Annotated in this window: 109 protein-coding genes, 5 tRNA genes and 4 pseudogenes (1 of these 118 cut by a window edge); 87 read left to right on the top strand and 31 right to left on the bottom strand. The window is 66.4% G+C overall.

Annotation, left to right across the window (positions count from 1 at the left end):
- The 4 genes from LL236_RS10995 to dxs all read left to right on the top strand — a co-directional run.
- Positions 1-505, top strand: partial view of a DUF3710 domain-containing protein gene (locus LL236_RS10995; protein WP_228178827.1) — the 3' portion only. The gene continues 125 nt to the left of window position 1, outside the view; only the last 505 of its 630 coding nucleotides appear in the window; its start codon lies beyond the left edge, outside the window; the stop codon is at positions 503-505.
- A 92-nt stretch (positions 506-597) separates the two neighbouring features.
- Positions 598-1,257: a DUF3159 domain-containing protein gene (locus tag LL236_RS10990; RefSeq protein WP_292729004.1), complete on the top strand. Its 660-nt coding sequence runs from the start codon at positions 598-600 to the stop codon at positions 1,255-1,257.
- Positions 1,258-1,389: 132 nt separating this feature from the next.
- Positions 1,390-4,224, top strand: a complete 2,835-nt coding sequence (locus tag LL236_RS10985; protein WP_228178822.1) for an aconitate hydratase — start codon at positions 1,390-1,392, stop codon at positions 4,222-4,224.
- Positions 4,225-4,359: 135 nt separating this feature from the next.
- A complete protein-coding gene (gene dxs / locus LL236_RS10980) occupies positions 4,360-6,306 on the top strand; it encodes a 1-deoxy-D-xylulose-5-phosphate synthase (protein ID WP_228178821.1) in 1,947 nt (648 codons plus the stop codon).
- Positions 6,307-6,372: 66 nt separating this feature from the next.
- Here the strand turns inward: dxs and LL236_RS10975 are convergent, their stop codons facing one another.
- From LL236_RS10975 to LL236_RS10960, 4 genes are all read right to left on the bottom strand, one after another.
- Complete coding sequence (locus LL236_RS10975; RefSeq protein ID WP_228178820.1) at positions 6,373-8,520, bottom strand: 3-hydroxyacyl-CoA dehydrogenase NAD-binding domain-containing protein; 2,148 nt, start codon at positions 8,518-8,520, stop codon at positions 6,373-6,375.
- A gap of 12 nt (positions 8,521-8,532) precedes the next feature.
- Positions 8,533-9,738 (bottom strand): thiolase family protein, encoded by a 1,206-nt coding sequence (locus LL236_RS10970; RefSeq protein WP_228178819.1) that lies wholly within the window; start codon positions 9,736-9,738, stop codon positions 8,533-8,535.
- Between the two features lie 73 nt (positions 9,739-9,811).
- On the bottom strand, positions 9,812-11,014 hold the full coding sequence (locus LL236_RS10965; RefSeq protein WP_228178818.1) for an HRDC domain-containing protein: 1,203 nt from the start codon (positions 11,012-11,014) through the stop codon (positions 9,812-9,814).
- Positions 11,007-11,591 carry a DUF3000 family protein gene (locus LL236_RS10960; RefSeq protein WP_228178817.1) on the bottom strand — a complete coding sequence of 195 codons (585 nt, stop codon included), beginning with the start codon at positions 11,589-11,591 and terminating at the stop codon, positions 11,007-11,009. The genes LL236_RS10965 and LL236_RS10960 overlap by 8 nt, the downstream gene beginning before the upstream one ends.
- Positions 11,592-11,616: 25 nt before the next feature.
- Here LL236_RS10960 and LL236_RS10955 point away from each other — a divergent pair, with 25 nt between their 5' ends.
- On the top strand, positions 11,617-12,825 hold the full coding sequence (locus LL236_RS10955) for an alpha/beta hydrolase family protein (protein ID WP_228178816.1): 1,209 nt from the start codon (positions 11,617-11,619) through the stop codon (positions 12,823-12,825).
- Here LL236_RS10955 and LL236_RS10950 read toward each other — a convergent pair.
- Positions 12,797-13,504 carry a dihydrofolate reductase family protein gene (locus tag LL236_RS10950; protein ID WP_228178815.1) on the bottom strand — a complete coding sequence of 236 codons (708 nt, stop codon included), beginning with the start codon at positions 13,502-13,504 and terminating at the stop codon, positions 12,797-12,799. The two genes, LL236_RS10955 and LL236_RS10950, sit on opposite strands and share 29 nt — an antisense overlap.
- A 158-nt stretch (positions 13,505-13,662) precedes the next feature.
- Here LL236_RS10950 and zapE point away from each other — a divergent pair, with 158 nt between their 5' ends.
- The 3 genes from zapE (at position 13,663) to LL236_RS10935 (ending at position 16,717) form a co-directional block, all read left to right on the top strand.
- Positions 13,663-14,694, top strand: coding sequence for a cell division protein ZapE (gene zapE / locus LL236_RS10945; protein ID WP_228178814.1), 1,032 nt, complete (start codon positions 13,663-13,665; stop codon positions 14,692-14,694).
- Between the two features lie 181 nt (positions 14,695-14,875).
- Positions 14,876-16,105, top strand: coding sequence for an ammonium transporter (locus tag LL236_RS10940; RefSeq protein ID WP_228178813.1), 1,230 nt, complete (start codon positions 14,876-14,878; stop codon positions 16,103-16,105).
- A gap of 99 nt (positions 16,106-16,204) precedes the next feature.
- Positions 16,205-16,717, top strand: coding sequence for a type II toxin-antitoxin system PemK/MazF family toxin (locus LL236_RS10935; RefSeq protein WP_267189783.1), 513 nt, complete (start codon positions 16,205-16,207; stop codon positions 16,715-16,717).
- A 270-nt stretch (positions 16,718-16,987) separates the two neighbouring features.
- Here LL236_RS10935 and gdhA read toward each other — a convergent pair whose 3' ends face one another.
- From gdhA to LL236_RS10905, 6 genes are all read right to left on the bottom strand, one after another.
- Positions 16,988-18,334 (bottom strand): NADP-specific glutamate dehydrogenase, encoded by a 1,347-nt coding sequence (gdhA, locus tag LL236_RS10930; protein ID WP_228178810.1) that lies wholly within the window; start codon positions 18,332-18,334, stop codon positions 16,988-16,990.
- Positions 18,335-18,409: 75 nt separating this feature from the next.
- Positions 18,410-19,060: a helix-turn-helix transcriptional regulator gene (locus LL236_RS10925; RefSeq protein WP_228178809.1), complete on the bottom strand. Its 651-nt coding sequence runs from the start codon at positions 19,058-19,060 to the stop codon at positions 18,410-18,412.
- On the bottom strand, positions 19,050-19,370 hold the full coding sequence (locus LL236_RS10920; protein ID WP_228178808.1) for a non-heme iron oxygenase ferredoxin subunit: 321 nt from the start codon (positions 19,368-19,370) through the stop codon (positions 19,050-19,052). The genes LL236_RS10925 and LL236_RS10920 overlap by 11 nt, the downstream gene beginning before the upstream one ends.
- Positions 19,351-19,791: a group III truncated hemoglobin gene (locus tag LL236_RS10915; RefSeq protein WP_228178807.1), complete on the bottom strand. Its 441-nt coding sequence runs from the start codon at positions 19,789-19,791 to the stop codon at positions 19,351-19,353. Before LL236_RS10915 ends, LL236_RS10920 begins: the two co-directional genes overlap by 20 nt.
- Positions 19,788-20,441, bottom strand: coding sequence for a flavin reductase family protein (locus LL236_RS10910; RefSeq protein ID WP_228178806.1), 654 nt, complete (start codon positions 20,439-20,441; stop codon positions 19,788-19,790). Before LL236_RS10910 ends, LL236_RS10915 begins: the two co-directional genes overlap by 4 nt.
- Positions 20,438-20,869: a hypothetical protein gene (locus LL236_RS10905; RefSeq protein ID WP_228178805.1), complete on the bottom strand. Its 432-nt coding sequence runs from the start codon at positions 20,867-20,869 to the stop codon at positions 20,438-20,440. The genes LL236_RS10910 and LL236_RS10905 overlap by 4 nt, the downstream gene beginning before the upstream one ends.
- Positions 20,870-20,946: 77 nt before the next feature.
- Here LL236_RS10905 and LL236_RS10900 point away from each other — a divergent pair, with 77 nt between their 5' ends.
- The 4 genes from LL236_RS10900 to LL236_RS10885 all read left to right on the top strand — a co-directional run bounded on the left by LL236_RS10900 (position 20,947) and on the right by LL236_RS10885 (position 23,335).
- Positions 20,947-21,306, top strand: coding sequence for a DUF488 domain-containing protein (locus LL236_RS10900; protein WP_228178803.1), 360 nt, complete (start codon positions 20,947-20,949; stop codon positions 21,304-21,306).
- 138 nt (positions 21,307-21,444) lie between these two features.
- Positions 21,445-22,503, top strand: coding sequence for an NAD(P)H-dependent flavin oxidoreductase (locus LL236_RS10895; protein WP_228178801.1), 1,059 nt, complete (start codon positions 21,445-21,447; stop codon positions 22,501-22,503).
- Positions 22,493-22,897, top strand: a complete 405-nt coding sequence (locus LL236_RS10890) for a hypothetical protein (protein ID WP_228178799.1) — start codon at positions 22,493-22,495, stop codon at positions 22,895-22,897. The genes LL236_RS10895 and LL236_RS10890 overlap by 11 nt, the downstream gene beginning before the upstream one ends.
- A 189-nt stretch (positions 22,898-23,086) precedes the next feature.
- A complete protein-coding gene (locus tag LL236_RS10885) occupies positions 23,087-23,335 on the top strand; it encodes a CBU_0592 family membrane protein (RefSeq protein WP_228178796.1) in 249 nt (82 codons plus the stop codon).
- Positions 23,336-23,424: 89 nt separating this feature from the next.
- Here LL236_RS10885 and LL236_RS10880 read toward each other — a convergent pair whose 3' ends face one another.
- Positions 23,425-23,799: a hypothetical protein gene (locus tag LL236_RS10880; protein ID WP_228178793.1), complete on the bottom strand. Its 375-nt coding sequence runs from the start codon at positions 23,797-23,799 to the stop codon at positions 23,425-23,427.
- A 12-nt stretch (positions 23,800-23,811) separates the two neighbouring features.
- Between LL236_RS10880 and LL236_RS10875 the strand changes: the two genes are divergently transcribed.
- Positions 23,812-24,042, top strand: a complete 231-nt coding sequence (locus LL236_RS10875) for a hypothetical protein (protein ID WP_228178792.1) — start codon at positions 23,812-23,814, stop codon at positions 24,040-24,042.
- 59 nt (positions 24,043-24,101) lie between these two features.
- Here the strand turns inward: LL236_RS10875 and LL236_RS10870 are convergent.
- A tRNA-Val gene (locus LL236_RS10870) sits at positions 24,102-24,174 on the bottom strand.
- A 144-nt stretch (positions 24,175-24,318) separates the two neighbouring features.
- Here LL236_RS10870 and LL236_RS10865 point away from each other — a divergent pair.
- The 3 genes from LL236_RS10865 to LL236_RS10855 all read left to right on the top strand — a co-directional run bounded on the left by LL236_RS10865 (position 24,319) and on the right by LL236_RS10855 (position 24,615).
- Positions 24,319-24,391 (top strand) — tRNA-Gly (locus LL236_RS10865).
- Positions 24,392-24,441: 50 nt separating this feature from the next.
- Positions 24,442-24,512, top strand: a tRNA-Cys gene (locus LL236_RS10860).
- Positions 24,513-24,540: 28 nt separating this feature from the next.
- Positions 24,541-24,615: transfer RNA gene (locus tag LL236_RS10855), tRNA-Val, on the top strand.
- 78 nt (positions 24,616-24,693) lie between these two features.
- Here the strand turns inward: LL236_RS10855 and LL236_RS10850 are convergent.
- Together LL236_RS10850 and LL236_RS10845 are read right to left on the bottom strand one after the other, a co-directional pair.
- Positions 24,694-25,554: a VOC family protein gene (locus LL236_RS10850; protein ID WP_228178791.1), complete on the bottom strand. Its 861-nt coding sequence runs from the start codon at positions 25,552-25,554 to the stop codon at positions 24,694-24,696.
- Positions 25,555-25,586: 32 nt separating this feature from the next.
- Positions 25,587-26,162, bottom strand: a complete 576-nt coding sequence (locus LL236_RS10845) for an NADPH-dependent F420 reductase (protein WP_228178789.1) — start codon at positions 26,160-26,162, stop codon at positions 25,587-25,589.
- Positions 26,163-26,277: 115 nt separating this feature from the next.
- Between LL236_RS10845 and LL236_RS10840 the strand changes: the two genes are divergently transcribed.
- Positions 26,278-26,784, top strand: a complete 507-nt coding sequence (locus LL236_RS10840; protein ID WP_228178788.1) for a MarR family winged helix-turn-helix transcriptional regulator — start codon at positions 26,278-26,280, stop codon at positions 26,782-26,784.
- A gap of 51 nt (positions 26,785-26,835) precedes the next feature.
- On the opposite strand, the gene LL236_RS10835 is transcribed toward LL236_RS10840, so the two are convergent.
- Complete coding sequence (locus LL236_RS10835; protein ID WP_228178786.1) at positions 26,836-27,609, bottom strand: hypothetical protein; 774 nt, start codon at positions 27,607-27,609, stop codon at positions 26,836-26,838.
- A gap of 149 nt (positions 27,610-27,758) precedes the next feature.
- Between LL236_RS10835 and LL236_RS10830 the strand changes: the two genes are divergently transcribed.
- The 3 genes from LL236_RS10830 to LL236_RS10820 all read left to right on the top strand — a co-directional run bounded on the left by LL236_RS10830 (position 27,759) and on the right by LL236_RS10820 (position 32,407).
- On the top strand, positions 27,759-29,777 hold the full coding sequence (locus LL236_RS10830; RefSeq protein ID WP_228178784.1) for a DUF262 domain-containing protein: 2,019 nt from the start codon (positions 27,759-27,761) through the stop codon (positions 29,775-29,777).
- A 66-nt stretch (positions 29,778-29,843) separates the two neighbouring features.
- Complete coding sequence (thrS, locus tag LL236_RS10825; protein ID WP_228178783.1) at positions 29,844-31,853, top strand: threonine--tRNA ligase; 2,010 nt, start codon at positions 29,844-29,846, stop codon at positions 31,851-31,853.
- The gene (locus LL236_RS10820; protein ID WP_228178782.1) at positions 31,850-32,407 is read left to right on the top strand and encodes an HIT family protein; all 558 of its coding nucleotides are present in this window, start codon (positions 31,850-31,852) and stop codon (positions 32,405-32,407) included. Before thrS ends, LL236_RS10820 begins: the two co-directional genes overlap by 4 nt.
- A 9-nt stretch (positions 32,408-32,416) precedes the next feature.
- Here LL236_RS10820 and pdxY read toward each other — a convergent pair whose 3' ends face one another.
- Both pdxY and LL236_RS10810 read right to left on the bottom strand, forming a co-directional pair.
- The gene (gene pdxY, locus LL236_RS10815) at positions 32,417-33,268 is read right to left on the bottom strand and encodes a pyridoxal kinase PdxY (protein WP_228178781.1); all 852 of its coding nucleotides are present in this window, start codon (positions 33,266-33,268) and stop codon (positions 32,417-32,419) included.
- Positions 33,265-34,620, bottom strand: coding sequence for an aminotransferase class I/II-fold pyridoxal phosphate-dependent enzyme (locus tag LL236_RS10810; protein ID WP_228178777.1), 1,356 nt, complete (start codon positions 34,618-34,620; stop codon positions 33,265-33,267). Before LL236_RS10810 ends, pdxY begins: the two co-directional genes overlap by 4 nt.
- 63 nt (positions 34,621-34,683) lie before the next feature.
- On the opposite strand from LL236_RS10810, the gene pdxS reads away from it, so the two are divergent.
- The 10 genes from pdxS (at position 34,684) to LL236_RS10760 (ending at position 44,851) form a co-directional block, all read left to right on the top strand.
- Entirely contained in the window at positions 34,684-35,574 is an 891-nt protein-coding gene (pdxS, locus tag LL236_RS10805) for a pyridoxal 5'-phosphate synthase lyase subunit PdxS (RefSeq protein ID WP_308017270.1), read from the top strand.
- Complete coding sequence (pdxT, locus tag LL236_RS10800) at positions 35,568-36,170, top strand: pyridoxal 5'-phosphate synthase glutaminase subunit PdxT (protein WP_228178979.1); 603 nt, start codon at positions 35,568-35,570, stop codon at positions 36,168-36,170. Before pdxS ends, pdxT begins: the two co-directional genes overlap by 7 nt.
- 36 nt (positions 36,171-36,206) lie before the next feature.
- The gene (locus tag LL236_RS10795; protein WP_228178775.1) at positions 36,207-36,965 is read left to right on the top strand and encodes a YebC/PmpR family DNA-binding transcriptional regulator; all 759 of its coding nucleotides are present in this window, start codon (positions 36,207-36,209) and stop codon (positions 36,963-36,965) included.
- Between the two features lie 46 nt (positions 36,966-37,011).
- The gene (ruvC, locus tag LL236_RS10790) at positions 37,012-37,575 is read left to right on the top strand and encodes a crossover junction endodeoxyribonuclease RuvC (RefSeq protein WP_228178773.1); all 564 of its coding nucleotides are present in this window, start codon (positions 37,012-37,014) and stop codon (positions 37,573-37,575) included.
- Positions 37,576-37,653: 78 nt separating this feature from the next.
- Entirely contained in the window at positions 37,654-38,265 is a 612-nt protein-coding gene (gene ruvA, locus LL236_RS10785; protein ID WP_228178772.1) for a Holliday junction branch migration protein RuvA, read from the top strand.
- Entirely contained in the window at positions 38,258-39,280 is a 1,023-nt protein-coding gene (gene ruvB / locus LL236_RS10780; RefSeq protein ID WP_228178771.1) for a Holliday junction branch migration DNA helicase RuvB, read from the top strand. Before ruvA ends, ruvB begins: the two co-directional genes overlap by 8 nt.
- Before the next feature lie 67 nt (positions 39,281-39,347).
- Positions 39,348-39,800: a preprotein translocase subunit YajC gene (locus LL236_RS10775; protein ID WP_228178770.1), complete on the top strand. Its 453-nt coding sequence runs from the start codon at positions 39,348-39,350 to the stop codon at positions 39,798-39,800.
- A 20-nt stretch (positions 39,801-39,820) separates the two neighbouring features.
- A complete protein-coding gene (secD, locus tag LL236_RS10770) occupies positions 39,821-41,542 on the top strand; it encodes a protein translocase subunit SecD (RefSeq protein ID WP_228178769.1) in 1,722 nt (573 codons plus the stop codon).
- A complete protein-coding gene (secF, locus tag LL236_RS10765; RefSeq protein WP_228178765.1) occupies positions 41,542-42,531 on the top strand; it encodes a protein translocase subunit SecF in 990 nt (329 codons plus the stop codon). The genes secD and secF overlap by 1 nt, the downstream gene beginning before the upstream one ends.
- Positions 42,532-42,583: 52 nt before the next feature.
- Positions 42,584-44,851 carry a RelA/SpoT family protein gene (locus LL236_RS10760; RefSeq protein ID WP_308017267.1) on the top strand — a complete coding sequence of 756 codons (2,268 nt, stop codon included), beginning with the start codon at positions 42,584-42,586 and terminating at the stop codon, positions 44,849-44,851.
- Here LL236_RS10760 and LL236_RS10755 read toward each other — a convergent pair.
- Complete coding sequence (locus tag LL236_RS10755; RefSeq protein ID WP_228178761.1) at positions 44,838-45,386, bottom strand: hypothetical protein; 549 nt, start codon at positions 45,384-45,386, stop codon at positions 44,838-44,840. The two genes, LL236_RS10760 and LL236_RS10755, sit on opposite strands and share 14 nt — an antisense overlap.
- A 67-nt stretch (positions 45,387-45,453) precedes the next feature.
- Positions 45,454-46,710: a DUF349 domain-containing protein gene (locus tag LL236_RS10750; protein WP_228178760.1), complete on the bottom strand. Its 1,257-nt coding sequence runs from the start codon at positions 46,708-46,710 to the stop codon at positions 45,454-45,456.
- A gap of 124 nt (positions 46,711-46,834) precedes the next feature.
- On the opposite strand from LL236_RS10750, the gene LL236_RS10745 reads away from it, so the two are divergent.
- The 45 genes from LL236_RS10745 to LL236_RS10525 all read left to right on the top strand — a co-directional run bounded on the left by LL236_RS10745 (position 46,835) and on the right by LL236_RS10525 (position 94,709).
- Positions 46,835-48,199 carry a replication-associated recombination protein A gene (locus LL236_RS10745; protein ID WP_228178758.1) on the top strand — a complete coding sequence of 455 codons (1,365 nt, stop codon included), beginning with the start codon at positions 46,835-46,837 and terminating at the stop codon, positions 48,197-48,199.
- A 158-nt stretch (positions 48,200-48,357) separates the two neighbouring features.
- Positions 48,358-48,987, top strand: a complete 630-nt coding sequence (rpsD, locus tag LL236_RS10740; protein ID WP_228178756.1) for a 30S ribosomal protein S4 — start codon at positions 48,358-48,360, stop codon at positions 48,985-48,987.
- 161 nt (positions 48,988-49,148) lie between these two features.
- Entirely contained in the window at positions 49,149-49,445 is a 297-nt protein-coding gene (locus LL236_RS10735; RefSeq protein WP_228178755.1) for an ATPase, read from the top strand.
- A gap of 63 nt (positions 49,446-49,508) precedes the next feature.
- On the top strand, positions 49,509-52,169 hold the full coding sequence (alaS, locus tag LL236_RS10730; protein ID WP_228178754.1) for an alanine--tRNA ligase: 2,661 nt from the start codon (positions 49,509-49,511) through the stop codon (positions 52,167-52,169).
- On the top strand, positions 52,166-52,639 hold the full coding sequence (ruvX, locus tag LL236_RS10725) for a Holliday junction resolvase RuvX (protein ID WP_228178752.1): 474 nt from the start codon (positions 52,166-52,168) through the stop codon (positions 52,637-52,639). The genes alaS and ruvX overlap by 4 nt, the downstream gene beginning before the upstream one ends.
- Before the next feature lie 379 nt (positions 52,640-53,018).
- Entirely contained in the window at positions 53,019-54,305 is a 1,287-nt protein-coding gene (gene mltG / locus LL236_RS10720) for an endolytic transglycosylase MltG (protein ID WP_228178751.1), read from the top strand.
- Between the two features lies 1 nt (position 54,306).
- Positions 54,307-55,146 carry a shikimate dehydrogenase family protein gene (locus LL236_RS10715; RefSeq protein ID WP_228178750.1) on the top strand — a complete coding sequence of 280 codons (840 nt, stop codon included), beginning with the start codon at positions 54,307-54,309 and terminating at the stop codon, positions 55,144-55,146.
- A 4-nt stretch (positions 55,147-55,150) separates the two neighbouring features.
- Positions 55,151-56,395, top strand: coding sequence for a chorismate synthase (gene aroC / locus LL236_RS10710; RefSeq protein ID WP_228178748.1), 1,245 nt, complete (start codon positions 55,151-55,153; stop codon positions 56,393-56,395).
- Positions 56,382-56,933, top strand: a complete 552-nt coding sequence (locus LL236_RS10705; protein ID WP_228178747.1) for a shikimate kinase — start codon at positions 56,382-56,384, stop codon at positions 56,931-56,933. Before aroC ends, LL236_RS10705 begins: the two co-directional genes overlap by 14 nt.
- Entirely contained in the window at positions 56,930-58,006 is a 1,077-nt protein-coding gene (gene aroB / locus LL236_RS10700) for a 3-dehydroquinate synthase (RefSeq protein ID WP_228178745.1), read from the top strand. The genes LL236_RS10705 and aroB overlap by 4 nt, the downstream gene beginning before the upstream one ends.
- Before the next feature lie 68 nt (positions 58,007-58,074).
- Entirely contained in the window at positions 58,075-58,563 is a 489-nt protein-coding gene (locus tag LL236_RS10695; protein ID WP_228178743.1) for a GNAT family N-acetyltransferase, read from the top strand.
- Between the two features lie 4 nt (positions 58,564-58,567).
- On the top strand, positions 58,568-59,029 hold the full coding sequence (gene aroQ / locus LL236_RS10690) for a type II 3-dehydroquinate dehydratase (RefSeq protein ID WP_228178741.1): 462 nt from the start codon (positions 58,568-58,570) through the stop codon (positions 59,027-59,029).
- Between the two features lie 41 nt (positions 59,030-59,070).
- Positions 59,071-59,727 carry a TetR/AcrR family transcriptional regulator gene (locus LL236_RS10685; RefSeq protein WP_228178740.1) on the top strand — a complete coding sequence of 219 codons (657 nt, stop codon included), beginning with the start codon at positions 59,071-59,073 and terminating at the stop codon, positions 59,725-59,727.
- A complete protein-coding gene (locus tag LL236_RS10680) occupies positions 59,724-60,578 on the top strand; it encodes a 3-hydroxyacyl-CoA dehydrogenase (protein WP_228178739.1) in 855 nt (284 codons plus the stop codon). The genes LL236_RS10685 and LL236_RS10680 overlap by 4 nt, the downstream gene beginning before the upstream one ends.
- Before the next feature lie 160 nt (positions 60,579-60,738).
- On the top strand, positions 60,739-61,299 hold the full coding sequence (gene efp, locus LL236_RS10675) for an elongation factor P (RefSeq protein ID WP_228178738.1): 561 nt from the start codon (positions 60,739-60,741) through the stop codon (positions 61,297-61,299).
- A 13-nt stretch (positions 61,300-61,312) separates the two neighbouring features.
- Positions 61,313-61,747, top strand: coding sequence for a transcription antitermination factor NusB (nusB, locus tag LL236_RS10670; RefSeq protein ID WP_228178737.1), 435 nt, complete (start codon positions 61,313-61,315; stop codon positions 61,745-61,747).
- Positions 61,748-61,824: 77 nt separating this feature from the next.
- Positions 61,825-63,390 carry a Rieske 2Fe-2S domain-containing protein gene (locus LL236_RS10665; RefSeq protein ID WP_228178736.1) on the top strand — a complete coding sequence of 522 codons (1,566 nt, stop codon included), beginning with the start codon at positions 61,825-61,827 and terminating at the stop codon, positions 63,388-63,390.
- A 71-nt stretch (positions 63,391-63,461) separates the two neighbouring features.
- Positions 63,462-63,992: a bifunctional pyr operon transcriptional regulator/uracil phosphoribosyltransferase PyrR gene (pyrR, locus tag LL236_RS10660; RefSeq protein ID WP_228178734.1), complete on the top strand. Its 531-nt coding sequence runs from the start codon at positions 63,462-63,464 to the stop codon at positions 63,990-63,992.
- On the top strand, positions 63,989-64,969 hold the full coding sequence (locus LL236_RS10655) for an aspartate carbamoyltransferase catalytic subunit (RefSeq protein ID WP_228178733.1): 981 nt from the start codon (positions 63,989-63,991) through the stop codon (positions 64,967-64,969). Before pyrR ends, LL236_RS10655 begins: the two co-directional genes overlap by 4 nt.
- Positions 64,966-66,276 carry a dihydroorotase gene (locus LL236_RS10650; RefSeq protein WP_228178732.1) on the top strand — a complete coding sequence of 437 codons (1,311 nt, stop codon included), beginning with the start codon at positions 64,966-64,968 and terminating at the stop codon, positions 66,274-66,276. Before LL236_RS10655 ends, LL236_RS10650 begins: the two co-directional genes overlap by 4 nt.
- Positions 66,273-66,794, top strand: coding sequence for a PH-like domain-containing protein (locus tag LL236_RS10645; RefSeq protein WP_228178730.1), 522 nt, complete (start codon positions 66,273-66,275; stop codon positions 66,792-66,794). Before LL236_RS10650 ends, LL236_RS10645 begins: the two co-directional genes overlap by 4 nt.
- Positions 66,791-67,948: a glutamine-hydrolyzing carbamoyl-phosphate synthase small subunit gene (carA, locus tag LL236_RS10640; RefSeq protein WP_228178728.1), complete on the top strand. Its 1,158-nt coding sequence runs from the start codon at positions 66,791-66,793 to the stop codon at positions 67,946-67,948. Before LL236_RS10645 ends, carA begins: the two co-directional genes overlap by 4 nt.
- Entirely contained in the window at positions 67,941-71,228 is a 3,288-nt protein-coding gene (gene carB / locus LL236_RS10635) for a carbamoyl-phosphate synthase large subunit (RefSeq protein WP_228178727.1), read from the top strand. Before carA ends, carB begins: the two co-directional genes overlap by 8 nt.
- Positions 71,225-72,079: an orotidine-5'-phosphate decarboxylase gene (gene pyrF / locus LL236_RS10630; protein ID WP_228178725.1), complete on the top strand. Its 855-nt coding sequence runs from the start codon at positions 71,225-71,227 to the stop codon at positions 72,077-72,079. Before carB ends, pyrF begins: the two co-directional genes overlap by 4 nt.
- Positions 72,072-72,980 carry a guanylate kinase gene (gene gmk / locus LL236_RS10625; protein ID WP_228178723.1) on the top strand — a complete coding sequence of 303 codons (909 nt, stop codon included), beginning with the start codon at positions 72,072-72,074 and terminating at the stop codon, positions 72,978-72,980. The genes pyrF and gmk overlap by 8 nt, the downstream gene beginning before the upstream one ends.
- Positions 72,981-73,040: 60 nt before the next feature.
- Positions 73,041-73,295 carry a DNA-directed RNA polymerase subunit omega gene (rpoZ, locus tag LL236_RS10620; protein WP_267189766.1) on the top strand — a complete coding sequence of 85 codons (255 nt, stop codon included), beginning with the start codon at positions 73,041-73,043 and terminating at the stop codon, positions 73,293-73,295.
- 73 nt (positions 73,296-73,368) lie between these two features.
- Positions 73,369-74,562 carry a methionine adenosyltransferase gene (metK, locus tag LL236_RS10615; RefSeq protein WP_228178722.1) on the top strand — a complete coding sequence of 398 codons (1,194 nt, stop codon included), beginning with the start codon at positions 73,369-73,371 and terminating at the stop codon, positions 74,560-74,562.
- A 1-nt stretch (position 74,563) separates the two neighbouring features.
- Positions 74,564-76,558: a primosomal protein N' gene (locus tag LL236_RS10610; RefSeq protein WP_228178721.1), complete on the top strand. Its 1,995-nt coding sequence runs from the start codon at positions 74,564-74,566 to the stop codon at positions 76,556-76,558.
- A complete protein-coding gene (gene fmt, locus LL236_RS10605) occupies positions 76,555-77,523 on the top strand; it encodes a methionyl-tRNA formyltransferase (protein ID WP_228178720.1) in 969 nt (322 codons plus the stop codon). The genes LL236_RS10610 and fmt overlap by 4 nt, the downstream gene beginning before the upstream one ends.
- On the top strand, positions 77,520-78,902 hold the full coding sequence (locus LL236_RS10600; RefSeq protein WP_228178719.1) for an RsmB/NOP family class I SAM-dependent RNA methyltransferase: 1,383 nt from the start codon (positions 77,520-77,522) through the stop codon (positions 78,900-78,902). Before fmt ends, LL236_RS10600 begins: the two co-directional genes overlap by 4 nt.
- A 26-nt stretch (positions 78,903-78,928) precedes the next feature.
- Complete coding sequence (gene rpe / locus LL236_RS10595) at positions 78,929-79,624, top strand: ribulose-phosphate 3-epimerase (protein ID WP_228178717.1); 696 nt, start codon at positions 78,929-78,931, stop codon at positions 79,622-79,624.
- Positions 79,625-79,658: 34 nt separating this feature from the next.
- Positions 79,659-79,922 carry a phosphoribosyl-ATP diphosphatase gene (locus LL236_RS10590; protein ID WP_228178713.1) on the top strand — a complete coding sequence of 88 codons (264 nt, stop codon included), beginning with the start codon at positions 79,659-79,661 and terminating at the stop codon, positions 79,920-79,922.
- A 38-nt stretch (positions 79,923-79,960) separates the two neighbouring features.
- A complete protein-coding gene (gene hisG / locus LL236_RS10585) occupies positions 79,961-80,800 on the top strand; it encodes an ATP phosphoribosyltransferase (protein WP_228178712.1) in 840 nt (279 codons plus the stop codon).
- Positions 80,801-81,565 (top strand): imidazole glycerol phosphate synthase subunit HisF, encoded by a 765-nt coding sequence (hisF, locus tag LL236_RS10580; protein ID WP_228178711.1) that lies wholly within the window; start codon positions 80,801-80,803, stop codon positions 81,563-81,565.
- On the top strand, positions 81,562-81,921 hold the full coding sequence (gene hisI / locus LL236_RS10575) for a phosphoribosyl-AMP cyclohydrolase (protein WP_228178710.1): 360 nt from the start codon (positions 81,562-81,564) through the stop codon (positions 81,919-81,921). Before hisF ends, hisI begins: the two co-directional genes overlap by 4 nt.
- Positions 81,918-82,505: a Trp biosynthesis-associated membrane protein gene (locus tag LL236_RS10570; protein WP_228178709.1), complete on the top strand. Its 588-nt coding sequence runs from the start codon at positions 81,918-81,920 to the stop codon at positions 82,503-82,505. The genes hisI and LL236_RS10570 overlap by 4 nt, the downstream gene beginning before the upstream one ends.
- Before the next feature lie 42 nt (positions 82,506-82,547).
- Entirely contained in the window at positions 82,548-82,778 is a 231-nt protein-coding gene (locus LL236_RS10565; protein WP_228178708.1) for a DUF6704 family protein, read from the top strand.
- Positions 82,779-82,780: 2 nt separating this feature from the next.
- Entirely contained in the window at positions 82,781-83,557 is a 777-nt protein-coding gene (trpC, locus tag LL236_RS10560) for an indole-3-glycerol phosphate synthase TrpC (protein ID WP_228178707.1), read from the top strand.
- Entirely contained in the window at positions 83,554-84,768 is a 1,215-nt protein-coding gene (gene trpB / locus LL236_RS10555) for a tryptophan synthase subunit beta (protein ID WP_228178706.1), read from the top strand. Before trpC ends, trpB begins: the two co-directional genes overlap by 4 nt.
- Complete coding sequence (trpA, locus tag LL236_RS10550) at positions 84,765-85,550, top strand: tryptophan synthase subunit alpha (RefSeq protein ID WP_228178705.1); 786 nt, start codon at positions 84,765-84,767, stop codon at positions 85,548-85,550. Before trpB ends, trpA begins: the two co-directional genes overlap by 4 nt.
- 72 nt (positions 85,551-85,622) lie before the next feature.
- Complete coding sequence (gene lgt / locus LL236_RS10545) at positions 85,623-86,594, top strand: prolipoprotein diacylglyceryl transferase (RefSeq protein WP_228178704.1); 972 nt, start codon at positions 85,623-85,625, stop codon at positions 86,592-86,594.
- 95 nt (positions 86,595-86,689) lie between these two features.
- Positions 86,690-91,270, top strand: a complete 4,581-nt coding sequence (gltB, locus tag LL236_RS10540) for a glutamate synthase large subunit (RefSeq protein ID WP_228178703.1) — start codon at positions 86,690-86,692, stop codon at positions 91,268-91,270.
- Positions 91,263-92,729 carry a glutamate synthase subunit beta gene (locus tag LL236_RS10535; protein ID WP_228178702.1) on the top strand — a complete coding sequence of 489 codons (1,467 nt, stop codon included), beginning with the start codon at positions 91,263-91,265 and terminating at the stop codon, positions 92,727-92,729. Before gltB ends, LL236_RS10535 begins: the two co-directional genes overlap by 8 nt.
- A 70-nt stretch (positions 92,730-92,799) precedes the next feature.
- Positions 92,800-94,248: a pyruvate kinase gene (gene pyk, locus LL236_RS10530; protein WP_228178701.1), complete on the top strand. Its 1,449-nt coding sequence runs from the start codon at positions 92,800-92,802 to the stop codon at positions 94,246-94,248.
- 110 nt (positions 94,249-94,358) lie between these two features.
- Positions 94,359-94,709: an SHOCT domain-containing protein gene (locus tag LL236_RS10525; RefSeq protein ID WP_228178973.1), complete on the top strand. Its 351-nt coding sequence runs from the start codon at positions 94,359-94,361 to the stop codon at positions 94,707-94,709.
- An 86-nt stretch (positions 94,710-94,795) separates the two neighbouring features.
- Here LL236_RS10525 and LL236_RS10520 read toward each other — a convergent pair.
- A tRNA-Leu gene (locus tag LL236_RS10520) sits at positions 94,796-94,878 on the bottom strand.
- A 38-nt stretch (positions 94,879-94,916) separates the two neighbouring features.
- Between LL236_RS10520 and LL236_RS10515 the strand changes: the two genes are divergently transcribed.
- Entirely contained in the window at positions 94,917-95,537 is a 621-nt protein-coding gene (locus LL236_RS10515) for an ANTAR domain-containing response regulator (protein WP_228178700.1), read from the top strand.
- A 64-nt stretch (positions 95,538-95,601) separates the two neighbouring features.
- Here the strand turns inward: LL236_RS10515 and LL236_RS10510 are convergent, their stop codons facing one another.
- Complete coding sequence (locus LL236_RS10510; RefSeq protein ID WP_228178699.1) at positions 95,602-96,057, bottom strand: hotdog fold thioesterase; 456 nt, start codon at positions 96,055-96,057, stop codon at positions 95,602-95,604.
- A gap of 49 nt (positions 96,058-96,106) precedes the next feature.
- On the opposite strand from LL236_RS10510, the gene polA reads away from it, so the two are divergent.
- The 6 genes from polA to LL236_RS10480 all read left to right on the top strand — a co-directional run bounded on the left by polA (position 96,107) and on the right by LL236_RS10480 (position 102,932).
- A complete protein-coding gene (polA, locus tag LL236_RS10505) occupies positions 96,107-98,755 on the top strand; it encodes a DNA polymerase I (RefSeq protein ID WP_228178698.1) in 2,649 nt (882 codons plus the stop codon).
- Positions 98,756-98,782: 27 nt separating this feature from the next.
- The gene (locus LL236_RS10500) at positions 98,783-100,456 is read left to right on the top strand and encodes a DUF885 domain-containing protein (protein WP_228178697.1); all 1,674 of its coding nucleotides are present in this window, start codon (positions 98,783-98,785) and stop codon (positions 100,454-100,456) included.
- A 60-nt stretch (positions 100,457-100,516) separates the two neighbouring features.
- Positions 100,517-101,578, top strand: coding sequence for an LLM class flavin-dependent oxidoreductase (locus LL236_RS10495; protein ID WP_228178696.1), 1,062 nt, complete (start codon positions 100,517-100,519; stop codon positions 101,576-101,578).
- A gap of 4 nt (positions 101,579-101,582) precedes the next feature.
- Positions 101,583-102,347 carry an SGNH/GDSL hydrolase family protein gene (locus LL236_RS10490; protein ID WP_228178695.1) on the top strand — a complete coding sequence of 255 codons (765 nt, stop codon included), beginning with the start codon at positions 101,583-101,585 and terminating at the stop codon, positions 102,345-102,347.
- On the top strand, positions 102,344-102,547 hold the full coding sequence (locus LL236_RS10485; protein ID WP_228178694.1) for a hypothetical protein: 204 nt from the start codon (positions 102,344-102,346) through the stop codon (positions 102,545-102,547). Before LL236_RS10490 ends, LL236_RS10485 begins: the two co-directional genes overlap by 4 nt.
- A 121-nt stretch (positions 102,548-102,668) precedes the next feature.
- Positions 102,669-102,932, top strand: a complete 264-nt coding sequence (locus LL236_RS10480; protein ID WP_228178693.1) for a DUF6458 family protein — start codon at positions 102,669-102,671, stop codon at positions 102,930-102,932.
- A 101-nt stretch (positions 102,933-103,033) separates the two neighbouring features.
- Here LL236_RS10480 and LL236_RS10475 read toward each other — a convergent pair whose 3' ends face one another.
- Positions 103,034-104,017, bottom strand: coding sequence for a D-alanyl-D-alanine carboxypeptidase family protein (locus LL236_RS10475; protein WP_228178692.1), 984 nt, complete (start codon positions 104,015-104,017; stop codon positions 103,034-103,036).
- A gap of 197 nt (positions 104,018-104,214) precedes the next feature.
- On the opposite strand from LL236_RS10475, the gene LL236_RS10470 reads away from it, so the two are divergent.
- The 3 genes from LL236_RS10470 to LL236_RS10460 all read left to right on the top strand — a co-directional run bounded on the left by LL236_RS10470 (position 104,215) and on the right by LL236_RS10460 (position 106,016).
- On the top strand, positions 104,215-104,547 hold the full coding sequence (locus LL236_RS10470; RefSeq protein ID WP_308017261.1) for an ArsR/SmtB family transcription factor: 333 nt from the start codon (positions 104,215-104,217) through the stop codon (positions 104,545-104,547).
- On the top strand, positions 104,544-105,206 hold the full coding sequence (locus LL236_RS10465; RefSeq protein ID WP_228178691.1) for a cation diffusion facilitator family transporter: 663 nt from the start codon (positions 104,544-104,546) through the stop codon (positions 105,204-105,206). Before LL236_RS10470 ends, LL236_RS10465 begins: the two co-directional genes overlap by 4 nt.
- A 168-nt stretch (positions 105,207-105,374) precedes the next feature.
- Complete coding sequence (locus LL236_RS10460) at positions 105,375-106,016, top strand: hypothetical protein (RefSeq protein WP_228178690.1); 642 nt, start codon at positions 105,375-105,377, stop codon at positions 106,014-106,016.
- A 250-nt stretch (positions 106,017-106,266) separates the two neighbouring features.
- Here LL236_RS10460 and LL236_RS10450 read toward each other — a convergent pair.
- Positions 106,267-106,452 (bottom strand): annotated as a pseudogene (locus LL236_RS10450) (AAA family ATPase); the annotation flags it as partial.
- Positions 106,452-106,958: pseudogene (locus tag LL236_RS10445) on the bottom strand (transposase); the annotation flags it as partial. The pseudogenes LL236_RS10445 and LL236_RS10450, both read right to left, overlap by 1 nt.
- 741 nt (positions 106,959-107,699) lie before the next feature.
- On the opposite strand from LL236_RS10445, the pseudogene LL236_RS10440 reads away from it, so the two are divergent.
- Positions 107,700-107,897: pseudogene (locus LL236_RS10440) on the top strand (transposase); the annotation flags it as partial.
- Here LL236_RS10440 and LL236_RS10435 read toward each other — a convergent pair.
- From LL236_RS10435 to LL236_RS10410, 6 genes and pseudogenes are all read right to left on the bottom strand, one after another.
- Positions 107,868-108,110: pseudogene (locus tag LL236_RS10435) on the bottom strand (IS3 family transposase); the annotation flags it as partial. The pseudogenes LL236_RS10440 and LL236_RS10435 sit on opposite strands and share 30 nt — an antisense overlap.
- 47 nt (positions 108,111-108,157) lie before the next feature.
- Positions 108,158-108,445 (bottom strand): DUF6262 family protein, encoded by a 288-nt coding sequence (locus LL236_RS10430; protein WP_228178689.1) that lies wholly within the window; start codon positions 108,443-108,445, stop codon positions 108,158-108,160.
- Complete coding sequence (locus LL236_RS10425) at positions 108,442-110,397, bottom strand: site-specific integrase (protein WP_228178688.1); 1,956 nt, start codon at positions 110,395-110,397, stop codon at positions 108,442-108,444. Before LL236_RS10425 ends, LL236_RS10430 begins: the two co-directional genes overlap by 4 nt.
- Positions 110,360-111,448 carry a tyrosine-type recombinase/integrase gene (locus tag LL236_RS10420; protein WP_228178687.1) on the bottom strand — a complete coding sequence of 363 codons (1,089 nt, stop codon included), beginning with the start codon at positions 111,446-111,448 and terminating at the stop codon, positions 110,360-110,362. The genes LL236_RS10425 and LL236_RS10420 overlap by 38 nt, the downstream gene beginning before the upstream one ends.
- Complete coding sequence (locus LL236_RS10415; RefSeq protein ID WP_267189771.1) at positions 111,411-112,214, bottom strand: IS3 family transposase; 804 nt, start codon at positions 112,212-112,214, stop codon at positions 111,411-111,413. The genes LL236_RS10420 and LL236_RS10415 overlap by 38 nt, the downstream gene beginning before the upstream one ends.
- Positions 112,215-112,228: 14 nt before the next feature.
- Positions 112,229-112,543 carry a transposase gene (locus LL236_RS10410; protein ID WP_228178685.1) on the bottom strand — a complete coding sequence of 105 codons (315 nt, stop codon included), beginning with the start codon at positions 112,541-112,543 and terminating at the stop codon, positions 112,229-112,231.
- 227 nt (positions 112,544-112,770) lie between these two features.
- On the opposite strand from LL236_RS10410, the gene LL236_RS10405 reads away from it, so the two are divergent.
- Positions 112,771-114,153 (top strand): amidohydrolase family protein, encoded by a 1,383-nt coding sequence (locus tag LL236_RS10405; RefSeq protein ID WP_228178684.1) that lies wholly within the window; start codon positions 112,771-112,773, stop codon positions 114,151-114,153.
- Positions 114,154-114,277: the final 124 nt, after the last annotated feature.

Raw genomic sequence — 114,277 nt, 5'->3', positions numbered from 1 at the left:
GCGTCCGTACATCGACCTCGGCGCGATCAAGATCCTGCCGCGTGAGGGCCTGAATTTGCGCCTCGAGGTGGAGGAGCAGACCAAGCGCATCGTCGCTGTCGGCCTTGACTACGCTGGTTCTACTCTGCAGGTCCAGGCTTTTGCAGCGCCTCGATCGACCGGTCTGTGGAACGAGACCCGAGACCAGATTCGCGCGCAGATCCGCCAACAGGGCGGTCGCGTCGAAGAGCGCCAGGGCCCGCTCGGGCCAGAGCTCCTCGCGGAAGTGCCGGTTGTGGCCGGAACCGATCCGTCGGCAGGTAAGCGCATCGCGCGCTTCATCGGTGTGGACGGACCCCGGTGGTTCCTGCGTGGCGTCGTCGGCGGCGCCGCGGCCACCGATGTGGAGGCTGCAGCACAGATCGAGGATCTGTTCCGCTCGATCGTCGTGGTGCGCGGGACCACCCCGATGCCCCCCCGAGACCTGATCCCGCTTCGAATGCCCGCAACGCCGGGTACCGCGTGAGCACTCCACGCTCGGGCGCCGATGACTCGGCGCAGCCCGAAGAGTCAGGGCCTTCCCCGGCAGGCGGAGAGCAGCCGCGGGTCTCGGATGCCGTGAGCGCCGCTCTCGGTGAGGCTGCTCGGCGCGCGGGGCTCGACCCCGCTCAGGACGTCACGACTGGGCGTGCAGTCTGGGCTGCGATCGGCGGCTGGCGCGGCATCCTCGAATCGGTCCTCCCAAGCCTTGCCTTCCTCGTGCTTTATACGCTCACGAGCGAACTTGTGCTGTCGCTCGCAGTGTCGGTGGGGCTCGCACTGGTTTTCACCGTCGCGCGTCTCATTGCGCGCTCGTCGCTGAACGCCGCGCTGGGGGGCTTGATCGCCGCAGCCGCTGCAGCAGCGCTTGCCCTCTGGACGGGAAGGGCGGAGGACAACTTCGTCCTCGGTTTCGTCACGAACGCCGTCTACGGATCAGCATTTCTGGTGTCAGCGGTAGTGGGATGGTCGCTGATCGGGCTCGCCGTGGGATTCCTCATGGGCGAGGGAACGGCCTGGCGCCGCGACCCGCGCAAGCGCCGGGTCTTCTTCTGGCTGTCGATCGCATGGGCCGCGCTCTTCGCTGCGCGCCTGATCGTCCAGCTCCCGCTCTACTTCGCGGGAGACGTGACGGCGCTCGGGACGACCAAGCTGCTGATGGGCATCCCGCTATTCGCGCCCCTCATCGCCGTGACCTGGCTGGTGGTTCGGGCTCTGTATCCGCGCCGCGCCGAGTGATACCATTTATCTTGACGTCAAGATACTTTTCGGCTTCAGACCCAGTAAGGCTCGCCTTGCTGGCAGGGTCCGAAGCTGACGAACAAGATGGGGAGCGACCGGCTTCCCGCCTCCGCCGACGAAGGAGCACACATGTCCACCGTTGACAGCTTCGGTGCCAAGAGCACACTGACAGTCGGGGAGACCGACTACGAAATCTTCCGGATCGACTCCGTCGCCGGCTACGAGAAGCTTCCCTTCAGCTTGAAGGTGTTGCTGGAGAACCTGCTTCGCACCGAGGACGGTGCGAACGTCACCAAGGAGCAGATCCAGGCGCTCGGTTCCTGGAACCCTGACGCCGAGCCCGACACCGAGATCCAGTTCACCCCGGCACGCGTCGTGATGCAGGACTTCACCGGTGTTCCCTGCATCGTCGATCTCGCGACGATGCGCGAGGCCGTGACCGACCTCGGTGGGGATCCCGCCAAGATCAACCCGCTTTCGCCCGCCGAGATGGTGATCGACCACTCGGTGATCGCCGACCTCTTCGGAACGCCCAACGCACTCGAGCGCAATGTCGAGATCGAGTACGAGCGCAACGGCGAGCGTTACCAGTTCCTGCGGTGGGGCCAGACGGCCTTCGACGACTTCAAGGTCGTTCCCCCCGGCACCGGCATCGTGCACCAGGTGAACATCGAGCACCTCGCGAAGGTCGTGTACGACCGTGAGGTCGGCGGTGTGCTCCGCGCCTACCCCGACACGTGCGTCGGTACCGACTCGCACACCACTATGGTCAACGGTCTCGGCGTGCTCGGTTGGGGAGTGGGCGGCATCGAGGCCGAGGCCGCCATGCTCGGTCAGCCGGTCTCCATGCTCATCCCGCGAGTCGTGGGCTTCAAGCTCACCGGCTCGATCCCGGCGGGCGTGACCGCCACGGATGTCGTGCTCACGATCACCGACATGCTCCGCAAGCACGGCGTGGTCGGCAAGTTCGTCGAGTTCTATGGCGAAGGTGTGGCATCCGTTCCCCTGGCCAACCGCGCGACCATCGGCAATATGAGCCCCGAGTTCGGTTCGACCGCTGCGATGTTCCCGATCGACGATGTCACGCTCGACTACCTGCGCCTCACCGGCCGCGACGAGCAGACCGTCGCGCTGGTCGAGGCCTACGCGAAGCAGCAGGGGATGTGGCACGACCCGGCACGTGAGCTCGTCTTCAGCGAGTACATGGAGCTTGACCTCGGTACCGTCGTCCCCTCGATCGCCGGCCCCAAGCGCCCGCAGGATCGCATCCTGCTTTCTGAGGCGAAGGCGCAGTTCGAGAAGGACATTCTCAACTACGCCGCGCCGACGTCATCGGATTCGATCGTCGACCTCGAGTCGCAAGGCTCCTTCCCGGCATCCGACCCGGGCGGGGAGCCCGGCGACGAGGACGGTCACGTGCACGACGTCCTCATCTCATCCGGCGGCCCCGTCGCGGCATCCAAGCCCGTGAAGGTGACCACGCCCGAGGGCCAGAGCTACCTGCTCGACAACGGCGCGGTAACCCTCGCCGCGATCACCTCCTGCACCAACACCTCGAACCCATCGGTCATGCTCGCAGCGGGCCTGCTGGCAAAGAAGGCCGTGGACAAGGGGCTCAAGCGCAAGCCGTGGGTCAAGACGACCCTCGGGCCGGGGTCCAAGGTCGTCACCGACTACTACGAGTCCTCGGGCCTCGACAAGGCGCTGGAGGGTCTCGGCTTCTACACGGTCGGCTACGGCTGCACGATCTGCATCGGTAACTCCGGTCCGCTCATCGACGAGGTGTCGGCAGCGATCAATGACCACGACCTTGCAGTGACCGCGGTGCTCTCGGGCAACCGCAACTTCGAGGGTCGGATCAGCCCGGATGTCAAGATGAACTATCTGGCATCGCCGCCTCTCGTGGTGGCCTACGCCCTGGCCGGCTCGATGAACTTCGACTTCGAGACCGACCCGCTCGGCCAGGACCAGGAGGGGAACGACGTGTTCCTCAAGGACATCTGGCCCTCGACCGACGAGGTCCAGGAGGTCATCGACTCGTCGATCTCGCGTGAGCAGTTCATCAAGCAGTACGCGACAGTGTTCGACGGTGACGAGCGGTGGCGGAGCCTTCCCACCCCGGATGCCGCGCAGTTCGAATGGGACCCGAACTCCACCTACGTTCGCAAGGCCCCGTACTTCGACGGCATGACGATGGAGCTCACCCCCGTAAGCGACATTCGCGGAGCACGCGTGATGGCTACCCTCGGTGACTCGGTGACGACCGACCACATCAGCCCCGCCGGAAACATCAAGGCGGGAACCCCCGCCGCTCGGTATCTGGCAGAGCACGGCGTCGCGCAGAAGGACTTCAACTCCTACGGCTCGCGCCGCGGAAACCACGAAGTCATGATCCGCGGCACGTTCGCCAATATCCGGCTGAAGAACGAACTTGTCGCTGCCGTCAACGACGGTCAGGTTGTCGAGGGCGGATACACGCGCGACTTTACGCAGGAGGGCGGCCCGCAGTCCTACATCTACGACGCGAGCATGAACTACCAGGAGCGCGGTATTCCGCTGGTGGTCTTCGGCGGCAAGGAGTACGGCTCCGGTTCATCGCGCGACTGGGCTGCCAAGGGAACGAATCTGCTGGGCGTGAAGGCCGTCATCACCGAGAGCTTCGAGCGTATCCACCGCTCGAACCTCATCGGGATGGGTGTCGTGCCGCTGCAGTTCCCCGCCGGGGAAAGCTGGAAGTCTCTCGGCCTGGACGGCACCGAGGTCATCAGCATCACCGGCCTCGAGCAGCTCAACGAAGGCGTGACACCCAAGACGGTGCGGGTGACCGCCGAGCCGAGCGAGTTCTCGTCGGAGGGCAAGCAGACCATCGAGTTCGACGCGATCGTTCGCATCGACACCCCGGGAGAGGCTGACTACTACCGCAACGGCGGCATCCTCCAGTACGTGCTGCGCTCGCTCGTCTGAGGTTCATCACGGCGCTGTCGACGTTCATCGCTGGGCGGGATCGAAACACGAGTGTGCTCGATCCCGCCCAGTGGTGCCTCGATAGACTTGCCAGATCGCATCCCAGCTGGGATGCGACCCGACGGGAGGAGTGAGATGGCTCTGCTGCCCACGATCCGCTCACCACGGGATCTGGACGCGCTCACGACGGATCAGCTGTGCGAACTCGCAGCAGAGGTGCGCGCGTTTCTCGTCGAGAACGTCGCCCGCACGGGAGGCCACCTCGGGCCGAACCTCGGAGTGGTTGAACTGACCATCGCGCTCCATCGGGTGTTCTCGTCACCCGATGACCCGATCATCTTCGACACCGGGCACCAGTCGTATGTCCACAAACTCCTCACGGGGCGTCAGGATTTCTCACAGCTGCGCAGCCGTGATGGGCTCGCCGGCTACCCTCAGCGCTCGGAAAGTGAACACGACGTCGTCGAGTCGTCGCACGCCTCCAGCTCCCTGAGCTGGGCTGACGGAATTTCGCGGGCTTTCGCGCGAACAGGTCGTCGAGATCGGCACGTGGTGGCCGTTGTCGGTGATGGCTCGCTGACGGGCGGCATGACCTGGGAAGCGCTCAACAACATCTCGGACGACAACGATCGCAATCTGGTCATCGTCGTCAACGACAACGGACGCTCGTACGCACCGACGATCGGCGGCATGGCGCGCTATCTGAATCGTGTACGTACGGCATCCAGCTACGAGACGCTGCGTAAACGCTCCGACCGGATATCCAGCCGACTCGGGCCTGCAGCTCGCGCCTTCTACCGGGGGGTGCGCGGCGGAACGCGGGGATTCCTTTCCCGATTCACCAATAACGAGGCGTTGTACTCCAACCTCGATATCAAGTACCTCGGCCCGATCGACGGCCACGACCTGCCGATGCTGCTCGAAACACTCGAGCTCGCGAAGGAGCACGGGGCGCCTGTCATCGTGCACGCGATCACCGAGAAGGGTCGCGGTTACGAACCAGCCCTTCGCGACGTCGCGGACCAGTTCCATGCTGTGGGCAAGATCGACCCCGTTTCGGGTGAGCCGGTCGGTGGGTCGGGCGCATCGGCCTGGACCGATGTCTTCGCCCAGGAGCTCGTGGAGGTGGGAACCGAGCGCGAAGACGTGATCGCCATCACCGCTGCCATGCTGCGCCCCACGGGCCTGCAACCGTTCGCAGAGCGCTTCCCGCAGCGGGTCTACGACGTCGGCATCGCTGAACAGCACGCCGTTGCGTCAGCCGCGGGTCTCGCCTTCGGGGGCCTGCATCCGGTCGTGGCGATCTACGCCACCTTCATGAACCGTGCGTTCGACCAGGTCATGATGGATGTCGCTCTGCACCGCGCGGGCGTCACCTTCGTCCTCGATCGCGCCGGTGTCACCGGGCCTGACGGTCCGAGCCACCACGGCGTGTGGGACCTTGCCATGCTCCAACTCGTCCCGAACATCCGGATCGCTGCCCCGCGGGACGCGGAGCGTCTGCGCGAAGAGTTCCGCGAGGCTGTCGCGGTGTCTGATGCACCCACGGTGGTGCGCTTCCCGAAGGGGTCAGTGCTTCCCGACCTTCCCGCCGTCGAACGTCTGGAGGATGGCGTCGATGTCCTTACAAGGGGAGGCGCGGAAGACGTTCTGCTGGTGGGCATCGGCCCCATGGCGCACATCGCTATGGACGTCGCCAGCCGCCTGCGCGCCCAAGGGATCGGCGCGACGGTCATCGACCCGCGCTGGGTGATCCCCGTACAGCGTTCTGTCATCGACCTCGCCGCCGCGCACCGGCTCGTGATCACGATCGAAGACGGCATCCGTGTCGGCGGGATCGGGACGCGCGTGCGCCAGGTCCTGCGCGAGGCGGGCGTCGATACCGCCGTTGATGAGCTCGGCCTTCCGGATGAGTTCATCGCCCATGCAAGCCGTGAGCAGATCCTCGAGGATGCGGGGCTGGTCGCCAGCAAGATCGCTCAGGATGTGGTCGCTCAAGTTCTCGGCACCAGAATTCCGATCGCGCGCCGCGCTGAAAACAGCTCCGATTTCATCGCCGAGTTCGCCCAGCGCCGCGACTGACGCAACAACGGCAAACGAGGAGGGGCCCGGCTGATCCAGCCGGGCCCCTCCTCGTTTGTCGCCAGGTCAGACGGCGGCGATTCCTCGGATCGGAGGTTCGTGGAAGGTACCCCCGAACACGCGCTGAGATGCGCCCTCGCGATCAAGGTACGGCGATGCGCCCCCGTCGATGAAGGGCCAGCCGGCGCCGAGGATCAGGCAGAGATCGATGTCTTCAACCTCGGGTACGACGCCCTCATCGAGCATGATGCGGATCTCCTGCGCCAACCCGTCCTGGACGCGGCGGAGAATCTCGTCTTCGCCTGCCGGGGCGGTACCCACGGCCGGCTTGAGGATCTTCTCGGCAGGCTTCGTCCAACCGGTGACCTTGCCGTTCTTGTCCTTCTCCACGACCTGGGGCAGCTCCGCCAGCTCGTGGAAGTTCTCGTTGGCGTAGAAGCGTTCGGGGAAAGCGGAAGCCATGGTGTCCTGCACATGCGCAGCGACCTTCCAGCCGACGAGGTCGATGAGCTGGAAGGGACTCATCGGTAGCCCCAGAGGGCTGAAGGCCTTCTCGACCGTGAGCAGCGGCGTGCCCTCGTACACGGCCCGAGCAGCCTCGCCCATGACCTTCGCGAGAAGGCGATTGACGACGAAGCCCGGGGCATCGGCCGTCAAGACGGCGTTCTTGCCCAGACCCTTGGCCACAACGAAGGCAGTCGACAGCGCCGCCTCGTCGGTGGTGGGGGTCTTCACGATTTCGATCAGCGGCATCACCGCCACCGGGTTGAAGAAGTGGAATCCCACGAGCCGCTCCGGGTGCTCGAGCTCCGCTCCGATCTCTTCGACCGACAGCGACGACGTGTTTGTCGCGAGGATCGCGTCTTCGGCGATGATCCTCTCGATCTCGCCGAACACCTGCTGCTTGACCCCGACCTCCTCGAAAACCGCCTCGATCACGAAGTCGCAGTCGGCGTACTCGTTCTTGTCGGTGGTGCCGTGGATGAGCGCACGAAGGCGATTCGCACCATCCCCGTCGAGTCGTCCCTTCTGCTCGAGCTTGCCGATCTCTTCGTGGATGTAGGCGAGTCCCTTGTCGACGCGCGCCTGATCAAGGTCGGTGATCAGGACCGGCACCTGGAGCTTTCGCACGAACAGCAGCGCGAACTGGCTGGCCATGAGGCCGGCACCGATGATCCCGACCTTCTGGACCTTCTTGGCAAGCGCCTTGTCGGGAGCGCCGACGGGTCGCTTGGCACGCTTCTGTACGAGGTCGAACGCGTACATGGATGCCGCGAACTGATCGCCGGTGATGAGATCGGTCAGTGCCTCATCCTCGCGAGCGAAGCCCTCTGCTTTCGTGCCGCCCTTGGCCTTATCGAGAAGATCGAGCGCGACGTAGGGGGAGCGGGGGACCGTGCCGATGCGGCTCTCCAGCATCCCGCGAGCCATCTTGATCGCGATCGGCCACTTGGTCAGACGCTCGATCTTGCCCGGCTCGTTCTTGCGCTCGACCTTGACCGAGCCGGTGAGGACGCCATCGGCCCAGCGCAGTGAATCCTCAAGGTAATTCGCTGCCGGGAAGATGGCATCCATGATGCCGAGGTCGTAAGCCTGCTGGGGCTTGAGTACCCGGTTCTGCTTCAGCGGGTTGGAGACGACGACTTCGAGCGCGTTCTCGATACCGATGAGGTTGGGGAGCAGGTACGCTCCACCCCAGCCGGGAATGATGCCGAGGAACACCTCGGGGAGCGCGATAGCGGCCGCCGAAGCATCCACCGTGCGATACGTGGAGTTCAGCGCGATCTCGAGCCCGCCGCCGAGCGCGAGACCGTTCACGAAAGCGAAGCTGGGTACGCCGAGGCTCGAGAGCTTGCCGAGGACCTGATGGCCCCGCTGCGCGATCAGTTTGGCGATAGCGGCCGAGGGAACCCGAGAGACGTCGCTCAGGTCGGCACCGGCGGCAAGAATGTACTGCTTGCCCGTGATGGCCACAGCATCGATCTCGCCGGCCGCGGCGCGAGCGGCGAGAGCGTCGAGTGTTTCCCCGAGCTCCTTGAGCGTTGCCGGTCCGAGCGTGTTGGGCCGCGTGTGATCACGCCCGTTGTCGAGGGTGACAAGGGCCAGCACCTTGCCGGAGGCCAGACGCACGTCGGTCACCAGCGAGTGCGTGATGACCTCGCCGTCGGTGAGGTCATCCAGCGGCGAGAAGTCGATCTCGTCGTAGTTGGTCATGGCGGCGAACTCCTACTTCTTCTTCTTGCCGTTGTAGTGCGGGTTTTCCCAAACGACCGAACCGCCCTGCCCGAGACCCACGCACATGGCGGTCAAGCCGTACCGGACGTCGGGGCGTTCGGCGAACTGTGCCGCAAGTTGGATCATCAGCCGCACGCCGGATGCCGCGAGCGGGTGCCCCAGAGCAATGGCGCCACCCCACTGGTTCACGCGAGGGTCGTCATCCGCCACGCCGAAGTGATCGAGCAGTGACAGCACCTGCACGGCGAAGGCCTCGTTGAGTTCGAACAGCCCGATGTCATCGATCGTCAGGCCGGCTTTCTGAAGCGCCTTCTCGGTAGAAGGAATGGGCCCGATGCCCATGATTTCGGGCTGCACTCCCGCGAAAGCGAAAGACACCAGTCGCATCTTGGGGGCGAGCCCGAACTGCTTGACCGCGTCGCCGCTGGCCAGAAGCCCCATCGTGGCCCCGTCTGTGAGCGGTGATGACGTGCCCGCGGTAACGCGCCCGTGCGGGCGGAACGGGGTCTTCAGCGATGCGAGCCCTTCCATCGTCGTCTCCGGGCGGCGACCCTCATCCTCCGTCGCGAGCCCCCAGGCACCCTCAGCAGTCTTGATCGCGACGGGGACGAGATCAGGCTGGATCTTTCCGGCGTCATAGGCTGCCTGCGCCTTCTGCTGACTCCTCATGCCGAAGCGGTCGGCGCGCTCCTTGGTGAGCTGCGGGAAGCGGTCATGCAACCGCTCAGCGGTGACGCCCATGTTCAGCGCGCCCGGATCGACCATCTTCTCCGCGACGAAGCGCGGGTTGGGGTCGGCGTTGGAGCCGATCGGGTGGCGGCCCATGTGCTCAACGCCGCCGGCGATCGCAAGGTCATACATGCCGAAACCGATCGAGCCGGCCATCGTGGTGACACTCGTCATCGCCCCGGCACACATGCGGTCGATCGCGAAGCCAGGAACGGTCATCGGCAGTCCGGCGAGGATCGCCGCAGACCTGCCGAGCGTCAGTCCCTGATCGCCGGTCTGTGATGTCGCGGCGATCGCAACATCGTCAATGCGGTCTTTCGGAACGTCGGGATTGCGTTCCATCAGTCCGATGATCGCTTTGACTGCCAGGTCGTCAGCCCGGGTGTTCCAGTACATGCCCTTCTCGCCCGCGCGCCCGAATGGGGTGCGCATACCGTCGACGAAGAAGACGTCCGACATTTCGGCCACTCTGCCTCCAAGGATTGGGAATGACGCCAGCCTAGGAAGGAGTCAAAACGGCGCGGAATCGGTTGGGTCGAACCTACGAAGCCCTCTCGGAGGCCTCCGGCGAGGGTTGACCGGATTCCACAAAGGCTTCGGCGATCACCTGTGCAGTCTGCTCAATTTGCCAGGGTCGCGCACCGAGTTCCGACAGCGCTGCGCCGATGGACTCGGCGTCGATCGACGCCGGGGGAGCCCAGGCGACGCGTCGGAGCAGCTCCGGGGTGAGGAGGTTCTCGACCGGCATGTGCAGCGACTGCGCGAGTTCGTCGATCGCCGGCTTGGCGGCCTTCAGACGGGCGTCGGCCTCGGGCGCGCGATCGGCCCACGCCCTTACCGGCGGGATCGTGTCGGTGTTTCGCACCCGTTCGGGTGGCAGGTCGGGGTCGGCGCGTCCTGCTTCGAATGCTGCCCACCACCGATCGAGCTCGGAGCGGCTGGCTCGGCCGGTGAACTCTTTGACCGCCGCGAGCTGCTGCTTGGTCTTCGGGTCGGCCAGGATAGCCGCGACCAGAGCACGGTCGGGCACGAGTCGCCCTGGCGAGACATCCTGCGTGATCGCTAGTTCTTCACGGGCGAGCCACAGCGCCCGCGCGATCGCGAGCCCCCGGCGTCCACGCACCGTGTGGAGACCACTGAGCCGGCGCCAGGGATCCTCCCGCGGCGGTTTGGGCTCCCGGGTGAGGACCGCAGAGAACTCCTGCGCCGCGAACGCCGTCTTGCCGGCATCCGCGAGCTGCTCGACAAGGATGTCGCGCACATCGATCAGGTACTCGACATCGAGCGCGGCGTACTCGAGCCACGCCTGCGGAAGAGGACGAGTGGACCAGTCGGATGCCGAGTGTGCCTTTGCCAGGGTGACGCCGAGGGTTTCTTCGACGACGGCACCCAGGCCCACACGCTCTCGTCCGAGAAGTCGTGATGCCAGTTCGGTGTCGAAGATCGTCGGAGGCTCGAGGCCGAGCTCGCGCAGGGAAGGCAGGTCCTGACTGGCGGCGTGAAAGACCCACTCGAGGTCACCGATTGCCTGTTGCAGTGACGTGAAGTCGGCACCGACAGCTGGTGGGTCGACCAGGAAGACGCCGGCGCCACGGCGGAAGAGTTGAACGAGGTAGGCGCGCTGCGAGTAGCGGAATCCGGAGGCGCGCTCGACGTCGACGGCCACCGGTCCTTCGCCTGCTGCGAGCTCAGCGGCGGCACGATGCAATCCGTCGGCATCCGCGATGACGGTGTACTCAGCCACGGCTCACCCGGCGGGACGTCACCGTTGCGATCTGCTCAGAGCCGGGCGGGAGCCCCGCCAGCATGCAGACGAGCTCTGCCCAGGCCTCGACGTGCGCGGTGAGGTTCGCAGTCGGTGTCCAGGATGCGCGCAACTCGATCTGAGCGCCGTCACCCTCGTCGGCAAGACTCCCGAATCCTTTGGAGAGGGTTTTCGTGGCGGTTCCGGAGGGAGAGTGGTACGTCGCAGCGTGAGCCTGGAGGGCGTCGGTGAGCCATGACCACGTCACATCCGCCAGCAGCGCATCCATGCCGATTTCGGGCTCGAGCGGTGCCTGCGCAAAGCACACGATGCGCCAGGTGCCGTTCCACTGGGCGGGCTCATCCGGGTCGTGCAACAGGATGAAGCGACCAGTTCCGTAGGCTGAATCATTGCCGGATGCCTCGGGCCTCACGTCCGCAGCCAACGCAAGCGCATGAGGAGCAAGGCCTGCTGGTGCGGGGATCTCCCGGACCGTGAGGTCGTCACGAAAGGTGGCCTCGCGAATCACCGCGGCCACGTCGTCGAATGCCACCCCCGACAGAAGGTCTCCGGTCACCCCGACAGACTAGAGTGAGGACCCCATGGTCGAGTCCAGGCGCGCCGCCTCCCCACAGTACGTCGTTGTCGTCAAGGCGGCCCTTGCGGTGATCTCGCTGGCCCTCGGCGCTGTCCTCGCGCTGTGGGGCGGGATCGCCGTCCGAATGGCGAGGAAGGTGGTCACGCCGGCAGCGCGCATCCCCGATTGCCGCATCCTCGAACTTGATACCTCTGCCCAGACCATCACGCTGACGCGCACTCCCGACACCGAACTCGCTGGCCGGTATGGCCTGTTCACGACGGGCACCGAGCGCTACCTCAAACTCGGATCCGTGCTGTCGGAGACAACCGACACCGTCAAGCGGAAGCTCCTCACTCACGTCGGTCCTCAGGCTCGGATCGTCAGGGATGCCGCATTCAGCGGGTGGTACTACGAGCGCCCCGAGGAACTGCATCTGCCCTTCAGCCCCGAGCTCGTCGGCTCCGCACTCGGTCCCTGCCCCGCGTGGTTGTTCCCCGCCGGTGAGGGGGACATCTGGGTGATCCAGGTGCACGGGCGCGGCACCACTCGCGCGGAGTGCCTGCGCGCCGTGCCGATCTTCCACGGGCTTGGTATCACCTCGCTGGTCGTCTCGTATCGCAACGACGGCGAGGCGCCCCGCAGCCGCTCCGGCACCTACACGCTCGGAGCCACCGAGTGGCGCGACGTCGACGCCGCTGTCGGCTTCGCCCGCCGCCGGGGGGCGAAGCGAGTCATCATCATGGGGTGGTCCATGGGAGGAGCGATCGCACTGCAGCTCGCCCTGAACTCGGCCCATCGCGATCTCATCGTCGGCCTCGTTCTCGACTCACCGGTCGTCGATTGGCGCATCGTGCTCGATTACCAAGCGCGGCTCATCAAGCTGCCTCCGGCTGTCACGCGCCTGGCGATCACCGTCCTCGGTGCCGACTGGGCGACGGCCCTCACCGGCGCCGGCGCTGCGATCCCCTTCCGACGCCTCGATGTGCTTGCCCGTGCGGCGGAGCTGCGGCATCCGATTCTCATTCTCCACAGCGACGATGACGGGTTCGTCCCCTCGGATGCTTCCCACGATCTGGTGGTTGCACGCCCCGACCTCGTGGACCTCGACGTCTTCAGTGTCGCCCGCCACACGAAGCTGTGGAACTACGACCAAGAGCGCTGGACGGGCAGGATCACGCGGTGGCTGACACACCACGGGTTCGTCAGCGAGCGCGCAGACGCAGATACGTGAACCCCGTGTCGTCGACGAGGTGACCCGCGATCTCCGTCTCGACGGCGTCGTTGATCCCCAGAAACGGATGATCGGCGGGCGTCAGCGCGGGCGCGACAGTGATGCAGTACTCGTCGATGATCCCCGACTCCGCGAACTGTCGAGCCAGCGACGGTCCACCCTCGCACACGAGGCGACGAAGGCCTCGGTCTCGGAGAGCGTCGACGATCTGCTGCGGTGTCGTTTCATCGGCGGGCAGTCCGACGACCTCGGCGGAAAGGTGAGCGACTGAGGCTTCGACCTGCTCCGTCCGTGACGCGGGACACAGGACGATGAGGCGCTGGCCCGCCTCGTCCGAGACTCGCAACCCCTCGAGTGAGCCAGAGCGCGTCACGACCGCAAGAGTGGCGGACCGGGGGAGAAGGTAGCTCTCGGCGCGAACTGTCTGCGCCCCGACGATCACGGCATCCGCCGCCGCGCGGATGGCGCTGAGAATTAGCCGGTCCGCTCCTCCGGTGAGCGTCTCGCTGGTGCCGTCACCGCCGACGGCGGACCCGGTGAGGGAGGTGATCATGTTCAGCCGCACAGTCTCCGCCTCCGCCGACCCGTAGCGCGCGGCGATCCACGCGCGTGCTGCATCACGATCGGCATCGATGTCGATCGTGTCGAGGCTTCGGGGAGACAGCTCGGTCACGATCATGGAGAGATCCTCTCTGTGCCCACGGGAGTTCGGTCGGGGGAGTCTTCGGGTGCGCGGGGCGCGGCGACAGCCCGCGTAAGGTAGGAGGGTCCTCCCGCCCCCCTGACTCTAGGCGGCACGCGGCCAGCCCGCATCCGTCTCCGCCGCGGAAGCAACCCATGCCAGCATCCGGCCCCACCGGCATCGTCCACCTCGCAACGCGTTCTCCCGAACTCTCCGGCGACCAGATGGTGGCGTCACTCACGCCTCCGCCGCAGTTCGCGCACGCGTCTTTCGAGTCGTACCGCGCCGACCCGGCCTTCCCGTCACAGCAGGAGGCGAAGGAGATGCTCATCGCCTTTGCCGGTGGACGACCCGACGCGCCGCGCGGGGGGCTGTTCCGGCGCCGTCCTAAGCAGCCCGAACTGAAGCCCGGCGTGTACCTCGACGGCGGGTTCGGGGTCGGCAAGACGCACTTGCTCGCCGCGATCTACCATGCGATGCCGGTGCGGCGGAAGTACTTCGGATCGTTCATCGAGTACACGGCGCTGGTCGGGGCCCTGGGCTACCAGAACGTCGTCAAACTCTTCACCGGCGCCGACCTTCTGTGCATCGACGAGTTCGAACTCGATGATCCCGGCGACACGATGGTCATGACGCGTCTGCTGGGCGAGCTGGTCGCCACGGGAACCCGGCTGGCGGCGACATCGAACACCCCACCCAATGCGCTCGGTGAGGGGCGATTCGCGGCGCAGGACTTCCTGCGTGAGATCCACGCGATGGCCGAGAGTTTCCAGACCATACGGATCGACGGCACCGACTACCGTCACCGCGACGTAGACGGACACGCGGTGGCCCTGGAGGCTGCCGACTACGAAGCGGCAATCGAATCGGCATCCGGCGAGGCACTGGTCAGCGACGACGCCTTCGACGATGTGGTCGCTCAGTTGGCGCGCGTGCACCCTTCCCGGTACATCCGTCTCATCGAGGGGGTGTCGTTGGTGGGTCTGCGTGACGTGTCGGCGTTCACCGATCAGTCCGCAGCGCTGAGGTTCGTCGCTCTCGTCGACCGCATCTATGACGCGCAGATACCGATTCGGGCCACCGGCATCACCCTGGACCGGGTGTTTCCGGAGGCAATGCTGGCCGGTGGGTATCGCAAGAAGTATCTCCGGGCCATCTCGCGCCTGGTCGCATCGACGCTCGCGTGAAGTTCGTGGCGACCTCGGGGTCGCCCGAAACCTGATGTTTACCTGAGCGTCGGTCGTGTAACAGACGTGAAACACGGGGCACCCTCTGGTCGAAACCGGTCGGCGCGAGACTGGCTCCGCAAGTGCCCGACTACCCGCGTCGGTGCAGCTTTTGACACACGACACGAATTGAGGATTCTCAATGGATGCTGGAAATCTCGCCTGGTCCGTCGCCGCGACGGCCCTGGTGCTCTTTATGACGCCGGGTGTGGCGTTCTTCTATGGAGGCCTTGTCAAGGCCAAGAGCGTCGTCAGCATGATGATGATGAGCTTCGGGGCGCTTGGTCTCGTGAGCGTTCTCTGGATCCTGTACGGCTTCAACATGTCCGCCGTCTCGAGCACCTGGGAGTTCGCAGGCAACCCGTTCTCGGACTTCGGTCTGGGCGGCGCAAGCAGCGACACCCTGGTCGGGGCGACCTTCGGGGCCACCTTCGCCATCATCACCGTCGCGCTGATCTCGGGTGCGATCGCTGACCGCGCGCGGTTCGGATCGTGGATGATCTTCGCCGGCGTGTGGGCAACCGTGGTCTACTTCCCCGTCGCCGCGTGGGTCTGGGGCGGTGGCTGGATCATGGGCCTCGGCGAAACCCTGGGCTTCTCGACGAGCGTTATCGACTACGCGGGTGGTACTGCCGTTCACATCAACGCCGGTGCTGCGGCCCTCGCTCTCGCGCTGGTTCTCGGCAAGCGCATCGGATTCCAGAAGGGCATCAACAAGCCGCACAGCGTGCCGCTGGTCATGCTCGGGGCTTCGATCCTGTGGTTCGGCTGGTTCGGATTCAACGCGGGTGCTGAGGGTACCTTCAACCTGCTCGGAACCGAGGACTCGACAGTAGGCCTCATCATTGTGAACACGCTCGGCGCTACCGCGGCCGCCATCATCGGTTGGCTGATCGTCGAGAAGTTCAAGGATGGCAAGGCGACCTCCGTGGGTGCTGCGTCTGGCGCGGTTGCCGGTCTGGTTGCGATCACGCCGGCTTGTGCGAGCCTCACGCCGGGTTGGGCTCTCCTCCTCGGTCTGGTCACTGGTGTCATCTGCGCCTTCGCCATCGAGCTGAAGTGGAAGCTCGGCTACGACGACTCGCTCGACGTGGTCGGCGTCCACCTCGTCGGTGGTCTCGTCGGTACCCTCTACCTCGGGTTCTTCGCGACGGAGACCGGTCTGTTCGTGGGTGGGAACTATGAGCAGATCGTGCTGCAGCTCATTGCCGCGGTGGGCGTGCTCGTCTACTCCTTCGTCGTCGCCTGGATCCTCGGCTTCGCGATCGAGAAGACGATCGGTTTCCGCATCAAGAACGAGGACGAGCTCGCCGGTGTGGACGTGTCGGTCCACGGCGAAGACGGCTACGCGTACGAGACAGTCGAGAAGTAAGCTTCAGCTGTCTTCACACAGCGGTGGGGCGTCGCGACGTAGTCGCGGCGCCCCACCGCTGTTCGCGTCGGCGGCGGCTAGGGTGACTTCGTGAATCGGCTGTCCTCGTTCGTCCACAGGGTTGCCCGCGCGATTACCTCCCCGCGGCGTGTGAGAGCGAGTCGGGATGCCTCACCGGGTGTACCGCCGCTCGCCATCCGGACACGGCTGATCGCGCCACCCGGCGCACACGGACTGAAGATCAGCTACGCGCCCGACGCCGACGGGGACGCTGACGCCGGCGAGATCGTGTGGACCTGGGTGCCTTACGCCGAAGGCGACGGGCGAGGCAAGGATCGGCCAGTCCTCGTGATCGGGCGCCAGGACGCCGATCACGTCTATGCCGTACGACTGACCAGCCAACCGCACGACGGCGAGGGAGGCTACATCGCGATCGGCTCAGGGCCGTGGGATGGGCGAGGGAGAGCATCCTGGGTCGACATCGAGCAGCTCTACAGTGTGCACCGTCGGGGCATGCGTCGTGAGGCGGCGGCGCTGGATCTCGATCGCTTCGTGCTCGTCGCCAACGCACTGCGCCGCCGTTACGGATGGGACGCCGAGAGGCGCCGATGATGCCGAATGTGGTGGGCGATACCAGACTCGAACTGATGACCTCTTCCGTGTGAACGCGGTCGGGAGGCCGATTCCCCTGATTCTTCGGGATCGCCGCGGCCCTCTTGGACCTCGGAATCCGCCCTCGGGGTGATTTTCGGGTGAGCGCGTAGGTTTCTCGCCGTGGCCGTCCGGTGACCGCTCATCCGATGAAGGTTTCCCGGCCAGCCTGCTGCGGCGCGGGCGTTCAACGTACGACTGTCACGAAACCCAGTCGGAGACGTCCGAGGCTCAAATGAGACCGAGGGCGAGCATGGCGTCGGCGACTTGGGTGAAGCCGGCGATGTTGGCTCCGGCGACGTAGTCGCCGGGCTTTCCGTAGGTATCCGCGGTCTCCAGGCAGCGGTCGTGGATGGAGCGCATGATCTCGCCGAGGCGCTCGTCGGTGTACTCGAAGGTCCAGGAGTCGCGGGAGGCGTTCTGCTGCATCTCGAGTGCGCTGGTGGCGACGCCGCCGGCGTTCACGGCCTTGCCGGGCGCGAACAGGACGCCGGCCTCACGGAGTGCGCGGATCGCCTCGGGTGTGGTTGGCATGTTCGCGCCTTCGGCCACGATGCGGGTGCCGCCCCGGATCAGCGCCGCGGCGCCGGTGGCGTCGAGCTCGTTCTGGGTCGCGCAGGGCAGCGCGATCTTGCAGGGCACGTCCCAGATCGACCCGCCGGGGATGAAGCGGGTGTCGGAGCGATGCTGGGCGTAGTCGCTGACGCGGCCGCGGTGACCGTTCTTGATCTCCTTGAGCAGTTCCAGGTCGATCCCCGTTTCATCGACGACGTAGCCGTCGGAGTCGGAGCAGGCGACCACGATGGCGCCGAGTTGCTGGGCCTTCTCGATCGCGTAGATCGCGACGTTGCCGGAGCCGGAGACGACCACTCGCTTGCCGTCCAGGACGTCGCCGGCGTCGCGTAGCATCTCGTCCACGAAGTAGACGGTGCCGTAGCCGGTGGCCTCGGTGCGCACCTGGGAGCCGCCCCAGGTCAGGCCCTTGCCGGTGAGTACGCCGGACTCATAGCGATTGGCGATGCGCTTGTACTGGCCGAACAGGTAGCCGATCTCGCGGCCGCCGACGCCGATGTCGCCTGCTGGCACGTCGGTGTACTCGCCGATGTGGCGGGACAGCTCGGTCATGAAGGACTGGCAGAACCGCATCACCTCGGCGCTCGAGCGTCCCTTCGGGTCGAAATCGCTGCCGCCTTTCGCGCCGCCGATCGGCATGCCGGTGAGGGCGTTCTTGAAGATCTGCTCGAAGCCGAGGAACTTCACGATGCCGAGGTAGACGGACGGGTGGAAGCGCAGGCCGCCTTTGTAGGGGCCGAGCGCGGAGTTGAACTGGACGCGGAAGCCGCGGTTGAGCTGGACCCGGCCGGCGTCGTCGGTCCACGGGACGCGGAAGATGATCTGCCGCTCCGGCTCGCACAGCCGCCGGATGATCTCGGCGTCCGCGTACTCGGGGTGCTTGGCCACGACCGGGCCGAGGCTCTCCAGGACCTCGCGGACGGCCTGGTGGAACTCGGCCTCGCCGGGGTTGCGGCGCACGACCTCCTCGAAGACCGGCGTCAGGGACTCATCCAGTACGGGCACGGTGGGACTCCATTTCGGTGGTGCGCTGCCGCGGGTGCGGCATATGGGCCGGCTCGCGGCACACGGGTTCCGACGCTACCGGGACGCGGCGAGGGCGGGTTCGAGGGTGACGAGACAGAGGTCGGGCTCGGCGAAGGGGACGAGGCGGGAACGGGTGCCGCTCGGTTCGAGAAGCTGTTCGATGAGTCCGCGGTGGACGGCGCACACCACCTGAGGGTGCTCGCGGGCGGCGTCGCGGAACGGGCAGGCGCGCAGCCGGATCTGCTGTTCGTGGGGGTCGGGGTCGAAGCCGAGCCGGTCGAGGACGTCGACGAGTCCTGCTGCGGGGTCGGTGTCAGTGAGTGGGTCGAAGCTGTCGGCCCAGCGGCGGCCGGCGTCGACGGACTCGGTGCTGGCGGTGTCGTCTGCTGCGAGGGCGCTGGCGAGGACGTGGATGAGCTGTTCGCGGGACTCCTCATCTCGCTCGGCGCCGGCCGGGGTGTAGAGGATCCGGGGGCGTCCGCGCCGCGTCTCGCTGCCGGTGCGGCGGTGGGCGAGGCCGGCGTCGGCCAGGCGGTCGAGGTGGAATCGGGCGGTCGTGACGTGGACGCCGAGCCGCTCCGCCACGGCTGCAGCGTCGAGGGGGGCGTTGGCGGCATGCAGTTCGTCGAGGACTTGGCGGCCGGCCGCGGAGGGCGACGCGGCACGGTGCCGTTCGGGGCGGTGCTCGTTCTGCTCAGGTGACATAGATCATCCCGTCGTGGACTTCGATGCGGCGGGTCGTCAGGGGGCGGTCGGCGGGCAGGGTCAGTGCCTGGCCGGTGGCGAGGTCGAAGCGTGCCCCGTGGGCCCAGCACTCCACGGTGCGGCCCTCGATGAAGCCGTCGGCCAGGGAGATCTGGGCGTGGGTGCAGGTGTCGTCGACCGCGCGGATGACTCCGGTGTCGTCGCGGACGATCAGGATCGCCTGACCGTCGATGACCTTCCGTATGGGCTGGCCGGTGCGCAGCTCGGTCTCGGCGCAGACGAGCGAGGGTTCACGGGTTGATGCGGGCATCGGCAGGCTCCTGGTCGGGGCGGCGGGTGATGGTCTCGAAGGCGCTGCCGGAGCGCCCGGCCAGGCGTCGCAGCATCGAGGCGGCGATGCGGTCGGCCTGCACCTTGGCGTGTTCGGCGACCGGGCCGGCGAACCGGTCGTCGAGGGCCTGGTTCCACAGTTCCAGCCACCGGTCGAAGTGCTCGGCGGTGAGCGGATGCCGTGCGTGGAGGACGAGGTGGAGCTGGAGCGCGTTGCGGTGATAGCGGTCGGCGCGGAACAACACGGTCTCCCAGAAGTCGCACATGATCGGCAGGTGGCGCTCCAGATCCAGCTTCGCGACCTCGGTGAAGATCGGCCCCAGCAGCGGGTCAGCGAACGCCGCCCGGTAGAACCCGGTCACGAGCTCAGCGACGTCCGTGCGATCCGCGAGATCCCTCACGGCGTGCGCCCCGCGATATCGCTGGTGGGGCGGTGGCCGTGCTCGGCGCCGAGGCCGAAGTAGTGCCGGAAGGAGTAGATCATCGGCCGCCAGGCACGCGGGTCGATGTGCTCGGTGCCCGGCACCACGATTTCCGGCGCGGCATGCACACGGGTGACCTCGGCCTCGACCAGGTGATACTCGCCGAGCCCCGGAGTGACTCGGCGGACGACGGCCTCCAACTGCAGCACGCACTCGGCCACCCGCGGCGGGGTCACCGTCTCCGATGCGCGCGGGGTGAGGCCCGCGGCGGCGAACTTGTCGGCGACATGCCGGTAACGAGGCGCCTTCGAGGCCGGTACGGGGTTCTTGCCGGTGGTGTCGCCGATCGCCTCGACCGCCTCCCACAACTCCGGCTGGGGGAAGCTGACGGTCAGCTCCGGTAGGGCGAGGACGTTGTCGATGGTCTGACCGCCGTCCTCCAGGCCGATCACGAGCATCTGCCCGAGCGCCCAATACGAGGACGCGGCGGCCAGGTTCGCGGTGCCGTCCGGGTTTCGCGAGGCGATCAGCATCACCGGGGTGCCCACGTAGAGGATGCTCGGACGGATCACCACACGCGCCGCCCCGACCTCGGTCGCTGCCCTGCTCGGTTCGGAATGCTCGGTCATGAGGCCAACAGGAGAACGCCGAGGGCGATGAGCAGCCCGACCTTGACGACTTCGAGAGCGATGTAGCCCAGGTGCAGGCCGGTGCGGGGTGCATGGTCGGCCGATCCTTCGGTGCGGACCTTGCGGTCCATCAGCGGCCGCAGCACGAGCGCGCCGAGCCCGAGGGCGACGCCGACCGCGACGACCAAGGCGAGCTGCGCCGGCGATGCGTCGGCCGCGCTCACCAGCACTCCGGCGAGGACGGCGAGCCACAGGACGGCCTCGGCGATGTTCAGCGCTCGGAACACGAGCCGGCCGATGCCGACCCCGAGCGGGATCGTGATGCCAGGGGCACGGAACTTCAGCGGCGCCTCCAGGAACGAGATCGCCAGCACCATCCCGAGCCAGGTGAACACCGCCGCGATCTGCACGCCCAGGGCCGCCGTCATGATCCGTCTACCTCCAATAAACCGGAGTAGTCTCCTGTTTATTCAGAGCCTACTCGCACCAACGGAGGGGGCGCATCGTGACCGAGGGCCTGCGCCTCAAGCGGGTCTACGACGCCCCCGAGCCCGGCGACGGCTTCCGGGTGCTGGTCGACCGGCTCTGGCCGCGAGGACTGAGCCGGCAACGCGCCCGCCTTGACCTGTGGTGCAAGCAGATCGCCCCAAGCCCCGGCCTGCGCACCTGGTGGGACCACGACCCGGCCCGCTTCGCAGCGTTCACCGACCGCTACCGTGCCGAACTCACCGACAACCCGACGCTCGAGGAACTGGGCGCGCTGCTGCGCGACCACCCGCCCGCGACGCTCCTCTATGCGGCGCGCGACCCGCAGATCAACCACGCGATCGTGCTCCGCGACGTCCTCCAGGAGCACGCGCGATGACCGAGGCGGCCGCCGAGGGCGGGGAGGCGGTGTGCTGGCTGGACCGAGTCTGCCCGGACTGCGGCGCGCTCACCTCGCCTGATGCGGAGGCCTGCTGGCGGTGCGGCATCCCCACCCCGAACCGACAGGAGCACGCGAATGAGCGGGACTAGACGGCTGGAGGAACTGCTCGGCATTCAGACGCCGATCGTGCTCGGCCCCTTCGGTGGGCTGTCCTCGGTGGAGCTGACCGCCGCGGTCAGCGGCCTCGGCGGCCTCGGCTCCTACGGCCTGTATGGCTATACCCCGGAGCGCATCCGCGAGACGGTGCAGGCGCTGCGCGCGGCGACCGCGAACCCGTTCGCCGTGAACCTATGGCTGCCGACCGGGGACGAAGTCGACCCGATCGACGCCGACCTGGACGCCGCGATCGGCGCCGTGGCCCCGTTCTTCGTCGAGCTCGGCATCGACGTCCCGCCGGTGCCGGCCCGGTTCCTGCCCGACATCGACGAGCAGCTCGAAACCGTGCTCGAGACGCGGCCCGCCGCGGTGAGCCTCGTCTACGGCGTGCCCCCGGCCTGGTTCCTCGACCGCGCCCACAGCCTCGGGATCCGGGTGATCGGCACCGCCACGACCGCCGAGGAGGCGGTCGCACTCGAAGCCAGCGGCGCCGACGCGATCGTCGCGACCGGCTTCGAGGCCGCCGGCCACCGGGTCTCCTTCCTCGCCCCGGCCGAACAGTCCCTGGTCGGCACGATCGCGCTCGTACCGCAGGTCGTCGACGCCGTCACGATTCCCGTCGTCGCGGCCGGCGGGATCGGCGACCGCCGCGGAGTTGCCGCCGCCTTTGCACTCGGCGCCTCCGGCGTCCAGGTCGGCACCGCCTTCCTGCGCACCCGGCAGTCCGCCGCCCCCGACGCGCACCGGCAGGCGATCAGCCACAGCCCCGCGCACGGCACCATGCTGACCCGGGCGATGAGCGGCCGCCTGGCCCGCGGCATCCCCAACCGCGCCACCAGCACAATCGAAGATCAGCGGGCGATCGCCCGGTTCCCCGCACAGAACTGGCTCACCGGCCAGTTCCGCACCGAAGCCGCCCGCCAGAACCATGGCGAGCTGCTCTCACTGTGGGCAGGACAAGCGGCCGCGGTGTCCCGCTCGACCGAAGCAGACGAGGTGTTCGCCGAACTCACCGCAGGCGTGCCCGATGGACACTGAGCTACGCGCCAGCACAACCGTCGACGCGGACCCGGCGGCCGTGTTCAGCCACTTCACCGACCCCGTGCTGCTCACGCACTGGCTCGCCACCACGGCCCGCATCGCCCGCACCGACGCCGGCCAGATACTCCACGCCGACGCCGACGGCCGGCACATCACCGCACTCGCCCTCGATCAGCGCCCCGCCGGCTGGGTCATCTACCAATGGCGCATCACATGGCCCGGAGAGCCCCAACCACTCGACACCCGACTCGAACTCGCCATCCACCGCGACGCGAACCTGATCCGCGTCGACGTCGTCCACTGGCACCTGGACGCACGATTCCTGCCCCGCCTACAGCAGGACTGGCACTCGCGACTCGAACGACTGCAACACACGGCAGGCACCCGATAGGCCGCCCGCCCTCACGCATGCCGCGGCTCATCCAGCCGCGATGCAGTGTGTATGCCATCTGCCCTGCGATCTCTCAGACAGCGCGGCGACGCCGTGGGAGAACGGCAGGGCAGCCGACAGTGGGTGCGCCCGGACGAGACACGCCGCACCCGGAACGACAAGACGACGATCCGAAAGAGGCGCATCGTCATGTTCGAACAAATCGTCCAGATCGCTGGATCTCTGCTGATCCTCAGCGCATTCGTCGCCACCCAAACGCGCCGCCTGAAGCACGATTCCTGGACTTACCTCGTACTCAACCTGGTCGGCTCCGCGACGCTCGCAGTCCTGGCACTCCAAGAACAGCAATGGGGATTCCTACTCCTGGAGGGCGTCTGGGCCATCGTCTCCATCGCAGGAGTCATCACCAAGCTGCGTACTCACGGCGAACCGCAGTAAGTAGCGCGTCTAGCGGATGCCGTCCCGATATGGCCGAGTGAACGGTCCATCACTACGACGGCCACGCATGGAACCGGCCACCGATATAACTAGACGCCGAGACCGTCGCGCTCCGGCCCGGTCCTGCCGTGGTCGGTGGACGGTCGGGGTCGGCCGAGCTGGGCGGCGCGTCCCTCGCGTGCTGCCTGGGCGCGCTCGGCGGCCTGCCGCTCGGCCTCGGCTCGGGCGGCGAGTTCGCGGACGTACTGGACGGCCTCGCTGATTGGTAGCGCCTCGATCCGAGCGAGGTCGTGCCAGGCCTGCTCCGCGCGGGCACGCCACCCGCTCGCACGCGTGATCGCGGCACTCGGAGTCGCCGGGCCGAGCACCTGTCGGCGCAGGATGGTGGACTCGCGCAGGTGTCGCACCGCGAGCCGAGCCCGCTCGCGGTGGGCCTGCAGCGCCTCCTGCCGCGCCTCGGCCACGCGTGGGGAGGCGTGCCGCTGACGACCGTGCAGGCGTGGCTCGGGCACGGCTCCATCCAGATCACCGCCCGCTACCTGCACCACCTCGGCGACTTCGCCGACCGCACCGCGCTCGACGTGCTCAACAGCGGCGCGTCCAAGGCGCTGAGCGAGCGCGCGAAGAAGCTGCCTGGGTTGAGCCGATTCGGCACCACCGACCCGCACCGGCAGGCGCCTGATCGCGGGCACGGCCTGGGCCGGTAGCGGGCGCGTCGCGCGGGAACACGAGAGCCCCTGGCTTCATGCCAGGGGCTCTCTCGCTGTGGGCGATACCAGACTCGAACTGATGACCTCTTCCGTGTGAAGGAAGCGCGCTACCAACTGCGCCAATCGCCCAAGACCCTCGCGGGCCAAGTCTCGATCCTACCGGATTCCTGGTCGAGCACACGACCGCGGACCCCGACACGCGCGGAGCCGTTTCGGTTTTGCGCGGCGGCGATTCTCGACTAAAGTCGGTCAGGCGCCACACGGTGGTGCAATGCGGATGTAGCGCAGTTGGTAGCGCATCACCTTGCCAAGGTGAGGGTCGCGAGTTCGAGTCTCGTCATCCGCTCGAGTGCGGGGCTTCCTTCGGGAGCACGACACGTGGGTCGAACCACACACGGTGGCGTGGCCGAGCGGCTAGGCACCGGCCTGCAAAGCCGTTTACACGGGTTCGAATCCCGTCGCCACCTCGCATGACAACTGAATAGCCTTTTTTAGGCGCGATTGGCGCAGCGGTAGCGCGCTTCCCTGACACGGAAGAGGTCACTGGTTCGATCCCAGTATCGCGCACCACGAACAACGAAAACCCCCGGAGTTCCGGGGGTTTTCTCGTGTGTCCAGGTGGATGGTTCCGCGCAAGCTCGCTGCGCACTACGCGGCCAGGGCCACCCGGATCGAATTCGCCCAGGGATCCTCGAAGGTAAGTGTCGCGCCGTCATCGGCCACGTCGACACCGTGGTGGCGCATCCGTTCATCGAGCGCGCCGAGGTCGTCACGAGATGGGACCAGGAGATTGACTTCACCGAGGCCCAGCGCGGGCTGACGCCGCCCGGCGCCGCGGCTGTTCCACACGTTCATCGCCATGTGGTGGTGGTAGCCACCGGCGGAGACGAACAGCGCCGAGCCGTGGAAGTCCAGCGTGGCGTCGAACCCCAGCCGGTCGACATAGAAATCGCGCGCTATGCTTACGTCTCCGACGCTGAGGTGGACGTGCCCGACTCGCGCCGCACGGATGCTGTCAGGCTCGGTGGACGGGTCGCTGAGGTGCTCGCGCAGGAACTGATTCGGGTCGAGGAAGAGGGTGTCCATCTCGACCTGTCCGTGCGTCCAGGACCACTGCGTTCGGGCGCGGTCCCAATACAACTCGACACCGTTGCCCTCAGGGTCCGTGAAGTAGAAGGCCTTGCTGACGAGGTGATCGGCGCTGCCGGTGAACGTTCCGGGGGCCCGACGTGCGACCGATGCCACAGCCGAAGCGAGGGCAGTTTCTGTCTCGAACAGGATTGCCGTGTGATACAAGCCCGCCTGCCCGGACGCGGCGTGACGGAGCTCGGGCGTGTGAACAAGGACCAGTACGGGAACGCCGCCGCGTCCCAGCGTGGCGGTCGGTCCGGCGTGACTGAGAAGCTGCAGCGGCACCGCCTCGGTGTAGTAGCGGATCATCGCATCCAGGTCTCCGACCTTCAGAGTGACCGCTCCCATGTGGGTTGCTGCCGCGAGCTTGTCAGACATGCCGAACCTTTCGTTCCTGTCGTCCAGAGCCGTTACCGGACGACCGCGAAGCCAGCGGTCCAGCTGATCTTCTCGGAGGCCGCCAGGGTCAGCTGGAGGAAGCCGATCGCCTCAAGCTCGTGTGCACGCGCCAGAGCGCCGGCGTCAAGCGCTGCAAGCCCACCGGCGGTGACAGCGTTGATCAAGGCAGCTTTCGCGTCAGCGTCGTCTCCGGCGACCAGCACCGTGGTCTTCTCGGTTCCGACCGTTCCAGCCGCCAGGGTAGCCGCGAAGTTCGTGTTGAAGGCTTTGAGGACGCGTGCGCCCGGCAGAGCCTTCTGGAGCTCAGCCGCAGCCGATGAGCCGACCGGCACCACGAGGGAGTCGAACGTCTCGAAGTTCAGGGGGTTCGTGATGTCCACGACGGTCTTGCCCGTCAGCTGCTCGCCGTAGGTTGCTGCGATCGTCTCGAGGGCGCCATACGGGACGGCGAGGACGACAAGGTCGCCCTCGATCGTTGCGTCCGTATCACCGCTGACGATGTGCTGGATCGAGGCGCCCCCGCGAGCGAGGACGCCGGCGATGGCCCCGCCCATGTTTCCGTTGCCGAAGATGGTGATCGTGCTCATGATGTGACCTGCCTTCTCTGAGAGTCCCGCGGGCCTGCGGGAGGTGGATAGCCCATGCGAGCTATGTGACTGCCCAACATAGTTGTAGCAACAACTATTCCCGTAGAATCGCACAATGCACAGAACCCGATCTTTCACGGCCGAGGAGCGGGCCACCTGGGTTCCGCTTGTTGCCGTGCTCGAACTGCTCCCCAAACAACTGGACACGCAGCTGAAGCGGGATGAACAGCTCAGCCACTTCGACTACTTCGTCCTCTCGCTACTGGCACTCAGCGATGGGCGCACACTGCGGATGAGCACCTTGGCGATCGAGTCAAACGCCACGCTTCCGCGTCTGTCGCATGTCGTCTCACGCCTCGAAGAGCGAGGATTCGTTCGGCGCCTCCCGGCGCCTGAGGACGCGCGTGCGATGGATGTCGAACTCACCAGTGCTGGACGCCGCAAGGTCATCGCGGCCACACCAGGGCACGTCGCCAACGTGCGTTCTTTCGTGCTCGACGCGCTCTCCCCGACCCAGCAGGCGCTGCTGCGCGAGATCGCGGAGATCATTCTTGATCGCCTTGACCCGACCCAGAGTCTCGCTGCGCACGCACGACACGTGCCGGTCGATTCCAGCACGTAACGACGAAGACCCCCGTCCTTCATCGGATGAGGGCCTTCGGGTCGCTGTGGATCAGGCCTCGCTCATCGCGAGCTTCTCCTTCTGGCCCTTTGCGGCGTAGTACGCGGCACGGGCTGCATCCCGGCGCGCCTGCTCGGCCTGGCCGGCCTCGCGGATCTCCTCCGAGACGGGGTAGTACTCGGTGGTGGGCTTGCCGTGGTACTTCTCGATGTAGGCGTCAAGCTCCGGGCCCGACGTCCAGGATGTGATGAGGCAGTAGCGCGGCTCGTCGCCCTGGTGGTGGACGGCGTGCCAGAGACGCTGCGTGTCGACGATCAGCTGAGCACCAGCCGGCAGCGCGATGCGGTACTCGATGCTCGGGTCGGTGCGGTTCTCACGCAGGACGAAGTAGCTGTCCTTGTCATCGGTCAGGTTGAAGAACCCACGAACTACCCAACCGGTGCCGTCGGGGTTGAGGCGGTTGTTGTCGTCCTGGTGGAGGTTGTAGAGGCAGTCGGCGTACGAGTTCGGCTGCAGCTCGATGATGCGGCACCGTCCCACGTTCGCGCCTGGCTCCTTCGCCCGGGCGGTGAGGGTTGGTGCAAGTGCGGTCTGGGAATCGATCCAGACGCCGTCCTTGTCGGTACGGGGCGGCTGGTGGTTCCAGAAGCCGTTGCACTCGATCTCGCCCTTGGCAGAGGCAAGAGGTGCGAAACGAGTGTCACCCGAGGACTTCCAATCCACGTACTCGATGTCGAGCCATTCCTTCGGATCGATCGGATCGTTGTAGCTGTCGAGGACGACAAAGCCGGTCTCGTCGAGAGCGGCGCTCTTGATGTAACCCATAGGGTTTGTGCCTTTCGGTCGGTGAGCCAGCGCGTTTTTACAGGCCCAACTTAGGCAACCCTACCTCCGGCCCTGCGCGGGAACCTGGGCATCCGCGCCGTGATTATTAGACTCGTCGGGGTCGTCCACGCAGCCGGAGGAGACACTCGATGATCACTGCGACGAACATCCGCGCTCACGCCGTGAACACGGTTGCGTGGTTAGCGTCTGCGCAGGCCACGATCGTCGTCCCGGTCTATCAGCGGCAGTACCGCTGGGATATCGGCGGGTGCGAACAGCTCCTCAGCGACATCCGCGCTGTCGCCGATCGGGATGCCGATCAGATGCACTTCATCGGCTCGATTCTCAGCGCCGCCGATTCTTCGAGTCCCCGCTCGGGCGACGACACGGAGGAATGGGTGCTCATCGACGGGCAGCAACGCATCACGACACTGATGCTGCTGGTCGCCGCGCTGTTCCACACCATCCGGGACGAAGACGCCGCCCTTGCCGCAGAACTTGAGCGCGTGCTCCTTCACGCTGCCACCGGTGACACGAAGCTTCGGCCTCACCGTGAGTGGGCAGGAGCCTTCCGGGACGTCGTCGTTGGGGCTGCGGATGGGGTCCCCGCGCCCTCACGGTTCGCCGACAACTACGCGTTCTTCCGTAGCCAGATTTCCGCCGATGATGTGGCCCGGGTCTGGCGCGGGCTTCAGCGGCTCGAGCACGTCGCCATTTCGCTGGGTACTGGCGCCAATGCGCAGCAGATTTTCGAGAGCCTGAACTCCACGGGCGAGCCACTGCGCGACCACGAGTTGATTCACAATTACGTGCTCATGGGACTCTCGCATGCCGAGCAGCTGGTCATCGAAGACGAGTACTGGGCTGCCATCGAGCGCAGCACCGGCGATCACATCGCCTCGTTCTGGGCCCACTACCTCGTCATGGTCGGCGGACGCGAGGTCGCCACTACCGCGTCGGGTCGCGGTGTCTACGACGTATTCCGCACTCATTTCCCGCGGCTCGACCCCGTGGCGCTTCGAACCCTGGCAGAACAGTGGCGTTCCTTCGCGCAGCTCTACGCGACGCTGCTTGACCCCAAGGGGGAACCGGATCCCGAAATCCGGGCGCGTCTGCACTACCTCAACACGTTCGCCCGCGGGATGTATCCGCTCGTCATGGCGCTCTACGCGCGCCACCGCGCCGGCGAGATCGAGCGCAACGATTTTCTGAGCGTGCTCGACGATCTGCAGTCGCTTCTCTTGCGCCGCGACGTGGTCAGCGTCGGGTCGGATCGTCTCGTTGCCCGCCTCGTCCGCGCATCACGGGAGGGCATCGGCGCACTCGCGGCTGCGATCTCTCGCCAGACCCCGTCCGATGACCGCGTGCGTGTTGCGCTGAAGCACAGCCCGCTGCCGCATCCGGAGTATGTCCTGTCCCGGCTGGCCGACGTCGATCCGGCGCAGGATGACCTCGTGATCGACCACGTCTTCCCGCCAGCGCCGTCGGACGACTGGACCGGCGGCGATGGGCGGCGGTGGAAGGACTACAGCGAGGACGAACAGAACAGTCACCGGGCTCTAGCCGCGACCCTCGGTAACCTCGCGCTGCTCGAGGAGCCCCTTGCCGCCCAGGTCTTCGACGCGGACTTCCCCGATAAGCGCACGGTGTATGGCAGGAGTTCCATGACCGTCACGCAGCCGTTGGCGTCGATCGAGAGGTGGGGAACCGCCGCGATCAGCGGTCGGTCAGCGGAGCTCGCTCAGCAGGTGATGACGCTCTGGCGCCGCCGGGGCCCGCTCGTCATCGACGACGATGGGTTGACCCCCATTCTGGATGCGATTCCGCGCCGCGGATGGCCCCGAGGCTGGGAGCGCGAATTCTCGTATGTGGAGTACGTCGGTGAGCACTGGGAAGTTCCCGACATCAAGTACCTCTTCAATCGCGTCTTCAAGCGGTTGTGGGCGGATCGACGTGACGCGGTCATCGCGTACTGCTCCCGGCGAGGTGGGCCCGTCTACAACGAGCGTGCGTGGAACGGTGACTGGGACAGCCTGGATGACGACCATCACCTGTACATGGGGTGGGACTCGCGATACATGATGGCTGCCGTGCAGGGAGTGCTCGAGGAGGCGGGGCTCGCGCCCGAGGTCTTCGTCAAGTACTCGTACATCGGGCAGATCATGTGATCGCTCTGGTCGGATGCCCCCGCTCGGCTCGGTAGCCTTGAGACTGACATCGCCCAGGAGTTCGCTGTGACACAACCGCTCGTCCCGTCTGACGTGGCCTATCCCGCCGACGGTTTCGCCCTCTTCCCCGATCGCTCTGTCGTGGCCCTGCGGGTCAACGGCACGTTGCGGGATCTCGCGACGGTTGTGACCGCCGAGGACACGGTGGAGCCCGTGACGATCGACAGTGCCGACGGGCTCGACATCCTTCGACACTCGACAGCGCATGTGCTCGCCCAGGCCGTGCAGCGGATCCGGCCGCAGGCGAACCTCGGGATCGGACCGCCGATCACCGACGGCTTCTACTACGACTTCGGCGTCGAGGAACCGTTCACGCCCGAAGACCTCAAAGCCATCAAGAAGGAGATGGAGCGCATTGTCCGCGAGGGCCAGCGCTTCACTCGACGGGTGGTCACCGAGGATGAAGCACGTGCGGAGCTTGCCGACGAGCCGTTCAAACTCGAACTCATCGGGTTGAAGGGTGGAGGAGCGGATGCCGCCGAGGGTGCGTCGGTCGAGGTCGGCGGTGCGGAACTGACGATCTACGACAATGTGAGCCGCGACGGCGAGACGGTCTGGAAGGACCTCTGCCGCGGTCCGCACGTTCCGGGCACTCGCATGATCGGTAACGGCTGGGATCTGACCCGAATCGCCGGCGCCTACTGGCGCGGCAGCGAGAAGTACCCTCAGTTGCAGCGCATCTACGGCACCGCGTGGCCGACGAAAGACGAGCTGCGCGCCCACCAGCACCGTCTCGAAGAAGCTGCGCGGCGCGATCACCGCAAGCTCGGCGCTGAACTGGACCTCTTCTCGTTCCCGGACGAGATCGGGCCGGGACTGGCGGTCTTCCATCCCAAGGGTGGCATCATCCGCTACGAGATCGAGCAGTACATGCGTCAGCGCCTGCTCGCCGCCGACTACGAAATGGTCAACTCGCCCCACATCACCAAGGGCGACCTCTTCATGACCAGCGGCCACCTCCAGTGGTACGCCGACGGGATGTACCCGCCGATGGAGCTTGACGAGATCGTGGATGCCGAAGGCCACGTCACCCGGCAGGGGCAGGAGTACTACCTCAAGCCGATGAACTGCCCGTTCCACAACCTGATCTTCCGGTCGCGAGGCCGCAGCTACCGTGAACTGCCGCTGCGACTTGCAGAGTTCGGCACGGTCTATCGCTACGAGAAGAGTGGAACCCTTGCGGGTCTCACCCGCGTGCGGGGGATGACGCAGGATGACGCCCACATCTACGTGACCGCCGATCAGGTGCGCGACGAGCTGACGCGAAACCTCGATTTCGTGCTCTCGGTGCTGCGCGACTACGGTCTGCAGGACTTCTACCTCGAGCTGTCCACCAAAGAGGAAGGCAACCCGAAGTTCATCGGTGACGACTCCTTGTGGGCGGAAGCTACCGAGACCCTCCGCGAGGTGGCCGAAGCCTCGGGCCTCGAGCTCGTGCCCGACCCGGGCGGCGCCGCGTTCTACGGACCGAAGATCTCGGTGCAGGCCCGCGATGCGATCGGTCGCACCTGGCAGATGTCGACGATCCAGCTTGATTTCAATCAGCCCGAGCGGTTTGAACTCGAGTACACCGGTCCCGACGGCGCGAAGCACCAGCCGGTGATGATCCACCGCGCGTTGTTCGGCTCGATCGAGCGGTTCTTCGCGATCCTCCTCGAGCACTACGCAGGCGCCTTCCCGGTATGGCTGGCCCCCGTTCAGGTCGTCGGCATTCCCGTCGCCGATGAATATGCCGCCTATCTCGGTTCGTTCATCGACCGGCTCCGCTCCGCGGGCGTCCGAGCGGAGCTCGATCGCAGCGACGACCGCATGCAGAAGAAGATCCGCACGCACACGACCCAGAAAGTCCCGCTTCAGGTCATCGCGGGGGAGCAGGACCGTTCCGCGGGAACCGTCTCGTTCCGTTTCCGTGATGGCTCGCAGACGAACGGCATTCCGCTGGATGAGGCGGTCGCGCGTATCAGCGCCGCCATCGAGAACAAGGCGCTCGTCGATACCGCCGAGGATCTGGCATGACGGATGCCGCGGCATCCAGTTCGGAGGGCGTGCCGTCTTCCGAGTTCGCCGGGGTCCCCGACGGCTTTCAGCGGCTCTGGACACCTCACCGGATGGCGTACGTCCAGGCCGGTGCAGACGCGATGCGCGCCGCGTGTCCGTTCTGCGCCGCTCCGGGAAAGTCGGATGCCGACGGCCTGATCGTCCACCGCGGCACGAGCGCCTACGTTCTGCTGAATCTCTTTCCGTACAACTCCGGTCACCTGTTGGTGTGCCCGTACCGCCATGTCGCGACGTACGATCAGGCAACGGCCGAGGAGACCCAGGAGATCGCCGAGCTCACGCAGACAGCTATGCGCGTACTTCGCTCGGTGTCGCGTTGTGACGGCTTCAACATCGGGATGAACCAGGGTGCGGTAGCCGGTGCGGGTGTCGACGAGCACCTGCACCAGCACGTTGTTCCGCGATGGGCCTCGGACGCGAACTTCTTTCCGATCATCGCGCGCACCAAGGCGCTGCCTCAGCTTCTGGGCGACGTGCGCGAGACCCTCGCGGCAGCCTGGCCCGCCGACTGAGCGTAGAGGTCAGCGAACGCGTGCGACCTCGAACTGCATCCGCGGGTGGGCATAAACCTCCTGCGATTCGATGAGTTGCAGTTCCCGCTCGCCCGAGTCGTAGGTGTTCTGCAACAGATCGAACACGCTTGAGACCGTCCGTGCGAGGGCGAGCGCGGCGTCACCGGTCGCCCCGTAGTGGGCGGTGAACAGCGCGGCAGTCACATCGCCAGAGCCGTTCGCCTTCATCGGGATGCGCGGCGTCTGCACGATCCATGCGCCGTCGTCGGTGACGGCGAGCATCTCGATCGTGCCCTCGGGAGCATCCGGGCGTTCGACACTGGTGACCAGGACTGTCCGCGGGCCCATGGCGCGGGCGAGATCCGCCGAGACGAGCGTGGATTCGAGATCGGCGGGTTCGGTGCCCGTCAGGAAGCCGAGCTCGAACTGGTTCGGGGTGATGATGTCGGCAGCGGGAACTACACGCTCGCGCAGCAGCACCGGGATGGCCGGCGCGACGAAGCATCCTGACTTCGCATTACCCATGACCGGATCGCAGGCGTAGACCGCCGCCGGGTTGGCGGCTTTGACCCGGGCGACGGCGTCCAGGATCACATCTCCGATGCCCTCGGAGCCCTGGTAGCCCGACAGCACCGCGTCGATCTGCGGAAAGACTCCGCGCTCCTCGATGCCGGTGAGCACCTCCGCGACGTCCGCCGGCGAGATCAGCGGTCCGCGCCAGGCGCCGTACCCGGTGTGGTTGGAGAAGTTCACGGTGTACACCGGCAAGACCTCGACGCCGATGCGCTGCAGCGGAAACACTGCTGCCGAGTTGCCGACGTGGCCGTAGGCGACGGCGGACTGGATCGAGAGGACCTTCATGATGGCTGACCTGCTTTCGCGGAACGGGCCGCGTCGATGGCGGCTGACAGATCGGATGCCAGGCGTGTCGCCTCAGCATCCGTGAGGTCGTGCACGGTGAGGCGCAGTCGCTGGGCGGCATCCTCTCCGGCGAGCACGAATTCTTCGCCGGAGCGCGCCAACCAGCCGCGCCGCATGAGATGTTCGCCCACGGCGCGGGCCGGGACTCCCAGCGGCACCCAGAGATTGAGGCCGTCGGCGGCGTGTGCCGGTACACCGGCGTCCTGCAGGAGCTGCGCAACTGCAGCGTTGCGTTCGGCGTAGTGGGCCCCCGCACGCCGGATGTCGTCGCGCACTGCATCGTCGGTGAGCAGCGCGTGGGCTAGGCGCTGCAGCAGATGACTCACCCACGTCGTCCCCGGGCTCAGACGCAGCGCGAGTCGCGCCGCCGTTTCGGGGTCCGACGCGGTAACCGCCAGGCACATGTCGGGGCCGAGGAATTTCGACACCGACCGGATGAGTGCCCAGCGTTCGTGATCGGGTCCGACGATCGTGTGGAAGGGGCGCTCGGAGAGGAGGGAGAAGTGGTCGTCCTCCACGACGAGAACATACGGGTGCGCGGCGAGCTCAGCGCGCAACGCGGCTGCCCGCGCTGCTGACAGGCTGGCGCCGGTGGGATTCTGGGCGCGGGGGGTGCTCACGATGGCACGCACCCCGGCATCCAGGGCCGCACGGAGCCCAGCGACAGTCATTCCTTCGTCGTCGACAGGAACCGGCACCGCCCGGTAGCCGCCCAAACGCAGGATGTTCATCGTCGACAGGAAGCAGGGGTCTTCGACGGCGACGGCATCCTCACGGGCGAGGGACTGTCCGAGCAGCCGCTCGATCGCGTCTGACGCGCCGCCGGTGATCGTCAAACGCAGCTCGGGCTGATCGACCATCGCCTCGCGCATCCACGCGTTCGCCCACGCCTCGAAGTTGCGGTCGATGACCGGCTCACCGTAGAGCACGGGTCGGCCGGTGACGCGCGAGAGCAGGCGGGTTGGATCGGGGATGAGTGCGGCATCCGGATTTCCGGTGCCGAGGTCACGCAGAACCGTTCCGGAAGCAAAGCCCTCCTGCGGCATCCGGGGCGATCCGGCAACGAGGGTCCCGCCCCTGCCCCGTGTCACAACAGTTCCCGCCTGGGCGAGATGGCGATAGGCAGCGACGACAGTATTGCGATTCACGCCCAAACGCTCGGCCAGGGCGCGGACCGGGGGGAGCGCGTCACCGGGAGCGAGCACGCCGCGTTCGACGAGGCCCCGAACGCTCTCCGCGATGTCGGTCGCCGTCGAGCCGGCGATGGCCGGGTGCGCATCGAGAGCAGTCATCCCGACGAGTCTAAGCGGTGGGACATGCTAGGTTTTGGCATAGGTCAAGACGAAGGGATCCTCGTGTCCGCATCCACCACCGGTTCGTCTCGCGTCAAGCGCGGGCTCGCCGAAATGCTCAAGGGCGGCGTCATCATGGACGTCGTCACCCCCGACCAGGCGAAGATCGCCGAGGACGCGGGCGCCGTCGCGGTGATGGCCCTGGAGCGGGTGCCCGCTGACATCCGCGCGCAGGGCGGCGTGTCGCGCATGAGCGACCCCGACATGATCGACGGCATCATCGAGGCGGTGTCGATCCCCGTCATGGCCAAGGCGCGGATCGGGCACTTCGTCGAAGCTCAGGTGCTGCAGGAGCTCGGCGTGGATTACATCGACGAATCCGAGGTACTCTCGCCCGCCGACTACGTCAACCACATCGACAAGTGGGGTTTCACGGTGCCTTTCGTGTGCGGTGCCACGAACCTCGGTGAGGCTCTGCGCCGTATCAACGAGGGCGCCGCGATGATCCGCTCGAAGGGCGAAGCCGGCACCGGTGACGTCTCTGAGGCCATGAAGCACATCCGCAAGATCAAGGGCGAGATCGCCGCACTCGGTGCGCTCTCCAAGGATGAGCTGTACGTCGCCGCTAAGGAACTTCAGGCTCCGTACGAGCTCGTCGCCGAGATCGCTGAGACCGGAACGCTGCCGGTCGTGCTCTTCGTCGCTGGGGGCGTTGCTACGCCCGCGGATGCCGCGATGATGATGCAGCTCGGGGCCGACGGCGTCTTCGTCGGATCGGGGATCTTCAAGTCCGGGAATCCGGCGGAGCGCGCGGCGGCGATCGTGAAGGCGACGACCTTCTATGACGACGCGAAGGTCATCGCGGACGTGTCCCGGGGCCTCGGCGAAGCGATGGTCGGCATCAACGTCGCCGACCTTCCGGCACCCCATCGCCTCGCCGAGCGGGGCTGGTGAGCACTACCCGTCCGCATGTCGGTGTGCTCGCCCTCCAGGGCGATGTGCGCGAGCATGTGGCGGTGCTGCGCGGCCTCGACGTCGAAGTTTCCCTCGTGCGCCGACCCGAGGAACTCGCCGCTGTCGACGGGCTGGTCCTCCCCGGCGGCGAGTCCAGCGTGATCGACAAGTTGTCCCGAGCCTTCGGGATGCGTGAGCCGATCATCGCGGCGCGAGAGGCCGGGATGCCGATGTACGGCACGTGCGCCGGCCTGATCCTCTTGGCCGACGACATCATCGATGGCATCGAGGGTCAGCAGACATTTGGTGGCCTGGACGTCATCGTGCGCCGCAACGCGTTCGGAAGCCAGGTCGACTCGTTCGAAACCGACATCGATGTGCCAGTCTTCGGCGAGCCAGCGGTGCACGCGGTCTTCATCCGTGCGCCGCTGGTCGAGCAGGTCGGGGAGCGAGCCGAGGTCGTGGCGTCCCTCGACGACGACCGTGTGGTCGCCGTCCGCCAGGGTGCCCTGCTCGGAACCTCGTTCCACCCCGAGGTGACCGGCGAGACGCGGTTCCACGAGTTGTTCCTGCGCGCCGTGCGCTCGGCAGCCTGACGGAGCACGCTTCACGCGGCCGATAGAATCGAGCGCATGTCCGGCCACTCCAAGTGGGCGACGACCAAGCACAAGAAGGCCGTCATCGACGCGCGTCGTGCCAAGTCGTTCGCCAAACTCATCAAGAACATCGAAGTCGCAGCCAAGCTCGGCGGTGCCGATCTCGCTGGTAACCCCACGCTGTACGACGCCGTGCAGAAGGCGAAGAAGACCTCGGTTCCCAATGACAACATCGACCGCGCAATCAAGCGCGGTGCAGGCATCTCGGGCGACGCCGTCGAATACCAGACGATCCTCTACGAAGGCTACGGACCGAGCGGCGTGGCCCTCATGATCGAGTGTCTGACCGACAACAAGAACCGCGCGGCAGCCGAAGTGCGCACAGCGCTCTCGCGCAACGGAGGAACGCTGGCAGACCCCGGGTCAGTCGCCTACAACTTCCACCGCAAGGGAGTCATCGTCGTCTCGGGTGAGGGCACCACAGAAGACGACGTCATGATGGCGGCACTCGAGGCAGGGGCCGAGGAGATCGAGCCGCACGCTCAGGGATTCGAAGTCATCACCGAGGCATCCGACCTCGTCGCCGTGCGTTCGGCGCTGCAGGAGGCGGGCCTTGACTACGAGTCGGCGGATGTCGAGTTCGTTCCCTCGCTCAAGGTCGAGGTCGACGCCGACACTGCACGCAAGGTATTCCGGATCATCGACGCTCTCGAAGACAGCGACGACGTCCAGAACGTCTACAGCAACTTCGACCTGTCGGCCGAGGTCCAGGCCGAGCTCGAGAACGACGAGTAGGGCGCGCCTTCTGGGCACCGCCGCTCGTCGCGCCTAGCGTTACCGGGTGGCGACTGTTCGCGTGCTCGGAATCGATCCCGGCCTCACCCGCTGCGGCGTGGGTGTCGTGGATGTCGCTGCCGACCGCTCTGCGGCACTTGTCCATGTCGGCGTGATCCGGACGGATGCCGACCTCGCCATCGAGCTGAGGCTCGCCGGCATCGCGTCCGGCATCCGCGAGATCCTGGATTCGCATCGGCCCGATGTCGTTGCGGTGGAGCGCGTGTTCGCCCAGCACAATCGGAGCACGGTCATGGGTACTGCGCAGGCCAGCGGTATCGCGTTGATGCTCGCGGGCGAGCGGGGTCTTCCGGCGGCTACGCACACCCCGACCGAGGTCAAGGCCGCGATCACCGGGTACGGCAGCGCCGACAAACGCCAAGTGCAGACGATGGTGGCGCGCATCCTGCGGCTGGATGTCCTCCCGCAGCCTGCAGACGCCGCCGACGCCTTGGCGCTCGCTCTGTGTCATGCGTGGCGCGGCGCTCCTCAGGCGCGCGCGGCGACCGGCGGCTCGCTGACCAAGGCGCAGCAGGCCTGGCGGGATGCCGAGCGGCGCGCTCGGGTCTGAGCGTGTCGCTCGAACAAATGTCCGATTCGCCGCATAGCCTGCTCTGAGGCGCGGGCCGCGCCGAACGGGAGGAGCACGATGATTTCGTCAGTGCGGGGCGTCGTCGGCTACGCCGACCTGGACTCGGTGGTGATCGAAGTCGGGGGCGTGGGACTCAACGTCGCCGTGACGCCCGACGTCGCCCGCGCGGCGCGAGTCGGTGAACCGCTGTTCCTGCACACATCGTTGATCGTCCGAGAGGACGCACTGAGCCTCGTGGGCTTCGAGACCCGCGACGAGCTGACGACGTTTCTGCTGCTGGTCGGAGTCACCGGCGTCGGCCCGAAGTCCGCACTGGGAGTGCTCAGCGCGATGTCGGTCGATCAGATCGCCACCGCTGTCGCCGCCGAAGACGACGCGCCCTTCCGTCGGGTATCGGGAATCGGCCCGAAGACGGCAAAGCTGATCGTGCTGCACTTGACGGGGAAGGTCATAGCCCCCGCTGTGGCGTCGCGCGCGGCATCCGGATCTGACAGCCGAGCTGACGCGGTGACAGCCGCGTTGACCGGGCTCGGATGGCCCGAGCGCCACGCCGCCGAGGTGGCAGCGAGCGTCATTGAGGATGCCGCCTCCGAGGCGTCAGTGCAGGATCTGCTGCGCCGAGCGCTGGCAGAGCTCGGGCCCGCACGCAAGGAGACGACCCGTGGATGACCTCACCGACCCCACGCCCTCGAAGGATGAGTCTGAGCTCGCGATCGAGGGAGCGTTGCGGCCGTCGTCCCTTGCTGAGTTCGTCGGGCAGACCAAGGTCAGGGGACAGCTTCAGCTCCTCCTCGACGCAGCACGCCTTCAGGAGCGACCCGCCGATCACATCCTGCTGGCCGGTCCACCAGGCTTGGGCAAGACGACGCTCGCCATGATCGTCGCTCACGAGAGCGAACGGCCGCTGCGGATGTCGAGTGGACCGGCGATCCAGCACGCCGGCGATCTCGCGGCTCTGCTCTCGAGCTTGACTCCCGGTGAAGTGCTCTTCATCGATGAAATCCATCGCATGGCTCGCTCTGCCGAAGAGATGCTCTACCTCGCCATGGAGGATTTTCGGATCGACATCATGGTCGGCAAAGGCGCCGGTGCCACGAGCATCCCTCTCGATCTGGCCCCGTTCACGCTCGTGGGCGCCACGACGCGCGCGGGCCTGCTCCCGAATCCGCTGCGAGATCGGTTCGGCTTCACAGCGCACCTGGAGTATTACGAGCCCGAAGAACTGGAGCGGGTCCTCGAGCGATCGGCGCGGATGCTGGACGTTCCGCTGCCAGCCGAGTCTCGCGCCGAGATCGCCCGGCGCTCACGAGGGACACCGCGCATCGCGAACCGGCTGCTACGGCGGGTCCGCGACTACGTCGTCGTCCACGGTGGCAGCGCCTCTGCGGCATCCGTAGACGCCGCCCTCGACCTGTACGACGTTGACGCGATTGGCCTTGACCGACTTGATCGCGCCGTCCTGGAGGCGCTCGTGCGCCGGTTCCATGGCGGTCCCGTCGGACTCAACACTCTCGCCGTGACCGTCGGCGAGGAAGCCGACACGATCGAGTCTGTGATCGAGCCCTACCTCGTGCGCATCGGCTTCATGGGCCGCACCCCCCGCGGCCGCGTTGCGACTCCTGACGCCTACGCGCACCTCGGTGTACGTCATGCCGATCAGACGCTGAGATTCGATGACCTATAATTCCTGGAGGCTTTGACCCCACGCGGCCCGACGTCTGCGCGGCCGCACCCGAAAGGCGCCCTTCTTCATGAACTTCCAGGATTTCTTCCTCAACTACGGCCTGCTCATCCTGCTGGGCGCCCTCCTGGTGTTCATGTTCTGGAACTCCAGCCGCCGCATGAAGAAGCAGCGCGAGGAGCAGGCACAGAAGGCGCGCCAGACCGTTCCCGGCGCCGAGGTGCTGCTGCAGGGCGGCCTGTACGGCACCATCGTCGAGTTCGACCCCGACAATCTCGACCAGCCTGCGGTTGTCGAGATCGCGCCCGGCGTCGACATCAAGGTCCACAGCCAGGCGATTCTGCGGATCATCACGCCCGCTGACGAGGTTGAGGACGAAACCGACGACGGTTTCGACGACATCGTCGACAACTATCACGAGACCCACGACGGCGAGTCCTCGGATGCTGTGACCACGGACGCGGAGCCGGCCGCCGAGACCGACGCCGACGGGCGCGACGGCGACACCAAGCCCAACGCCTGACCCTTTCTGGAAAGCATCCCGTGGCTGCATCCACTCCTGTTCGCCGTGCCTGGCGGGCCCTCACCGGTCTGCTGACAATCACGGCGGTTCTGTTCGGTATCAACGCCCTGGGCGTCTATGTGTTCAACGCAAGTTCATGGGCACCGGAGCTCGCCCTGGACCTGCAGGGCGGCACCCAGATCATTCTCGAAGCGCAGACCGCGGACGGTGCTGACCCGTCGGCCGAGCAGATGAATCAGGCTGTCACGATCATCCGCCAGCGTGTCGACGCCTCGGGTGTCGGCGAAGCTGAGGTCACCACAGAGGGTGGCAAGAACATCGTCGTGCAGATCCCGGGCGAGGCAGACGAGCAGACCCGGCAGAGGATCGAGGCCTCCGCGCAGCTGCAGCTGCGAGCTGTGCTGTACACGGGGTCGCCTGCCACGTCGTTCATCGGCGAGGACGGCGAGTCCACCCCGTATCCGACGCCGGACCCCAGCCTCGAGTCGACGCCGACAGTGGAGCCCACCAGCGGGAGCGACACCAACTGGATCACGCCGGCATTGCAGGCGGAGTTTCTTGCGTACGACTGTGCGAACCCGGACAACGATCCCGCGAACGCGCCCACTGATGAGCCACTCATCACGTGTGACGCATCGGGAACGGTCAAGTACATCCTCGGACCGGTGGAGTTGGACGGGTCATCGATCGTCGACGCGACGAGCGGACTCGAGCAGACTTCCGGTCGATGGGTCGTGAACCTGCAGTTCAACGAGTCCGGGACTGAGACCTTCGGGCAGATCAGCCAGCGGCTCTTCGGAGCGACGCCGCCGCTCGACCAGTTCGCCTTCGTCCTCGACGGCTACGTCCTGACCGCTCCGTCGATGAATGCGCAGATCCTCGACGGACGCCCGAGCATCAGCGGCAGCTTCACGCAGGAGTCCGCAAAGGTCCTTGCCGACCAGCTGAAGTACGGTGCGCTACCGCTGAGCTTCGTCGTCGTGAGCTCTGACACGATCTCGGCAACCCTCGGGTCCCAGCAGCTGCAGATCGGGTTGATCGCGGGCCTTATCGGCCTGGCCCTGGTCGCCATCTACTCGCTCATCGTCTACCGCGCCCTCGGGTTCGTGATCATCGCCTCCCTCGTCGTGATGGCGGTGCTCACGTACGTGATGCTGCTGATCCTTGGCTGGCGCATGGGCTTCCGGCTCTCGCTCGCCGGTGTCGCGGGTCTGATCGTGTCGATCGGGTTCACCGCTGACTCGTTCATCGTGTACTTCGAACGCATTAGAGACGAATTGCGCGACGGCAAGTCGATCACCGGCGCCGTCGAAGACGGTTGGTCGCGAGCGAAGCGCACGATCTACATCTCGAAGTCGATCAACATTCTCGCGGCGGTCGTGCTCTACATCCTGGCCGACGCAACGGTGAAGGGTTTCGCCTTCACCCTCGGCCTCACGACCGCGATCGACGTTTTGATCTTCATCATCTTCACGCACCCCGTGATGCAGCTGCTGGCCCGCACGAGATTCTTCTCATCCGGCCACCCGCTTTCGGGCCTCGATCCCGACGCCCTGGGCGCCGTCTACCGCGGGCGGGCACAGTTCCGCGCGCCGGTCGTGGCGCCAAAGACAGCCGCCGAGAAGCGGGCGTCTCGCTCCAAAGGTGAGGCCGCGCGCCGCCAGACGATCGCCGAGCGCAAGCTTGCCGAGTCCCGCACGTCCGGCTCTAGCCAGACCACCGAGGGAGAGGACACCCCCTGATGCGCTCCCTCAACCAGCTCGGAAACGACCTGTACAGCGGGAAGACGTCCTTCCCCTTCGTCGGCAAGCGGCGGCTGTGGTTCATCATCGCCGCGATCCTCGTCATCGGTTCGGCACTTGTGCCTTTCATCAGGCCGATTCAGTTCTCGATCGAATTCACCGGGGGCTCCCAGTTCACCGTTTCGGGTGCCACCAGCACCGACCAGCTCATCGCCACCGAAGCAGTGCAGTCGGTCGTGCCGGGCGCGACGACGAAGGTCGCGACAGTCGGTGCCGACACGATCCGCGTCCAGACCGATCAGATGACGGATGCCGAGACGCGCGATGTCGCTGCAGCACTCGCCGAGGCGTACAGCGTCGACGCGAGCGAGGTGACCACGTCGTTCATCGGCCCGAGCTGGGGACAGGACGTCACGCGCCAGTCGCTCTGGGGTCTGGCCATCTTCCTCGCGCTGACCTTCATCATCCTCGCGCTGTACTTCCGCACCTGGAAGATGTCTGCGGCAGCAATCATCGGCCTCGTCGACGTGCTGGTGATCACGGTGGGGATCTATGCGCTGTTCGGTTTCGAGATATCGCCTGCCGCAGTGATCGGGTTCCTCACGATTCTCGCGTATTCGCTCTATGACACGACAGTCGTGTTCGACAAGATCCGGGAGAACACCTCGGAAGACGGCGAGATATCGGGCCGCACCTTCGGCGAGTCGGTGAACCTGGCAGTGAACCAGACGCTGGTCCGCTCGATCAACACGACAGTCGTGGCGATCCTGCCGGTCGGCGCGATCCTGTTCATCGGGGCGTTCTGGCTCGGAGCCGAGACGCTGAGCGACATCTCACTGTCGATCTTCGTGGGAATCATCGTTGCGGCCTATTCGACGCTGTTCGTCGCGGCGCCGCTGTTCTCGCTGTTCCGTGAGGGCGAGCCGGCCATCCGTCAGCGCGATGAGCGGGTCCTCGCCGCCCGCGAACAGGCGGTAGCTTCGGCCTGATCGCCCCTAGCGCAGCGTAGGATATGGGCTCCAGCGAAGGGAGGGCTACCGGGTGACCGAGACAGTCCCGCCCGCCCAGAGCGTGCCTCCAGGGTCCTCGTCGTTGCTGAGGCTCGTGCCGCGCATCTTCTCGCGTGCCGCACGTCGCGACGATGTCGAGAAGCTCTTGCGCACCGTCCGCACGCACCATCCCAAGGGTGATCTGGCGATCATCGAGCGCGCCTACGCGATCGCCGATCGCGCCCATTCGGGACAGAAGCGTCAGAGCGGCGAGCCCTACATCACGCATCCGCTGGCTGTGGCCCAAATCCTCGCCGATCTGGGCCTTGGCCCCAAGGCTGTGGCGGCCGCCCTTCTGCACGACACCGTCGAAGACACCGGTTACTCGCTCGATGCCCTCGCCGCGGAGTTCGGCGACGAGGTGGCGATGCTCGTCGACGGGGTGACCAAGCTCGACAAGGTCAAGTACGGCGAGAGCGCGCAGGCAGAAACCGTACGCAAGATGATCGTCGCGATGTCGCGCGACATCCGTGTCCTGCTCATCAAACTCGCTGACCGGTTGCACAACGCACGGACGTGGGGCTTCGTCCCTCCCGAGAAGGCCCGCAAGAAGGCCACCGAGACGCTCGAGATCTACGCACCACTCGCGCATCGCCTCGGTATCCAGGCCATCAAGTCCGAGCTCGAGGACCTGTCGTTCGCTGTTCTGCATCCGAAGCTCTACGCCGAGATCGAGAGCCTGGTCAAGCAGCGCACCCCGCAGCGCGATAAGTACCTGCAGAACGTCATCGACGCCGTCGACACCGATCTGCGCGAGTTGCGCATCCGCGGGCGCGTACTCGGTCGCCCGAAGCAGCTGTACTCCGTCTATCAGAAGATGGTGGTGCGGGGTCGCGAGTTCGACGACATCTACGACCTCATCGGCATCCGCATTCTGGTCGCGTCGGTGCGGGACTGCTACGCCGTGCTGGGTGCGATTCATGCCCGGTGGACGCCGTTGCCCGGGCGGTTCAAGGACTACATCGCCACCCCGAAGTTCAACCTCTACCAGTCGCTTCACACGACGGTGATCGGACCGGAGGGTCGCACCGTCGAGATCCAGATTCGCACCCACGAGATGCACCAGCAGGCCGAGTACGGTGTGGCAGCCCACTGGAAGTACAAGGAGCGGATGGCCGGCGGGAAGATCGACGACAAAGCCGTCGACGCAGATCTCGCGTGGCTCGCGCGGATTTCGGATTGGCAGGCAGAAACCGCCGACCCGGGAGAGTTCCTCGATTCGCTGCGCTTTGAGATCGGCGCGAAAGAGGTTTACGTCTTCACCCCCAAGGGGCGCGTGATCGGACTTCCGGCGGGCGCGACGCCGGTCGACTTCGCCTACGCAGTGCACACCGAAGTCGGTCACCGCACGATGGGCGCGAAAGTCAACGGGCGGCTCGTTCCCCTCGAGTCCGAGCTCAAGAGCGGGGACGTCGTCGAGGTGTTCACCTCGAAGAACCCGGATGCCGGGCCAAGCCAGGACTGGCTGAGCTTTGTCAAGAGCACCAGAGCTCGCAGCAAGATCCGGGGATGGTTCACGAAGGAGCGGCGCGAAGAGGCAATCGAACAGGGCAAGGAGTCGATCGCGCGCGCGATGCGACGCCAGAACCTGCCGCTGCAGCGACTGATGAACCAGGACACGCTCAGCGAAGTAGCTGACGGACTGCGTTACGAAGACGTATCAGCACTGTACGCGGCTGTCGGCGAAGGCCATGTCTCGACGCAGTCGGTCATCGAGAAGGTCACGGCGCTCGTCAGCGCATCGAACGACACGGCCACGGGGCCGATCGACCTCCCGCACGTCGGGCGCTCGCGTCAGCCGCGCGCCGGTGACTCGGGCGTTCTCGTGCGCGGTGCACCCGACATCCTCGTCAAGCTCGCGAAGTGCTGCACGCCGGTGCCCGGCGACGAGATCCTCGGGTTCGTGACGCGGGGAAGCGGTGTCTCCGTGCACCGAGCTGACTGCACGAACGTGGCATCGCTGCGCTCGGACCCCGAACGCCTCATCGATGTGGAGTGGGCCCCGACGACCAAGAGTGTGTTCCTGGTGCAGATCCAAGTCGAAGCCCTCGACCGTTCAGGGCTGCTCAGTGACGTGACTCGCGTACTCAGCGAACACCACGTGAACATCCTCTCTGCATCCGTATCCACCACGAACGACCGTCTGGCGATTAGCCGCTTCGTGTTCGAGATGGGCGACATCGTCCACCTTGACCGCGTCCTCAATGCGGTCCGCCGCATCGATGCCGTCTACGACGTCTACCGGGTCACGTCCTCGTAGGTTCAGCGCTGCGGGAACGCAACAGGTCGAGGGCTCGCACCTTGTGCGGAACGGTGCCGGCGTGCTCTAGCCAGTCGATGCCTGCCCGGATCGTCGCGGGGTCTCGCGCAAAGCCGTCGAGAGCTGTCCGGTGGTCGGCGTCACCCACGCGAGCAAGGTCGGCGACCGTCCGCGCCGGAGACGTGACCAGCACCCCGCCGATCCGGTAGAGGTCGCTGGCGGGCAGGTACGGGTCTCGATAGTGGAGTCGGCGATGGATGACGCCGTGGATGCGATGCGGCACCGCTCGCTGCACGGTATGCCGGGAGGGCGGCTCACTGATGACACCGTGCACCCATGCTGCCGAGAGGTGAGTCGCCGCCATGAGATCGCGAAGCAAGGGCCCCAGAGACGCTGCCCGCGCGCTGGGCGTTTCCACGGTGTCTGCCGGCATATAGGCGGCGTCGATCTCGATGAGGTGCCCGTCGAGGCGTGCGGCAGACAGCTCCGCCAGCGAGAGTCGCTCATCGACGAAGTACAGAAACGGCGAGGTCATCCCCGCAGTCTGCCTCCGGTCGACTCACTCGCCGGTGCGCTGTTGTCAGTCTGTGGAGAAGTCCCGGTCAGCCCTCGACCGCGCGGAGCCAGGCGCGCCGGGCCTCGAGAGCCTCGCTTGCCTGCTTGATCGCCCGCTGGTCCTTACGTGCGGTGGCCTCGGCAAGCTCCGCCTCGAGTTTGGTGATCGCGTCATACAGCTGGCGGGTCATGTCGTTGGCACGTGCCGTGGTCTCGGGATTGTTCCGCGTCCACTCGGCGTCCTCGCGCGCACGGACAGACACTTCGATCTTGCGCAGCTCATCATCGAGGGCACGCTCCTGATCGCGCGGAAAGATGCGACCGATGTCATCCCACGACCGCTGAATCGCGGTGAGGGCGCTGCGCGCAGCGGCAAGGTCTGACATGTCGAGAATCGGGCGTGCCCGCTCGAGGAGTTCCCGCTTGGCGTCGATCTTCTCTTTCGATGCCTCGACCTCCGCAGCCTCACGACCCGCCCGTGCCGAATAGAGCGCGTCCCCGGCAGCTTTGAACCGAGCCCATAGTGCGTCGTCGACCTTCTTGCCGGCGCGGCCCGCAGCTTTCCACTCGTTCAGCAGGTCACGGTAGGCGCCGATGCCGTCTTCGCCGCGCGGCGCGAGCGCCTCTGCGCGCTCAACCAGACGGTTCTTACGCTCACGAACTGCCTTGTGCGCCTCATCGAGCTCGGCATAGAACTCGCGGCGGTGCTTGTCGACAGTTGCCCGCGCGTCTCGGAATCTCTTCCACAGCGACTGCGAGATCGACTTGGGAAGGTGCGGACCGTTCTGCTGGTGAGACTGCCACTGGTCGAACAGCGAGCTCATCTCGGCCGAGGCCGTCTTCCACTGCACGGTCTTGGGGTCGCGCGCGGCGATCGCTTCGGCCTGCTCGACGAGCCGTGTCCGCTCGGCAATCGCGGCATCCACGGCCTCCCGAGCCTGAGCGGCCTCGGCGGCGCTCGCTTCGGTCAGCGACGCGGTGAGAGCCTCGACCCGGGCGCTCAGCGCTGCGAGGTCGCCGACAGCTGACGCTCCCGAGATCTTCCCGCTGAGGGTCGCAGCTGTCGCACGCAGGTCCGCGGCGCTGGCACCACCGCGGCGGTGGCGAACTTCCAGGAGTGTGACCTCGGAGGCGAGATCAGAGAATTTCCGCTCGTAGTAGGCCAGAGCCTCTTCAGCGGTGCCGTCAGGGTATTGACCGACGACGCGCCACTGGTCGCCTTCGCGAACCGAAACCGTGCCGTCGTCATCGACGCGGCCCCAGGGCTGTTCGACGGGGGTGGAGGACGAAGCTGTGTCTGACACGGAAGGCACCTCAATGCGGCGAAGCCGCCTGCGGGGGATGGACGCTTAAGCCTAATACGGAGCGCCTCCGCGGCCAGGCTCGGATGCGGCGGCGATGTCGTCGTGCGCGGCTAGCCTGGATCCCATGGCGAACACGGCGGGGCTCTTCTCCGGGCAAACCCCGCTGCCGGTGCGGATGAGACCCACGTCCCTCGACGAGGTCGCCGGACAGCAGCACCTGCTGCGGCCGGGTGCGCCGCTTGTCGTGCTCGCGGATCCCGATGGTGGCGCGCGAGCGGCGACATCCGTCATCCTTTGGGGTCCGCCGGGGACCGGCAAGACCACTCTCGCCCAGGCTGTCGCGCGCTCATCCGGTCGCCGCTTCGTCGAGCTGTCGGCTGTCACCGCCGGAGTCAAGGATGTGCGCGAGGTGATGCAGGACGCTCTGACGCAGCGCGACCTGTACGGAACCTCCACGATCCTCTTCCTCGACGAGATCCACCGATTCACCAAAGCGCAACAGGACGCGTTGCTGGCTGGCGTCGAGAACGGTTGGGTCGTCCTGATCGCCGCAACCACGGAGAATCCGTCGTTCTCGGTCATCTCGCCGTTGCTGTCCAGGTCGCTGCTGCTGACGCTGCAGCCGCTGACGGATGCCGATCTCGCCGAACTCATCGACCGGGCGGTGTCGGATGCGCGCGGACTTGCCGGTGCCGTGGCCCTGACCGACGAAGCACGCGCTGCACTCGTGCGGCTCGCTTCCGGTGACGCCCGCCGCGCCCTTACCGCCCTGGAGGCAGCGGCGTCCCTCGCCGAACCGGAAGCCGACGGGGCAGCCGGCACGATCACCGCCGAGCACGTCGCGCAGGCGGTGGACCGGGCGCTCCTTCGATATGACCGTCAGGGCGACGAGCACTACGACGTCATCAGCGCGTTCATCAAGTCGATCCGCGGGTCGGATCCGGATGCCGCGCTGCACTATCTTGCGCGCATGATCGAGGCGGGGGAGGACCCCCGCTTTATCGCACGTCGTCTGATCATCTCGGCCGCCGAGGACATTGGTCTCGCAGATCCGCAGGCCCTCCCGCTCGCGGTTGCGGCAGCCGACGCGGTTCAACTGATCGGCTTCCCCGAGGGACGTATTCCGCTTGCTGAGGCGACGGTGTACCTCGCGACCACGGCCAAATCGAACGCCGCGTATCTGGCGATCGATGCCGCGATCGCCGACGTGCGCCAGGGCGGTGGCGGCAGAGTCCCGCCGCACCTGCGGGACGCGCACTACCCGGGAGCCGCGCGGCTCGGACACGGGAAGGGTTACCGCTACCCGCATGACGATGAGCGCGGCGTGGTCGCGCAACAGTACCTTCCCGATGCGCTGCGCGACCGCAGCTACTATCGCCCGACCTCCCGTGGCGCAGAACGGGAGATTGCGGCACGGTGGAGCCGAATCCGCCGCATCCTCGGCAGGCCGGAAGAGCCCGGCTCGGGTGCCGCTTCCGGCGGGGACTGAGAGCTCTGGTAGACTAGTTCGGTTCGAAACCGAGTTTTCGGATATCCCCTCACTCGAGATCACCTTTCGGTGCGCTGCGACGTGCGAACCGAAGCGGGAGTGCGGGATACGTCCATGAGTCGCGAGAGTCGCGGCCATGTCATCGGAAGGAATCCTTCGTGCCTACGAAGTCCCAGGACCGCCGCAAGGTGCGCATGTCGCGCGCCCTCGGCGTCGCACTTACCCCCAAGGCAGCTCGCTACCTCGAGAAGCGTCCCTATGCACCGGGCGAGCACGGCCGCACCAAGCGCAAGGCCGACAGCGACTACGCCGTCCGCCTGCGCGAGAAGCAGCGTCTGCGCGAGCAGTACGGCATCCGCGAGAAGCAGCTGCGCATCGCGTTCAACGAGGCCCGCCGCAAGGACGGCCTGACCGGTGAGAACCTCGTCGAGCAGCTCGAGATGCGCCTGGACGCGCTGGTTCTTCGTGCCGGCTTCGCCCGCACGACCGCGCAGGCTCGTCAGCTCGTGGTGCACCGCCACATCCTCGTCGACGGCAAGACCGTGGACCGCCCCTCGTTCCGCGTCGCACCCGGCCAGCTCATCCACGTCAAGGAGAAGAGCGAAGGCCTCGAGCCGTTCCAGGTCGCCGCGGCCGGCGGACACGCCGAGGTTCTGCCCCCGGTTCCGGGCTACCTCGAGGTCGAGCTCGACAAGCTCCACGCCCGTCTCGTGCGTCGCCCCAAGCGCGCCGAGGTGCCCGTGGTCTGTGACGTTCAGCTCGTCGTTGAGTACTACGCGGCGCGCTAAGCGGCGCGTAGTACAGCCGCGAAGCGGCCAACAACACCGTTACGCGGCGCGCTAAGCAGTCCGCAGAAGCACGTTCGCGAAGGGCGTCGGGGTGACCCGGCGCCCTTCGCCGTTCTCGCCTACGATGGGATGAGCCGCCGTCGCGGAAAGGGAGTGAGCGCATGAAAAACCTGCTGTGGTTCGCACTGGGACTTGCCGGGGGTTTCGTCGCCGCCCATTACGTCAACAAAGACCCACGGGGACACGAACTGCTCGCCGAGGTGGATGCTCGTATCTCGCAGTTCACCGACCGCATCGCGGATGCCTACCGCGAGCAGGAAGCTCGCATTGTCGGAATCGTCGAGGACGCCGTGGACTCGGCATCGTCGACGGTCGATACTGTGGCCGACGCCGTGACGGATACTGCGGGCGACGTCGCTGACGCGGCAAAAGACGCAGCCAAGAAGCTGACTGACTGATCTCCATGCGTGTTCGCATCGCCCCGCGCGGGCGGTGCAGTTCACCTGTGCAAAGGAAACCCGATGAAGACCGCTGAGATCGCGCAGCGCTACCTCGACTACTTCGAGAAGAACGATCACGTCATCGTCCCGAGTGCGTCGCTTGTCACCGACGACCCGTCGCTGCTGTTCACCGTCGCGGGCATGGTGCCGTTCATTCCGTACCTGACGGGCGTCGTTCCCGCACCGTATCCGCGCGCCGCTGACGTGCAGAAGTGCATTCGCACCAACGACATCGAAGAGGTCGGCAAGACCGCACGCCACGGCACGTTCTTCCAGATGCTCGGCAACTGGTCGTTCGGCGACTACTTCAAGGCAGGCGCCATCGAATATGCCTGGGAGTTGCTGACCTCGCCCGAGTCGGCCGGTGGTCTCGGCTTTGCCGAGCGGGACCTGTGGGTCACCGTGTACGAGGACGATGACGAAGCAGCCGGCCTCTGGAAGCGGATCGCAGGACTCCCTGAGGAGCGCATCCAGCGATTCGGCAAGGAAGACAACTATTGGTCGACCGGTCAGCCTGGCCCTGCGGGTCCCTGCTCGGAGATCTACTTCGACCGCGGACCGGCCTACGGTCCCGACGGGGGCCCGGCAGTCGATGACAGCCGTTTCACCGAGATCTGGAACCTCGTGTTCATGCAGTACGCGATCACGAACGTTCGGTCCAAGGTCGACTTCGATGTGGTGGGGGATCTCCCGCAGAAGAACATCGACACCGGCATGGGCCTGGAGCGCGTCGCGTTCATCAAACAGGGCGTCGACAACATGTACGAGACCGACCAGGTGCGTCCTGTGCTCGATCTCGCCGTCGCGCTGTCGGGCCGCACCTACGGTGCAGTCCACGAGGATGACGTGCGATTCCGCGTCGTCGCGGATCACGTGCGGTCTTCGCTGATGCTGCTCTCGGACGGTGTCCGCCCTTCGAACGAGGGCCGTGGTTATATCCTTCGCCGCCTCATGCGGCGCACGATCCGTGCGATGCGACTGCTCGGCGTCGACGCGCCGACGTTCCGCGAACTGTTCGCGGCGTCACGGGATGCCATGGCCCCCGCGTATCCGACTCTCGCCACCGAGTACGACCGGCTCGAGTCCGCAGCCGTCGCCGAGGAAGAGACGTTCCTGCGCACGCTTGCAGCGGGCTCGACGATTCTGGATCTCGCCGTAGCCGAGACCAAGAGCGCGGGTAAGGCCGAGATCCCGGGCTCCGAGGCTTTCCTGTTGCACGACACCTACGGCTTTCCGATCGACTTGACCCTCGAGATCGCCGAAGAGGCAGGCCTCTCGGTGGATCGGGCCGCTTTCGATTCGCTCATGCAGGAGCAGCGCCAGCGGGCGAAGGCCGACGCGAAGTCCCGCAAGCGCGCTATCGCCGATCATTCCGTGTACCGCGAGTTCCGCGCCCTCGGCGAGACGACGTTCACGGGATACACGGATCTTGAAACCGAGTCCCGCATCCTGGGCGTGCTCGTGGATGGGGTCTCGGTCGATCGCGCGACCACCGGTCAGGTAGCCGAGGTCATCGTCGCCGAGACCGCGCTGTACGCCGAGTCGGGCGGTCAGGTCGCCGACAAGGGCATCATCGTCGGTCCGGGCTATCAGCTCGACGTCATCGATGTGCAGAAGCCGGTACCGGGCCTGGTGAGTCACACCGTGGAGGTGACCAGCGGAGAAGTAGCTGTGGGCCTTGCCGCGACGACGATCGTGGATGCCGCCAATCGTCGTGCGGCAGCACAGGCGCACTCGGCGACACACCTCGTCCATGCCGCCCTCCGCGACACGCTCGGCTCGTCTGCCACGCAGTCGGGATCGCTGAACCGCGCGGGCTACCTGCGTTTCGACTTCGCGTGGACACAGGCCCTGTCGCCCGAGACCAAATCCGAGATCGAGGAGATCGCGAACAACGCCGTGCGGGACAACCTCCAGGTGACCACCCGCGTACTTGCCCTCGACGAAGCCAAAGAGCTCGGAGCAATGGCTTTGTTCGGAGAGAAGTACGGCGACACCGTGCGGATGGTCGACATCGGAGGTCCGTGGTCTCGTGAGCTGTGCGGTGGCACCCACGTCGCGACCAGCTCCGAGGTGGGCCTCATCAACCTGATCGGCGAGTCATCGGTCGGCGCTGCCAATCGCCGCGTCGAGGCGCTCGTCGGGGCGGACGCCTTCCGTGAGCTCGCTGCCGAACGGGCGATCGTCTCACAGCTGACCTCGTCGCTGAAGACTCCCCGGGATCAGCTGCCGGCGCGCATCGCTGAGCTGACCGCGAACCTCAAGGCAGCCGAGAAGAAGATCGCGTCGCTGCAGGCGAAGGCTCTGAGTGAGCAGGTTCCGGATCTCGTTGCCGGAGCTCGTCGTGTGGGTGCTCTGTCCGTGGTCGCTGCTAACCTCGGACGCGCGGGCTCGGCTGACGACGTACGTGCCGTCGCACTGAAGGTTCGTGAGCGACTCGGTTCCGACGCTGCGGTGGTGGCTCTCGGAGGCGAGGTCGACGACCGACCGGTCGTCATCGTTGCGACGACGGAAGCGGCTCGCTCGCTCGGGGTGAAGGCAGGTCCCCTCGCGAAAGCTGCGGCGACAACACTTGGCGGCGGTGGCGGGGGACGCGATGATCTTGCCCAGGGCGGTGGTAGCGACGTGAGCGCGCTGGCGCGGGCCCTTGATGATGTCGTGGCGGGGCTGCCCCGACCGTGAGCGGATTTCGCCGCGGCATCCGTCTCGCCGTCGACGTCGGCAAGGCCCGCGTGGGGGTCGCCCAGTGCGATCCGGACGGGATGCTCGCGACGCCGACTGAGACGGTTGCGCGCGGCGACGGCACGATCGGCCGCCTGATAGACCTCGTGCGCGAGGTCAGTCCGCTCGAAGTCATCGTGGGGCTACCGATCAATCTCCGCGGAGAGCGCACAGCCTCAACCGAGGATGCAGAGTCCTTCGCCCACGAGCTGAGAGAGCGAATCGGCGTTCCGATCCGGATGCTGGATGAGCGCCTCAGCACGGTCTCGGCGCACAGCGCACTACGCGCGTCCGGCAGAAACACCCGATCTTCTCGTACGATTGTGGATCAGGTTGCCGCCGTCGTGCTCTTGCAGCAGGCGTTGGACATCGAGAAGAGCACCGGCCGCCCACCGGGTGCGCTACTACCCCCCGCCGAGGAGCCCGCCTGACATGCCCGACGATTCGTCACCGTTCGACGATCCGTTCGCCGATCTTTTCGGGAAGCTCCCGGACGGCCGTTCGCGACCCACCGCAGGCGCAGCCTCATCGTCAGAACCGTCATCTTCCGCGAACACCGAAGGCGACCCCGCTGACACCGCGGCGGAAGACCACGCACAGGACCAGGGCAGCGGTCAGCCGACGTCGCCCTCGCAGGGCGAAAAGCCAGCATCGGTACCCGATTCCGAGGGATTACCCACGCAACCTCCGCCGTCGCGACGCGCAGCCCGCGAAGCGCGCGCCTCGGCCGCGAGCGGCAGCTCCGGGTCGGTTTCTCAGCTCCCCGCGCAGCCGAGGAGCGCGACCGGCTCTGGCTCGAATAGCGACGATGTGCCACCTGAGCTCTTCTGGGCCGCGGTCGCAGCTCCGCCAGCCTCAACCCAGACTCTCACCTCGACCTCGACATCCGTCCCTCGTGCGGATCGTTCCGCGCCGGCCTCGGCCGGCACCCTCGATGACCTCTTCACGGGAGAGCGCACCACGGATGACATCGGCATGACCCCTCCGCCCGCAGAACGCCGTCGCCGCCGTCGCGGTGGATGGATCGCCCTCATCATCGTGCTCGTGCTCTTCGGCGGTGCTGCGGCCGGTGGTTGGTGGGTGTGGTCGAACTACGAGGACAAGATCCGCGAGGTGTTGGGCTGGGAGGAGCCGCAGGAGTACGAGGAGGGGATGGCCACCGGTGAGGCGTTCCTCACGATCGTCTCGGGCGATACCGGCGCCTCGATCTCACCGAAGCTCTACGAGGCCGGGGTAACGAAGACGCCTGACGCGTTCTATGACTACCTCGTCGCCGAAGACTTGAATCCGCCGTTTGTACCCGGGGTGTTCCGTCTGCAGCAGCAGATGACCTCAGCTGCCGCACTCGAGGCGATTCTCGACCCGGCCAACAGGATGGAGAACACTGCGCAGCTACGCGAGGGACTCACGGTCGACCAGTCGATCCAGATCCTCTCGGAGAGCCTGGCGATTCCGCTTGAAGACTTCCAAGCCGCAGTGGCCGACCCCAGTGTCTTCGGCGTTCCCGTCAACGAGGCTGTCGTTGCCGCGGGCGGGCAGCCGCTGGAGGGCTGGCTCTTCCCGGCTACCTACACGTTCGACCCGGGCGTGACAGCGCAGCAGGTGATTCAGACCCTCGTCGACCGCGCGGTCCAGTCCTTGGATACCGCAGGCGTGCCTGTCGATGATCGGGAGCGCATCCTCACAATCGCCTCGATCATCCAGCGCGAAGCCCGTTTTGAAGCCGACTTCTACAAGGTCTCGCGCGTCATCCAGAACCGGCTCGATCAGGGCATGAAGCTGCAGATGGACTCGACTGCCCAGTACGGCTACGGCGAACTGCACGATGGGACCGTGAGTTCTTCCGGCGAGGCTCTGACCGACGACAATCCGTGGAACACCTACGTCATCGACGGGCTACCGGTTGGCCCCATCGCCAACCCCGGAGACCTCGCGATCGACGCGGCCATGCACCCCGAGGATGGCCCCTGGCTGTACTTCGTCACGGTGAACCTCAATACCGGTGAGACGGTCTTCACGACCAACTACGATGACCACCTCGCCGCCGTCGAGCAGTGGCGCCAGTGGTGCACGGATAACCCCGACGCCGGATGTTGAGGTGACGGATCGTCCTCCGCGTCTGGAGGTTTGGGGCGACCCGATCGAGCACAGCCGGTCGCCCCAGTTACACGCCGCCGCGTACCGCGTACTCGACCTGGACTGGTCCTACGGATGCCGCCGGGTCACGGCGGTGGGGTTCGCCACAGAACTGGCCTCGCTCGACGACACCTTTCGAGGCTTATCGGTCACCTACCCGCTGAAGGAAGCAGCTTTCGCGGCATCCGTGACCCGCGACGCGCGCGCGGAGCTCACGGGAGCAGTAAACACGCTGCTGTTGACCGGCGCTGGGCCCTCCGGCTTCAACACTGACGTCGGCGGAATAGTCAGTGCCCTCGCTGACTGCGGGATCGCCGAGCTGCGCCACGTCCGGATCGTCGGGGCAGGCGCCACAGCGACATCCGCGCTCGTGGCTGTCGCCGAGCTCGGTGCGGACCAGATCGAGGTTGCAGCGCGCCGGCCCGAAGCTGTCGCCGCGCTCAGCGAGATCGGCGAACGGCTGGGCCTGTCCGTTCACGGGGTCCCGCTCACGCGACCAGAGCCCGTACCGGTCGATCTGACGATTGCGGCACTGCCGGGCGGTGCGGTGGTGCCCGAGGCCGACGCCGACGCGCTTGCCTCCGGCGGCGGGCCGTTGTTCGACGTGGTCTATGGGCAGGGGATGACATCACTTCAGGCAGCCTGGTTGCGCGCCGGCCGTGACATCTATACGGGCGAAGCGATGCTGCTGCACCAGGCGGTACTGCAGGTGCGGATCTTCGTCGGAGGAGATCCAGCGGTTCCGCTTCGCGACGAGTCGGCTGTCGTCGGCGCGATGCGCGCGAGCCTCGTGGGAGACTAGACCAATGCTCCGCGTGCTCACGGCCGGCGAATCGCACGGCCCCGAACTGGTTGCCGTCATGGAGGGTCTTCCCTCCGGTGTGCCCGTTTCCCGTTCAGAGATCCAGGCCGACCTTGCTCGTCGCAAGCTGGGATACGGGCGCGGATCCCGCATGAAGTTCGAAGAAGACGAACTCACGATCTCCAGCGGCGTCGTGCACGGCCTGAGCCTGGGCAGCCCGATCGCGCTGCGTATCGCCAACACCGAGTGGCCCAAGTGGGTCGAGGTCATGAGCGCTGAGCCCGTCGAACTGACCGAGAGGTCGCGCGGTCGGGGAGCAGCACTGACCCGTCCTCGCCCCGGCCACGCCGACCTGGTCGGGATGCAGAAGTACGGCTTCGATGAGGCACGGCCCATCTTGGAGCGCGCAAGCGCCCGCGAGACTGCTGCTCGGGTCGCGCTCGGAGCCATCGCCCGCGCGTTCCTGGCAGAGCTCGGCATCCGTCTTGTCTCTCACACGGTGGGTATCGGCCCGGTCGAAGCTCCCCGGGACGCTCCGCTGCCCACGCCGGATGACGTGGAGGCACTGGATGCCGACCTGATGCGCTGCTTCGATCCGGAGACCTCAGCGCGGATGGTTGCCGAAGTCGATGACGCACGGAAAGCCGGCGACACCCTCGGCGGTGTCGTCGAGGTGCTCGCGTTCGGGCTCCCCCCGGGGCTCGGCAGCCACGTGCACTGGGATCGCCGGCTCGACGGCAAGCTAGCGCAAGCGCTCATGAGCATTCAGGCGATCAAGGGCGTCGAGGTCGGCGATGGATTCCTGACCACGCGGCGGCGGGGCTCGGAAGCCCACGACGAACTGTTCGCCACCGACGGCGGCATCGCCCGGGCCACCGATCGCGCCGGAGGCACCGAAGGCGGCATGTCTACCGGCACGGTGCTTCGGGTCCGGGCCGGCATGAAGCCGATTGCCACGGTTCCGCACGCGCTTCGGACTGTGGACGTCGCCTCCGGCGAGACCGCCAGCGCGCACCACCAGCGTTCGGACGTGTGCGCGGTCCCGGCAGCCGGCGTGGTCGCTGAAGCCATGACGGCCCTCGTGCTCGCTGATGTCGTGCTTGAGAAGTTCGGCGGCGACAGTGTCGCTGAGACACGACGCAACCTGCAGTCCTACCTCGACGCGATTCCTGGAACGCTGCGAACGAGCGCGGAAAGCGACGACTCGCTGCTGGATGCCGCGGTTCTCACCGGCGATGGCTCCCACTAGCCCGCTCGTTCTGGTCGGCCCCATGGGGGCGGGAAAGACGAGCATCGGCCGTCGCGTTGCCAAAGCGTTGGGCATCAGGTTCATCGACACGGATGCCGTGATCCAGCGCGAGCATGGGCCGATTGAGCAGATCTTCGAAACCCACGGCGAGTCGACGTTCCGTGCCTGGGAGCGTGAGGCAATCCAGAACGCCCTTGGGTGGGGCGGTGTTGTCGTGTCGCTCGGCGGCGGTGCAGTGTTGAATGCCGACACTCGTGCGGATCTGGCGACATGCGATGTCGTGATGCTCACTGTCGACCCTCGCGTCGTGGCGGGGCGGATTCAGGGAACCGCGCGCCCGCTCCTGACCGGTGAGGACCCCATGGAGCGGTGGCGGCGCATCTGGCAGGAGCGTCGTCCCCTGTATGAGAGCGTCGCCGACATCACGATCGACACCTCGACCGGCCCCCTGCAGCACGTTGTGGACGAGATCGTCGCTTGGGCACGCCCGCGTGCAGCGTCATCCGAACCATGCGACACCGCGAAGGAACAGTCATGACCCCTCCGACGACGATCGCCGTCACCGGCGACAACCCCTACGACATCACGATCGGGCGCGGCATCCTGGATTCGGTTGCGCAGGCCCTCCCGGCAGCCGCCCAGCGGGTACTCATCGTGCACCCGCCGACACTGTCAGCACAGGCCGAGGAACTCCGAGGACGCCTTCAAGGGGAGCGACAGGTGCTTCTCGCCGAGGTGCCCGACGCCGAGGCCGGCAAGCGCGTCGAGGTAGCCGCGTTCTGCTGGCAGGTGATGGGGCAGGCGAACTTCACTCGCACCGATGCCGTCGTCGGCTTCGGCGGGGGAGCGGTCACTGATCTCGCGGGCTTCGTCGCGGCGACCTGGCTGCGCGGGGTGGCCGTGGTCCAGATCCCGACGACGGTACTCGGCATGGTCGACGCGGCGGTCGGCGGAAAGACCGGCATCAACACGGCCGAAGGAAAGAACCTGGTGGGCGCCTTCTGGCCACCGACCGCCGTCGTCTGCGACCTCGACCTCCTCGAAACGCTCTCCCGCAACGAGACCGTCGCGGGATTCGCCGAAGTCGTGAAGGCCGGCTTCATCTGGCATCCGGAGATCCTCGAGCTGATCGAGCAGGACCCGGATGCCGCCACAGATCCGGCATCCGCATCGTTCCGACGGTGTATCGAGCTGGCGATCGGGATGAAGGCGCGAGTGGTCTCCGAGGACCTGCGCGAGGCCGGCCTTCGCGAGGTCCTCAACTACGGTCACACCCTCGGTCACGCCATCGAGCACACCGAGCGGTATCAGTGGCGCCACGGGGCCGCGATCTCGATCGGCATGGTGTTCGCCGCTGAACTCTCTCGGCTTGCCGGGCGCCTTTCCGACGATGCCGCCCAGCGACACCGCGACATCCTGACCTCGCTCGGTCTGCCCACCACCTATCGAGCGGGCGCATGGCAGCAGCTGCTCTCGACGATGCAACGCGACAAGAAGACGCGGGGGAGCATGTTGCGCTTCATCGTCCTCGACGACATCGCCCGCCCCACCGTGCTGCAGGCCCCCGACGAATCCCTGTTGTTCGCCGCCTATCAGGAGGTCGCCGAGTAGTGCGCGACCTGCCGCGTCCGGCAGCGCAATACGAAGTACGTCGAGTCCAGCTGCACGAATGGGCAGACGTGCGCGACCTGCGTATCCGTGCGACCGGCGACCCGGACGCGGCGCTGGCATTCCTCACCACCCAAGACGAAGAACTCGCCCGAGAAGACTCCTTCTGGCGGGAGCGAACGGCAGGCGGTGCCCTCGGCGAGAATGCTGCACAGTTCGTAGCCATCGCTGCCGGTGAGCGCTGGATCGGCACCGCGACCGTGCTGCTGCGTGCCTCCGGCGACATCGACCACCTCGGCCGCGCCCTCACGGCGCCGCGCGCAGATGTGGTCGGCGTGTACATCGACCCCGGACTCCGCGGGCGGGGACTGCTCGGCGATCTCATTGACGCCGCGTCAGCATGGGCCGCAGAACGCGGGCATGACGCTCTGACACTGGATGTCCACCGTGACAATCTGCGCGCACAGCGTGCTTATGCGCGGATCGGATTCACACCGACCGGCGTCACGCTCGTGAGCTCGATCGGGCGCGAGCTCGAAATGCGCCGGGCAATAGAGTGACACCGTGACGTCAACTCCGCGCCGGCTCCTGCTGCTCAACGGACCGAATCTGAATCTGCTCGGGACCCGCGAGCCCGACGTGTACGGACGAGAGACACTCGCGGATGTCGAAGCTCTCGTCTCGCGGACGGCCGCCGCATCCGGCTTCGAGGTGCGTGCACTGCAGTCGAACCACGAGGGCGTGCTCATCGACGCCATCCACGCAGCTCGAGAGGATTGCGCCGGAATCGTGATCAATCCCGGCGGGTTGACTCATACGTCGGTGTCGCTACGTGACGCTCTCTCGGGCGTCGCGCTGCCGGTCGCCGAGGTCCACATCTCGGACGTGTACGCACGCGAGGAATTCCGTCACTATTCGTACATCCGCGACATCGCCGCCGTCCACGTGGTGGGCGAAGGTGTGACCGGCTACGCACGTGCGACCGATCTGCTGATCGACATCATCGCCGGCCACGCCGACGGCTGACGGACGAATAATGAGTAGACTCATTTCTGAGGCTACTCATTATGACCGCAGAACAAGGCCGCCGAGAACGCAGCAAGCTCCAGAAGCGTGCGCGCATCTTCACCGCCGCACGTACCCTATTTGCGGAGCACGGTTACGCCGAGGTGACGACCCAGCAGATAGCCGAACATGCTGACGTCGCCGCGGGAACTGTCTTTCGGTACGCGGCGACGAAGGCGGAGTTGCTGCTGATGGTGTTCAACGCGGACTTTCGAGCCTGCGTCGAGCGCGGTCTGGCCGAGGCCGCCGGCGTCTGGCCCCCGACGGCCGCGATCTGGACTGCGCTGGCGCCCACGCTTGCGGCGGCTGCCGCTCGCCCTGCCGACACTGCTGCGTATCAGCGCGAGCTCATGTTCGGCGGGGAGGCGGATCCGCATCGCGCCGAGGGACTCGCCATCGTCGCCGACCTCGAGGGGGGAATCGCCCGTCTGCTCGCGGGGGAGACCCCTCCCGATGACGCGTATAGCGCTGCGCGCGCCGTGTTCGCCTGCGCGCATGTCGTTCTTGTGCGCGCGAGCACCGGCGGTGACCTCCTCGCCGCGCAGCTGCAGATACAGATCGAGCAGATCGTCGCCGGCTGGGACCGGCGCACCATCCGCGCAGCCGATGTGCCGCGCACAGCCGAGCGGGCGATCCCCGCTGGAGAGAAGGAATCATGACCGACATCACCACTGTCGCCGTCCTGGGCACAGGCGTCCTCGGTTCGCAGATCGCGTTCCAGACCGCGTACAGCGGATTCGCCGTGACCGCTTATGACATCAGCGATGACGCGCTAGCCGCGGCACGGGAACGCTTCGCCCACCTCGCCGCCACGTACCGCGCCGAGGTTCCCGGTGCTGCCGAGGACGGTAAAGCCGACCTCGCGCTGATGCGTCTGACGCTCTCCACCGACCTTGACGCCGCAGCCCAAGCCGACCTCGTCATCGAGGCCGTACCCGAGGTACTGGACCTCAAGCGTGACGTGTACACCAGGCTCGGCGAGCTGGCGCCGGCGAAAACGATCTTCGCGACCAACTCGTCGACACTGCTGCCCTCCGACATGGTCGAGTTCACCGGACGGCCGGATCGCTTCCTTGCGCTGCACTTCGCGAACAGAGTGTGGAAATTCAATACGGCCGAGGTGATGGGCACGACGCAGACCGATCCCGCCGTCTTCGCCACCGTCGAGGAATTCGCCACCGAGATCGGCATGGTGCCCATCGCGATTCACAAGGAGAAGGCCGGCTACGTTCTCAACACTCTTCTCGTCCCGCTGCTGAACGCAGGTATGGGCCTCGCCGCCGGCGGCTACGCCTCGGTCGAGGACATCGACAAGACGTGGCGCATCGCGACCGGTGCACCCCTGGGACCGCTGCAGATTCTCGATGTGATCGGACTCACCACGCCGTACAACATCTTGACGCACAGCTCGACGGGAGACGAGAAGCTCGCCACATGGCTGAAAGAGACCTACATCGATCAAGGCAAGCTCGGCGTTGCCACCGGCGAGGGCTTCTACAAGTACGCGTGAACCGGATGCGGCAGGTATGCGGTCCGGCATTTCGCCGGCCGCGTACCGCTGCCTCCTCCATGGGCGACGGTGCGTGCCGGCCGATCCCGTAGAATCGTGCGTCGGACCTGCCTCGACGAGTTCAGTGTCCCTCGGAAACCCAAGAACGGAACCTCCTCCCATGGCATCCACCGCAGACATCAAGAACGGCGTCGTCCTCAACATCGATGGACAGCTCTGGAGCGTCGTGGAGTTCCAGCACGTCAAGCCGGGCAAGGGCGGCGCATTCGTGCGCACCAAGCTCAAGAACGTCCTGACCGGCAAGGTCGTCGACAAGACCTTCAACGCCGGCGCCAAGATCGAGATCGAGAACGTCGACCGCCGCGACTACACCTACCTGTACAACGACGGCGACAGCTTCGTGTTCATGGACCAGACCGACTACGACCAGATCAACGTGCCCGCCGCCACCGTCGGCGACGCGGCGAACTTCATGCTCGAGAACCAGCAGGTCACCATCGCGATGAACAACGGCACCGCGCTCTACCTCGACCTGCCGGCATCCGTTGTGCTCGAGATCACCTACACCGAGCCGGGTCTGCAGGGCGACCGCTCGTCGGCCGGCACAAAGCCTGCAACCGTCGAGACGGGCTACGAGATCCAGGTCCCGCTGTTCCTCGAGACCGGCACGAAGGTCAAGGTCGACACCCGGACGGGTGACTACCTCGGCCGCGTCAACTGACGCGACAGCACCGATGAGTGCACGTTCGAAGGCGCGCAAGCGTGCGCTGGACATCCTGTTCCAAGCTGACGTCCGCGGTGAGGATGTCGCGCTGACACTTGCCGCAGAAGCCCGTCGCGCCGCGTCCGAACCGGCGCGCGAGGCGTCGTGGCTGTACGCCCGTGAAATCGTCGACGGTGTGATCGACAATGCGCCGGCGATCGACGAGGCGATCACGGCCGCCGCGAAGGGCTGGACGCTTGTCCGAATGCCGGCCGTCGACCGCGCGTTGTTGCGCATCGGCACGTGGGAGATCGTCTACAACGACGGCGTTCCCGCCGCCGTCGCGATCGATGAGGCGGTGGAACTCGCGAAGGAGTTCTCGACCGACGACTCCGGCGCGTTCGTGCACGGTGTGCTCGGTCGTGTGGCGCGCGGGGGCGAGACTGCCACGGGAAAGCTCGACTGACCCGCCGCATTTGCACGGCGTGATCCCACTGCCGACGCGCAGGAGCCGCCTACACTCGTCTCGGGAGAGGAGCGTCCATGCGCATCACCGGACTCGGACATGCCGGCATGTTCATCGAGACCACGGGAGGTTCGATCCTGTGCGACCCGGTCATCGGGCCGTCGTTCTTCGGATCCTGGTTCCCGTTCCCTGACAACCGGGGGTTGGATTGGGAGCGTTTCGGCGCCGCTGACTTCCTCTACATCTCTCACCGGCATCGCGATCATTTCGATCCCCGGATGCTGCACCGGTACGTCCGCCGCGACATCCCCGTGCTGTTGCCGGAGTATCCGACAGATGACCTCGAACGCGACCTGATCGACCTCGGCTACACGAACATCGTCCGCACGGAAGCCGGCGTCCCGGTGACGTTCGGTGAGATGACGCTCATGATCACGCCGCTGCGCGCCCCCTCCGACGGCCCGATCGGGGACTCGTCGCTGTCGGTGGACGACGGCACCGCCAGCATCCTGAACCAGAACGACTCGCATCCGCTGGACCTCGAGAAGCTGCTCGCCTTCGGTCGCCCGGACGCGTACTTCACCCAAGTCTCCGGAGCCATCTGGTGGCCCATGGTCTACGACCTGCCGCAGGATTCGAAGCAACACTTCGCGCAGCTCAAGCGCGACGCGCAGAACAAGCGCGCGATGTACTACATCGACAAGGTCGACGCCGGGCATGTCTTCCCGATGGCGGGACCGCCGATGTTCTTGCGCGAAGAGTTGTTCCGCTACAACGGCACCGGGCTTGAGAACGATTCGATCTTCACCGATCAGGCAGAGTTCCTCGAGCACCTGCGCGCGGAGCGGCCTGACAAGGCGGGTCACCTCTTCATCCCCGGAACCCAAGTCGACATCGTGGGCTCCGACGTGACGATCACCCAGACGCTGTACACCGATGCCGAGATCGAGCGCATCTTCCACGACAAGTGGACCTACCTCGCCGAGCAGCGCGACAGTCGGCAGGACGAGGTCCGCGCCGAGGAGTCGCGGCGTGCGACAGTACTCCCGCCGCAGGAAATGCTCGCGGCGATCAAGGAATGGTGGGAGCCGCTCCTGCGGCGGGCCCGGACGATCCGCGATGGCGTCGGTGGCAACGTCCGGTTCCGCATCGGCGAACTCGATATGGTCGTCGACTTCCCCAAGGCGAAGGTTCGCGAGTACGCGGGGGAGGAGTGCATCTACTGGTACACGATTCCGGCTGACCTCGTCTCGACCAATATCGCCGACCACGAGATCGACTGGTCCAACTCGATCTTCCTCTCGATGCAGTTCTCGGTCGGTCGCAGCGGCAAATTCAACGAGTTTCTCACCACGTTCCTCAAGTGTCTGTCGCGTGACCGCATCGAGTACGTCGAGAACTGGTACGCGGAGCAGTCAGATCAGACCGAGGATGTGCAGCTCGAGGACTGGGTCGTGCAGCGCCGTTGCCCGCACCTCCGGGCCGACCTCACCAAGACCGGCAAGATCGAGGACGGCGTACTGACCTGTTCCCTGCACGACTGGAAGTGGGATCTTGCCAGCGGCAAGTGTCTCACCACGACGGGGCATCCCATCCGGTCACAGCGGATCATCGAGACGGCTGACGCGCCTGCGATTCCCTGACGAGCGCTTCCGGTAGGCTCGGACTACAGCAACCTTTAACACCGTCCTGTGAGGCGGAGAAGGGAGCGACGATGAGCACCCGCGCAGTCATGCAGGATGCCGACATCTCACGCGCTCTGACGAGAATCTCTCACGAGATCATCGAATCCAATCGCGGTGCCGGCGAGCTCGTCCTCCTCGGCATCCCGACCCGCGGCGTGCCGCTGGCAGAGCGCATCGCTGCGCTGATCAGCGGCTTCACCGGCCAAGCGGTGCCCGTCGGCTCACTCGACGTCACGATGTACCGCGACGACCTGCACCGCAATCCGACGCGGACGCCCCACCCCACACGCATCCCGGACTCGGGCATCGACGGGAAGACCGTCGTGCTCGTCGACGACGTGCTCTTTTCGGGGCGGAGCATCCGCGCAGCGCTCGATGCCCTGCAAGACATCGGCAGGCCAGCAGCAGTGCGCCTCGCGATCCTCGTGGACCGCGGACACCGCGAGCTGCCGATCCGGCCGGACTTCGTGGGCAAAAACCTGCCGAGCTCCAGATCGGAGCACGTGGCGGTCCGCCTTCGCGAGATCGACGGCGAGGACGAGGTGAGCATCCGATCATGAGACACCTGCTCGACACAGCGACCCTCAGCCGGGCCGACGCGCTTCGTATCCTCGACACCGCCGAAGACATGTCGGACACGCAACGCCGAGAGGTCAAGAAGCTGCCGACCCTGCGCGGCAAGACCGTCGTGAACCTCTTCTTCGAGGACTCGACTCGCACTCGCATATCCTTCGAGGCGGCTGCCAAGCGCCTGTCAGCCGATGTCATCAACTTCGCAGCCAAGGGCTCGTCGGTCTCGAAAGGCGAGTCCCTGCAGGACACCGCACAGACGCTCCAAGCGATGGGCGCGGATGCCGTCGTCATCCGCCACGGAGCATCCGGCGCGCCGCACACCCTCGCCACGAGCGGCTGGATCAGTGCGGGCGTCGTGAACGCCGGCGACGGAACCCACGAGCATCCCACGCAGGCGCTGCTCGACGCGTTTACGATGCGCAAGCGTCTCTACGGCGATGACAGTCGTGGCCGGGATCTCGCCGGCACCCGGGTCGCGATCGTGGGCGATGTGCTCCATTCCCGCGTGGCGCGCTCGAACATGTGGCTGCTGCACACGCTGGGAGCGCACGTTACCCTCGTCGCTCCGCCGACGCTCGTGCCGCAGGATGTATCGGCCTGGCCCGCTCACGTCATCTACGACCTCGACGAAGCTATAGCAGCAGCTCCCGACGTGCTGATGCTGCTGCGCATCCAGCTGGAGCGCATGAACGCAGCGCATTTCCCGAGCGAGCGGGAGTACGCGAGGCGCTGGGGCTTTGACGCACGGCGGCTCGCGGCCCTCGGCGCCGATAGCATTGTGATGCACCCGGGCCCCATGAATCGTGGGCTCGAAATCTCCGCCGAAGCCGCCGACTCGGCTCAATCGACAGTCCTGGAACAGGTAGCCAACGGCGTGTCGGTCAGGATGGCGGTGCTCTACCTGCTGCTGGCGGGTTCGACGACAACCACAGCGACGACAACGACAGGGGAGGAACGAGCATGACCGAGGTCCTCCTGGTTCGCGGCGCCGAGCTCGTGGACGGCACCCGCACAGATCTGCTCGTGCAAGACGGCATGATCGTCGAGACAGGCTCCGCGTTGGACAAGCCCGGCGCGCGCGTGATCGACGCGTCGGGCCTCATCGCACTTCCCGGACTGGTCGACCTTCACGTGCACTTCCGCGAGCCGGGCTTCGAGGCATCCGAAACGATCTTCACCGGTTCGCGCGCAGCAGCTGCCGGAGGCTTCACCACGGTCTTCACGATGCCCAACACGTCCCCGGTTGCCGACACCGCCGGAGTTGTCGAACAGGAGCTGGCACTCGGCGAGGCCGCCGGCTACGTCACCGTCCAGCCCATCGGGGCCGTCACCGTCGGCCAGAAGGGAGAGCGGCTCGCGGAGCTCGGCGCCATGGCTACCTCCCGGGCCCGGGTCCGTGTGTTCAGCGACGACGGGTTCTGCGTCTGGGATCCCGTGATCATGAGGCGCGCCCTCGAGTACGTCAAGGCATTCGGCGGCGTCATCGCCCAGCACGCGCAAGACCCGCGCTTGACCGAAGGCGCGCAGATGAACGAGGGTGTGGTCTCGGCCGAACTCGGCCTGGCGGGATGGCCGGCTGTCGCCGAGGAGGCCATCATCGCCCGGGACGTGCTGCTGGCAGAGCACGTCGGGTCGCGCCTGCACGTCTGTCACCTCTCGACGGCGGGGTCTGTCGACATCATCCGCTGGGCCAAGAAACGCGGAATCGATGTCACTGCCGAGGTGACCCCGCACCACCTGCTGCTCACCGAGGATCGCGTTCGCGGCTATGACGCGCGGTTCAAGGTCAACCCGCCCCTTCGCACCGCCGAGGATGTCGAAGCCGTGCGCGAAGGCCTTGCCGACGGAACGATCGACATCGTGGCAACCGACCATGCGCCGCACCCGAGCGAGACAAAGGCGTGTGAATGGCAGGCGGCATCCCACGGGATGGTCGGTCTGGAAAGCGCCCTCCGTGTCGTGCACAGGACGATGGTCGACACCGGTCGGATGACGTGGACGGATGTCGCGCGCGCGATGTCGGCAGCGCCGGCGCGGATCGGGAGCCTCAGCGGGCACGGCACTCCCGTGGCGGCGGGCAACCCGGCATCGTTCACGCTCTACGACCCGGCGCCGAAAACCACCTTCTCGGTCGATGATCTTCGCGGGCGCAGCCGTAACTCGCCCTACCTCGGCGAAGAACTGCCTGGCGAGATCCGCTGGACGATCAACCGGGGCACCGTGACCGTGGCTGACGGAGCTCTTCTCGAGACGCCGGGGGTGGTGTCATGACCCGCGAGGCCGCCGTCCTCGTGATGGTCGCGGTGGCCGTGGTGCTGCTGGGACTCGCCGCCTGGGGCTGGGTGCGACGTGCCCGTCGCGATCGGACCCCCCTCATCCAGCCAGCCGAGCTGAACGCTGCGGACGTACCCCGCGAGACGATAGACGCGCTCTACGTCGCGACCACGGTCCACGATGCTCCGCTGGAACGGATCGCTGCCCCGGGCCTCGGTTTCCGATCACCGGTGACTGTCACCGTGACGGATGCCGCTGTCGCGCTGGACCTGACCAACCAGCCGCGAATCACCATCCCGGCTGACAGGATCACCGCCGTCACACAGGCCACCCTCACGATCGATCGTGTCGTCGAGAAGGACGGCCTCGTGCGTCTGAGCTGGCTCGCCGACACCGGCGTGGTCGTCGACACCTACCTTCGCCCCCGCGACACCTCGGCCAGACAGCTGGCCGACGCCCTCGCGCCGCTCGCCGATGCCACCGACCCCTCCACCGCAACCGGAGATTCCGAATGAGCTTGTTCACCACCGATCCCGCCGTGCTCGTCCTCGAGGACGGAACCCGATTCCGTGGGCGCGCCTATGGGGCGCGCGGCGTGACTCTGGGCGAGGTCGTCTTCGCGACCGGCATGACCGGCTACCAGGAGACCCTCACAGACCCGTCCTACGCGGGTCAGATCGTGCTGCAGACCGCGCCCCACATCGGCAATACGGGAATGAACGACGAGGACCCCGAGTCGCGCCGGATCTGGGTCGCCGGCTACATCGTCCGCGATCCCTCGCGCGTCGTGTCGAACTGGCGAGCCGATGAATCCCTCGACGAAGCACTCGAACGCGACGGCATCGTGGGGATCAGCGGAATCGATACCCGCGCGGTTACCCGTCACATCCGGTCGGTCGGGTCGATGCGCGGTGGCGTCTTCTCCGGAGACGCTGCATCCCTGGACGCCGAGGAACAGCTACGCCTGGTGCGGGAAGCGCCGCTGATGGCCGGCCAGAACCTCTCGGCATCCGTCTCGGTGACGGCCGCGGAGATCACCCCGGCGACGGGGGAGAGGCTCGGGTCTCTCGCGGTCATCGACCTCGGTATCAAGAAGGCGACGATCGAGAACCTCGCCGCCCGTGGGTTCGACGTCCACGTGCTGCCGCAGGATGCCACGATCGACGACATCCGCGCGATCGACCCGGTCGGGGTCTTCTATTCGAACGGCCCGGGTGACCCATCGGCCTCTGCGGATCACGTCTCGCTCCTGCGATCCGTGCTCGATGATCGGGTTCCGTTCTTCGGCATCTGCTTCGGCAACCAGCTGCTCGGCCGCGCCCTCGGCCTCGACACCTACAAACTGCCGTTCGGTCATCGGGGCATCAACCAGCCGGTCCTGGACAAGCAGACCGGCCGCGTCGAGATCACCGCCCACAACCACGGCTTCGCCGTCGACGCACCCTTGGATGAACCGTTCGACAGTCCCCAGGGTTACGGGCGCGTCGAGGTGAGCCACATCGGGCTCAACGACCGGGTCGTCGAGGGCCTTCGCGCCCTGGACATCCCGGCCTTCTCGGTCCAGTACCACCCCGAGGCCGCCGCCGGCCCACACGACGCCAACTACCTGTTCGACCGGTTCGCCGAGCTTGTTCGCGCGAACCTCAGCACGAAAGAAGCGAATGCCTAAGCGCGACGACATCCGCTCCGTCCTGGTCATCGGCTCCGGCCCGATCGTCATCGGCCAGGCCTGCGAGTTCGACTACTCCGGTACCCAAGCCTGCCGCGTACTCCGCGCCGAAGGCGTGCGGGTGATCCTGGTCAATTCCAACCCCGCCACGATCATGACCGACCCCGACTTCGCCGACGCGACCTACATCGAACCGATCACCCCCGAAGTCATCGAGACGATCATCGCGAAGGAGAAGCCCGACGCGATTCTGCCGACGCTCGGCGGTCAGACGGCACTCAACGCCGCCATGGCGCTGCACGACCGCGGCATCCTCGAGAAGTACGACGTCGAGCTCATCGGCGCGAAGGTGGACGCGATCCGCAAGGGTGAGGACCGCCAGGTCTTCAAGGAGCTCGTGATCGAAGCCGGCGCGGATGTCGCTGCCAGCCGCATCTGTCACACGATGGATGAAGTGCTCGCGGGTGCCGAGGAGCTCGGCTATCCGCTCGTCGTTCGGCCGTCGTTCACGATGGGGGGACTGGGGTCGGGCTTCGCGTACACCGAGGCAGACCTGCGCCGCATCGCCGGTGCCGGCCTGCACGACTCGCCGACCCACGAAGTGCTGCTCGAGGAGTCGATCCTGGGTTGGAAGGAGTACGAGCTCGAACTGATGCGCGACACCGCCGACAACACGGTGGTCGTGTGCTCGATCGAGAACGTCGACCCCGTCGGCGTCCACACCGGCGACTCGATCACCGTTGCGCCGGCGCTGACCCTCACCGACCGCGAGTACCAGCGGCTGCGCGATATCGGCATCGACATCATCCGTGCGGTCGGCGTCGACACCGGCGGCTGCAACATCCAGTTCGCCGTCGATCCCGCCAGCGGACGAATCATCGTCATCGAGATGAACCCCCGCGTGTCGCGCTCGTCGGCGCTGGCGTCGAAGGCCACCGGCTTCCCGATCGCGAAGATCGCCGCCAAGCTCGCCATCGGCTACCGGCTCGATGAGATCCCCAACGACATCACCAAGGTCACTCCGGCAAGCTTCGAGCCGACGCTCGACTACGTCGTCGTGAAGGTGCCGCGCTTCAACTTCGAGAAGTTCCCGGCCGCCGACACCACGCTCACGACAACCATGAAGTCCGTCGGCGAGGCCATGGCGATCGGCCGTAACTACGCGACGGCCTTGCAGAAGGCCCTTCGATCGCTCGAGAAGCGCGGCTCGAGCTTTCACTGGGGCCCAGAAGAACGCAGCGTCCAGGAGCTGCTCGAGATCGCTCGGACACCCACCGACGGTCGTATCGTCGTCCTCCAGCAGGCCCTCCGCAAGGGCGCGACCGTTGAGCAGGCGTTCGAGGCGACAGCGATGGACCCCTGGTTCCTCGATCAGATCGTGCTCATCAACGAGGTCGCGGCATTCATCGCCGCAGCGGGGGAGTTGGATGCCGAAACACTGCGGATCGCCAAGGAGCACGGCTTCAGCGACGCGCAGATCGCTGAGTTGCGGGGGATCACCGAAACCGAAGCGCGCGGCATCCGCCACGGTCTCGATATCCGGCCCGTATACAAGACGGTCGACACCTGCGCCGGCGAGTTCCCCGCGCTCACCCCGTACCACTACTCCAGCTATGACGCTGAGACCGAGGTCACGCCGTCGGAGCGCACCAAGGTCGTGATCATCGGCTCGGGACCGAACCGTATCGGTCAGGGCGTCGAGTTCGACTACTCGTGCGTGCACGCCTCGTTCGCCCTCAGCGACGCGGGCTTCGAGACGATCATGGTCAACTGCAACCCCGAGACGGTGTCGACCGACTACGACACCTCCGACCGGCTCTACTTCGAACCGCTCACGCTCGAAGACGTTCTGGAGGTGCTGCACGCCGAGGCGCGTTCGGGCACGATCCTCGGCGTCATCTGCCAGCTCGGCGGGCAGACCCCGCTGGGGCTGGCCAAGGGCATCGAGGCAGCCGGCTATACGATCCTCGGCACGAGCCCCGCCGCGATCGACCTTGCAGAGGAGCGGAGCCTGTTCAGCGGCATCCTGGCTGATGCGGGTCTCGTCGCACCGCGCCACGGCACCGCCGTCGACGTCGAGGGCGCGGTTGCCGTCGCCGAAGACATCGGGTATCCCGTGCTCGTTCGTCCGAGCTTCGTTCTCGGAGGACGCGGCATGGAGATCGTGTACGACACCGCCAGCTTGCGCGACTACTTCGTGCGCATCGCCGACCAGGCCATCATCGGCCCCGGGATGCCGCTCCTGGTCGATCGGTTCCTCGACGATGCCATCGAGATCGACGTCGACGCGCTCTACGACGGCCACCAGCTCTACATCGGTGGCGTGATGGAACACCTCGAGGAGGCCGGTATCCACTCCGGCGACTCCAGCTGCACCCTGCCACCGGTCTCGCTAGGACGCACCGAGATCGATCGCGTTCGCGAAGCGACCCTCGCCATCGCGTCCGGTGTCGGCGTCCGGGGCCTCCTCAACGTCCAGTTCGCGATCAGTGCCGGTGTGCTCTACGTCATCGAGGCGAACCCCCGCGCAAGCCGCACCGTTCCCTTCGTATCGAAGGCCCTGGGCATCCCGCTCGCGAAGGCGGCCAGCCGCATCATGGCAGGCACGTCGATCGCCGATCTCATCGCCGAGGGGCTGCTGCCGGCATCCGATGGCTCTCGTGTGCCGCTGGATGCCCCGGTTGCCGTCAAGGAAGCCGTGCTGCCCTTCAAGCGCTTCCGCACCAAGGACGGTCAGATCGTCGACTCTGTCCTCGGGCCCGAGATGCGCTCTACCGGCGAGGTCATGGGCATCGACCGCGACTTTCCGACGGCTTTCGCGAAGAGCCAGGCCGCTGCATACGGCGGACTGCCGCTGTCGGGAACCGTCTTCATCTCGGTGTCGGATGCCGACAAGCGCGCGGTGATCCTCCCCGCCCACCGGCTGCAGGAGCTCGGATTCGAGCTGCTCGCCACCGAGGGCACCGCCGAGATCCTCGCCCGCAACGGGATCGCCGTCGAAGTCGTGAACAAGTACTCCGCGACGCAAGCCTCGGGTGAGACCAACGTCGTGGATCTCATCAACGAGGGACGCATCGACATCGTGGTCAACACCCCAAGCGGCGGGATGGCCCGGGCCGATGGATACGAGATCCGTGCCGCCGCTGTGGCCGGCGACAAGGCTCTGTTCACGACCATGGCGGTCCTCGGCGCCGCGGTGAGTGCCTTCCCGGTGCTTCGCGAAGGCTTCGAGGTCAAGAGCCTGCAGGACTACGCGATCGAGAGGGCTGAGCGCGCGTGAGGTCGTTCGGCGCTCGACTGTGGGACTCGCTAGGCCAGTTCGGTCCGCTGTGTGTGGGTATCGACCCGCATGCGAGCCTGTTGGAGTCGTGGGGGTTGGATGCCACCGCTGACGGAGCGCGCCGGTTCGGGCTCCGTGTGGTGGAGGCGTGCGCGGGTCGCGTGGGTGTCGTGAAGCCCCAGGTCGCGTTCTTCGAGCGCTACGGCTCGGCGGGATTCGCGGCCCTGGAGGACATCTTGGCAGCGGCCCGGAGCGCTGGGTTGATCGTGATCGCCGATGCCAAGCGCGGAGACATCGGCACGACGATGGACGGTTATGCCGCCGCGTGGCTCGAGCCCGGATCTCCGCTCGAGGCTGACGCCGTGACGCTGAGCCCGTACCTGGGTCCCGACTCGCTCTACGCCACCATCACGACGGCGATCCGCCGAGAGAAGGGCGTATTCGTTCTCGCTGCGACCAGCAATCCCGAGGGCCTTCCGGTACAGACCGCTCTCACCCGAGATGACTCGGCTCCCGGCGACGAGAGCGTCGCGGCCCGGGTGGCGCGCGAGATCGGTTCCCTCAACATCGGCCTACCCGGCGCACTCGGTTCGGCGGGGCTGGTCGTCGGAGCAACCGTCGACCGTGCAGCCTTCGGACTCCGCGACGTCATCCTCGCCGGAACGCCCATCCTGGCTCCCGGCTTCGGTGCGCAGGGGGCGCAGCCCGCCGATCTGACGCGGCTGTTCGGGTATGTGGCAACCAACGTCGTCGCGTCCGAGAGCCGAAGCATCCTCGCTGTCGGACCGGACCGCCTGGAGACGCGCATCGAGGAGCGTGCGGCCCTGTATCCGCGAACCAGCCATGACTGAGCGCCCCGCCCCTCCCGACGTCGACCGCGTCGCAGCATCGCAGCGTGCCGTCGCCGCGCGACGGGAGCGTGCCTCGCTGAAGCAGGATGTCGCCACTCGTGTGATCAGCCCCCAGGAGTTGCTCAGCCGAGCGCTTGCGGCTCCGCATTCACCGGCCGGCGCCATGCGTGTCACCGAGTTCCTCACCGCGATCCCCGCAATCGGCGTCGGAAAGCGGGACAGAATTCTCGAGCGTCTTCAGATCTCCCCGGTGAAGCGGCTCGGCGGGCTTGGCCGCCGACAGCAGCAGGCCCTGCGCGCGTTCCTCGATGACCGTGTACCCGAGCCGCGCCCACGCGCTGACCGGTCGGCGCTGGTCGTGCTCGCGGGGCCGACAGCTGTCGGCAAGGGAACGGTGGCTCAGTACATCCGCGCTCATCACCCCGAAATCCACCTGTCAGTCTCGGCGACTACTCGCCCGCCCCGCCCTGGCGAACGCGACGGCGAGCACTACTACTTCGTCGACGATGCCGAGTTCGATCGGCTCATCGCCGATGGCGAGCTTCTCGAGTGGGCTACCGTGCACAACGCGTACCGTTACGGCACCCCGCGCGCACCGATCCGCGCAGCTCTCGATCGCGGTCAAGCAGTTCTGCTCGAGATCGATCTGCAGGGCGCGCGACAGGTTCGCGCGGCCCAGCCCGACGCGACGCTGGTGTTCCTCCTTCCGCCCAGCTGGGACGAACTGGTCAACCGACTGGTCGGTCGAGGCACGGAGGACGCGGAGGAACGTTCGCGACGCCTGCGCACGGCACGGGTGGAATTGGCGGCCCAAGACGAGTTCGATTACCGCGTCGTGAACGGCGACGTCGCCGTTGCGGCGCGCGAGGTCGTAGAATTGATGAATGCGCCCGCGCGCTGAGCGCGACAGCGGCGCCACAGACCTCTCACCGACATCCGTCGCCAGCGAAGGGATTCCGCCATGGCCGGGAACAACCAGGGCATCATCGAGCCCCCCATCGACAGCCTTCTCGAGAAGGTCGACTCGAAGTACCAGCTCGTGATCTACGCAGCCAAGCGCGCGCGTCAGATCAATGACTACTACTCCGACCTGCACGAGGGGAACCTCTTCGACAACGTGGGACCGCTGGTCGACTCGACCGTCGAGGACAAGCCCCTGACCATCGCGCTCCACGAGATCAACGAAGACAAGCTTCGCCTCCGTCCGATCGACTGACGATCACCTCTTTGCGCGTCGGTGTCGTACGCCGTCGCGATACTGATCGACGTCCACCACTGACGGGAGCTCCATGACCGCGTTGCGTCTGTTCACGTCCGAATCGGTCACGGAAGGTCACCCCGACAAGATCTGCGACCAGATCTCCGACAGCATCCTCGACGCGATCCTCAGCGAGGATCCGAGCGGACGCGTCGCGGTCGAGACCCTCGTCACCACCGGACTCGTGCATGTCGCGGGTGAGGTGAGCACTTCCGCGTACGTCGAGATTCCCGCGATCGTTCGCGACGTCGTCAACCGCATCGGATACACCTCGAGCGAGACCGGCTTCGACGGCGACTCGTGCGGCGTGAGCATTTCGATCGGGGCGCAGTCCTCAGACATCGCCTCGGGGGTGAACAAGGCCTTCGAGCAGCGTGAACGCGGATCGTCCGACCCCCGCGACGAGCAGGGCGCGGGCGACCAGGGCATCATGTTCGGCTATGCGACGACCGAGACGCCGCAGCTGATGCCGATGGCCGCATGGACGGCGCACCGCATGGCTGAACGCCTCGCCGATTCCCGGCGCTCGGGTGCGCTGCCGTTCCTTCGTCCCGATGGCAAGACGCAGGTCACCCTCGGGTTCGAAGGCGCCGTCCCGCGCACCGTCGAGTCCGTGGTGCTCTCGACCCAGCACCATCCCGACATCTCGCAAGAGGACCTGCGCGCCCAGATACAGGAGGTCGTCATCGATCCGGTTCTGGAGAGCACCGGACTCGATCTCTCGGGCGTCACCTACTACATCAACCCGGCGGGCCCGTTCGTCATCGGCGGCCCGAAGGGGGATGCTGGCCTGACCGGCCGGAAGATCATCATCGACACCTATGGCGGCGCCTCGCGTCACGGCGGCGGAGCGTTCAGCGGCAAGGACCCCTCGAAGGTCGACCGCTCTGCTGCCTACGCCATGCGGTGGGTAGCGAAGAACGCGGTGGCTGCAGGACTCGCTGATCGGCTCGAAGTGCAGGTCGCCTACGCCATTGGCAAGGCAGCTCCGGTCGGCCTGTACGTCGAGACGTTCGGGACCGGCCACGTGGCCGATGAGATCATCACGACGGCGATTCTGGACGTCTTCGACCTGCGCCCGAAGGCGATCATCGACCAGCTCGATCTGCTCCGCCCGATCTATGCGCAGACCGCGGCCTACGGGCACTTCGGCCGGGAGCTTGCGGACTTCACCTGGGAGCGCACGGACCGCGTCGACGACCTGCGCTCAGCCGCCGGTCTCTGACATGACCACTCGGCGCATCGCGCGAGTGCTCCTGGATTCCCCGCTGCCACAACTGGATCGGCTCTTCGACTACGAGATTCCCGACGAGCTGGCACCTGAGGCTCGAGAGGGAGTCCGCGTGCGCGTGCCGCTTCGTGCGGCTGGCCGTATCGTTGACGGCTTCATCGTAGAGCTGGACGATGAACCCGCCGCTGACCGCCCCCTCTCGGAGCTCGAGTCAGTCATCTCTCCGGTACCCGTGCTGCCTCGGCGGCTCTACGACCTCGCACGAAAGGTCGCCGACCGGTCGGCGGGGTCGGCATCCGACATACTGCGCCTGGTCGTGCCGCGACGGATGGTGCGGGCCGAACGCTCGTGGCAGAACGCCGAACGGGCGGCCGCTCCCGAGGTTCAGGCATCCACCGCAGAATGGGCGGCAGCAGGGCTTGCAAGCTTCCCCGGTTTGGAGGAATCGCTCTCCCGAGGTGCTCGCATCGCGCTGACGGCACCGACCACTCCGGTAACGCCTGGCTCGCCCGCACCGGGGTGGGTGGGCGTTCTCGCTGCCGCGTCCGCGCAGCTGCTGGCGGCAGGACGCAGCAGCATCCTCGTCGTGCCCGACCACCGAGATCTCGACCAGCTCGAGCAGGGCCTGATCGCGCACGGACTCGGTGAGGCAGTCATCCGGACGGATGCAGCTCAAAGCGCCCCCGCCCGCTACGGCGCGTACCTGCGGGTACTCGAGCCCACGCCGTCGATCGTGATCGGCAACCGATCCGCCGTCTACGCGCCAGTCCACGCCCTCGGGCTTGTCGCTGTCTGGGACGACGGCGATCCGCTTCTGCGTGAGCCGCTCTCACCCGGCGTCCACGCGCGCGACGCCGCGCTGGTCCGGCAAGAGCAGGAACAGTTCGCGCTTATCTTCGCCGGGTTCACCCGCACCACCGACGTCCAACGTCTTGTCGATATCGGGTGGGTGGAGGAACTCCGCGCAGCCCGTCCAGCAGCTCCCCGCGTGGTGCTCACACCACTGCGCGAGGGGGAGAACGGGACCGCGCGGGTCCCCTCTGCGGCGTTCACCGCCGCGCGCGAGGCAGTTCGGAGCGGTCCGGTTCTGGTGCAGGTCGCTCGTCCCGGTTATGCGCCAGTGCTCGCCTGTGCCGACTGCCGGCATCCCGCACGCTGCCGCGCCTGCGGCGGATCGCTCCAGGCCGGAGCGCGAGGGGCGACACCCACCTGCTCCGCGTGCGGACGCCGCGCTGAGGGCTGGACCTGCGCGTCGTGCGGGGGCACACGCTTTCTGCTTATCGGCTCCGGGAGCCGCCGCACCGCCGAGGAGCTGGGTCGCGCGTTTCCCGGCGTCCGGGTCATCGTCTCGGACGCCGAGCATCAGGTCCTCGACGTGCCGGCCGCACCGGCCCTGGTCATCGCGACCCGGGGGGCAGAGCCCCGAACCGCGGGCGGATACCGCGCAGTCCTGCTCCTGGACGGCGAACGGATGCTGCTCGCCGACGATCTGCGGATCGCGGAGCACTGCCTGCGCTGGTGGTCGAACGCGGCGGCCTTGGCCGCACCGGGTGCGCCGGTGCACCTGGTCGGAGTCGCCGGGACACTCGGCCGAGCCCTGGCTACCTGGACCCAGCCGGCATTCGCGCGCGCGGAACTGGCCGAGCGCGCGGAGCTTCGCATGCCGCCCGCCGTTCGTGTCGCCGCGTTGGAGGGGGCCCGACCGGCAGTGGAGACCGCGCTGGCCGCCGTGAGGACGGACGTGCCGCGGTTGCGTGCCGGTGACATCCTCGGGCCCGTGCCGCTGCCCGCAACCGACTCACGAGATGACAACGTGCGCGCGCTCGTGCGCTGCGACTACCACGATGGACCCGACGTCGCGCGCTCCCTGCGCGCGGCTCTTGTCGCTTCAGCGCTGCGGGGACGGCGATCGCGGACACGCGGTGGCTCGCGCGCCACCCTACGCATCCGTATGGACCTGCCCGACCTGAACCTGGAGATACAGCAATGAGAATCGTGTTCGCTGGTACTCCGCAGCCCGCGGTACCGTCGCTTCTCGCCCTCGTGGACGCCGGTCACGAGGTGCCTCTCGTGATCACACGCCCCGATGCACCAATCGGCCGCCGACGCGTCCTGACTCCCTCACCGGTGGCCGCTGCCGGCCTCGAACTGGGCCTTGCAGTGCATCGCACCGCGCGCCTCGATGAGGAAGCGCTCACGGCGGTGCGAGAGGCGCAGCCCGATCTTGGCGTGATCGTGGCCTATGGCGGACTGGTCCGTGAGCCTCTGCTCTCGACGCCCCGGCACGGCTGGATCAATCTTCACTTTTCCGTGCTGCCCCGGTGGCGGGGTGCCGCTCCGGTGCAGCACGCGATCATCGCAGGAGATCCCGAGGTGGGAGCCGACGTCTTTCAGCTGACGCACGGACTCGACGAGGGCGACATTTTCGGCGAGATTCGTTTCCCTCGCCCCGCAGACGCGACAGCAGGCGATCTGCTGGCGACCCTTGCGGAGTCCGGCGCCGAGCTGCTCGCGGCGGTCGTCGGCGAGATCGCAGACGGCACCGCTCGGCCCCGCCCGCAACAAGGCGAGCCGACCTACGCACCGAAGCTCTCGATCGAGGACGGTCGCGTCGACTGGGAGCAGCCTCGGGAACAGGTCGTGTCGCGGATCTTCGGCGTCACTCCGGAGCCGGGCGCTTTCGCGACGGCTGACGGCTCACGGCTGAAGATCCTCGCCGCCGGCCCGGCCTCCGCCGACTCACCGCGCTTGCGCCCCGGACTGGCGGCATCTCACGCGAAGCAGGTGATCGTCGGAACCGCCACTCACCCGATCGCGCTGCAGCGTGTCCAGCCTGCCGGCAAGCCTGCGATGGATGCCGGAGATTGGTGGCGCGGCACCCGGCTGAGCGAGCTCCAGTTCGACACTGGCGACGCCGGCGAGCCGTCTCCCGGAGCGAGCGGGGCCACGGCATGAGCAGTGCACTGTCTGCCCGGCGGGTCGCGTTCGACACTCTGCGCGCGGTCCATGACGCCGATGCGTACGCGAATCTCGTCCTGCCGACAGCCATCGCCCGGGCACAGCTGAGTCCTGCGGACGCAGCGCTCGCGACGGAGCTGACCTATGGAACCCTGCGGCAACAGGGAACCTGGGATGCCGTCATCGCCGTCGCCGCGAACCGTCCGACCGAGACTCTCGACCCGCCCGTGCTCGACATCCTGCGTCTCGGCGTGCATCAACTCCTGGCCACGAGGGTCCCGCCGCACGCTGCAGTCAACGAGTCGGTTGCGCTCACGCGGGCAAGCGCGGGGCAGCGCGCTTTCGGCTTCGTCAACGCCGTTCTGCGCAGAATCGGCGGCGCGGATGCCGCGACCTGGATCTCCCGCGCCGAGGAGGCTGCCCGATCGGACGATGAACGCCTCTCGGTGCGCACCTCCCACCCGGTGTGGGTGATCCGGGCGCTCCGGCGGGCTCTGGACGACGAGGGACGCGCGGGCGAGCTCACCGATCTGCTCGCCGCCGACAACGACCCACCGCGCGTAACGATGACCGCGCTTCCCGGTCTTGCAGCCATCCCCGAAGGGTCGGAGCCGACGTCCTTTTCGCCGTACGGCTTCCGCGCACCGGCGGGCGATCCCGGCAGGCTCGTCGCCGCCTCCGGCGGCGCGCTACGGGTCCAGGACGAGGGATCCCAGCTCGCGGCCCTCGCCCTCTCGGAGGTCGACCCCGTGCGACCCGGAGAGCGCTGGCTCGACCTGTGCGCAGGACCCGGCGGAAAGACCGCTCTGCTGGCCGCGCGCGCACTCGAGGCGCGGGAGGTCGGGAGCCCTCTGGACCTCGAGGCCAACGAGGTGTCATCCACGCGCGCCGGTTTGGTTCGCCGGTCCCTCGAGCCGATCCCGTTCGAGGTTCCCGTCTCTGAGGAAGACGGGAGGGAAAGGGCAGGCTCTGCAGCCTACGACCGAATCCTCGTGGATGCCCCGTGCACGGGCCTCGGTGCACTGCGACGACGGCCCGAATCGCGGTGGCGAAAGTCCCCGCAGGATGTCGCGCCGCTCGCAGAACTCCAGGGCGAGCTGCTGTCCGCGGCAGTGACGGGGCTCCGCCCCGGCGGTGTCGTCGCGTACGTAACGTGCTCTCCGCACCTTGCGGAAACGCGCGATGTTGTCGCGGCGGTGCTGGACCAGCACCGCAATGAGCTGGAGGAACTGGATGCGCGGGGCGTGCTGCGTCGGGTCTCGCGAAACGTTCCGGATCTGGCGACCCCGGGCTCGGGCGGTGGACGCGCGCAGCTGTGGCCTCACCGGCACGGCACCGACGCGATGTCGATCACACTCCTGCGACGACGTGGCTGACGGGCGCCCTCGCCCATAATGGACGGGTGAGTTCCCCCGACGCCGCGACGCATGACGCTACGGTACGCATCAATCCCAGCATCCTCGCCGCCGACTTCGTCAACATGCAGGCGGAACTGCAGCGCATCGCCGCCGCCGACTTCGTTCACGTCGACGTGATGGACAATCACTTCGTCCCCAACCTCACGTTCGGTCCGCAGATGGTCGAGCGAATCCAGGCGACATCGCCCGTGCCGCTGGATGTGCACCTCATGATCGACGATGTCGACCGCTGGGCACCGGGCTATGCAGAGATCGGCGCGGCATCCGTGACCTTCCACACCGAGGCAACCGCAGAGCCCGTGCCTCTGGCGCGCCGACTGCGGTCCATGGGGGCACGCGCCGGAATCGCACTGAAGCCGGCTACACCGGTCGAGCCGCTCTTCGACATCCTCGACGAGTTCGACCAGATCCTCGTGATGACCGTCGAACCCGGATTCGGCGGTCAGTCCTTCATGACTGACATGATGCCCAAGCTCCGCACCCTCGCTGATGAATGCCGCCGCCGCGGTTCCGCGGTGTGGTTGCAGGTGGACGGCGGCATCTCGGAGTCCACGATCGAACAGGCCGCCGCATCCGGGGCCGACACGTTCGTCGCCGGATCAGCCGTGTTCGGGGCCGGCGACCCGGATGCTGCAATCGCAGGGCTGCGTTCTCGCGGCACGCACGCCCATCGGCACTGACCGAGCAGGCCGCGCGGTTCGCTACCCTGGCATGGTGAAGTCCTTCGAAGAGCTGTTCGCCGAATTGACGGTGAAGGCGCAGACCCGTCCCGAGGGTTCGGGGACCGTCGCAGAGCTCGATGCTGGCATCCACGCGATCGGCAAGAAGATCGTCGAAGAGGCCGCTGAGGTGTGGATGTCTGCCGAGTACGAGTCTGACGAGGCTGCAGCTGAAGAGATCTCGCAATTGTTGTACCACCTGCAGGTGTTGATGCTGGCGAAGGGTCTTTCGCTCGAGGACGTGTACCGACATCTCTGAACCCGTCGCCCGCTCCCGCTTCGACCCGAAAGACCCCCATGCTCCGAATCGCCGTGCCCAACAAGGGCTCGCTGGCCGAGACGTCTGCCGCCATGCTCACCGAAGCCGGGTACACCGGCAGACGCGACCCGAAAGACCTCCACGTCATCGACCCTGCGAACGAGGTCGAGTTCTTCTATCTGCGGCCGCGCGATATCGCGACGTATGTCGGCTCGGGTGCCCTGGATGTCGGGATCACCGGTCGCGACCTGTTGCTGGATGCCAGGGTGCCGGCGCGCGAGGTCGAGTCCCTCGGCTTCGCCGACTCCACCTTCCGCTTCGCGGGGCCTCCCGGAAGGTTCACCGAGCTCGCTGACCTCGAGGGAATGCGCGTGGCTACGGCTTACCCGGGCCTTGTGGACTCGTTCCTTGACGAGCGCGGGATCGCTGTCGACCTCGTTCCGCTTGACGGCGCGGTCGAATCCGCCGTGCGCCTGGGCGTCGCTGACGCCGTCGCCGATGTGGTCTCGACGGGCACGACCCTCAAGCAGGCGGGGCTGGAGATCTTCGGCCCGGTGCTTTTGGAGTCCGAAGCCGTCCTGATCGGAGGGCCCCGCGAGGTCGAGGGGACCGAGACTCTCCTGCGGCGTCTGCGCGGCGTCATGGTTGCCCGCCGATACGTTCTCATCGACTACGACCTCCCGGCGGACCTCGTCGATCGCGCAGTCGAGATCGCACCGGGTATCGAATCACCGACGATCTCGCCGCTCCGGGACCCGTCGTGGGTTGCTGTACGCGTCATGAGCCCGCGCAAGGGCGTCAATCAGGTGATGGATGCCCTGTACGGCATCGGCGCTCGCGCCATCCTCGTGACCGAGATCCACGCGGCGAGGCTCTAGATGGCTGTCGCGACCCGCGTCATCCCGTGCCTCGACGTCGCCGCCGGGCGGGTGGTGAAGGGCATCAACTTCCTGAATCTCCGCGACATGGGAGACCCCGTCGAACTTGCCGCGGCGTATTTTCGGCAGGGCGCTGACGAGATCACGTTCCTCGACGTCACCGCGACTGTCGACGAGCGCGCGACAACCTACGACGTCGTTCAGCGCACCGCCGAAGAGGTCTTCATCCCGCTCACCGTCGGGGGAGGGGTACGCTCGGGCGACGACGTGGCTCGGCTCCTCGGCGTCGGAGCAGACAAGGTCGGGGTCAACTCCGCCGCCATCGCTCGCCCCGGGCTCGTCGACGAGATCGCCGATCGCTTCGGCGCGCAGGTCCTCGTGCTCTCACTCGATGTGAAGCGCTCCGCAGCGGTCGACTCGGGATTCGTCGTGACCACCCACGGTGGCCGCACCGAGACGACGCTGGATGCGCTGGCATGGGCTCGCGAGGCCATCGATCGAGGTGCAGGCGAGCTCCTGGTCAACTCGATCGACGCCGATGGCACACGGGAGGGTTTCGATCTGGAGCTCGTGTCGCTGATGCGCGAGATCTCGTCGGTACCGGTGATCGCCTCCGGCGGTGCGGGATCGGTCGAGCATTTCGCGCCGGCCGTTCACGCCGGAGCAGACGCTGTGCTGGCCGCGAGTGTCTTCCACTCCGGTCAGCTCACCGTCGGTGATGTCAAGTCTGCACTGGCAGCCGAGAACGTGGAGGTGAGAGCGTGACCGATGTCGATGACCGCATCACGGCAGTCTCCTTCAACCCAGACGGACTTGCGCCGGCGATCATCCAGCAGTGGGACACCGGAGAGGTGCTCATGCTCGGATGGATGGATGCTGAAGCGCTGCGGCGTACGCTCACCAGCGGCCGCGTGACCTTCTGGTCGCGCTCGCGTCAGGAGTACTGGCGCAAGGGCGATACGTCCGGGCATGTGCAGTATGTGCGCGGTGCGAAGCTGGATTGCGACGGCGACGCGCTCCTGATCGAAGTCGAGCAGATCGGTGCAGCCTGCCACACCGGTACGCGAAGCTGCTTCGACACGACCGACCTCGAACCGGCTGTCACCCACGGGGACGCATGATCGCGCGGGCCCGGCTCGTCGGAGTTGTCGCTCTGCTGATCGCTGGTGCGACGGGCCTCATCTCCTCGACCCAGACGTGGCTCCTCGTGTCGTTGACAGACGGTGCCGCGGAACCGCTCGCCGTGGCGGGGGCGTCCGCGGTGGTGCTCCTCGCGCCGCTGAGCCTGACGGCGCTCGCGCTCGGAGCCGCTCTATCCATCGTCGGTCGGATCCTCCGTCCCGTGTTCGGTCTGATCGGGGCCGCCCTCGGGGTCACTCTGGCCGTCCTCGCAGCACCGATCGCCATCAACGCCCCCGTAGACGCCGTCGCAGCCGAAGTTGCAGCCGTGACCGGCATCCGCGGCGAGAGCGCGATCGCGGAGCTTGTGGCAGGGATCACCGTCACGGCCTGGCCCGCCATCACCCTCGTCGCGGCCGTCATTATGGCTGCCGCCGGGACCTGGGTTCTCGCGACAGCCCGCCTGTGGCCCGAGGGTGGGAAACGGTACCAGGCCGAGCGCGCCGAGCGACGCCAGAGCGGCGAACCCCTCGATGCCATCGACTCGTGGGATGACCTCTCCCGTGGCGGGGACCCCACCACCTGACCGCTAGACTGGCCACAGCCCGCGCACTACCGGAGGATATCCATGAGCAACCCCATCGGCGACCCCGGCCACGGACACTCGCCGGCGGCCTGGACGGCTGTCGTCATCATGCTCGCTGCCATCGCCCTGGGCACAGTGGCGTTCTTCCTGGAGATCGTCTGGCTCGTGTGGGCGTCGGTAGTCCTTGTCGTGGTGGGGGCGCTCGTCGGTTGGATCATGGCGAAGGTCGGCTACGGCGTGGGCGGCTCCAGGTACACCGCGAAAGAGCATTGAGCATGCTCGCCGACCTCACGGCCGGCGCTCTCGAGGACGCCCGGTCGCGCGAAGCCGTGCGGCCGCTTGCGGATGTCGAACGCGCCGCACGTGATCGTCCCGCCGCGCTCCCGGCACTCGAAGCACTGGCACCCACCGAGAACGTGCGCATCATCGCCGAGGTCAAGCGTGCCAGCCCATCACGCGGCGACCTCGCCGAGATCCCCGACCCAGCCCACCTCGCATCTCTGTACGAGCGCGGGGGAGCATCGGCCATCTCGGTTCTGACGGAACAGCGTCGGTTCAAGGGGAGCCTCGCGGATCTCGAGTCAGTCCGTGCTGCAGTATCCCTCCCGGTGCTGCGCAAGGACTTCGTCTCCACCGAGTATCAGGTCTTCGAGGCCCGCGCGGCAGGCGCCGATATCGTTCTGCTCATCGTCGCGGCCCTCGACCAGCCGGTACTCGAGCGGCTGATGCGCCTTATCGAACAGCTCGGGATGACGGCACTGGTCGAAACACACTCGCTCGAGGAACTGCAGCGTGCCGCGGACATCGGTGCACGCCTGGTCGGCGTCAACGCGCGCGACCTTTCCACGTTCGAACTCGACCGCGGTCTGTTCGGGCGCCTGCGCGAGTCCATCCCCGCGGATGCCATCGCTGTCGCGGAGTCCGCTGTGCTAGCGCCGGCCGATGTCGCGCACTACCGGGCTGCGGGCGCAGATGTCGTCCTCATCGGCGAGGCGCTGGTTACCGGTGACCCCGTCGCGACCCTCACCACGTTCCTGGAGGCAGGATCATGACCACGAGCCTGCGCGAACAGCGCGGTCCCTTCTTCGGCGACTTCGGCGGGCGTTTCATGCCCGAGTCGCTCATCGCCGCAATCGACGAGCTCACTGCCGAATACGAGGCAGCTCGCATCGACCCGGCGTTCCAGGCGGAGTTCGTTCGGCTGCTGAACTCGTACGCCGGCAGACCTTCTGCCCTCACCGAGGTGCCGCGGTTCGCCGAGCACACCGGCGCCGGGCGGGTGTTTCTCAAGCGTGAGGACCTGAACCACACGGGGTCCCACAAGATCAACAACGTGCTCGGCCAGGCTCTGCTCACGCAGCGTCTGGGCAAGACGCGGGTGATCGCGGAGACCGGAGCCGGCCAGCACGGTGTGGCAACTGCCACGGCTGCGGCGCTGTTCGGTTTCGACTGCACGATCTATATGGGCGAGGTCGACACGCAGCGCCAGGCGCTGAACGTCGCCCGCATGCGGCTGCTCGGAGCCGAAGTCATCCCGGTCACGACGGGCTCGCGAACGTTGAAGGATGCCATCAACGAGGCATACCGCGACTGGGTCGCCAGCGTTGAGAACACGAACTACATCTTCGGCACCGCCGCGGGCCCGCACCCGTTCCCTGCCATGGTCCGTGACTTCCAGAAGGTCATCGGCGAAGAAGCGCGCGCTCAGCTTCTGGATGAGATCGGACGGCTTCCCGATGCCGTCTTCGCGTGCGTCGGCGGCGGATCGAATGCCATCGGCATGTTCGATGCATTCCTCGACGACGAGGGCGTCGCCCTCTATGGCGTCGAAGCGGCCGGGGATGGCGTCGACACGCCCCGGCACGCGGCATCCATCGAGCGGGGCACGCCGGGCATCTTGCACGGCGCCAAGACCTTCGTCCTGCAAGACGAAGACGGCCAGACGGTCGAGTCCCACTCGATCTCGGCAGGCCTGGATTATCCCGGGGTCGGACCCGAACACGCCTGGCTCGCCGACATCGGTCGTGCCCACTACATCCCCGCCACCGACACCGAGGCGATGGAGGCACTGCGCCTGCTTTCGCGCACCGAGGGCATCATCCCGGCGATTGAGTCGGCTCACGCCCTCGCCGGTGCCCTGCGCATCGGGCGCGACCTCGGACCGGAAGCGGTTCTGGCCATCTCGCTGTCCGGTCGCGGCGACAAAGACATGGACACCGCGGCCCGGTGGTTCGAGCTGTACGACGAGGGAGCCCAGCCGTGAGCGCCGTCGCCACCGCGATCGACGCGGCCCGGGCTGAGGGCCGTGGCGCCCTGATCGGCTACCTTCCCATCGGCTATCCCGACCTGCAGACCAGCATCGAGGCCGCCGTCACGTTGGCCGAGGCCGGCGTCGACATCCTCGAACTTGGACCGCCGTACTCGGATCCGGTGATGGACGGGCCGGTCATCCAGGAGGCAACCAACGCTGCGCTGCAAGCGGGCTTCCGGATGCGTGACACCTTCACCGCGGTTCGCGAGGTGTCAGCACGCACCGACGTTCCCGTCCTGGTCATGACGTACTGGAACCCCGTAGTCCAGTACGGAGTCTCCCGCTACGCCGACGACCTCAGCGCCGCCGGTGGCGCCGGGCTGATCACACCCGACATCACCCCCGACGCGGCATCCGACTGGCTCGCCGAGAGCACGCGAACGGGCCTTGACCGGGTGTTCCTCGCCGCACCGAGTTCGACCGATGCCCGCCTCGAGATGATCGTGCGCGAAACCACCGGGTTCGTGTACACCGTGTCAACGATGGGCATCACGGGGGAGCGGGCGCAACTGGATGCTGCAGCCCGCGCTCTCGTCGCCCGCCTTCGCGAGCACGGTGCAGAGCGCGCGTGCGTGGGCATCGGCGTCTCCAACGCCGACCACGTGCGCAGCGTCCTTGAATACGCCGACGGTGCAATCGTCGGCACGGCGCTCGTGCGGGCGCTGCGTGATGGCGGGCTCGACGGCCTCGCTGCTGCAGCGCGCGAGCTCGTCGCAGGCACCGTTCGCGAGTGAGCCCGCCCCACTCGAACTAGACTCACGTCGTCGGCCCTCCGGTCGGCGCCCGACCAACCGAGGACGATCGACATGATCAGCGCTTTCCAGAACGTCCTGACGAGCATCCCCAGTCCGAGTGTCAGCTACATCGACCTCGGGCCGCTGCGCATCCACTTCTACGCGTTGTGCATCATCGCCGGCATCATCGTCGCCGTCCTGCTTACGAACTACCGCCTGACCAAGCGCGGTGCCGAGAACTGGATCGTCATCGACATCGCGCTGCTCGCGGTTCCCCTCGCGATCATCGGCGCTCGGATCTACCACGTCGTCACGCACCCCGGCTTCTACTTCGGCGAGGGAACCGACATCTGGGCGGTCTTCCGCATCTGGGAGGGTGGCATCGCCATCTACGGCGCGCTCATCGGCGGGGCAGTCGGGGCGTGGCTCGGATGCCGCTGGACCGGCATCCGATTCTGGTCATTCGCCGATGCTTTGGCGCCAGGTCTGATCATCGCCCAGGCCATGGGACGACTCGGCAACTGGTTCAATCACGAGCTGTTCGGCCTTCCGACCGACCTCCCGTGGGGCTTGGAGATCGAGTCCACCAACGCCGCGTTCCCTCCGGGCCTTGCCCCCGGGACCCTGTTCCACCCGACGTTCCTGTACGAGATGATCTGGAACCTGCTCGGCGCTGCTGTGCTGCTGTGGGCGGGGCGTCGTTTCGCGCTGCAGTGGGGACGCCTGTTCGGTCTCTACCTGATCTGGTACAGCGCCGGCCGCATCGTCTGGGAGTCGATCCGCATCGATCCCAGCGAGATCTTCCTCGGCATCCGCACCAACGTGTGGGCAGCGATCTTCGGCGTCGTCATCGGCCTCGCGATCATGATCGTGCAGAGGCGCCGCCACCCCGGGCGGGAGCCTTCACCGTACGTTCCCGGTCGCGAACGCGCCGCGAAAGGCACTGTACAATCGCAGGACACTCCCGACTTCGTCGACGTCAGCGAACCACCGGCCCCCGAAGTCACCGCCGGCAGCGCCACAAGCACCACACGGCCGCAGTGATCTGATCACCGGAGTAGTACCCCGATCACCGCGTACACCACACACAGCCGGGCCGACGTCGTCCCATCTTGAGCATCAACGTGAGGACGGTAGCAATGGCATCGAGCCCCCGTCGCATCGCCACCGGCGAATCCGGCTTCCCCGCCAAGCAGGGGATGTACAACCCTGACTTCGAACGGGACGCGTGTGGCCTGGCCATGGTCGCGACCCTTCGTGGGGAGCCCGGTCACGACATCATCGACCTCGCTCTGACCGCCCTTCGCAACCTTGAGCACCGGGGTGCAATCGGGTCGGATGCCGGTACTGGCGACGGCGCCGGCATCCTCACGCAGATGCCGGATGCCTTCCTTCGCGCTGTCGTGGACTTCGACCTGCCTCCGATGGGGGAGTACGCGGCGGGCATGGTCTTCCTTCCCCTGGATCACGAAGCTCGGGCCGAGCAGAAGGCTGGCATCGAGCGCATCGCGGCAAGCGAGAACCTCGAGGTCCTCGGCTGGCGTGAAGTCCCCACCGACGAGGAGCACCTCGGCAAGCTCGCGTTTGAGGCGCGCCCGGCCTTCGAGCAACTGTTTGTTTCGCGTCCCGCGGTCGGTGACGCCCCTGCGCTGTCGGGAGTCGCGCTGGATCGCCGCACCTACCGGCTCCGCAAGCGCAGTCGCACCGAGCTCGGCGCATATTTCGTCTCGCTGTCGGCACGCACCCTCGGCTACAAGGGCATGGTCACGACGCTGCAGCTCGAGCCGTTCTACCCCGACCTGCAGGACGAGAGGTTTGCATCCGAGCTCGCCGTGGTTCACTCGCGGTACTCGACCAACACCTTCCCCTCGTGGCGACTGGCTCAGCCGCTGCGCATGCTCGCACACAACGGCGAGATCAACACCGTCAACGGCAACCGCAACTGGATGCGCGCACGCCAGTCACAGCTCGAGTCCGAGCTGATCGGCGACATACGTCCGCTGCTTCCGATCTGCACCGACGGCGCCAGCGACTCGGCCTCCTTCGACGAGGTGCTCGAGTTGCTCACGCTGACCGGCAGAAGCCTGCCTCACGCCATCATGATGATGGTCCCCGAGGCCTACGAGAAGCAGGTCGGGCTCGACCCTGATCTGCGCGCGTTCTACGACTATCACGCGATCCAGATGGAGCCGTGGGACGGTCCCGCCGCCCTCATTTTCACGGATGGCACGCTCGTCGGCGCGACTCTGGACCGCAACGGCCTGCGTCCCGGACGATGGACCGAGACCACCGACGGCCTTGTCGTCATCGGCAGCGAGACCGGTGTGCTCGACTTCGAGCCCGAGCGCATCAAGCGACGCGGACGCCTGCGCCCTGGCCGCATGTTCCTCGTGGACACGGCGCAGCGCCGGATCATCGAGGATGACGAGATCAAGCGCGATCTGGCGACGATGCAGCCCTGGCAGGAGTGGCTGGACGCCGGTCGCGTTCGCCTGGCGGAACTGCCCGAGCGTGAGCACATCGTGCATCCGATCGCGTCGATCACCCGCCGTCAGCGCACCTTCGGTTACACGGAAGAAGAAGTCCGCATTCTGCTGACCCCCATGGGGCAGAAGGGCGCGGAGCCGCTCGGCGCTATGGGCAGTGACACCCCCGTCGCGGTCCTGAGCGACCGCCCGCGCCTGCTGTTCGACTACTTCACCCAGCAGTTCGCTCAGGTGACCAACCCGCCCCTGGACTCGATCCGAGAAGAGGTCGTCACCTCGCTCTCGCTCGGTATCGGCCCCGAGCGGAACCTCTTGGACTGGGGCCCGAGCCACACGCGCACCGTGACCCTGGACTTCCCGGTCATCGACAACGATGAACTCGCGAAGATCCAGCACATCGATACCGCAGTGCCCGGACGCTCCTCGGTAACCATCCGTGGCCTGTACCGCGTCGAGGCTGGCCACAAGGGGATGCAGAAGCGCATCGCGCAGATGTGCAGCGAAGTCGACCAGGCGATCGAGGACGGTGCCGAGTACATCGTGCTCAGCGACCGCGACTCCAACAAGGACCTCGCCCCGATTCCCTCGTTGCTGATGGTCGCCGCCATCCACCACCACCTGATCCGGCGCGAGACGCGAATGAAAGTAGGGCTGGTCGTCGAGGCTGGAGACGTCCGCGAAGTTCACCACGTCGCGACGTTGCTTGGTTACGGGGCGTCAGCAGTGAACCCTTACCTCGCCATGGAGACCGTCGAGTACCTCGTGCGCGCCGGGTACATCACCGGCGTTTCGCCCGAAAAGGCCGTCAAGAACCTCATCTATGCCCTCGGCAAGGGCGTTCTGAAGATCATGTCCAAGATGGGGATCTCGACAGTGTCGTCCTACGCGGGCGCCCAGGTGTTCGAGGCCGTCGGCCTGTCGCAGGAGTTCGTGGACGCGTACTTCACCGGCACCGAGACCAAGCTCGGCGGCGTCGGGCTCGACGTCATCGCCGCCGAGAACCGTGCCCGACACGCCTACGCGTACCCCGAGGACGAAGCAGAGCGCGCGCACGAGCGCCTCTGGACCGGTGGGGAGTATCAGTGGCGCCGAGACGGCTCGCCTCACCTGTTCAACCCTGAGACGGTCTTCCGCCTTCAGCACTCGACCCGCACGCGCCGGTACGACGTGTTCCGCGAGTACACCAAGCTCGTAGATGACCAGGCGAGCGAACTGAAGACCCTCCGCGGACTCTTCCGTCTGCGCACCGGTGTGCGCCGTCCCGTGCCGATCGACGAAGTCGAGCCGGTGTCGGCGATCGTGAAGAGGTTCTCAACCGGCGCGATGAGCTACGGCTCCATCTCGAAGGAAGCGCACGAGACACTCGCTATCGCGATGAACCGGATCGGCGGCAAGTCCAACACCGGTGAGGGCGGCGAGGATGTCGACCGTCTCCTCGACCCCGAACGCCGCAGCGCCATCAAGCAGGTGGCATCGGGGCGCTTCGGTGTCACGAGCCTGTATCTGACGGAAGCCGACGACATCCAGATCAAGCTGGCACAGGGGGCGAAGCCGGGCGAGGGTGGGCAGCTGCCCCCGACCAAGGTCTACCCGTGGGTGGCGCGCACCCGGCATGCCACCGCCGGTGTCGGCCTCATCTCGCCGCCGCCGCACCATGACATCTATTCGATCGAGGACCTCAAGCAGCTGATCTTCGATCTCAAGCGTGCCAACCCGCAGGCCCGCGTGCACGTCAAGCTGGTGAGCCAGTCGGGCATCGGTGCGGTAGCAGCGGGTACGGCAAAAGCGCTGGCCGACGTCATCCTGGTATCCGGACACGACGGCGGCACCGGTGCCAGCCCGTTGAACTCGCTCAAGCACGCAGGCACGCCGTGGGAGCTGGGCCTCGCCGAAACGCAGCAGACCCTGATGCTCAACGGCATGCGCGATCGTGTGGTCGTGCAGGTCGACGGCCAGATCAAGACAGGACGAGACGTGATCATCGGCGCACTGCTCGGCGCCGAGGAGTTCGGATTCGCCACCGCTCCGCTGGTCGTTTCCGGATGCATCATGATGCGTGTCTGTCATCTCGACACCTGTCCGGTCGGTGTCGCCACGCAGAACCCCGTCCTGCGGTCGCGGTTCACCGGCAAGCCGGAGTTCGTCGAGACCTTCATGGAGTTCATCGCTCAGGAGGTGCGCGAGTACCTGGCAGAGCTCGGGTTCCGCTCGCTCGACGAGGCGATCGGTCATCACGAACTGCTTGACACCAACCGTGCGATCGCGCACTGGAAGGCAAGCGGAATGGACCTGACACCCGTGCTGGAGGGTCCCGCGTTCTCCGACGACGAGCCGCGCCGCAACCTGCGTCCGCAGGATCATGAGCTCGACGAGCACTTCGACGTCCCGATCATCGAGCGGGCGCAGGATGTGATCGCGCACGGCGGCCAGATCACGATCGACCTGCCCGTGCGCAATACGGCCCGCGCGGTCGGTACGTTGCTCGGCCACCACGTGACGAAAGCTCAGGGCCAGAACGGTCTGCCTGCAGGTTCCATCACGATCAACCTCACCGGTTCGGCCGGGCAGTCCTTCGGTGCGTTCATGCCCGCAGGGATCACGCTGCGGTTGACGGGAGACTCGAACGACTACGTCGGCAAGGGGCTCTCCGGCGGTCAGATCGTCATCCGGCCTCCCGAGGATGCTGCCTTCGATGCGTCGCAGAACGTCATCGCCGGCAACGTGATCGGCTACGGCGCAACGCAGGGAACCCTGTTCCTGCGCGGCATCGTGGGCGAACGGTTCTTTGTCCGCAACTCGGGGGCGACCGCTGTCGTCGAAGGGGTCGGTGACCACGCGCTCGAGTACATGACCGGTGGTCTCGCCGTCATCCTGGGACCGACGGGCCGGAACCTCGGTGCCGGCATGTCGGGAGGAACCGCGTACATCTACCGGCTCGACGCCGACCTCGTCAACCGGGAGGCGCTGGCCACCGGTGAGCTCGAACTCGGACCGCTGGGTTCCGGGGATGCCGAGATGCTGCGCGATCTGCTCGCGCAGCACGTCGAACAGACCGGATCCGCGCTTGCCGCAGACTTCCTCGCGCGCTTCGACGAGGAGGTCGCCAACTTCGTCCGCGTCGTTCCTCGGGACTACGCCGCCGTGCTGCGTACACGGCAGGAGGCTGTCGACGAGGGCCTCGACCCCGACGGCGACGTTGTTTGGACCCGCATCCTGGAGGTGACCGGTGGCTGATCCCAAGGGCTTTTTGAAGGTGACCGAGCGGGAGCTGCCCGCACGCCGTCCGGTGCCTGTTCGCATCATGGACTGGAAAGAGGTCTACGAACCGGGCGACAGCGCTGTGCTGCGCCGGCAGGCGGGACGCTGCATGGACTGCGGCATCCCCTTCTGCCACCAGGGATGCCCGCTGGGAAACCTCATCCCCGAATGGAACGACCTCACGTGGCGTGGCGAGGGGCGTGCGGCGATCGACCGTCTGCACGCCACGAACAACTTCCCGGAGTTCACGGGTCGGCTCTGCCCCGCGCCGTGCGAGAGCGCGTGTGTGCTGGGGATCAACCAGCCGGCGGTGACGATCAAGCAGGTCGAGGTCTCGATCATCGATCAGGCCTTTGCGAGCGGGTGGGTCGAGCCCAAGCCGCCGGGCCGCCTGACGGGGAAGACCGTCGCAGTGGTCGGTTCAGGCCCAGCGGGCCTCGCCGCCGCGCAGCAGCTCACGCGGGCTGGTCACACCGTCGCTGTCTACGAGCGGGATGACCGTATCGGCGGCCTGCTGCGCTACGGCATCCCGGACTTCAAGATGGAAAAGCGCCACCTGGAGTCGCGTCTTCGTCAGATGCAGGATGAAGGAACCCGGTTCCGTGCCGGCGTGAACATCGGCACCGACATCACCTGGGATGCCCTGCGTGCCCGGTACGACGCTGTCGTCGTCGCAACCGGCGCAACAGTTCCGCGGGACCTTCCGATCCCAGGACGCGATCTCGCCGGCGTCCATTTCGCGATGGAGTACCTCGTCGAGTCGAACCACGCTGTCGCCGGGGATGCCGTAGCCAACCAGATCACGGCGGAGGGCAAGCACGTGATCGTGATCGGTGGCGGCGACACCGGTGCGGACTGCATTGGAACGGCACACCGCCAGGGCGCGCTGAGCGTCACGAACCTCGCGATCGGTCGCCGCCCTCCCGAGGCGCGCCCTGAAGCGCAGCCATGGCCGATGGCCCCCACCCTGTTCGAAGTGCAGTCAGCCCACGAGGAAGGCGGGGAGCGGATGTACCTCGCCTCCACCGTCGAGTTCCTCGGTAACGACGCAGGCGAGGTGCAGTACCTGCGGGTAGCTGAGACCGAGTTCGTGGACGGCCGACGCATCCCGAAGAGCGGCACCGAACGCGAGATCCCCGCAGATCTCGTGCTCATCGCCATGGGCTTCACCGGCCCCGAGCGACTTCTTCTGGAAGACCAGCTCGGCACCAGATTCACCGATCGCGGCAACGTTGCCCGTGAGGACGATTACCAGACGACGCATCCGGGGGTGTTCGTTGCCGGTGACGCCGGGCGCGGCCAGTCCCTCATCGTCTGGGCGATCGCCGAAGGACGCGCGGCCGCTGCAGCGGTGGACCGGTATCTGATGGGCGACACGGAGCTTCCGTCTCCTGTTAACCCGACGGATGTCGCCATCGGTATGGCGCACGCGTAGGCTGGGCCCGGCCCCTGCCTATACCCGCAGGCCTTCTGCCTGCATCACGCAAACAACGGAGCATACTCGGATGAGACGCGCGAAGATCGTCGCAACCTTGGGCCCGGCAACCTCGACATACGAGATGGTTCGCGCCATCATCGATGCCGGTGTTGACGTGGCCCGCTTCAACCTCTCCCACGGCGACTACTCGGTTCACGAGAACAATTTCGCCAATGTCCGCAAGGCTGCCGACGACGCACAGCGCGCCGTCGCGGTTCTCGTCGACCTGCAAGGACCAAAGATTCGCCTAGGCAAGTTCGAGAACGGACCCCACGACCTCGCGGTCGGCGACATCTTCAAGATCACGACCGAGGACATCCTCGGCACGAAAGAGATCGTCTCAACGACGTTCAAGGGTCTTCCTGCCGACGTGAAGCCGGGAGACTTCCTCCTCATCGACGACGGCAAGGTTCGCGTCAAGGTCGTCGAGACCGACGGCACGGTCGTCACGACCGAAGCCATCGTCGGCGGCCCGGTGTCCAACAACAAGGGCATCAACCTTCCCGGGGTCGCGGTCAACGTTCCCGCCCTCTCCGACAAAGACGAGGCTGACCTCCGCTGGGGTCTGCGCACCGGCGCCGACCTGATCGCCCTGTCGTTCGTCCGGGATGCCAAGGACGTCCAGCGTGTTCACGTGATCATGGCCGAGGAGGGCCGCCGGGTTCCGGTTATCGCCAAGATCGAGAAGCCGCAGGCCGTCGACAACCTCGAGGAGATCATCGACGCCTTCGACGGCATCATGGTCGCCCGTGGCGACCTCGGCGTGGAGCTTCCGCTGGAGGCCGTACCGATTGTGCAGAAGCGCGCAGTCGAGCTGTGCCGCGCGATGGCCAAGCCGGTCATCGTCGCCACGCAGATGCTCGAGTCGATGATCAACAACCCGGTTCCCACGCGCGCTGAAACGAGCGATGTCGCCAACGCCGTCCTCGATGGAGCCGACGCGGTGATGCTTTCGGGCGAGACCAGCGTGGGGGAGTACCCCGTGGTCGTCGTACAGACCATGGCTCGCATCATCGAGTCGACCGAAGAGCACGGCCTTGAGCGCATCGCGCCTATCCACACCAAACCGCGCACCCAGGGTGGCATCATCACGCTCGCCGCCAACGAAGTTGCCGACTTCGTGGAGGCCAAGTTCCTGTGCGTGTTCACGGAGTCAGGCAACTCAGCCCGCCGCCTGTCGCGGCTGCGACCGAAGATCCCCATGCTAGCCTTCGCCCCAGACCCGGCGATCCGCCGTCGTATGGCGGTCACCTGGGGCATCCAGTCGACCCTCGTCGAACACGTGTCACACACCGACCGGATGTTCCTGCAGGTGGATGACTATCTGCTTGCGAACGACCTGGCCAAGGTCGGAGACAAGGTTGTCGTGATCTCGGGTTCGCCTCCCGGAATCGAAGGCACGACCAACGACATCCGCATTCACAATGTGGGGGATGCGGTGCACGGCAAAGCGCCCGCGTACCAGAACGCGGGCTGACACTCGCTTCGCACGACACGGTCGCGCTCGGCACTATGCTGAGCGCGACCGTTTCGCATTCGGAGGTAGCCGTGCTCGGCATCTGGGACATTTTCTAGTTCGCGCTCGTGATGTTCTACATCGCCGCCTACATCTACGTCGTGGCGCTGATCATCATCGATCTCTTCCGCGACCACACTCTGGCAGGCGGCTGGAAGGCGCTATGGATCATCTTCCTGGTGCTCGTGCCGTTCCTGACGGCTCTGGTCTACGTGATCGCGCGAGGACGCGGGATGGCCGCTCGCGCGAGCATCCGTCGCGGGGTGGTTCCCGAGACCGACGAGTATCGTCCCGCCGCTGCCGCGAACCCGACTGCCGAGATCGAGCGCGCCAAAGCGCTCCTGGATGCCGGCACAATCTCGCAGGGCGAATTCGACGCGCTCAAGAGCAAGGCACTCGGGAACCAGTTCTTCGGCGCCTGAGCCGCGCCCATCGTGCGCTCTTCCCAAGCCGCACGATCGAGACATGAGAAGAGCCGCACCCCTGGCGGGTCGCGGCTCTTCTCACGTGCCGGTGGTGGGAGTCGAACCCACACGCCCTTTCGGGCAACCGATTTTGAGTCGGTCGCGTCTGCCATTCCGCCACACCGGCCTGGCACGTCCGCATTGACCATACCGTAGGATTCAAAGGTGACAGAGCAAGAGCAGGCCGCTACGTCCGCCGCCCGGACCCCCCGTCGTGTCGTCGTCGCCGAAGATGAGTCCCTCATCCGGCTCGACATCGTCGAAATCCTTCGCGACAACGGCTTCGATGTCGTCGGCGAAGCCGGCGACGGCGAGAGCGCGGTTCAGCTGGCCACGGAGCTACGCCCAGACCTTGTCATCATGGACGTCAAGATGCCACAGCTCGACGGCATCTCAGCCGCCGAGAAGCTCAACAAGAACAACATCGCACCCGTCGTTCTGCTCACCGCCTTCAGCCAGAAGGAACTCGTCGAGCGAGCCAGCGAAGCTGGTGCCCTCGCGTATGTCGTGAAGCCCTTCACCCCGAACGACCTCCTTCCCGCGATCGAAATCGCTCTTGCCCGCCACGAGCAGATCCTCACGCTCGAGGCAGAAGTTGCCGACATGGTCGAGCGCTTCGAGACGCGCAAGCTCGTGGATCGGGCCAAGGGCCTGCTGAACGAGAAGATGGGCCTCTCCGAGCCTGAGGCATTCCGGTGGATTCAGAAGGCCTCGATGGACCGCCGCCTCACCATGCAAGACGTCGCGAAGGCGATCATCGAGCAGCTGGCGCCGAAGAAGGCCTGACACCCCGGCCCGCTCAGCCCGGGCATTCGCTCACGCGCAGAGTCGACGAGCGCGCGACGCTGGTTCACGCCTCAGGGCGCGTGAGTTCCTCGGGAAGCGGCACATCCTTGATGAGGTTCGTGATCCGAATTGTGGAGCAACGACGGCCCTCATCGTCGGACACCACGATCTCGTGAACGGTCATGCTGCGGCCCAGATGCACGGGCGTGCACACGCCGGTCACGAGACCCGAACGCGCGGACCGCGTGTGCGTTGCGTTGATGTCGACCCCGACCGCGAGGCGTCCGGGGCCCGCCCAGAGGTTCGCGGACATCGATCCCAGCGATTCGCCGAGAACGACGTACGCGCCACCATGCATGAGGCCGACAGGCTGCGTGTTGCCCTCCACGGGCATCGTCGCAACGGAACGCTCCACGGTGAACTCGACGAACTGCATGCCCATTTTTTGGGCGAGAGTCCCCATGCCGCGCTGCGCCGCCCACTCCATACCGTTGACATTCGCCGGATGCTGCGTGCTCATGACCACCCTCGGGAGAAGTGCTGTCGGAAGCCGTGGGTAGGCTGACAGAGTGACGGACTCCTCGAAGCCTACCCTCCTGGTCGTCGACGGCCATTCGCTGGCCTTTCGGGCGTTTTTCGCCCTCCCCGTCGAGAACTTCACAACCAAAGACGGGCAGCACACCAACGGGATCTACGGTTTCCTGTCGATGTTCGTAAACCTGCTGAAAGCCGAAAAGCCCACGCACGTCGCCGTCGCCTTCGACACCTCGCGCCAGTCGTTCCGTACCCGTGAGTATGCGGAATACAAGGCCAATCGCGCCGAGACGCCCAAGGAGTTCCAGGGGCAGATCCCTCTGCTGCAGGACTGCCTGCGTGCCATGAACATCACGGTGCTCCAGCAAGAAGACATCGAAGCCGACGACATCCTCGCCACGCTCGCCACCCGCGGCGCCGAGGCCGGCTACACCGTGCTGGTCTGCTCAGGCGACCGCGACACGATCCAGCTCGTTGATGAGCGCATCACACTCCTCTACCCGAGCGTGCAGGGAGTGTCCCAGCTCAAGCGGTACGACCCCGAAGCCGTGCGCGAGCGTTACGGCGTCTCCCCTGAGCAATACCCTGACATCGCGGCTCTGGTCGGCGAGACCAGCGACAACCTTCCCGGCGTCCCGAAGGTGGGGGAGAAGACCGCGGTGAAGTGGCTCACCCAGTTCGGCACCCTCGACGAGCTGCTCGAGAACGCCGACCGTGTCACGGGAGTGGTGGGCAACAACCTGCGGGAGCACCTCGATGACGTCAAGCGCAACCGGGCGCTGAATCGGTTGTTGCGCGACGTCGAACTGCCGGTCGGCCCCGACGAGCTCGCTGTCACCGGTATGGACGCACAGGGCATTCGCGACATCTTCGCGCGCTTGGAGTTTCGTACCCTGCTGCCCCGAGTCTTCGATGCTTTGGGTGGCGAGGAACCCGCGGATTCGGCGCCGGCGGTGCAACTCCCCGCAGCCACAGAGGTTGACGCTGATGCTGCGGCTGCCTGGCTGGCGAGTGGCGGGGATGAGGTCGCGGTCACTGTCATTGCCGGTGCAGGGGGAGCGAACTCGGCATCCCTGCCCGCCCGCCTCGGATTCGCGCGAGGCGACGATGTCGTCGAGACGACCTGGACGACGGAGTCCGCAGCACGCCTCTCGAGCTGGTTTGCATCCGATAGCCCGAAGGTGTTCGCCGACGCCAAGCCGCAGATCAAGATGTTGCGCCGGGCGGGCATCACCGTGGGGGGAGTCGCGTTCGACACTGCGCTGGCCGGGTGGCTTCTTCGTCCGAGCTTCCCCGACAAAACACTCGGAGATCTCGTCGACCGATACCTGGGAGAAAAGCTCCCCGAGGCCGATCCGACGCAGCTGATTCCCGAGACCGAAGGGGCCACTCCCGGACAGCTGTCATGGTTCACGCTGCGAGTCGCAGACGCGCTGCGGGCTGAACTGCCGGACGACCTCGCCGGCGTGCTCCGCGAGATCGAGCTTCCGACGCTCGACGCACTCGTCGACATGGAGCTGGACGGGGTGGCGGTCTCGCACGAGACGCTCGCCGGGTTCTCGGCAGAACTCGGCACCCGCGCCGACGCGATTGCCGCCGAGGCGTTCGAGACGATCGGCCGTGAAGTCAACCTCGGCTCTCCGAAGCAGCTCCAAGAGGTGCTGTTCGAAGAACTCGGGCTCCCCAAGACGCGCAAGACCAAGACCGGGTATTCGACGGATGCCGCGGTCCTGGCCGATCTGCAAGAGACCAATCCGCATCCGTTCCTCGGTCTGCTTCTCCAACATCGCGAAGCGACGAAGCTCCGGCAGATCATCGAGTCGCTGGATGCCGCGATCGGCGCCGACGGTCGCATTCACACCACCTACGTGCAGACGGGAAGCCAGACGGGGCGCCTCTCGAGCACCGACCCCAACCTGCAGAACATTCCGATTCGGACCGAGGACAGTCGACGCATCCGTTCGGCCTTCGTCGTCGGTGACGGCTACGACACCCTCCTGACCGCTGACTACTCGCAGATCGAAATGCGCATCATGGCGCACCTGTCGGAGGACCCCGGGCTTATCGAGGCCTTCAACTCCGGTGAGGACCTGCACCGCTTCGTGGGCGCGCGCGTGTTCGGTGTGGACCCCGGCGATGTCACTCCACAGATGCGGACGAAGGTCAAGGCCATGTCGTACGGCCTCGTCTACGGCCTTTCAGCCTTCGGGCTGTCCAAGCAGCTTCGCATCGAACAGGCCGAGGCCAAACAGCTCATGATGGAGTACTTCGCGCGATTCGGTGCGGTGCGCGACTACCTCCGAGCGTCAGTCGAGAAGGCGCGGATCGACGGGTACACCGAGACGATTTTCGGCCGTCGTCGCCCCTTCCCTGACCTCACCAGCCCCAACCGGGTTCTGCGCGAGAACGCCGAGCGCGCTGCGCTCAATGCTCCCATCCAGGGCAGCGCTGCCGACATCATGAAAATCGCGCTGTTCCGCATCCACCAGGACCTCCGCGACAGCGATCTACGTTCGCGGGTGCTGCTGCAGATCCACGACGAACTCGTGGTCGAGGTCGCGCCGGGGGAGTGGGACCGGGCTGAAGAGATCGTCAGGCAGAGAATGGCTGACGCGGCGACACTCTCCGTACCGCTGGATGTCGAAGTCGGCCGCGGCGGCGACTGGAATCTTGCCGGGCACTGACCGCCTGTTCTGGCTAGGCTCGAACGCATGACTGAAGCTCCTCGATCTGCCACGCCCATCGACGCGATCGCAGATGCGTGGGTCGACACGCTCGCGGAGCGTGTCCCCACTCTCGCCACCTACATCGGTCGCTCTGAGCACAATGCACGCTACGGCGACTACTCGCCCGCCGGCGCTGACGCACTCGCCGTCGAAGCCCGCAAGACCCTTGCCGCGCTTCGCGCCGAAGAGCCTGTTGACGACATCGACAGAGTCACGAAAGCAGACCTCACCCGCGAGCTGGAACTCGACCTTGAGCTCCACGACGCCCAGTGGCATCTTCGCGACCTGAACGTGATCGCCTCGCCGCCGCAGGACATCCGCGCGGTCTTCGATCTCATGCCCACCGACACCGCCGACGAATGGTCGGTCATCGCGACGCGCCTGGGGGCGGTCCCCGAAGCGGTGCGCGGCTACATCGAAACGCTCCGCGCCGGCGTGTCGGCAGGGGTTGTCCCTGCACAGCGGCAGGTGCGCGAGGTCGTGACGCAGATCGGTCGGTACACGAGTGACCGTGGCTTCTTCGCGGAGTTCGCCGCTGAGGCAGCGCCCTCCGACGGGCAGCTTCCGGCATCCCTCGCGCGCGAATTGTCCGACGCAGCCGGTGCTGCCCGCGTGGCGTACGAGGAGCTCGCCGACGTGCTTGCCGGCGAGGTCGGCCCCGTCGCTCCCGAACAGGATGGCGTTGGCCGCGACCTCTACGCGCTGCACTCTCGACGCTTCCTCGGCGCTGCCATCGACCTCGACGAGACCTACGAGTGGGGTATCGAAGAGCTCGCCCGCATGGTGGCTGAGCAAGAAGAGATCGCCGGCGAGATCCTTTCCGGCGCGAGCGTCGAGGAGGCTGTCGCCTTCCTCGAGAAGGATGCCTCGCGAAAGCTTCACGGTACCGAGGCGCTGCAGAGATGGATGCAGCAGACGAGCGATCATGCCGTGGCGGAGCTCGGGGAGACGCACTTCGACATTCCCGAGCCGATCCGCACGCTCGAGTGCATGATTGCGCCCACTAAGGAGGGCGGGATCTATTACACCGGGCCGACCGACGACTTCTCACGCCCCGGGCGCATGTGGTGGTCAGTGCCCGAGGGTGTCGAGGACTTCGACACGTGGCGGGAGCTGACGACCGTTTACCACGAGGGCGTTCCCGGTCACCACCTGCAGATCGCGCAGGCCGTCTACAACCGGGCACAGCTCAACTCGTGGCGGCGTCTGCTGGCCGGCACCTCGGGCCACGCGGAGGGCTGGGCGCTCTACGCCGAGAGACTCATGGAGCAGCTCGGCTACCTCGATGACCCCGCCGACCGGCTCGGCATGCTCGATGGCCAGCGGATGCGCGCGGCGCGCGTCGTGTTGGACATCGGTGTGCACCTCGGCAAGCCCCGCTTGGACGGCGACGGCGTGTGGGACCACGACTACGCTCTCGCCTTCATGCGCCGCAACGTGAACATGTCGGATGAGTTCATTCAGTTCGAGGTGAACCGCTACCTGGGCTGGCCGGGCCAAGCACCGTCCTACAAGGTCGGCCAGCGAATCTGGGAGCAACTGCGCGACACGGTTGCCGAGCAGCAGGGTGATGCTTTCGACATCAAGGCCTTCCACAAGCGCGCGCTCGACATCGGTGGCGTCGGGCTCGATACGCTGCGTGCGGCGTTGCTGACCTGAGGATCGGAATAGGGACCGGAATCGTATGGTTCTATGCAAGTGCATGGAAAGGATGCCGTCATGATTCAGTTCGGTCTCGATACCTTCGGTGATGTCACTGTCGATGAGAGTGGAGCACCCCTTTCGGATGCACAGACGCTGCGAAATCTCGTCGACCAGGCTGTCCTCGCCGACGAGCTCGGCATCTCGTTCATCGGGGTGGGGGAGCACCACCGCCCCGATTTTGCAGTGTCGAGCCCCGAGATCGTGCTCGCGGCCATCGCTGGCCGAACCCGCGACATCCATCTCGGCACTGCCGTCACCGTTCTGTCTTCAGACGATCCGGTGCGGGTCTACGAGCGGTTCGCGACCCTGGATGCCATCTCGAACGGGCGTGCCGAGGTGTTAGTGGGCCGGGGCTCCTTCATCGAGTCTTTCCCCCTGTTCGGGTACGACCTGAAGGATTATGAGGCCCTCTTCGAGGAGAAGCTCGAACTGTTTTCTCTCTTGCGCCAGGAGCGCCCGGTCACGTGGTCGGGCACGACCCGCGCCGCGCTTACGAACGCGGATGTCTACCCGAAGACCGAGGGCTCCGGCCTCACGACCTGGGTTGGTGTCGGCGGATCACCGGAGTCCGTCGTCCGGACAGCGCGGTACGGCTTCGGCCTCATGCTCGCGATCATCGGCGGGCCGGCTGAGCGCTTCGCACCCTACGTCGAGCTCTTCCACCGGTCGCTGGCCTCCTTTGGGCACGATCGCAGGCCCGTCGGTGTCCACTCGCCGGGTCATATCGCCGATACCGATGAGCAGGCGTGGGAACAGGCCTACCCCGCGTTCGAAGCGATGAATAACCGCATCGGAGCCGAACGTGGGTGGCCGCCCTATAGCCGCATGCGCTTCCAGCACGATGTCGGAGCCGGGGGAGCGGTCTATTCCGGATCTCCCGATCGGGTGGCACGCAAGATCGCCGACACTGTCTTGGCGCTCGGCATTGACCGGTTCGATCTGAAGTACTCGAACGGCACACTCGGGCACGACAAGCTGATGCGCTCGATCGAGCTGTACGGCACGAAGGTCATCCCGATGGCGCGCGAGATGATCGCGGAGGCCGCAGACCGGCAGCAAGAGGCGACCGTAGGCTAGGGGAGTGCACGAGATCCGCTATGTCGCCATCGGTGACTCCTTTTCCGAAGGCGTCGGCGACGAGCTGCCTGATGGCACTGTGCGCGGATGGGCGGACCTCACCGCTCTCGGCTGGGCGAACGCGCTCGGCGCTCCGATTTCGTACGCGAACCTTGCTATCCGCGGCAAGCTTGCGTGGCCGATCGTCGAAGAGCAACTGGAGCCGGCGCTGGCTCTTCGACCGACGCACCTCTCGTTCAACGGCGGCGGCAACGACATGCTGCGGCCCCGCACGACGATCGCGAGCATCGCGGATGCTTTCAGCACCGTGCTGCGCCGGTGTGATGAGGAAGGGGTTCGCCTGGTTTTGCTCTCGGGCGCCAACCCGTCGGCTCAGCTGCCCTTCCGCTCGCTCATCCAACGCCGTGGGGACGACCTCTCCCGAGCAGTCGTGGCACGAATCGCCGACCGTCCGGATGTCGTCCGTGCCCTCAACTGGCCGGATCGCGAGTTGTCGCATCCATCGTTCTGGTCTGCGGACCGCCTCCATATGAACTCTCGCGGGCATCACCGGGTGGCTGCACGCCTCCTCGGTGCCCTGGGTCATCCAGCACCAGGGGAGTGGTGGTCGATGCCCGCGCAGTCCACTGCCGACGCCGTTCGAGGATTGGCGTACTATCGCGCGCACGTTGGTCCGTGGGTTCGTCGACGGCTGACGGGCACGTCATCGGGTGATGGCCGGGTACCGAAGTTCGGGGATTGGGTGACGATCGAGCCCGAAGCGGCGTGAGCTGGTCTATCGTGGGGCACAAGGGGGTGGCGATGATGACGTTCTGGAACCGGCTGACTCGCCTCTTTGTCCGTAAGCCCGTCTCGTTCTCCGAGGCGAAAGAGGGTCGCGAAGCGCAGGAAGCTGTTGGGCGAGCGCGTGCCGCGGCTCAGCATCAGTTCCAAGACAGAACCGTGCGCAACAGCGGCTGGTTCATGTGACTCCGCCCGGATGCGGCCATATGCCACATCCGGAATCTAGTGTCAAGGCGCTTTCGACCGTGCGGTGCGTCCACCAAGGTGTTGGGTGTGGCTTCTGCCGCACTGACGAAAGGGACGCTCCATGAGTATTGGTACCGGCATCGTGCTGTTCGTGATCGGCGCGATCTTGGCTTTCGCCGTGAACGTCGAGGTCGAGTGGATCAACCTTGACCTCGTCGGCTACATCCTGATGGGCGCCGGTGTTCTCGTGTTCCTGTTCGGGATCATTCTGTTGGCGCGGCGGCGCCAGACCGAAACTGTGACTCGGTCGAGCGTCGATCCCGCAACGCAGGAGCGCGTGGATCGCCGCAGCACGAGCACGACCGACGACGGCGCGGGCCTCTGATCCTGGGGAGCTGCGCGACAGGCTCCTAGAGGGTTAGCGCCCGATCAGCTCCGCAGGGTGCGTCAGTCGCCACCAATCAGCGGGAGGGTCAATTGACTCGGTCACGATGAGGTCAGCGCGCTCCGTGTGAGGACCGGCGGTCCAGGCGATCTGACCCACGACGTCGCCCGTCGCGAACTCCGTCGGGTCAGCCATGGTGACCTCCACGGAAATCGGTGTGTCGGACCAGGTGAAGAATCGACGTCGCGCGAGATCACGACCTCGGTGGTTCCACCCCACGGTGCCGTGACCGTGCCGATGTGGTCACCCGCGAGTGCGACCGGAACATCGTGGAAGCCGCGACGGATGCTGTCGATCATGCGGAGCACATCCGCGTTGACAGACTCCCGTGTCGCACCACCCTGGATTGCGCCTGTGACATCGAGGTGCATGCCTTCGATGTCCATACTGGCTGTGAACAGGAATGCGTAGGTGCCGTACCCGAGGTTTCCGGTCTTCATCCCCGTGACGCCGTCTACGCCCAGCAAGGCGTTCGTGTTCTGCAGGGACCCCGGCCCGGGGATCGTGACCGACGGTGTTCCCACGATCGCAGCGATCGTGGGGTTCGCTACTGCAAGCTTTGCGATAGCGACCAGATCGGTCGGCGTGCTGACGTTCTGAGAGTCCAGGCCCGTCGGCTCGACGACCGTCGTGCCAGCCAGACCATGCGCCTGGAGCCAATCGCGCGCCGCCGCGCGGAACCCGGATATCGAGCCGAAGGCCCACCTACTGATGGCCTCGGCGTAGTTGCTCGCTGACGGAATGAGCATCGTGGCCAGGGCGTCATGCAGCGACATCCTGGTCCCTGTCGGCATCGCCGCGATCGTCGCGCCGCGCACGTAGTACTGGTCGTAGAGGTCGTGGTCGGCCTTCGAGAACGTGATGGTCGGTCCGGGATCGGACGCGTCGGCCAGCGGGTACTTTTCGAGCACGACGAGGGCGGTGATGATCTTGCTGATGCTGGCCATGACCTGCGGGTCCTGGGCACCGCTGGTCTGCCAGATTCCGCTCGCGCCGTCGCCGAGGTAGATATCCGCTCCCGACACGCTCAGTGCCGAGGCGCCGGTTGACGGGAGCGAAATCTGGGCCGGGATGGGCGTCTCGACGGTCGGTGTCTGACACGCCCCTCCGCGTCATACACCACACCCGATAGAACGAGGCCAACCTCGCAGTCCCGCGATCACGAACACGAGCGAGCCGGTTGTGTGTGAGATTAGTTCACGTAGTCGTGTACTATTTCGGAGTGCTGACTGCAACTCGAACGCACACCGCGGCGTTGTCACGCCTCGGCCACGCGCTGGCGGACTCGACGCGCGCGGGCGTCCTCCTGGCGCTGCGGAACGGCCCGGCCTATCCGTCAGACCTCGCTGTGACGCTCGGTGTGTCGCGACAGGTGATGTCGAATCAGCTCGCATGTCTGCGCGGCTGCGGACTCGTAGAGGCGGTTTCCGAGGGTCGGCGAGCGTCATACCGCCTGACAGAAGAGCACCTCACCTCGGCGTTGGGGGAGCTTCTGCACGTCACCCTGGCCGTCGAGCCTGACTGCTGCACAGGGGCGGGGTGCACCTGCGCATGACGATCGCGTCTCTCTCAGAGCAGCGGCGCGACACACTTCATCGACGCGTGCGCTGGATCGTGGCAGCCACCATCGGTTACAACGCGATCGAAGCGACCGTAGCGATCGCCGCAGGCCACGACGCGTCATCCGGCGCGCTCATCGCGTTCGGGTTGGACTCGATCATCGAAGTCCTGTCCGCAGCAGCGGTCGCGTGGCAATTCACCCGCCGCGATCCGGAGCGGTGGGAGGCCGGAACGCTGCGAGTCATCGCCGTGGCGTTCTTCGCGCTGGCTGCCTACGTCATCACCACGTCGACGCTCGCACTCATTGTGCGCGCCGAGCCAAACGACAGTCCGCTGGGTATTGCGATTACCGCGTTGAGCGTCATCATCATGCCGTTCCTCTCACTGTTCGAACGGCGAGCCGGTCGCGAGCTCGGCTCCGCGACGGCGGTAGCCGATTCCAAGCAGACGCTCATCTGTACGTATGTGTCGGCTGCGGTTTTGGGCGGGCTCATCCTGAACAGCACACTGGGCTGGTGGTGGGCTGACGCGATAGCCGGACTGGTGATCGCAGCGTTCGCCGTGCGAGAGGGAGTCGAGGCCTGGCGAGGCGATTCCTGTGCAACCTCGGTGGGCATGCTCATGGATTCGGATTCAGAGCACGAGCACGCCTGAGCCGCGGCGGTTTCTCACCGTCGGGGAGCGGGTATCGGATGTCCGGCTGCGACAGGAGCACGCGGTTCTCTCCGAGCTGACATAATGTGCATTATCGGATACTGCTCTCGGGATCGACTGTACGGGGCCGTCCGTCGTCGTGAACGCCGTCTGGTTAGGCATCGACGGATGCGGCGACGAAACCTGACGTGGACAATCGGTGGCAGCGCGCTCATCCTCTCCGGAGTGCTTGTCATGATGCGCGAGATCGCGCTGGGTTCCTCACTGACTCCCGCGCTTGCTGTGATCGCCGAACTCACGTGGAGCGTTGGCGTGACAGTGTTCGCAGTGGGACGCACGCGATACGAAAGCGTCGTAGCGCGCAGGCCGTTGGGCCTCGTCGCGATCCTGATCCTCGCCTGGTGGCAGGTCGCCGCCCGCATCGTCTTCGACGCGCTGACGCCGAGCGGCGGCTTCGCTACTCCAGATTCGGTTCCGCCGACGTACGTCGTCTTCGGCTACCTCCATCTGCTGATGCCGCTCGCCGCCGGCATCATCGCAACCGTCCAGATCGCGCGGACCCGCATCGTTCCGTCTCCGTGGCGGTGGGCGCCACTCTGGGTGCTCGGTCTGAGCGTCCTTGTGGGCGTCATCACCCAGGCCATGTTCGCGACCCTCGCACTCCCGCAGCAGGCGCTGGCCGACGTCGCGGCTCTCCTCGGGGCGCTCACGAGCCTTGCGAGCACAATCGGACTCGGTGTCCTCGCGCTCATCCTCAGCGAACGCGGCCGCGCCACGAGCGTGCAGATCTTTCGTTCCGGTCAGTCCTGACGCGGCCGCGTGACTGGTGCTCGCGAACGGCGGCGGTAGCGTGGAACGATGCGAGCTCCGGACCTTTCGTGCTGAACGCCGCCACCGGGTTCGCGGTTATCGGCCTCGCGATCGCCGTCGGATACGTGATCGGCCGGATCAACCTCCTCGGCCCGCAAGCCGGCCCGGTTCTGGGACGACTGGTGTTTTTCGTCCTCTCCCCTGTGGAGTTTGCCGCTCTTTGGCGGTGTTCTGTGATCGCTTTGTGTCGCTAATTGCCGATGACGAGGATGCTGGCGGCGGCTTCGATGACGTCGTCGGTGATGGTGTCGAGCTGGTTGATCTTGAGTACCCGGTTGATCTGAGGGAAGAGCCGTTCGAGGAGGCGAAAGTTGCCTCGGGTGATGCGTTCGATCGCGGCGATGGCTTGCGCGTCGGTGAAGTCGTCAGGGTCGAGTATGTCGCGTCGAGGAACACGTACGGGTAGGTCGTGTCCGCGAGGGGCCGGCCCCGGAACGCGGCAACGTCCTCGTCGAGGTTCGCGCAGATCCGCGACACCTCCGACTTGCTGATGCCAGTGTCGGCGCCGAGCGCCTTCACCAGATCATCGACTTTGCGGGTCGAGACGCCGTGGACGTACGCCTCCATCACCACCGCGAACAACGCCTGGTCGACCCGGCGGCGGCGTTCCAGCAGCGACGGGAAGAACGACCCGACCCGCAGCTTCGGGATCCGCAGATCAAGCTCGCCGGCCGTTGTCAGCAACGGTCGAGGTCGGGTGCCATTGCGTTGCGCGACGCGGGCGCCAGAGCGCTCATACGGGGCGGCGCCGATGAACGCGGCCGCTTCCGCGTCGATCAGCTCCTGGTAGAGCGTCTCGGTCGCGACCCGGATCCGGTCCGTGACATCGGTGAGTTTCAGTTCCCCGAGCAGCTCGAGGAGGGCAGACTGGTCAAGAGCCATCGTGCGTTGTGTCCTTCCGTGAGATTCCTAGACAGTTCTCACTGACCATCGCACGATGGCTCACCACGTCAACGACGTGACACTCGAGCCGGGAAACTACACCAACCCCTGGGACGCCACCCGGTCCCGCATTCTCGCTATCGTCGGAGGTTCTGGACTGCAGTCGATAGGTGTCCGCCAAAGAGCCGACATGACCCCGATCGCTTCACCTGATAGACAGAAGCGCAGCAAGCTACTGGGGGTTATGTGAGCAACGTCATGGTGTCGCGCCGAGGTCTTATCGAACTAGGGCATGTCTGACAATTGCCGGGTCCAGGCGATGACGGCGTTGAGGATGACAGCGGTCGGAATCGCACGGTGCCGCCCGCGTGAACGCCACCCAATCTCGACTACGGCGCCGGCCTCGTCGACACCGCGAATAAGTAGATCGTCGCGGGTTCATCCGATGCCTCGATCGGTCTCGAACGGATCGGAACGACATACCCGTCGCCCAGCCTCGACGGTGTGATTGTTCCGCTGAAGCCACCCGTGACTCCGGCAAGCGGATCAGTCGTAGCAGTGATGAACGTGCCAGCCACCGTCGCCGCCATACACGTCAAACACCCGGGACAACCCCGCAGCGTTGGTCGCTTGAAAGCGCCACCCGTAGAGTCCAGCCGCCGCGGGCCGGCGCTCTCCCGAGGTTGTCGACCAGACCGATTCGCGGAGCCGAGTAGGCATGTCGGTGACGGTCCACCGCTCCCCCGCGAACGAGTGAACAAGGAGATCAAACGTCGCACCGACGTCGTCGGCACGTTCCCCAACCCGGCCGCGCTACTGCGCCTCGCCGGGCACGTCCTCATCGAGCAACACGACGAATGGGACGGCGCCGACCGCCGCTACTTCAGTGATTCGCCCTGGGTTTTGTTCCTATCGGTTTCCGAGGCTAGCGGTGGCTAGGTCGGGGGTTTCGTGGTCAGCGTAGTACGCGGCCTCTATCTCGGCGGGGGTGCGGTAGTCGAGCTCGCCGTGCAGGCGCGCGTTGTTCCACCACCACACGTACTCGAGGGTTGCGAGCTCGACCTGCTCGACCGTGCGCCACGGGCCTCGGCGGCGGATCAGTTCGGTCTTGTAGAGCCCGTTGACGGCCTCGGCGAGGGAGTTGTCGTAGCTTTATCCGGCTAATCGGCCTTGGTGCTGGGTTTGGCCGGGTAATGCGGTCAGTCGGCGGTGAGTCGGCGGAGTTGCGCGTCGTGGTGGCGGACGGTGTCGGCGAGGGTATGGACGGCTTGTCGGAGAGTTGCGAGTTCGTCGGTGATCGCGGTGATGTTGCCGTCCGGCGCGGTCTGCTGGTGGTGCTCGATGATGGCGCGGAGTTCGGGGTTGCGGTAGATCGTGGACCGGGAGATTCCGGCGTGCTCGGCGACCGCGGCGATCGTGATCGGGTGGCCGTCTCGGGCGAGGTCGGCGCAGGCTCGTTCGATCTGGTTCAGCGTGGTGCTGGTCATCCGGTCTGTGTCTCCGTGTCGGCGATGAGCGCGTCGAGGCGGGCGATGAGCTTCTGGTGGCGTTCGGCCTCGTCGATCCATCCTCGTTGTTCCGCGTCGCGGGCGAGAGCGTCGGCGTCGACGCGTTGCGCGGCGAGGATCGGCAGTGAGGAGGGTTCGGACCGGTAGGACGGGCAGTGCTCGCAGATGTTCGCGTAGCTGCATGCTCCCTGCGCGGGGGCGCGGAGGCAGAACCCGCCGGCCATGCGGGACTTCAGCAGCGGGGCGTCTTTCCAGTCGCGTCCGCCGGTGATGGCCGTGAGCGGCAGCTGGGTGCGCCCGCCGGTGTCTCCGGCAGCGGGGGCGGTGGTGTTCTGTTTCGCGAGGTCGAGGGCGCGTTCGTATTCAGTGCGGACGGTGTGGTCGAACAGGCGCCCGTAGCGGAGGCTCATCTCCGCGGACTGGTGGCCGAGGAGGGCCATGAGGGCTTGCAGGGAGACGCCGGCGTTGACCAGCGCGGTCGCGTAGGTGTGTCGCAGCTGGTGGGAGGTGACGTGCCCGAGCCCGGCGACCTCGGTGGCGTGATCGAGTTCGCGGCGGACGCCTTGCTGGGTGAGTCTGCGGCCGAGGTAGGTGAACAGGAACTGCGCGGGTCGCCGGTAGCGGGGGTGCGGGAGTGGTCTGCCGTGGGAGCGGATCTGGGTGACCCGGTCGATCACCTCGAGAGTCTCAGGATCGAGAGGGACCATGCGTTCGGTGGCGAGCTTGCCGAGCGGGACCTTCAGCCATGCCCCGTTCCCATCGAGCTCGTGAACGCAGTCCAGCTCGAGGTCGAGCAGTTCCCCGATCCGCAGCCCGCAAGCGCGTTGCAGCCGCAGCGCCAGTGCGGCCAGCTCGTTGTCGGGATGCTCGGTCAAAGCGGCGGTGAGTCGCCGGTCGGCATCGATGGGGAGGTAGCGGGGCAGCACCTGCGGGAGCTTGGGGATGTCGTCGCGGAACAGCACCTTCCGAGGTGGCGCTGCGTCCCAGCCCCATTCGGTGATGTCGCGGAGGAACGTCGCGACCGCGACGACCCGCCGGTTGCGGTCCCCGATGCTGATCGGGGCGCCGTCCTTGTCGCTGATCGCGTCGACCAGCGACGCGAGGAACGGTTCGACGTGACGTCGCCGATCCAGATCCCTCACCGACGTGAGTGTCGGGTCGGTGTCGGTGAGGAACACCCCGAAGTGCTTCAACCGTGTCGCCATCGCCGAGACCGTCTTGCGGTCGCAGGTCGCGCGTTTGCGTTCCAGATAGCCGACCAGCTGCGCCCGCAACGGGGCGGAGACCTCGGCGAGCCGCTCCTCGTAAGGGACCGGGCCGCCGGTCCGTGGCGGGGAATCGAGGACGCCGAGATGGAACAGCACCATGTGCGCCATGCTGATCGCCGAGAAGTAGTGGCGATGCGAGATCCCCGTCGCGTGCTCGCGTTCCCGGCAGGCCGCGGCGAACTCCTGAAGGTCATCGACGGTGAGTTGTCGCATCGGCTTTCCCGTCTGGATCAGCAGCCGGATCGGCGCCTGGGAGCCTGTCGCAAGCCGCGTGCGGGCGGTGAACCCGAGCTGTTCGGCCTCGTCGAGGAACCCGTCGATCTCGGCCCGCAGCGGGCTGGTCTGGATCTCCCGCCAGAGCGGTGACAGCTTCCTCGAAAGCAGGTAGTCGTATCCCGGCCGCAACCCGCCGTGCAGCATCAGGAACGTGATCACCGGACGCGCTGCCGACCCCGCCGACAGTCGCTGCTGAAGCGGTGTCGCCGCCCAGTCCTGCGGGTCCGGCCAGGACTCGAAGAACCGTCGCGCAGCCCACTCGTAGGACGGGTTCCCTCGGCCGGTCGCCGTCAGGTGACGCAGATACGCGTCCCGGAGATCATCGCCTCGCAGCGACGCGATCCCGGGGTCACCGCTGCTGAGAGCGGATGCGTTCGCGTGCCGCATCGAACTGGGCTTTCACGTGAGCAGGAGCGAGGTGGACGTAGCGGGCGGTTGTGTCGACATGCGCGTGACCGAGAAGGGCCTGCATCACCGCGAGATCGACGCCGGCCTCGGCGAGGACTGTTCCGAACGTGTGACGCAGCGCGTGCGGGTGCCCGCCGGTCACGCCGGTCAGGCCCCGGTGGTAGCGGAACACCGTCCGCAACCCTGCCGCCGTCAACGGGCCGCCGCGGTTCGGGCCTTTGCCGACGAGGAACAGGAACTCGGAGTCTGACTCGGGGCGTTCGGCGAGGAGATAGACGTCGATCACCGACGCGACGTCCGGGTCCAGCGGGACGCGGCGCTGTTTCGCGCCCTTGCCGGTGCCAGTGACCCAGCGGCCGCCGATGTCGACGTCCTTCACGTGCAGGCCGAGGACTTCCATCGACCGCAGCCCGCACCACAGCATCAGCCCTGCGATCGCCCGATCCCGCCAGGTCCGCAGACTCCCCACCAGCGTCGCCGCGTCCTGGGGTGACAGTGCGACCGGCAGCCGGCGTGGTTCCCGCAACCTGAGCGCGGATCGCGCGACCGGGCGCCGGACGGTGTGAGCGAGCATCCCTGACCGCTCCCCGCTCGTCCGCCAGCGCGCTTCCCTGCCCCGCGGGACCGGGTTCCGCCTCGCCGGGTCGCGCAGTCCCGCATACGTGAACAGCCCTGAGATCGCCGCGAGCCGACGGTTGATCGTCGTCGCCGCGTATCGGTCCAGCCGGCGGCCATCCATCCCGACGACGTTCGGGCCCGGCCTGCCTGGCAGGGTCGCTTCACGACATGCCCGCAGGAATCCGAGGAGATCATCGGTCGTGACCTCCTCAAGCGGGCGGTTCTGCCCGGACAGCCAGCGGCAGAACGCGAGCAGGTCATACCCGTAGGACCTCACCGTCGCCGGCGAGTAGTTCCGATCCAGCAGATGCGCGAGGTACTCGTCCACCAGCGCGAACCGGGCGGCGTGCTCACCGGCGAGCACCCACTCGCCGTCACGCTGCTCGAGCCGCAGGACTTCCTTGTCCGTCATGCGACACATGTTGCACCCGTGCGTCACACACGCGACGGACGCGACGCCCACCGGCGTGTCGCCGCCTGGGCTCGCGGGTCGAATAACCGGTTAAGAGGGTGTCGCCGACTGTTCCCGTTGAGGGCTTTGCACCGAGCTCGACGATCCGATCGGTGTAGACCAACGACATGTAGTTCGACCCGTGATCGGAGTGGTGCGTCAGTCCGGTGAGGTCGCCGCGGGCCTGCCAGGCAGCCATGTTCAGCGCCTGCAGCGGCAGGATGTCCGCCTTCAACGTGGCGGCGACGTTCCACCCGACGATGCGGCGCGAGTACACATCGATCACGAACGCGACATACGCGAACCCGGACCACGTCGCGACGTATGTGATGTCCGCGACCCACAGTCGGCACGGCGCGTGCGCGTCGAAGCGACGCTGCACGAGGTCGGCAGGGCGTTGCTGGGCAGGGTCGGCCTTGGTCGTGAACGCTCTCTTCGACCGTTTCACGCCCGCAACACCCGCCAGACGCATGATCCGGCCAGTCTGGTCCCGACCGATCGTCCAGCCCTGCCGGCGCATCAGCGCATGCATCTTTCGGACGCCGTAGACGCCGTAGTTCTCCGCATGCAGACGGGTGATCTCGGGCACGAGAAGATCATCACGCAGACGCCGCGCGGATCGCGGCCTGGTCTGCGCTGCCCGGTATCCGCGGGCGGTGAGGAACCCACACTCTGTCGCACCCAGAGTGCGGCAGATGGCCTCGACCCCGAAACGCTCCCGGAACATACTGATGAACCGGATCATCTCGTCGTGGGGCGGTCGAGTTCCGCTGCGAAAAACGCGGACGCGGCTCGCAGAATCTCGTTCGCGCGCCGCAACTCGGCGACCTCACGTTTGAGGCGCTTGATCTCCGCGGCCTCTTCGCTGGTCACGCCAGGACGGGCACCCGAGTCGATCTCGGATCGGCGACGCCATTTCCGCAACGTCTCCGGTCCGACTCCAAGCTTCGAGCCGACATGACGAATCGCGGCGTACTCGGTCTCATGCTCAGGCAACGCCTCCTCCAGCATCCTGAGCGCACGTTGCCGGAACTCCGGCGGGAACTGACGGGGCATGATTCATCCTCCCAAAAGAAGCGGAACCAAACCCAGGACGAATCATCAGCGAACACTCTATGAAGCTCCTCGACGCCACCGAAGAGGAGGTCGCAATCCCAGAACTCGCTGCGGCATAATCAACCAAAGCTGAACTCGCACGGTGATGAGAAACTCCACCACTCAGAGGGACGCCACCTTCGCAACCGCATCAAATATTCGGTTGCTCAATGATGAGAGGAACTACCGTGCCCGACGTTCTGGCCTTTTCCAATGTCACTCTGATCGACGGTCGAGGAGGTGACCCGGTCGTAGGCGCCACAGTCGTCGTGAAGGACGGCCTGTTCTCGGATGTCTACCCGGGGCCGGCAGACCTGCCCGCCGACGTGAAGAAAGTGGATGGCACAGGCAAGTACCTGCTCCCCGGCTTCATGAACGGGAACGTCCACCTGCTCGACGGCATCATGATGGTGGGCATCGGCGGTGTCGAGTATCTCGCGCGATACGAGGGATCCTTCCCGCGGGTCATGCAGGAGAGCACCCAGCTCAGCCTTCGCAACGGCGTCACCACCGTCTTCTCCACCTGGGATGCGACGGAGCCGATCCTCGAGGCGCGCGATCAGATCAACCGCGGCGAGGCGGTCGGAGCCCGCATCTTCGCCGCGGGAAACATCGTCGGGCTGAACGGGCCGTTCAGCCCGGACGGGAACTTCGGCGCTCGTCAGTCGATCTCGCCGACGTTCGCCGACCGCCTGGACGCGCTCTTCGCCGCCGGAGTCGGCGGAGCGCTGACGATGATGAGCGAAGCGGACGCGCGCAGCGCGCTGCGCGACTACATCGCGCGCGGTGTCGACATGGTCAAGATCGCCGTCAGCGATCACCTCATGCAGGCGATGGGGCGCACCAGCTACCTCACGTTCCCCCAGAAGTGGCTGTACTGGATGGCAGAAGAGACCCACGCCGCAGGACTGCCCCTCCTCTCGCACACGACCTCCCTGCAGTCGCTCGAGCTCGCCTACGAGATGGGCGCCGATGTCATGATCCACCCGACCTGGACGAACAACCTGGTCATCCCGGATGAGCTCATCGAGAAGATCGCGGCCGACCGCGTCGGCGTCGGCGTGCAGCCGATGACCGATGACTACAGCGGACGTCTGCTCAGCAAGGGGAACTGGTGGGGGCTGCTGAACAGCCCGCAGCACGTGCAGAACGAGAAGAAGTTCATCGAAGCCGGCGCCAACCTCATGATCGCGACCGACGCGGGATGCACGAGCCACGACGTGCTCGCCGACCTCGGTGAGGATCTGCACGCGGATCGGCCGTGGACGATCGGCGAGGACCACTTCACATGGATCAAGGCGCTTCGCCAACGCGGCCTCTCGCCGATGGCCGCGATCCAGTCGCTCACGCACAACGTGGCAGAGGCGTACAACAAGCTCGATCTGTACGGAACGATCGAGACCGGCAAGGTCGCCGACGCCGTGCTGCTCGATGCCGACCCGCTCGCAGACAGCGAGAACCTCCGCTCGATCGTCGACGTCTACAAGGACGGCCGTCGCGTCGACCGAGACAACCTGCCGACCCACGCTCTCGTCACGGCGCCCACGGGCAGCCCCATTCCCGCTCTCTGAGCCGAGAAGAACCGGCTGCTTCGTCACTGGGCGGTGCGGGGGCACGCCGGGGGCCCGGCCCCCGGCCGGGCGGGGGGGCGCGAAAGGGACCGCCCAGGGGTAAAAACAACAGAAAGACGGCAGG

The organism is Microbacterium schleiferi, assembly GCF_020781975.1.
GTDB lineage: Bacteria > Actinomycetota > Actinomycetes > Actinomycetales > Microbacteriaceae > Microbacterium.
The sequence above is the reverse complement of the archived record's forward strand: the minus strand, read 5'-3'. Positions and strand labels throughout refer to the sequence as shown.

Excerpts from the sequence above, each read along its gene's own strand:
- LL236_RS10985 (WP_228178822.1), top strand. The coding sequence starts at position 1,390 with ATGTCCACCGTTGACAGCTTCGGTGCCAAGAGCACACTGACAGTCGGG.
- dxs (WP_228178821.1), top strand. The coding sequence starts at position 4,360 with ATGGCTCTGCTGCCCACGATCCGCTCACCACGGGATCTGGACGCGCTC.
- LL236_RS10975 (WP_228178820.1), bottom strand. The coding sequence starts at position 8,520 with ATGACCAACTACGACGAGATCGACTTCTCGCCGCTGGATGACCTCACC.
- LL236_RS10955 (WP_228178816.1), top strand. The coding sequence starts at position 11,617 with ATGGTCGAGTCCAGGCGCGCCGCCTCCCCACAGTACGTCGTTGTCGTC.
- LL236_RS10950 (WP_228178815.1), bottom strand. The coding sequence starts at position 13,504 with ATGATCGTGACCGAGCTGTCTCCCCGAAGCCTCGACACGATCGACATC.
- zapE (WP_228178814.1), top strand. The coding sequence starts at position 13,663 with ATGCCAGCATCCGGCCCCACCGGCATCGTCCACCTCGCAACGCGTTCT.
- LL236_RS10940 (WP_228178813.1), top strand. The coding sequence starts at position 14,876 with ATGGATGCTGGAAATCTCGCCTGGTCCGTCGCCGCGACGGCCCTGGTG.
- LL236_RS10925 (WP_228178809.1), bottom strand. The coding sequence starts at position 19,060 with ATGTCACCTGAGCAGAACGAGCACCGCCCCGAACGGCACCGTGCCGCG.
- LL236_RS10920 (WP_228178808.1), bottom strand. The coding sequence starts at position 19,370 with ATGCCCGCATCAACCCGTGAACCCTCGCTCGTCTGCGCCGAGACCGAG.
- LL236_RS10910 (WP_228178806.1), bottom strand. The coding sequence starts at position 20,441 with ATGACCGAGCATTCCGAACCGAGCAGGGCAGCGACCGAGGTCGGGGCG.
- LL236_RS10905 (WP_228178805.1), bottom strand. The coding sequence starts at position 20,869 with ATGACGGCGGCCCTGGGCGTGCAGATCGCGGCGGTGTTCACCTGGCTC.
- LL236_RS10895 (WP_228178801.1), top strand. The coding sequence starts at position 21,445 with ATGAGCGGGACTAGACGGCTGGAGGAACTGCTCGGCATTCAGACGCCG.
- LL236_RS10890 (WP_228178799.1), top strand. The coding sequence starts at position 22,493 with ATGGACACTGAGCTACGCGCCAGCACAACCGTCGACGCGGACCCGGCG.
- LL236_RS10885 (WP_228178796.1), top strand. The coding sequence starts at position 23,087 with ATGTTCGAACAAATCGTCCAGATCGCTGGATCTCTGCTGATCCTCAGC.
- LL236_RS10850 (WP_228178791.1), bottom strand. The coding sequence starts at position 25,554 with ATGTCTGACAAGCTCGCGGCAGCAACCCACATGGGAGCGGTCACTCTG.
- LL236_RS10845 (WP_228178789.1), bottom strand. The coding sequence starts at position 26,162 with ATGAGCACGATCACCATCTTCGGCAACGGAAACATGGGCGGGGCCATC.
- LL236_RS10840 (WP_228178788.1), top strand. The coding sequence starts at position 26,278 with ATGCACAGAACCCGATCTTTCACGGCCGAGGAGCGGGCCACCTGGGTT.
- LL236_RS10835 (WP_228178786.1), bottom strand. The coding sequence starts at position 27,609 with ATGGGTTACATCAAGAGCGCCGCTCTCGACGAGACCGGCTTTGTCGTC.
- LL236_RS10830 (WP_228178784.1), top strand. The coding sequence starts at position 27,759 with ATGATCACTGCGACGAACATCCGCGCTCACGCCGTGAACACGGTTGCG.
- LL236_RS10820 (WP_228178782.1), top strand. The coding sequence starts at position 31,850 with ATGACGGATGCCGCGGCATCCAGTTCGGAGGGCGTGCCGTCTTCCGAG.
- pdxY (WP_228178781.1), bottom strand. The coding sequence starts at position 33,268 with ATGAAGGTCCTCTCGATCCAGTCCGCCGTCGCCTACGGCCACGTCGGC.
- LL236_RS10810 (WP_228178777.1), bottom strand. The coding sequence starts at position 34,620 with ATGACTGCTCTCGATGCGCACCCGGCCATCGCCGGCTCGACGGCGACC.
- LL236_RS10795 (WP_228178775.1), top strand. The coding sequence starts at position 36,207 with ATGTCCGGCCACTCCAAGTGGGCGACGACCAAGCACAAGAAGGCCGTC.
- ruvA (WP_228178772.1), top strand. The coding sequence starts at position 37,654 with ATGATTTCGTCAGTGCGGGGCGTCGTCGGCTACGCCGACCTGGACTCG.
- LL236_RS10775 (WP_228178770.1), top strand. The coding sequence starts at position 39,348 with ATGAACTTCCAGGATTTCTTCCTCAACTACGGCCTGCTCATCCTGCTG.
- secF (WP_228178765.1), top strand. The coding sequence starts at position 41,542 with ATGCGCTCCCTCAACCAGCTCGGAAACGACCTGTACAGCGGGAAGACG.
- LL236_RS10755 (WP_228178761.1), bottom strand. The coding sequence starts at position 45,386 with ATGACCTCGCCGTTTCTGTACTTCGTCGATGAGCGACTCTCGCTGGCG.
- LL236_RS10745 (WP_228178758.1), top strand. The coding sequence starts at position 46,835 with ATGGCGAACACGGCGGGGCTCTTCTCCGGGCAAACCCCGCTGCCGGTG.
- LL236_RS10735 (WP_228178755.1), top strand. The coding sequence starts at position 49,149 with ATGAAAAACCTGCTGTGGTTCGCACTGGGACTTGCCGGGGGTTTCGTC.
- alaS (WP_228178754.1), top strand. The coding sequence starts at position 49,509 with ATGAAGACCGCTGAGATCGCGCAGCGCTACCTCGACTACTTCGAGAAG.
- aroC (WP_228178748.1), top strand. The coding sequence starts at position 55,151 with ATGCTCCGCGTGCTCACGGCCGGCGAATCGCACGGCCCCGAACTGGTT.
- LL236_RS10705 (WP_228178747.1), top strand. The coding sequence starts at position 56,382 with ATGGCTCCCACTAGCCCGCTCGTTCTGGTCGGCCCCATGGGGGCGGGA.
- aroB (WP_228178745.1), top strand. The coding sequence starts at position 56,930 with ATGACCCCTCCGACGACGATCGCCGTCACCGGCGACAACCCCTACGAC.
- LL236_RS10685 (WP_228178740.1), top strand. The coding sequence starts at position 59,071 with ATGACCGCAGAACAAGGCCGCCGAGAACGCAGCAAGCTCCAGAAGCGT.
- LL236_RS10680 (WP_228178739.1), top strand. The coding sequence starts at position 59,724 with ATGACCGACATCACCACTGTCGCCGTCCTGGGCACAGGCGTCCTCGGT.
- efp (WP_228178738.1), top strand. The coding sequence starts at position 60,739 with ATGGCATCCACCGCAGACATCAAGAACGGCGTCGTCCTCAACATCGAT.
- nusB (WP_228178737.1), top strand. The coding sequence starts at position 61,313 with ATGAGTGCACGTTCGAAGGCGCGCAAGCGTGCGCTGGACATCCTGTTC.
- LL236_RS10665 (WP_228178736.1), top strand. The coding sequence starts at position 61,825 with ATGCGCATCACCGGACTCGGACATGCCGGCATGTTCATCGAGACCACG.
- pyrR (WP_228178734.1), top strand. The coding sequence starts at position 63,462 with ATGAGCACCCGCGCAGTCATGCAGGATGCCGACATCTCACGCGCTCTG.
- LL236_RS10655 (WP_228178733.1), top strand. The coding sequence starts at position 63,989 with ATGAGACACCTGCTCGACACAGCGACCCTCAGCCGGGCCGACGCGCTT.
- LL236_RS10650 (WP_228178732.1), top strand. The coding sequence starts at position 64,966 with ATGACCGAGGTCCTCCTGGTTCGCGGCGCCGAGCTCGTGGACGGCACC.
- LL236_RS10645 (WP_228178730.1), top strand. The coding sequence starts at position 66,273 with ATGACCCGCGAGGCCGCCGTCCTCGTGATGGTCGCGGTGGCCGTGGTG.
- carA (WP_228178728.1), top strand. The coding sequence starts at position 66,791 with ATGAGCTTGTTCACCACCGATCCCGCCGTGCTCGTCCTCGAGGACGGA.
- carB (WP_228178727.1), top strand. The coding sequence starts at position 67,941 with ATGCCTAAGCGCGACGACATCCGCTCCGTCCTGGTCATCGGCTCCGGC.
- gmk (WP_228178723.1), top strand. The coding sequence starts at position 72,072 with ATGACTGAGCGCCCCGCCCCTCCCGACGTCGACCGCGTCGCAGCATCG.
- rpoZ (WP_267189766.1), top strand. The coding sequence starts at position 73,041 with ATGGCCGGGAACAACCAGGGCATCATCGAGCCCCCCATCGACAGCCTT.
- metK (WP_228178722.1), top strand. The coding sequence starts at position 73,369 with ATGACCGCGTTGCGTCTGTTCACGTCCGAATCGGTCACGGAAGGTCAC.
- LL236_RS10610 (WP_228178721.1), top strand. The coding sequence starts at position 74,564 with ATGACCACTCGGCGCATCGCGCGAGTGCTCCTGGATTCCCCGCTGCCA.
- fmt (WP_228178720.1), top strand. The coding sequence starts at position 76,555 with ATGAGAATCGTGTTCGCTGGTACTCCGCAGCCCGCGGTACCGTCGCTT.
- LL236_RS10600 (WP_228178719.1), top strand. The coding sequence starts at position 77,520 with ATGAGCAGTGCACTGTCTGCCCGGCGGGTCGCGTTCGACACTCTGCGC.
- hisG (WP_228178712.1), top strand. The coding sequence starts at position 79,961 with ATGCTCCGAATCGCCGTGCCCAACAAGGGCTCGCTGGCCGAGACGTCT.
- hisF (WP_228178711.1), top strand. The coding sequence starts at position 80,801 with ATGGCTGTCGCGACCCGCGTCATCCCGTGCCTCGACGTCGCCGCCGGG.
- LL236_RS10570 (WP_228178709.1), top strand. The coding sequence starts at position 81,918 with ATGATCGCGCGGGCCCGGCTCGTCGGAGTTGTCGCTCTGCTGATCGCT.
- LL236_RS10565 (WP_228178708.1), top strand. The coding sequence starts at position 82,548 with ATGAGCAACCCCATCGGCGACCCCGGCCACGGACACTCGCCGGCGGCC.
- trpC (WP_228178707.1), top strand. The coding sequence starts at position 82,781 with ATGCTCGCCGACCTCACGGCCGGCGCTCTCGAGGACGCCCGGTCGCGC.
- trpB (WP_228178706.1), top strand. The coding sequence starts at position 83,554 with ATGACCACGAGCCTGCGCGAACAGCGCGGTCCCTTCTTCGGCGACTTC.
- lgt (WP_228178704.1), top strand. The coding sequence starts at position 85,623 with ATGATCAGCGCTTTCCAGAACGTCCTGACGAGCATCCCCAGTCCGAGT.
- gltB (WP_228178703.1), top strand. The coding sequence starts at position 86,690 with ATGGCATCGAGCCCCCGTCGCATCGCCACCGGCGAATCCGGCTTCCCC.
- pyk (WP_228178701.1), top strand. The coding sequence starts at position 92,800 with ATGAGACGCGCGAAGATCGTCGCAACCTTGGGCCCGGCAACCTCGACA.
- LL236_RS10525 (WP_228178973.1), top strand. The coding sequence starts at position 94,359 with ATGTTCTACATCGCCGCCTACATCTACGTCGTGGCGCTGATCATCATC.
- LL236_RS10510 (WP_228178699.1), bottom strand. The coding sequence starts at position 96,057 with ATGAGCACGCAGCATCCGGCGAATGTCAACGGTATGGAGTGGGCGGCG.
- LL236_RS10500 (WP_228178697.1), top strand. The coding sequence starts at position 98,783 with ATGACTGAAGCTCCTCGATCTGCCACGCCCATCGACGCGATCGCAGAT.
- LL236_RS10495 (WP_228178696.1), top strand. The coding sequence starts at position 100,517 with ATGATTCAGTTCGGTCTCGATACCTTCGGTGATGTCACTGTCGATGAG.
- LL236_RS10480 (WP_228178693.1), top strand. The coding sequence starts at position 102,669 with ATGAGTATTGGTACCGGCATCGTGCTGTTCGTGATCGGCGCGATCTTG.
- LL236_RS10465 (WP_228178691.1), top strand. The coding sequence starts at position 104,544 with ATGACGATCGCGTCTCTCTCAGAGCAGCGGCGCGACACACTTCATCGA.
- LL236_RS10460 (WP_228178690.1), top strand. The coding sequence starts at position 105,375 with ATGCGGCGACGAAACCTGACGTGGACAATCGGTGGCAGCGCGCTCATC.
- LL236_RS10430 (WP_228178689.1), bottom strand. The coding sequence starts at position 108,445 with ATGACCAGCACCACGCTGAACCAGATCGAACGAGCCTGCGCCGACCTC.
- LL236_RS10425 (WP_228178688.1), bottom strand. The coding sequence starts at position 110,397 with ATGCGGCACGCGAACGCATCCGCTCTCAGCAGCGGTGACCCCGGGATC.
- LL236_RS10420 (WP_228178687.1), bottom strand. The coding sequence starts at position 111,448 with ATGACGGACAAGGAAGTCCTGCGGCTCGAGCAGCGTGACGGCGAGTGG.
- LL236_RS10415 (WP_267189771.1), bottom strand. The coding sequence starts at position 112,214 with ATGTTCCGGGAGCGTTTCGGGGTCGAGGCCATCTGCCGCACTCTGGGT.
- LL236_RS10410 (WP_228178685.1), bottom strand. The coding sequence starts at position 112,543 with ATGCCCCGTCAGTTCCCGCCGGAGTTCCGGCAACGTGCGCTCAGGATG.